This is a genomic window from Bacillus sp. FSL R7-0672 (assembly GCF_038601465.1).
GTDB classification, from domain to species: domain Bacteria; phylum Bacillota; class Bacilli; order Bacillales; family Bacillaceae; genus Bacillus; species Bacillus pumilus.
Genome location: NZ_CP152010.1, coordinates 2131111 through 2244580, shown reverse-complemented (window position 1 = coordinate 2244580; position 113470 = coordinate 2131111). Strand labels below are relative to the sequence as shown.

126 protein-coding genes and 1 riboswitch (2 of these 127 running past the window's edge) are annotated in these 113470 nt (G+C 41.8%); of the genes, 100 read left to right on the top strand and 26 right to left on the bottom strand.

Going from position 1 to position 113470, the window contains the following annotated elements:
• Positions 1 to 138 carry the 5' end (the start) of a DUF3889 domain-containing protein gene (locus tag MKY18_RS11275; RefSeq protein ID WP_065098439.1) on the bottom strand. It extends 141 nt beyond the left edge of the window, so 138 of the gene's 279 nt are visible here — the first part of the coding sequence; the start codon lies at positions 136 to 138; its stop codon lies off the left edge, out of view.
• A gap of 299 nt (positions 139 to 437) precedes the next feature.
• Here MKY18_RS11275 and tapA point away from each other — a divergent pair, with 299 nt between their 5' ends.
• The 3 genes from tapA to MKY18_RS11260 are packed head-to-tail and all read left to right on the top strand — an operon-like array spanning position 438 to position 2448.
• Complete coding sequence (gene tapA, locus MKY18_RS11270; protein WP_044140975.1) at positions 438 to 965, top strand: amyloid fiber anchoring/assembly protein TapA; 528 nt, start codon at positions 438 to 440, stop codon at positions 963 to 965.
• 51 nt (positions 966 to 1016) lie between these two features.
• Positions 1017 to 1589: a signal peptidase I gene (locus MKY18_RS11265; RefSeq protein ID WP_044140976.1), complete on the top strand. Its 573-nt coding sequence runs from the start codon at positions 1017 to 1019 to the stop codon at positions 1587 to 1589.
• A gap of 58 nt (positions 1590 to 1647) precedes the next feature.
• A complete protein-coding gene (locus MKY18_RS11260; RefSeq protein WP_044140977.1) occupies positions 1648 to 2448 on the top strand; it encodes a TasA family protein in 801 nt (266 codons plus the stop codon).
• Between the two features lie 67 nt (positions 2449 to 2515).
• Here MKY18_RS11260 and sinR read toward each other — a convergent pair whose 3' ends face one another.
• The 4 genes from sinR to MKY18_RS11240 form a co-directional block, all read right to left on the bottom strand.
• Positions 2516 to 2851, bottom strand: coding sequence for a transcriptional regulator SinR (gene sinR, locus MKY18_RS11255; protein WP_012010555.1), 336 nt, complete (start codon positions 2849 to 2851; stop codon positions 2516 to 2518).
• A 33-nt stretch (positions 2852 to 2884) separates the two neighbouring features.
• Positions 2885 to 3049: an anti-repressor SinI family protein gene (locus tag MKY18_RS11250; RefSeq protein WP_003217357.1), complete on the bottom strand. Its 165-nt coding sequence runs from the start codon at positions 3047 to 3049 to the stop codon at positions 2885 to 2887.
• Positions 3050 to 3231: 182 nt separating this feature from the next.
• Positions 3232 to 4029: a YqhG family protein gene (locus MKY18_RS11245; RefSeq protein WP_065098397.1), complete on the bottom strand. Its 798-nt coding sequence runs from the start codon at positions 4027 to 4029 to the stop codon at positions 3232 to 3234.
• Between the two features lie 14 nt (positions 4030 to 4043).
• Positions 4044 to 5714 (bottom strand): SNF2-related protein, encoded by a 1671-nt coding sequence (locus MKY18_RS11240; RefSeq protein WP_065098396.1) that lies wholly within the window; start codon positions 5712 to 5714, stop codon positions 4044 to 4046.
• A 250-nt stretch (positions 5715 to 5964) separates the two neighbouring features.
• Positions 5965 to 6072, top strand: a riboswitch (glycine riboswitch).
• Positions 6073 to 6274: 202 nt separating this feature from the next.
• On the opposite strand from MKY18_RS11240, the gene gcvT reads away from it, so the two are divergent.
• Genes gcvT through gcvPB form a run of 3 tightly spaced genes read left to right on the top strand, consistent with a single transcriptional unit; the run spans position 6275 to position 10185 of the window.
• A complete protein-coding gene (gcvT, locus tag MKY18_RS11235) occupies positions 6275 to 7372 on the top strand; it encodes a glycine cleavage system aminomethyltransferase GcvT (RefSeq protein WP_065098395.1) in 1098 nt (365 codons plus the stop codon).
• Between the two features lie 16 nt (positions 7373 to 7388).
• Entirely contained in the window at positions 7389 to 8735 is a 1347-nt protein-coding gene (gene gcvPA, locus MKY18_RS11230; protein ID WP_044140982.1) for an aminomethyl-transferring glycine dehydrogenase subunit GcvPA, read from the top strand.
• Positions 8728 to 10185: an aminomethyl-transferring glycine dehydrogenase subunit GcvPB gene (gcvPB, locus tag MKY18_RS11225; RefSeq protein WP_065098393.1), complete on the top strand. Its 1458-nt coding sequence runs from the start codon at positions 8728 to 8730 to the stop codon at positions 10183 to 10185. Before gcvPA ends, gcvPB begins: the two co-directional genes overlap by 8 nt.
• A 43-nt stretch (positions 10186 to 10228) precedes the next feature.
• Here the strand turns inward: gcvPB and MKY18_RS11220 are convergent, their stop codons facing one another.
• Positions 10229 to 10609, bottom strand: coding sequence for a rhodanese-like domain-containing protein (locus MKY18_RS11220; protein ID WP_034620482.1), 381 nt, complete (start codon positions 10607 to 10609; stop codon positions 10229 to 10231).
• 220 nt (positions 10610 to 10829) lie between these two features.
• On the opposite strand from MKY18_RS11220, the gene MKY18_RS11215 reads away from it, so the two are divergent.
• From MKY18_RS11215 to MKY18_RS11205, 3 genes are all read left to right on the top strand, one after another.
• Positions 10830 to 11666 (top strand): biotin/lipoate A/B protein ligase family protein, encoded by an 837-nt coding sequence (locus tag MKY18_RS11215; protein WP_003216009.1) that lies wholly within the window; start codon positions 10830 to 10832, stop codon positions 11664 to 11666.
• Between the two features lie 85 nt (positions 11667 to 11751).
• Positions 11752 to 12186: a transcriptional regulator MntR gene (mntR, locus tag MKY18_RS11210; protein WP_003215946.1), complete on the top strand. Its 435-nt coding sequence runs from the start codon at positions 11752 to 11754 to the stop codon at positions 12184 to 12186.
• Positions 12187 to 12289: 103 nt separating this feature from the next.
• Entirely contained in the window at positions 12290 to 13165 is an 876-nt protein-coding gene (locus MKY18_RS11205) for a patatin-like phospholipase family protein (RefSeq protein WP_003215585.1), read from the top strand.
• Here the strand turns inward: MKY18_RS11205 and MKY18_RS11200 are convergent.
• Together MKY18_RS11200 and MKY18_RS11195 are read right to left on the bottom strand one after the other, a co-directional pair.
• Positions 13162 to 13557, bottom strand: coding sequence for an SA1362 family protein (locus MKY18_RS11200; RefSeq protein WP_003215754.1), 396 nt, complete (start codon positions 13555 to 13557; stop codon positions 13162 to 13164). The genes MKY18_RS11205 and MKY18_RS11200 overlap by 4 nt on opposite strands.
• 38 nt (positions 13558 to 13595) lie before the next feature.
• Positions 13596 to 14552 (bottom strand): DUF1385 domain-containing protein, encoded by a 957-nt coding sequence (locus MKY18_RS11195; RefSeq protein WP_065098392.1) that lies wholly within the window; start codon positions 14550 to 14552, stop codon positions 13596 to 13598.
• 222 nt (positions 14553 to 14774) lie between these two features.
• Here MKY18_RS11195 and MKY18_RS11190 point away from each other — a divergent pair, with 222 nt between their 5' ends.
• From MKY18_RS11190 to MKY18_RS11045, 30 genes are all read left to right on the top strand, one after another.
• The gene (locus MKY18_RS11190; protein ID WP_065098391.1) at positions 14775 to 15302 is read left to right on the top strand and encodes a YqhR family membrane protein; all 528 of its coding nucleotides are present in this window, start codon (positions 14775 to 14777) and stop codon (positions 15300 to 15302) included.
• 108 nt (positions 15303 to 15410) lie between these two features.
• Positions 15411 to 15854, top strand: a complete 444-nt coding sequence (gene aroQ, locus MKY18_RS11185) for a type II 3-dehydroquinate dehydratase (protein ID WP_003215787.1) — start codon at positions 15411 to 15413, stop codon at positions 15852 to 15854.
• Positions 15848 to 16912, top strand: a complete 1065-nt coding sequence (locus MKY18_RS11180; protein ID WP_185847312.1) for a Xaa-Pro peptidase family protein — start codon at positions 15848 to 15850, stop codon at positions 16910 to 16912. The genes aroQ and MKY18_RS11180 overlap by 7 nt, the downstream gene beginning before the upstream one ends.
• Before the next feature lie 25 nt (positions 16913 to 16937).
• Complete coding sequence (efp, locus tag MKY18_RS11175; RefSeq protein WP_003215497.1) at positions 16938 to 17495, top strand: elongation factor P; 558 nt, start codon at positions 16938 to 16940, stop codon at positions 17493 to 17495.
• A gap of 177 nt (positions 17496 to 17672) precedes the next feature.
• The gene (locus MKY18_RS11170; RefSeq protein WP_050943774.1) at positions 17673 to 17954 is read left to right on the top strand and encodes a YqhV family protein; all 282 of its coding nucleotides are present in this window, start codon (positions 17673 to 17675) and stop codon (positions 17952 to 17954) included.
• 66 nt (positions 17955 to 18020) lie between these two features.
• A complete protein-coding gene (spoIIIAA, locus tag MKY18_RS11165; protein ID WP_217012207.1) occupies positions 18021 to 18944 on the top strand; it encodes a stage III sporulation protein AA in 924 nt (307 codons plus the stop codon).
• Entirely contained in the window at positions 18938 to 19453 is a 516-nt protein-coding gene (gene spoIIIAB / locus MKY18_RS11160; RefSeq protein ID WP_341028537.1) for a stage III sporulation protein SpoIIIAB, read from the top strand. Before spoIIIAA ends, spoIIIAB begins: the two co-directional genes overlap by 7 nt.
• 19 nt (positions 19454 to 19472) lie before the next feature.
• Positions 19473 to 19679 carry a stage III sporulation protein AC gene (gene spoIIIAC / locus MKY18_RS11155; RefSeq protein WP_003153142.1) on the top strand — a complete coding sequence of 69 codons (207 nt, stop codon included), beginning with the start codon at positions 19473 to 19475 and terminating at the stop codon, positions 19677 to 19679.
• The gene (gene spoIIIAD / locus MKY18_RS11150) at positions 19676 to 20089 is read left to right on the top strand and encodes a stage III sporulation protein AD (protein WP_342497831.1); all 414 of its coding nucleotides are present in this window, start codon (positions 19676 to 19678) and stop codon (positions 20087 to 20089) included. The genes spoIIIAC and spoIIIAD overlap by 4 nt, the downstream gene beginning before the upstream one ends.
• A gap of 19 nt (positions 20090 to 20108) precedes the next feature.
• The gene (gene spoIIIAE, locus MKY18_RS11145) at positions 20109 to 21302 is read left to right on the top strand and encodes a stage III sporulation protein AE (RefSeq protein WP_341028536.1); all 1194 of its coding nucleotides are present in this window, start codon (positions 20109 to 20111) and stop codon (positions 21300 to 21302) included.
• Positions 21303 to 21315: 13 nt separating this feature from the next.
• The gene (gene spoIIIAF, locus MKY18_RS11140) at positions 21316 to 21948 is read left to right on the top strand and encodes a stage III sporulation protein AF (protein WP_185108554.1); all 633 of its coding nucleotides are present in this window, start codon (positions 21316 to 21318) and stop codon (positions 21946 to 21948) included.
• The gene (gene spoIIIAG / locus MKY18_RS11135) at positions 21941 to 22612 is read left to right on the top strand and encodes a stage III sporulation protein AG (RefSeq protein ID WP_012010535.1); all 672 of its coding nucleotides are present in this window, start codon (positions 21941 to 21943) and stop codon (positions 22610 to 22612) included. The genes spoIIIAF and spoIIIAG overlap by 8 nt, the downstream gene beginning before the upstream one ends.
• On the top strand, positions 22612 to 23256 hold the full coding sequence (locus MKY18_RS11130; RefSeq protein WP_185108582.1) for a SpoIIIAH-like family protein: 645 nt from the start codon (positions 22612 to 22614) through the stop codon (positions 23254 to 23256). Before spoIIIAG ends, MKY18_RS11130 begins: the two co-directional genes overlap by 1 nt.
• Before the next feature lie 195 nt (positions 23257 to 23451).
• Entirely contained in the window at positions 23452 to 23928 is a 477-nt protein-coding gene (gene accB, locus MKY18_RS11125) for an acetyl-CoA carboxylase biotin carboxyl carrier protein (protein ID WP_003215926.1), read from the top strand.
• A gap of 11 nt (positions 23929 to 23939) precedes the next feature.
• Positions 23940 to 25289 carry an acetyl-CoA carboxylase biotin carboxylase subunit gene (gene accC / locus MKY18_RS11120; protein WP_003215702.1) on the top strand — a complete coding sequence of 450 codons (1350 nt, stop codon included), beginning with the start codon at positions 23940 to 23942 and terminating at the stop codon, positions 25287 to 25289.
• A gap of 25 nt (positions 25290 to 25314) precedes the next feature.
• Entirely contained in the window at positions 25315 to 25722 is a 408-nt protein-coding gene (locus MKY18_RS11115) for an Asp23/Gls24 family envelope stress response protein (RefSeq protein ID WP_044140994.1), read from the top strand.
• 211 nt (positions 25723 to 25933) lie between these two features.
• Complete coding sequence (nusB, locus tag MKY18_RS11110) at positions 25934 to 26329, top strand: transcription antitermination factor NusB (RefSeq protein WP_003216031.1); 396 nt, start codon at positions 25934 to 25936, stop codon at positions 26327 to 26329.
• 11 nt (positions 26330 to 26340) lie between these two features.
• Positions 26341 to 27192, top strand: coding sequence for a bifunctional methylenetetrahydrofolate dehydrogenase/methenyltetrahydrofolate cyclohydrolase FolD (folD, locus tag MKY18_RS11105; protein WP_065098384.1), 852 nt, complete (start codon positions 26341 to 26343; stop codon positions 27190 to 27192).
• A 70-nt stretch (positions 27193 to 27262) separates the two neighbouring features.
• On the top strand, positions 27263 to 28609 hold the full coding sequence (gene xseA / locus MKY18_RS11100) for an exodeoxyribonuclease VII large subunit (RefSeq protein ID WP_185108549.1): 1347 nt from the start codon (positions 27263 to 27265) through the stop codon (positions 28607 to 28609).
• Entirely contained in the window at positions 28606 to 28866 is a 261-nt protein-coding gene (locus MKY18_RS11095) for an exodeoxyribonuclease VII small subunit (protein ID WP_003215880.1), read from the top strand. The genes xseA and MKY18_RS11095 overlap by 4 nt, the downstream gene beginning before the upstream one ends.
• Entirely contained in the window at positions 28856 to 29746 is an 891-nt protein-coding gene (locus MKY18_RS11090) for a polyprenyl synthetase family protein (RefSeq protein ID WP_113767412.1), read from the top strand. Before MKY18_RS11095 ends, MKY18_RS11090 begins: the two co-directional genes overlap by 11 nt.
• Before the next feature lie 150 nt (positions 29747 to 29896).
• Positions 29897 to 31798: a 1-deoxy-D-xylulose-5-phosphate synthase gene (dxs, locus tag MKY18_RS11085; RefSeq protein ID WP_044140998.1), complete on the top strand. Its 1902-nt coding sequence runs from the start codon at positions 29897 to 29899 to the stop codon at positions 31796 to 31798.
• Positions 31795 to 32649, top strand: coding sequence for a TlyA family RNA methyltransferase (locus tag MKY18_RS11080; protein WP_065098380.1), 855 nt, complete (start codon positions 31795 to 31797; stop codon positions 32647 to 32649). The genes dxs and MKY18_RS11080 overlap by 4 nt, the downstream gene beginning before the upstream one ends.
• A 159-nt stretch (positions 32650 to 32808) precedes the next feature.
• Positions 32809 to 33258 (top strand): transcriptional regulator ArgR, encoded by a 450-nt coding sequence (gene argR, locus MKY18_RS11075; protein WP_065098379.1) that lies wholly within the window; start codon positions 32809 to 32811, stop codon positions 33256 to 33258.
• A 33-nt stretch (positions 33259 to 33291) separates the two neighbouring features.
• Positions 33292 to 35028, top strand: a complete 1737-nt coding sequence (gene recN, locus MKY18_RS11070; protein WP_065098378.1) for a DNA repair protein RecN — start codon at positions 33292 to 33294, stop codon at positions 35026 to 35028.
• Positions 35029 to 35226: 198 nt separating this feature from the next.
• Positions 35227 to 36504 carry a SpoIVB peptidase gene (spoIVB, locus tag MKY18_RS11065; protein ID WP_003215755.1) on the top strand — a complete coding sequence of 426 codons (1278 nt, stop codon included), beginning with the start codon at positions 35227 to 35229 and terminating at the stop codon, positions 36502 to 36504.
• A gap of 285 nt (positions 36505 to 36789) precedes the next feature.
• Positions 36790 to 37593, top strand: a complete 804-nt coding sequence (gene spo0A / locus MKY18_RS11060) for a sporulation transcription factor Spo0A (protein WP_003215740.1) — start codon at positions 36790 to 36792, stop codon at positions 37591 to 37593.
• A gap of 271 nt (positions 37594 to 37864) precedes the next feature.
• Entirely contained in the window at positions 37865 to 37990 is a 126-nt protein-coding gene (locus MKY18_RS11055; RefSeq protein ID WP_260406885.1) for a hypothetical protein, read from the top strand.
• 59 nt (positions 37991 to 38049) lie between these two features.
• Positions 38050 to 39150, top strand: a complete 1101-nt coding sequence (locus MKY18_RS11050) for a Rap family tetratricopeptide repeat protein (RefSeq protein WP_065098377.1) — start codon at positions 38050 to 38052, stop codon at positions 39148 to 39150.
• Positions 39151 to 39375: 225 nt separating this feature from the next.
• Positions 39376 to 40113 carry a glycerophosphodiester phosphodiesterase gene (locus MKY18_RS11045; protein WP_065098376.1) on the top strand — a complete coding sequence of 246 codons (738 nt, stop codon included), beginning with the start codon at positions 39376 to 39378 and terminating at the stop codon, positions 40111 to 40113.
• A 34-nt stretch (positions 40114 to 40147) separates the two neighbouring features.
• On the opposite strand, the gene MKY18_RS11040 is transcribed toward MKY18_RS11045, so the two are convergent.
• Positions 40148 to 40384: a DUF2627 domain-containing protein gene (locus MKY18_RS11040; RefSeq protein ID WP_050943781.1), complete on the bottom strand. Its 237-nt coding sequence runs from the start codon at positions 40382 to 40384 to the stop codon at positions 40148 to 40150.
• A 149-nt stretch (positions 40385 to 40533) separates the two neighbouring features.
• Here MKY18_RS11040 and MKY18_RS11035 point away from each other — a divergent pair, with 149 nt between their 5' ends.
• The 9 genes from MKY18_RS11035 to MKY18_RS10995 all read left to right on the top strand — a co-directional run bounded on the left by MKY18_RS11035 (position 40534) and on the right by MKY18_RS10995 (position 50955).
• Entirely contained in the window at positions 40534 to 42606 is a 2073-nt protein-coding gene (locus tag MKY18_RS11035) for a sigma-54-dependent Fis family transcriptional regulator (protein WP_216927364.1), read from the top strand.
• Positions 42607 to 42648: 42 nt separating this feature from the next.
• Positions 42649 to 43626, top strand: a complete 978-nt coding sequence (gene yqiS / locus MKY18_RS11030) for a phosphate butyryltransferase (RefSeq protein ID WP_223252839.1) — start codon at positions 42649 to 42651, stop codon at positions 43624 to 43626.
• 25 nt (positions 43627 to 43651) lie between these two features.
• Positions 43652 to 44746, top strand: a complete 1095-nt coding sequence (gene bcd, locus MKY18_RS11025) for a branched-chain amino acid dehydrogenase (protein WP_044141009.1) — start codon at positions 43652 to 43654, stop codon at positions 44744 to 44746.
• A 27-nt stretch (positions 44747 to 44773) separates the two neighbouring features.
• Positions 44774 to 45901, top strand: a complete 1128-nt coding sequence (gene buk / locus MKY18_RS11020; RefSeq protein ID WP_106067129.1) for a butyrate kinase — start codon at positions 44774 to 44776, stop codon at positions 45899 to 45901.
• Complete coding sequence (gene lpdA / locus MKY18_RS11015; protein WP_065098374.1) at positions 45891 to 47315, top strand: dihydrolipoyl dehydrogenase; 1425 nt, start codon at positions 45891 to 45893, stop codon at positions 47313 to 47315. The genes buk and lpdA overlap by 11 nt, the downstream gene beginning before the upstream one ends.
• A 17-nt stretch (positions 47316 to 47332) precedes the next feature.
• A complete protein-coding gene (locus MKY18_RS11010; RefSeq protein WP_185108545.1) occupies positions 47333 to 48325 on the top strand; it encodes a thiamine pyrophosphate-dependent dehydrogenase E1 component subunit alpha in 993 nt (330 codons plus the stop codon).
• Between the two features lie 12 nt (positions 48326 to 48337).
• Positions 48338 to 49321 (top strand): alpha-ketoacid dehydrogenase subunit beta, encoded by a 984-nt coding sequence (locus MKY18_RS11005; RefSeq protein WP_065098373.1) that lies wholly within the window; start codon positions 48338 to 48340, stop codon positions 49319 to 49321.
• 18 nt (positions 49322 to 49339) lie between these two features.
• Positions 49340 to 50596: a dihydrolipoamide acetyltransferase family protein gene (locus MKY18_RS11000; RefSeq protein WP_113767407.1), complete on the top strand. Its 1257-nt coding sequence runs from the start codon at positions 49340 to 49342 to the stop codon at positions 50594 to 50596.
• A 65-nt stretch (positions 50597 to 50661) separates the two neighbouring features.
• Complete coding sequence (locus tag MKY18_RS10995) at positions 50662 to 50955, top strand: YesK-like family protein (RefSeq protein ID WP_050943788.1); 294 nt, start codon at positions 50662 to 50664, stop codon at positions 50953 to 50955.
• A gap of 15 nt (positions 50956 to 50970) precedes the next feature.
• On the opposite strand, the gene MKY18_RS10990 is transcribed toward MKY18_RS10995, so the two are convergent.
• On the bottom strand, positions 50971 to 51864 hold the full coding sequence (locus MKY18_RS10990; RefSeq protein ID WP_065098370.1) for a YegS/Rv2252/BmrU family lipid kinase: 894 nt from the start codon (positions 51862 to 51864) through the stop codon (positions 50971 to 50973).
• A 169-nt stretch (positions 51865 to 52033) separates the two neighbouring features.
• Between MKY18_RS10990 and MKY18_RS10985 the strand changes: the two genes are divergently transcribed.
• The 6 genes from MKY18_RS10985 to MKY18_RS10960 all read left to right on the top strand — a co-directional run bounded on the left by MKY18_RS10985 (position 52034) and on the right by MKY18_RS10960 (position 56568).
• Positions 52034 to 52471: a BrxA/BrxB family bacilliredoxin gene (locus tag MKY18_RS10985; protein ID WP_003215907.1), complete on the top strand. Its 438-nt coding sequence runs from the start codon at positions 52034 to 52036 to the stop codon at positions 52469 to 52471.
• Between the two features lie 195 nt (positions 52472 to 52666).
• Entirely contained in the window at positions 52667 to 53434 is a 768-nt protein-coding gene (locus tag MKY18_RS10980; protein ID WP_065098369.1) for a transporter substrate-binding domain-containing protein, read from the top strand.
• 126 nt (positions 53435 to 53560) lie between these two features.
• A complete protein-coding gene (locus MKY18_RS10975; protein WP_003215691.1) occupies positions 53561 to 54217 on the top strand; it encodes an amino acid ABC transporter permease in 657 nt (218 codons plus the stop codon).
• Positions 54210 to 54932 carry an amino acid ABC transporter ATP-binding protein gene (locus MKY18_RS10970; RefSeq protein ID WP_003215712.1) on the top strand — a complete coding sequence of 241 codons (723 nt, stop codon included), beginning with the start codon at positions 54210 to 54212 and terminating at the stop codon, positions 54930 to 54932. Before MKY18_RS10975 ends, MKY18_RS10970 begins: the two co-directional genes overlap by 8 nt.
• Before the next feature lie 120 nt (positions 54933 to 55052).
• Entirely contained in the window at positions 55053 to 56006 is a 954-nt protein-coding gene (locus MKY18_RS10965; RefSeq protein ID WP_061408485.1) for an aromatic acid exporter family protein, read from the top strand.
• A 52-nt stretch (positions 56007 to 56058) separates the two neighbouring features.
• Positions 56059 to 56568 carry a L,D-transpeptidase gene (locus MKY18_RS10960; protein ID WP_106065558.1) on the top strand — a complete coding sequence of 170 codons (510 nt, stop codon included), beginning with the start codon at positions 56059 to 56061 and terminating at the stop codon, positions 56566 to 56568.
• A 38-nt stretch (positions 56569 to 56606) separates the two neighbouring features.
• Here the strand turns inward: MKY18_RS10960 and MKY18_RS10955 are convergent, their stop codons facing one another.
• Positions 56607 to 56687, bottom strand: a complete 81-nt coding sequence (locus MKY18_RS10955; RefSeq protein ID WP_257736823.1) for a hypothetical protein — start codon at positions 56685 to 56687, stop codon at positions 56607 to 56609.
• A 114-nt stretch (positions 56688 to 56801) separates the two neighbouring features.
• Between MKY18_RS10955 and mce the strand changes: the two genes are divergently transcribed.
• From mce to MKY18_RS10935, 4 genes are read left to right on the top strand one after another with little or no spacing between them, the layout of a single operon-like run.
• Positions 56802 to 57224 carry a methylmalonyl-CoA epimerase gene (gene mce, locus MKY18_RS10950; protein WP_044141020.1) on the top strand — a complete coding sequence of 141 codons (423 nt, stop codon included), beginning with the start codon at positions 56802 to 56804 and terminating at the stop codon, positions 57222 to 57224.
• The gene (locus MKY18_RS10945) at positions 57211 to 58680 is read left to right on the top strand and encodes an acyl-CoA carboxylase subunit beta (protein WP_065098366.1); all 1470 of its coding nucleotides are present in this window, start codon (positions 57211 to 57213) and stop codon (positions 58678 to 58680) included. Before mce ends, MKY18_RS10945 begins: the two co-directional genes overlap by 14 nt.
• A 16-nt stretch (positions 58681 to 58696) precedes the next feature.
• On the top strand, positions 58697 to 59818 hold the full coding sequence (locus MKY18_RS10940; RefSeq protein WP_065098365.1) for a M20/M25/M40 family metallo-hydrolase: 1122 nt from the start codon (positions 58697 to 58699) through the stop codon (positions 59816 to 59818).
• Positions 59819 to 59832: 14 nt separating this feature from the next.
• The gene (locus tag MKY18_RS10935) at positions 59833 to 60297 is read left to right on the top strand and encodes a chemotaxis protein CheW (protein ID WP_044141023.1); all 465 of its coding nucleotides are present in this window, start codon (positions 59833 to 59835) and stop codon (positions 60295 to 60297) included.
• A gap of 36 nt (positions 60298 to 60333) precedes the next feature.
• On the opposite strand, the gene MKY18_RS10930 is transcribed toward MKY18_RS10935, so the two are convergent.
• Positions 60334 to 61113, bottom strand: a complete 780-nt coding sequence (locus tag MKY18_RS10930) for a membrane protein insertase YidC (RefSeq protein ID WP_044141209.1) — start codon at positions 61111 to 61113, stop codon at positions 60334 to 60336.
• Between the two features lie 66 nt (positions 61114 to 61179).
• Positions 61180 to 61461: a hypothetical protein gene (locus MKY18_RS10925; RefSeq protein WP_106067126.1), complete on the bottom strand. Its 282-nt coding sequence runs from the start codon at positions 61459 to 61461 to the stop codon at positions 61180 to 61182.
• A gap of 180 nt (positions 61462 to 61641) precedes the next feature.
• On the opposite strand from MKY18_RS10925, the gene MKY18_RS10920 reads away from it, so the two are divergent.
• From MKY18_RS10920 to MKY18_RS10875, 10 genes are all read left to right on the top strand, one after another.
• Positions 61642 to 62634, top strand: a complete 993-nt coding sequence (locus tag MKY18_RS10920; protein ID WP_113767565.1) for a carbon-nitrogen hydrolase family protein — start codon at positions 61642 to 61644, stop codon at positions 62632 to 62634.
• Between the two features lie 348 nt (positions 62635 to 62982).
• Positions 62983 to 64227 carry a DNA polymerase IV gene (locus tag MKY18_RS10915; RefSeq protein WP_065098364.1) on the top strand — a complete coding sequence of 415 codons (1245 nt, stop codon included), beginning with the start codon at positions 62983 to 62985 and terminating at the stop codon, positions 64225 to 64227.
• Positions 64228 to 64325: 98 nt separating this feature from the next.
• Entirely contained in the window at positions 64326 to 65735 is a 1410-nt protein-coding gene (gene gndA / locus MKY18_RS10910) for an NADP-dependent phosphogluconate dehydrogenase (RefSeq protein WP_044141026.1), read from the top strand.
• A gap of 119 nt (positions 65736 to 65854) precedes the next feature.
• Positions 65855 to 66700: a GRP family sugar transporter gene (locus MKY18_RS10905; protein ID WP_185108580.1), complete on the top strand. Its 846-nt coding sequence runs from the start codon at positions 65855 to 65857 to the stop codon at positions 66698 to 66700.
• Between the two features lie 12 nt (positions 66701 to 66712).
• On the top strand, positions 66713 to 67498 hold the full coding sequence (locus MKY18_RS10900) for an SDR family oxidoreductase (protein ID WP_106067124.1): 786 nt from the start codon (positions 66713 to 66715) through the stop codon (positions 67496 to 67498).
• Between the two features lie 345 nt (positions 67499 to 67843).
• Entirely contained in the window at positions 67844 to 68155 is a 312-nt protein-coding gene (locus MKY18_RS10895) for a PTS sugar transporter subunit IIB (RefSeq protein WP_003215713.1), read from the top strand.
• Between the two features lie 3 nt (positions 68156 to 68158).
• The gene (locus MKY18_RS10890) at positions 68159 to 68491 is read left to right on the top strand and encodes a PTS lactose/cellobiose transporter subunit IIA (RefSeq protein WP_003216020.1); all 333 of its coding nucleotides are present in this window, start codon (positions 68159 to 68161) and stop codon (positions 68489 to 68491) included.
• Positions 68492 to 68516: 25 nt separating this feature from the next.
• Positions 68517 to 69863, top strand: a complete 1347-nt coding sequence (gene celB / locus MKY18_RS10885) for a PTS cellobiose transporter subunit IIC (protein WP_003216035.1) — start codon at positions 68517 to 68519, stop codon at positions 69861 to 69863.
• The gene (locus MKY18_RS10880) at positions 69847 to 71253 is read left to right on the top strand and encodes a glycoside hydrolase family 1 protein (protein ID WP_311771822.1); all 1407 of its coding nucleotides are present in this window, start codon (positions 69847 to 69849) and stop codon (positions 71251 to 71253) included. Before celB ends, MKY18_RS10880 begins: the two co-directional genes overlap by 17 nt.
• A gap of 153 nt (positions 71254 to 71406) precedes the next feature.
• Positions 71407 to 72129: a GntR family transcriptional regulator gene (locus tag MKY18_RS10875; RefSeq protein WP_106067144.1), complete on the top strand. Its 723-nt coding sequence runs from the start codon at positions 71407 to 71409 to the stop codon at positions 72127 to 72129.
• 46 nt (positions 72130 to 72175) lie between these two features.
• Here MKY18_RS10875 and zwf read toward each other — a convergent pair whose 3' ends face one another.
• Positions 72176 to 73651, bottom strand: a complete 1476-nt coding sequence (zwf, locus tag MKY18_RS10870; RefSeq protein ID WP_106067122.1) for a glucose-6-phosphate dehydrogenase — start codon at positions 73649 to 73651, stop codon at positions 72176 to 72178.
• Positions 73652 to 73871: 220 nt separating this feature from the next.
• Here zwf and rnz point away from each other — a divergent pair, with 220 nt between their 5' ends.
• Complete coding sequence (gene rnz / locus MKY18_RS10865) at positions 73872 to 74801, top strand: ribonuclease Z (protein ID WP_185108541.1); 930 nt, start codon at positions 73872 to 73874, stop codon at positions 74799 to 74801.
• 139 nt (positions 74802 to 74940) lie between these two features.
• A complete protein-coding gene (locus tag MKY18_RS10860; protein WP_003215770.1) occupies positions 74941 to 76248 on the top strand; it encodes an aminotransferase class I/II-fold pyridoxal phosphate-dependent enzyme in 1308 nt (435 codons plus the stop codon).
• A gap of 66 nt (positions 76249 to 76314) precedes the next feature.
• Here the strand turns inward: MKY18_RS10860 and MKY18_RS10855 are convergent.
• The 3 genes from MKY18_RS10855 to namA all read right to left on the bottom strand — a co-directional run bounded on the left by MKY18_RS10855 (position 76315) and on the right by namA (position 79482).
• Positions 76315 to 77465, bottom strand: a protein-coding gene (locus MKY18_RS10855) for an IS3 family transposase (protein WP_185108217.1) whose coding sequence is annotated in 2 segments (ribosomal slippage) — positions 76315 to 77192 and positions 77192 to 77465 — 1152 coding nt in all. Because the reading frame shifts where the segments join, the coding sequence is not laid out codon by codon here.
• A gap of 116 nt (positions 77466 to 77581) precedes the next feature.
• Positions 77582 to 78346, bottom strand: coding sequence for an alpha/beta hydrolase (locus tag MKY18_RS10850; RefSeq protein WP_342497513.1), 765 nt, complete (start codon positions 78344 to 78346; stop codon positions 77582 to 77584).
• Between the two features lie 119 nt (positions 78347 to 78465).
• On the bottom strand, positions 78466 to 79482 hold the full coding sequence (gene namA / locus MKY18_RS10845) for an NADPH dehydrogenase NamA (RefSeq protein ID WP_080772998.1): 1017 nt from the start codon (positions 79480 to 79482) through the stop codon (positions 78466 to 78468).
• Positions 79483 to 79623: 141 nt separating this feature from the next.
• Here namA and MKY18_RS10840 point away from each other — a divergent pair, with 141 nt between their 5' ends.
• The 5 genes from MKY18_RS10840 (at position 79624) to MKY18_RS10820 (ending at position 84870) form a co-directional block, all read left to right on the top strand.
• Positions 79624 to 81237, top strand: coding sequence for a M20/M25/M40 family metallo-hydrolase (locus tag MKY18_RS10840; protein WP_113767399.1), 1614 nt, complete (start codon positions 79624 to 79626; stop codon positions 81235 to 81237).
• A 370-nt stretch (positions 81238 to 81607) separates the two neighbouring features.
• The gene (locus tag MKY18_RS10835; RefSeq protein WP_185108461.1) at positions 81608 to 82957 is read left to right on the top strand and encodes a radical SAM protein; all 1350 of its coding nucleotides are present in this window, start codon (positions 81608 to 81610) and stop codon (positions 82955 to 82957) included.
• Complete coding sequence (locus MKY18_RS10830; protein WP_185108463.1) at positions 82957 to 84213, top strand: MFS transporter; 1257 nt, start codon at positions 82957 to 82959, stop codon at positions 84211 to 84213. The genes MKY18_RS10835 and MKY18_RS10830 overlap by 1 nt, the downstream gene beginning before the upstream one ends.
• A 19-nt stretch (positions 84214 to 84232) precedes the next feature.
• Positions 84233 to 84721 carry a DinB family protein gene (locus MKY18_RS10825; RefSeq protein WP_065098353.1) on the top strand — a complete coding sequence of 163 codons (489 nt, stop codon included), beginning with the start codon at positions 84233 to 84235 and terminating at the stop codon, positions 84719 to 84721.
• Positions 84722 to 84735: 14 nt separating this feature from the next.
• Positions 84736 to 84870, top strand: a complete 135-nt coding sequence (locus MKY18_RS10820) for a hypothetical protein (protein WP_258395125.1) — start codon at positions 84736 to 84738, stop codon at positions 84868 to 84870.
• A 50-nt stretch (positions 84871 to 84920) separates the two neighbouring features.
• On the opposite strand, the gene proC is transcribed toward MKY18_RS10820, so the two are convergent.
• Complete coding sequence (gene proC, locus MKY18_RS10815) at positions 84921 to 85748, bottom strand: pyrroline-5-carboxylate reductase (protein WP_003215459.1); 828 nt, start codon at positions 85746 to 85748, stop codon at positions 84921 to 84923.
• 423 nt (positions 85749 to 86171) lie between these two features.
• On the opposite strand from proC, the gene MKY18_RS10810 reads away from it, so the two are divergent.
• Both MKY18_RS10810 and MKY18_RS10805 read left to right on the top strand, forming a co-directional pair.
• Positions 86172 to 87122 carry an MBL fold metallo-hydrolase gene (locus MKY18_RS10810; RefSeq protein WP_106067118.1) on the top strand — a complete coding sequence of 317 codons (951 nt, stop codon included), beginning with the start codon at positions 86172 to 86174 and terminating at the stop codon, positions 87120 to 87122.
• A 12-nt stretch (positions 87123 to 87134) separates the two neighbouring features.
• The gene (locus MKY18_RS10805) at positions 87135 to 87911 is read left to right on the top strand and encodes an SDR family oxidoreductase (protein WP_126741062.1); all 777 of its coding nucleotides are present in this window, start codon (positions 87135 to 87137) and stop codon (positions 87909 to 87911) included.
• 65 nt (positions 87912 to 87976) lie between these two features.
• Here MKY18_RS10805 and MKY18_RS10800 read toward each other — a convergent pair whose 3' ends face one another.
• Positions 87977 to 89305, bottom strand: a complete 1329-nt coding sequence (locus MKY18_RS10800) for a CoA-disulfide reductase (protein ID WP_065098349.1) — start codon at positions 89303 to 89305, stop codon at positions 87977 to 87979.
• A gap of 188 nt (positions 89306 to 89493) precedes the next feature.
• On the opposite strand from MKY18_RS10800, the gene coaA reads away from it, so the two are divergent.
• Positions 89494 to 90453: a type I pantothenate kinase gene (gene coaA / locus MKY18_RS10795; RefSeq protein ID WP_044141046.1), complete on the top strand. Its 960-nt coding sequence runs from the start codon at positions 89494 to 89496 to the stop codon at positions 90451 to 90453.
• A gap of 31 nt (positions 90454 to 90484) precedes the next feature.
• On the opposite strand, the gene MKY18_RS10790 is transcribed toward coaA, so the two are convergent.
• From MKY18_RS10790 to MKY18_RS10775, 4 genes are all read right to left on the bottom strand, one after another.
• The gene (locus tag MKY18_RS10790) at positions 90485 to 91720 is read right to left on the bottom strand and encodes an MFS transporter (protein WP_113767393.1); all 1236 of its coding nucleotides are present in this window, start codon (positions 91718 to 91720) and stop codon (positions 90485 to 90487) included.
• 188 nt (positions 91721 to 91908) lie between these two features.
• The gene (locus MKY18_RS10785) at positions 91909 to 92253 is read right to left on the bottom strand and encodes a YolD-like family protein (RefSeq protein ID WP_044141048.1); all 345 of its coding nucleotides are present in this window, start codon (positions 92251 to 92253) and stop codon (positions 91909 to 91911) included.
• Between the two features lie 15 nt (positions 92254 to 92268).
• Positions 92269 to 93501 (bottom strand): DNA polymerase IV, encoded by a 1233-nt coding sequence (locus MKY18_RS10780; RefSeq protein ID WP_126741066.1) that lies wholly within the window; start codon positions 93499 to 93501, stop codon positions 92269 to 92271.
• A 149-nt stretch (positions 93502 to 93650) separates the two neighbouring features.
• The gene (locus MKY18_RS10775; protein WP_065098346.1) at positions 93651 to 94100 is read right to left on the bottom strand and encodes a YfmQ family protein; all 450 of its coding nucleotides are present in this window, start codon (positions 94098 to 94100) and stop codon (positions 93651 to 93653) included.
• Between the two features lie 276 nt (positions 94101 to 94376).
• On the opposite strand from MKY18_RS10775, the gene MKY18_RS10770 reads away from it, so the two are divergent.
• On the top strand, positions 94377 to 94856 hold the full coding sequence (locus tag MKY18_RS10770; protein WP_342497512.1) for a GNAT family N-acetyltransferase: 480 nt from the start codon (positions 94377 to 94379) through the stop codon (positions 94854 to 94856).
• Positions 94853 to 95827 (top strand): bifunctional GNAT family N-acetyltransferase/GrpB family protein, encoded by a 975-nt coding sequence (locus MKY18_RS10765; RefSeq protein WP_065098345.1) that lies wholly within the window; start codon positions 94853 to 94855, stop codon positions 95825 to 95827. The genes MKY18_RS10770 and MKY18_RS10765 overlap by 4 nt, the downstream gene beginning before the upstream one ends.
• 17 nt (positions 95828 to 95844) lie before the next feature.
• On the opposite strand, the gene MKY18_RS10760 is transcribed toward MKY18_RS10765, so the two are convergent.
• The gene (locus MKY18_RS10760) at positions 95845 to 96552 is read right to left on the bottom strand and encodes an expansin EXLX1 family cellulose-binding protein (RefSeq protein ID WP_283923807.1); all 708 of its coding nucleotides are present in this window, start codon (positions 96550 to 96552) and stop codon (positions 95845 to 95847) included.
• A 214-nt stretch (positions 96553 to 96766) separates the two neighbouring features.
• On the opposite strand from MKY18_RS10760, the gene MKY18_RS10755 reads away from it, so the two are divergent.
• From MKY18_RS10755 to MKY18_RS10745, 3 genes are all read left to right on the top strand, one after another.
• Positions 96767 to 97093: an iron-sulfur cluster biosynthesis family protein gene (locus MKY18_RS10755; protein ID WP_044141053.1), complete on the top strand. Its 327-nt coding sequence runs from the start codon at positions 96767 to 96769 to the stop codon at positions 97091 to 97093.
• Between the two features lie 12 nt (positions 97094 to 97105).
• Positions 97106 to 97345 (top strand): YqkC family protein, encoded by a 240-nt coding sequence (locus tag MKY18_RS10750; RefSeq protein WP_003215790.1) that lies wholly within the window; start codon positions 97106 to 97108, stop codon positions 97343 to 97345.
• A gap of 304 nt (positions 97346 to 97649) precedes the next feature.
• Positions 97650 to 98912, top strand: a complete 1263-nt coding sequence (locus MKY18_RS10745; RefSeq protein WP_065098343.1) for a tetratricopeptide repeat protein — start codon at positions 97650 to 97652, stop codon at positions 98910 to 98912.
• Positions 98913 to 98938: 26 nt separating this feature from the next.
• Here MKY18_RS10745 and MKY18_RS10740 read toward each other — a convergent pair whose 3' ends face one another.
• On the bottom strand, positions 98939 to 99871 hold the full coding sequence (locus MKY18_RS10740) for an alpha/beta fold hydrolase (protein ID WP_065098342.1): 933 nt from the start codon (positions 99869 to 99871) through the stop codon (positions 98939 to 98941).
• A gap of 125 nt (positions 99872 to 99996) precedes the next feature.
• On the opposite strand from MKY18_RS10740, the gene MKY18_RS10735 reads away from it, so the two are divergent.
• Complete coding sequence (locus MKY18_RS10735) at positions 99997 to 100218, top strand: YqkE family protein (protein ID WP_065098341.1); 222 nt, start codon at positions 99997 to 99999, stop codon at positions 100216 to 100218.
• A gap of 154 nt (positions 100219 to 100372) precedes the next feature.
• On the opposite strand, the gene MKY18_RS10730 is transcribed toward MKY18_RS10735, so the two are convergent.
• A complete protein-coding gene (locus tag MKY18_RS10730) occupies positions 100373 to 101296 on the bottom strand; it encodes an aldo/keto reductase (RefSeq protein ID WP_065098340.1) in 924 nt (307 codons plus the stop codon).
• Positions 101297 to 101463: 167 nt separating this feature from the next.
• On the opposite strand from MKY18_RS10730, the gene MKY18_RS10725 reads away from it, so the two are divergent.
• The 16 genes from MKY18_RS10725 to MKY18_RS10650 form a co-directional block, all read left to right on the top strand.
• Positions 101464 to 102021: an NUDIX hydrolase gene (locus MKY18_RS10725; RefSeq protein ID WP_342497511.1), complete on the top strand. Its 558-nt coding sequence runs from the start codon at positions 101464 to 101466 to the stop codon at positions 102019 to 102021.
• Positions 102018 to 103199: a TIGR00375 family protein gene (locus MKY18_RS10720; RefSeq protein ID WP_065098339.1), complete on the top strand. Its 1182-nt coding sequence runs from the start codon at positions 102018 to 102020 to the stop codon at positions 103197 to 103199. Before MKY18_RS10725 ends, MKY18_RS10720 begins: the two co-directional genes overlap by 4 nt.
• A complete protein-coding gene (locus MKY18_RS10715) occupies positions 103186 to 103638 on the top strand; it encodes a GNAT family N-acetyltransferase (RefSeq protein WP_065098338.1) in 453 nt (150 codons plus the stop codon). Before MKY18_RS10720 ends, MKY18_RS10715 begins: the two co-directional genes overlap by 14 nt.
• Before the next feature lie 68 nt (positions 103639 to 103706).
• Positions 103707 to 103928 carry a hypothetical protein gene (locus MKY18_RS10710; protein ID WP_044141061.1) on the top strand — a complete coding sequence of 74 codons (222 nt, stop codon included), beginning with the start codon at positions 103707 to 103709 and terminating at the stop codon, positions 103926 to 103928.
• Positions 103929 to 104036: 108 nt separating this feature from the next.
• Complete coding sequence (locus MKY18_RS10705; protein ID WP_081277169.1) at positions 104037 to 105167, top strand: S8 family peptidase; 1131 nt, start codon at positions 104037 to 104039, stop codon at positions 105165 to 105167.
• A gap of 116 nt (positions 105168 to 105283) precedes the next feature.
• Entirely contained in the window at positions 105284 to 105931 is a 648-nt protein-coding gene (gene spoIIM, locus MKY18_RS10700; protein WP_034661156.1) for a stage II sporulation protein M, read from the top strand.
• Positions 105932 to 106049: 118 nt separating this feature from the next.
• Positions 106050 to 106502 (top strand): ferric iron uptake transcriptional regulator, encoded by a 453-nt coding sequence (fur, locus tag MKY18_RS10695; protein WP_003215577.1) that lies wholly within the window; start codon positions 106050 to 106052, stop codon positions 106500 to 106502.
• A 117-nt stretch (positions 106503 to 106619) separates the two neighbouring features.
• Entirely contained in the window at positions 106620 to 106847 is a 228-nt protein-coding gene (locus MKY18_RS10690) for a YqzK family protein (RefSeq protein ID WP_003215798.1), read from the top strand.
• Between the two features lie 6 nt (positions 106848 to 106853).
• Positions 106854 to 107744 (top strand): site-specific tyrosine recombinase XerD, encoded by an 891-nt coding sequence (gene xerD, locus MKY18_RS10685; protein ID WP_044141062.1) that lies wholly within the window; start codon positions 106854 to 106856, stop codon positions 107742 to 107744.
• Positions 107745 to 107895: 151 nt separating this feature from the next.
• On the top strand, positions 107896 to 109080 hold the full coding sequence (deoB, locus tag MKY18_RS10680; RefSeq protein WP_113767382.1) for a phosphopentomutase: 1185 nt from the start codon (positions 107896 to 107898) through the stop codon (positions 109078 to 109080).
• 11 nt (positions 109081 to 109091) lie between these two features.
• Entirely contained in the window at positions 109092 to 109904 is an 813-nt protein-coding gene (locus MKY18_RS10675; protein WP_065098335.1) for a purine-nucleoside phosphorylase, read from the top strand.
• Between the two features lie 124 nt (positions 109905 to 110028).
• The gene (locus tag MKY18_RS10670; RefSeq protein WP_065098334.1) at positions 110029 to 111216 is read left to right on the top strand and encodes a D-alanyl-D-alanine carboxypeptidase family protein; all 1188 of its coding nucleotides are present in this window, start codon (positions 110029 to 110031) and stop codon (positions 111214 to 111216) included.
• 162 nt (positions 111217 to 111378) lie between these two features.
• The gene (gene spoIIAA, locus MKY18_RS10665) at positions 111379 to 111732 is read left to right on the top strand and encodes an anti-sigma F factor antagonist (RefSeq protein WP_065098333.1); all 354 of its coding nucleotides are present in this window, start codon (positions 111379 to 111381) and stop codon (positions 111730 to 111732) included.
• Positions 111729 to 112169, top strand: coding sequence for an anti-sigma F factor (gene spoIIAB, locus MKY18_RS10660; protein ID WP_012010447.1), 441 nt, complete (start codon positions 111729 to 111731; stop codon positions 112167 to 112169). The genes spoIIAA and spoIIAB overlap by 4 nt, the downstream gene beginning before the upstream one ends.
• A gap of 13 nt (positions 112170 to 112182) precedes the next feature.
• Positions 112183 to 112950, top strand: a complete 768-nt coding sequence (gene sigF, locus MKY18_RS10655) for an RNA polymerase sporulation sigma factor SigF (protein WP_044141067.1) — start codon at positions 112183 to 112185, stop codon at positions 112948 to 112950.
• A gap of 114 nt (positions 112951 to 113064) precedes the next feature.
• Positions 113065 to 113470, top strand: the 5' portion of a protein-coding gene (locus MKY18_RS10650) for a stage V sporulation protein AA (RefSeq protein WP_034661143.1). It continues 215 nt past the right edge of the window; only the first 406 of its 621 coding nucleotides appear in the window; it begins with the start codon at positions 113065 to 113067; its stop codon lies off the right edge, out of view.

Below are 113470 nucleotides of genomic sequence, written 5' to 3'. Positions count from 1 at the left end.
ACGGTCCCATACTTTTTGTTTGAATAAGACTTGCGTTAGTGGATATCGTTTCTTTGCTTCTTTGACTGCCCGTATTTCCCATTGATCTGCGGCGGAAGTGAAACCTCTCGCATCCGCAGGATTGGCGTCTTGTAACATAGGACCCAACAGTAAACTGAGCATGATTATCATCTTTCCATATTTCACTTCACCTCACCTCACCTGCTATTATTCTGACCAAATGCTGTACTTTTATGTAAATTTTTAAGAAGTACAAATGTCACACAAAAAAATATTGAATACGGCGAAAGAATGAGAAAATGGAAGAATTTTCTCGCAATAGTTCTTGTTTAAGAACAAAATGGACTAATTTGACGTTTTGGGTTTTATAGGTATTTCCTTATACTGTATGTAATCGTTCTTATTAGAGAACGATCGTTCAAGGAGTTGGAGAATGAATGAAACAGTCGCTCTTTGTACTCTTTTGTGCCATTTGTTTGATTTTCACGTCTCTCTTGATCTCAACAACGAATGCTTCTTTTAACGATGTTGAGCACTCAAACTTTGTCATGAAAACATGCGAAAATTTTGAACAGACGGACCAGAATTGTCAGCCTTCCAAATGGGATAGAAGTCATTTGGAACTCATTGATCAAACGATGATCAAAGGAACAGTCTGCGCGCCTCAAAAGCTGAGCATGACACTAAAAAATAGTGGACAACCTATTGCACACTCTGAATGGAAATGGGAATTACATAAAGTGGAAAGTGAGCAGAAGCCGTTACAAGATGGTCATATTCTCGAAAAAGGCTCTATACAGTCCCTTCTTTCTCAAGAAACAACGACTGTCACGACAGATAAAGCAAAAACGAATGGAATTTATGCGTTTAAAATCTATTATCCTAAAGGTTTTGAAGGATCTGAAGATGCATTTATATGGTCTAAACATATGCAGCTCGCAAAGTGTCAAGAAAATGCATCCTAAATGGAGCTGTTTTCTAAATGAAACAATGATAGGCGAAGGGGAGAAGAGGTCATGAAAAAATGGATGAAGATGTCTGGAAGTATTCTTTATGTAGTGGTGTTCACGGTGATGATTGCATGTATTATTGTCGTATTGTCATCAAGAACTACTGGGGGAGATCCTCAAATTTTCGGTTATCAATTCAAGCAAGTATTATCTGGCTCAATGGAACCAGAATTTTCGACTGGCTCACTCATTGTCGTAAAAGAAGTGACTTCACCAGAGGCACTTAAAAAAGGGGATATTATCACGTTTCAAACGAAACAGGACCAGTCTTATGTGACCCACCGAATTGTTGGGATGAAAGGAAAGGGACCAAATAAAGCCTTTGAGACGAAAGGTGACCACAATATGTATCAGGACGGCACGCTAGTAAAAGCGGATCAGGTGGCTGCGCAGTATACGGGTGTGACCATTCCATATGCAGGAAAGCTTCTTTCGTATGCAGGGACTTCGGCTGGAACTGCGTTGTTGCTCATTATACCAGGTGTGATGCTGCTCGTTTATTCGACTCTTCATTTTGTGGGCGCTGCAAAACACCGAAGACACACGGCTGATTTACATATGTCAGAGGAACAAGCTTAAATTTTCGTTTGTAACCTAATTAGGTTTCAATAAAACAAATTTATTAGGGGGTTCATTCATGACAAAGAAAAGATCAATTCGTTTAGGTGTATTATCAGGGGCTTTAGGCCTGGCGTTAATCGGCGGGGGGACATGGGCGGCGTTTAACGATGTAGAAACGGCAAACGCGGTCTACTCGACAGGAGAGTTGGATTTATCTGCAAAAGAGAACTCCGGCGCCATCAACCTTTCGAACTTAAAACCTGGTGATCGGATCAAGAAAGAATTTAATTTTGAAAATAAAGGATCACTTGCGATCAATCAAGTGCTGATGAGTCTTGATTACAGCCAGTTTCAAGACGGATCTTCCGGGAAGAATGGCGATAAGAATACAGCTGAAGAATTTCTCAGTCAGTTTCAGGTGAGTGTTCTGACGGTTGGAGCCGAAGGTGGAAATGGTTATCCGAAAAATATTATCTTAGACGCTGCAAACCTGCTTGACTTGCATCAACTAACGTCAAAACAGGATCAGACTGCATTTGAAAAGCTTCGTCATGCCGTCGATGAGAAGTTTTTACATGAAAGTGGGAAGATTAATGTAGCAACTGTTGATGGAACAGTGGCTCCAGAGTATGACGGCATACCAAAGAACCCGTTTGATTACGATAAAATGGAAATGATCATTGAATTTGTCAATGACCAGACGAAGGATAAAGCTGGTCACTATATCCAAAATAAATACCAAGGCGATGCGATTCAAATTGATCTTTCCTTCGAAGCGACTCAGTGGAATGGTTTAACGATCAATCCCAAAAAGCATACGGATGAAAAAGGCTACGTGAAAGAAAACGAAAAAGCACACAGCGAAGATAAAAAATAAAGCCAGTCTTTAGACTGATATCAAGTTCTGCATAGCAATTGGAGGAGTATGCGCTAAAATGTGCGCTTTACTCCTCTTCTTGCTTTTTTCTCCAGATTTGATAATCTAAAAATTCACGAAATTGCTTCTTCGAAACCCCTGATGTCATTGCATCTCGAACTAGTTTTTCCCATTCACTATCTAATTGACCATCGTATTCGGTTTCATCTTTTTCGTGTAACAGTGTATGAACCGAGACGTCCAGAACAGCGGAGACTTTTTCAAGAAATTGAATGGAGGGGTTTGTTTGCAAGTTTCTTTCTATTGAGCTTAAATAAGACTTCGCTACCCCAGCCTTTTCGGCCAGTTCTGATAGTGAGTAGCCTTTTTCATTGCGGTATTGTTTAATACGCTGGCCAATCAATGTCATCACCTTCCTTTCGATATTATAGCACATTCAGAAAGGTTTGATAGAATGACTTCTTACCAGAGGGTGAGACTCAGAGGACTTTTCACTTGATTTGAGGAATTGACGGACTTCTTCCACTGTTAGCCCTGCTTTACGAGCTTCAAGTAATAATTGAACCCATTCACTGTCTAATATGTTCGTTTTCTTTTCCATACAAATACCCTCCTAAAATACTGAATCATGTATTTCAGGCACTTAACGCATGAAATGGAAAGACATAGGTGGTAAGACCTCATAGTTTGCTTGCGTCATTTTTCCGCCCAATACAAACAGACAAACGTTGCTTTTGGCTGATCGAAAATTGTACGTCACATGAAAGGAAGGGGACCTATGGGTCAACCTCCTCTTTTGTGCTGTAAGTAAAAAAGTCCGCCATTTTCAATCGTTAGACTGATTTTTGGTTCATATAAAGTTTTGAGTGCTTGTCTTTCTATTTCATATTCTACAGACGTGTCTGAAGTCCCTTCATAAAATTGGTTTAAAAGTTCAGTGTCTTCTTTCCATTTTTGAACAGCTCTCACCGCCCAATCGTCTGGTTCCTCATGGGCGTAACGCTCCATTAGACTGTAGAGCCGTTTGACTCCGCTTTCTGGCTTGATCATTGTACTCATCGTAAAGCAATAATCGGGAATTTGAGATGACAGCTCACGGGTTTCCAGCTTTTCTTGAAATTGTTCAACGACTTCTCCGCGTATTAGATGAAGTCCTAGTGATAAAAGCTTATCCTTCTTTCGATCTGCGAGATAAGAAATTTTCACATTGAGACCAAGCCAAGGCTCGAGTGCGATCTGGTTGTTGGTGAGCGGAGAGACTCGTTCATAGAGACGGATAAAACGGCCCTGCTGTTTGACAGCTTCAAATATTTGAAATAAACGAGGGGAGCCGAAGTGGATAAATTCACCCTCAATGGTATCCTCCACTCTTTTTTGATCGGTGATGAGGGTCAATTGCCGCGGCTCCGGAACACCACCAGTTTTTTCAAGCCAGTGCCAATAAAAAGGGCGGTTCATAATCAATTTATCCATATCGATGGTCAGTTGTACGGTCATATGTCCTGCACTTTCTTCTAGTATGTCGCATTGATTTGCCTGAAAGAAACGGAGAAGAAAGGTATGTATGTCACGCTGCTTCATTGATCAACTCTCCTTTATGAGCCTTGCTGTCTTTTTTCTAAAAGCGGTGTTTTTGCTTGTGTTAAATAAGAAGCAAACTGAGTTAATTTCTTTTTCATGTCACCGTCTGATTCGTGCTGAAAGAGAATCTGATGCAGTTGTGTTTCGGCATCTTTGATATCGATTCGCGTTAAAATATCATCTAGATCGCCAATGACGTTTTCAAACAGCTGAATTTTTTCATATAAAAGCTTTAAGATGTGTTCCTCAACGGTACCGTTTGTGGACATATTGTAAATGTGGACATCTCGCTGTTGTCCAAGGCGGTGGATACGTCCAATCCGCTGTTCTAAACGCATCGGGTTCCACGGAAGATCGTAGTTGATGATTTGGTTACAAAACTGAAGGTTGATTCCTTCGCCGCCGGCTTCTGTCGCAATTAACACTTGTGCCCGTTCTCTAAATAAATCTTTCATCCAATCCTTTTTGCCCCGCTTAAAGCCGCCCCGAAAAGGAACGGAGCTGATGCCATTTTGCTGAAGAAACCATTGTAAATAAATTTGTGTCGCGCGGTATTCGGTGAAAATAATGACCTTTTCATTTAACTGCTGAATAAGCTTGACGACTTCAAGCGCCTTTGTGTTTTGCTGCACTTGATTGATTTTCTCCATAATTTGCGCTATAGCAAAGGAACCAAGGATATGTTTTTCATCTTCCTGCATCTTTTTAATTGTCATATAGACCGCCTCGCGGCTTGAACAGCATTCTCGTTCCAAGGTCATGATGGAAAACATGTGTTTAGTATAAGACGGGTTCTCTTTCAGCTTGCAGATTTCATCATATAATGCTTGTTCCGTCGAAGAGAAATCAATGGAAATCGTATTGACATGCCGTTTTGTCCACTCGATGCCCGTGTCTTGCCTTCGGTTACGAATCATCACTTTATTCACAAGCTGTTTTAAACGGTCATGGTCTTCTAACTGTAAATCCTTTTTGGCAAAGACATCTTTAAACTGATGTTCATTCCCTAGGTGACCTGGCTTCAGTAGGGAGACAAGATTAAATATTTCTCCGATACGGTTTTGGATAGGCGTCGCTGTCAGCAGCAAGCAGAATTTCTTATTTAGATTTCTCACAAATTCATAGTTTTTCGTTTTATTGTTTTTCAGTTTATGTGCTTCATCAATAATGACCATATCATAGGCAATTGATAAAATGGTGTCTCGATGCGGCTGTCTTTTGGCTGTATCAATGGAGGAAACCACGACGTCACACTGCTCCCATACATAGCTCTTTTTTTGTTCGACAGCATCAATGTAAAATTTCGTCCGCAGCTCCTGTACCCATTGAGATACAAGGGAGGCGGGGACGAGTATGAGAATTTTTTTGGCAAGTCCACGAATCATGTATTCTTTGATAATAAGTCCTGCTTCTACGGTTTTTCCAAGTCCCACTTCATCTGCTAAAATGGCTTTTCCGTTCATCTCTTCTACGACTCTTTTGGCTACTTCAAGCTGATGTTTTAAAGGCGTGAATGCAGTCAGATGGGCAGGAGCTTGCAGTCCTTCAAATGAATCAATGGCTGTGACTTTTTGGACCTGCGTCGCTAAACGGTACATTTCCCAATTCGCCCAGGGGCCGTCTGCTGCAAGCCGCTGCTGAAATTCACTTGCCCAATCCTGATCAAAAATCGTTTGAATATTCAATGTGGTCGCCTGCCTTTCTAGTAGGTTGAGGATAAAATTGTTCTGTATTTAAACGCTTCATTTTTTAAGAGGTCTTGAAAAGACTGGATATTTGAATAAAAGCGAACGATAATGAATGGTTTTTTAAAAAATGTTAATGATTTTTCTGTTGCTCTTCATCCGTTTCTAATGGTAGGATGTTGGTAAGTGATCTAGCAAATAAGTCACCCATTTTGATAGTATGTCCAATAAATGTGAAGAATATGAGCGGATGATGGTATGGGGAGAGACTTGGCGGTTATTTAGCACTGGCAGGCGCCGAAGGAGCAAGCTGAATTGTTTCAGTGAATCTCTCAGGCAAAAGTACTCTTACCGGACGCAACTCTGGAGAGTGTTTGCTCATCGTTTTTAGCAAACCACCAAAGGGGAAAACACACAATGATGTTGTGCTGTAAACTTTCAGGTGCAAGGACAGAGACTTCTTTTTGATAAAAGGGAGCGCTCTGTCCTTTTTTGCTGTGATTTTTTTCTGAAAATTCAGCTTGTGATCTGCACTGAAAGAAAAAAGGGGGAAACGATTGATGTTGAAACGAACACCGCTTTTTCATGCGTATGAAACGTTTGGCGCAAAAACCATTGACTTCGGGGGCTGGGAATTACCTGTCCAATTTTCTTCCATTAAAGAAGAGCACGAAGCTGTTCGAACAAAGGCAGGGCTTTTTGATGTGTCTCACATGGGTGAGGTGGAAATCAAAGGTCAAGATGCCCTTCCTTTTTTACAAAGGTTATTAACCAATGATGTGTCTAAGCTGACAGACGGTAAGGCACTATATACAGCCATGTGCTATGAAGATGGCGGGACAGTGGATGATCTGCTCGTCTACCAAAAAGAAAAGAACGATTATTTGCTTGTCATAAATGCATCAAATATCGAAAAAGATGTGGAGTGGCTGCTTCAGCATCAAGGTGAGAACGACGTATTGATCCAAAATGTCTCTGATCAAATCGCCTTGCTAGCCCTTCAAGGACCTCTTGCCGCTGACATAATGAAAGATGTGGCGGATGAAGAAGTGACATCGCTCAAGCCATTTACATTTTTATCAAGAGCTGAAGTTGCTCAAAAAGAGGTGCTTGTTTCAAGAACTGGCTACACAGGAGAAGACGGCTTTGAAATCTATTGCCAGTCAGAAGATGCGGTCCACATTTGGTCGGCTTTATTAAAAGCAGGCGCACCAAAAGGATTAATACCGTGCGGGCTCGGTGCACGTGACACCTTGAGATTTGAAGCAAGACTTCCGCTTTATGGGCAGGAGCTGACAAAGGATATCTCTCCATTAGAAGGCGGGATTGGCTTTGCTGTCAAAACGGATAAAGAAGCCAATTTTATTGGCAAAGAAGCGCTCAAGAAGCAAAAAGAAGAAGGGCCGAAGCGAAAGCTTGTCGGCATTGAAATGATAGATAAAGGGATTCCGCGCACAGACTATCCGGTCTTTTCAGGAGAAAAGCAGATTGGGGTAGTCACAACGGGCACACAGTCCCCAACATTAAAGAAAAATGTCGGGCTTGCTTTAATCGAATCTTCTCAGGCGCAGTTTGGAACAGAGATAGAAGTACAAGTTCGCAAAAAACGTCTAAAAGCGAAAATCGTCGCAACACCATTTTATAAAAGAGCCAAATAACGAGGGGGAATAGAGGATGAAGCATAGGTATTTGCCGCAAACCGAGCAAGATCAAAAAGAAATGCTGGATGTCATCGGCGTTGAGTCGATTGATGAGCTTTTTTCAGATATCCCAGAAAAAGTGAGATTTAAAGGAGCATACAACATTAAAGCAGCCGCATCTGAAACAGAGCTTGTAAGGGAATTATCCCGATTAGCTGCAAAGAATAAAGATACGGTTTCCTATGCATCGTTTCTTGGTGCCGGTGTATATGATCATTACCAGCCTGTCATTGTGGATCATGTTATCTCACGTTCTGAATTTTATACAGCATACACACCTTATCAGCCGGAGATTTCGCAAGGTGAACTACAAGCCATTTTTGAATTTCAAACAATGATTGCTGAGCTGACAGGTATGGATCTTGCTAACTCCTCGATGTATGATGGCGGGACAGCATTAGCTGAAGCGGCAATGCTAGCTGCTGGACATACAAAAAAGAAAAAAGTGGTTGTTTCTGAAACGGTTCACCCTGAAGCAAGAGCCGTGCTAAAAACATACGCCAAAGGACAGCACATCGAAGTTGTTGAAGTGCCTGCGAAAAAAGGGCAGACGGACCTAGCAGCATTAGAAAAGGCTGTCTGCGAAGATACAGCAGCAGTTCTTGTGCAATATCCAAACTTTTTTGGTGTCGTCGAACCGTTAAAAGACATTGAACCTATTGCGCATAAAGGAAAAAGTCTGTTCGTTGTCTCTAGTAATCCACTTGCACTCGGGTTACTGACGCCGCCAGGAAAACTTGGAGCAGACATTGTCGTTGGTGATGCACAGCCGTTTGGTATTCCAGCAGCGTTTGGCGGGCCGCATTGCGGATATTTTGCTGTGACGAAAAAGTTGATGCGAAAAGTGCCAGGTCGTTTAGTCGGGCAGACAGAAGACGAAAATGGTGTTCGTGGGTTTGTACTAACCCTTCAAGCGCGTGAGCAGCATATTCGGAGAGATAAAGCGACGTCCAATATTTGTTCGAATCAGGCATTAAATGCATTAGCCGCTTCCGTTGCCATGACAGCACTCGGAAAAACAGGCATCAAAGACATCGCGTATCAAAACGTACAAAAAGCCCACTATGCGAAGACGCAGGCAAAAGCATATGGACTGCTTGCTGATGTAGAAGGAGCCCATTTCAATGAATTTGTAATCAAATTACAAGAACCTGTGAAAGAAGCCAATAAACGATTGCTTGAAAAAGGAATCATCGGCGGCTATGACTTAGGGAGAGACTACCCAGAGCTTCAACATCACATGCTTGTCGCCGTGACAGAGCTAAGAACGAAAGAAGAAATTGATACGTTCATGAAGGAATTGGGGGATCGCCATGAATAAACAAGATCAGCCGCTTATTTTTGAATTATCCAAAGAAGGAAGAATTGGTTATAGCCTGCCTGATTTAGATGTACCTGAACAGGAGATCCCGGCCCTATTTGATGAGGCGTACATCCGTCATGAGGATGCTGAGCTTCCTGAAGTATCTGAGCTTGATATCATGCGTCATTATACAGCATTATCAAGACGTAATCATGGGGTCGATTCCGGATTTTACCCTCTTGGCTCTTGTACGATGAAATATAATCCAAAGATTAATGAAAAGGTTGCACGCCTTGCAGGCTTCGCGCAAGTCCATCCACTACAAGAGGCAGACACTGTGCAGGGAGCATTAGAATTGCTGTATGACCTAGGGGATCATCTTGAAGAAATTACGGGGATGGACGCTGTGACATTACAGCCTGCGGCAGGAGCACACGGAGAATGGACAGGACTCATGATGATCCGTGCGTACCATGAAGCAAGAGGAGATCATAAGCGAACAAAAGTCATTGTGCCGGATTCTGCTCATGGAACGAACCCAGCATCTGCGACAGTGGCTGGGTTTGAAACCATTACCGTCGCATCTGATGAGAATGGGCTTGTTGATTTAGAGGACCTGCGCCGTGTTGTCAATGAAGAAACTGCGGCTTTAATGCTGACGAATCCGAATACACTCGGCCTATTCGAAGAAAATATTTTAGAAATGGCTGAAGTCGTTCACGGAGCTGGTGGCAAACTTTATTATGACGGAGCCAACTTGAATGCCGTTTTGAGCAGAGCAAGACCGGGGGATATGGGCTTTGACGTTGTTCACTTAAATCTTCATAAAACCTTTACAGGTCCACATGGAGGCGGAGGCCCTGGTTCAGGTCCTGTAGGCGTAAAAAAAGATTTGATCCCGTACTTGCCAAAGCCGGTGCTTGTGAAGAAAGAAGGCCGCTTTTACTTCGATGATGATCGACCAGAATCAATTGGCCGCGTGAAGCCGTTTTATGGTAACTTCGGCATTAACGTCAGAGCATATGCGTATATTCGCTCTATGGGTCCAGACGGCTTAAAGGCTGTAACTGATAATGCCGTGTTAAATGCGAACTATATGATGCGCCGCTTAAGTACTCATTTCGATTTGCCATTTGACCGTCACTGTAAGCATGAATTTGTCCTTTCAGGTAAACGTCAGAAAAAATTAGGTGTGCGCACACTGGATATTGCCAAACGATTACTTGATTTTGGCTATCATCCGCCAACGATCTACTTCCCGCTCAATGTAGAGGAATGTATCATGATTGAACCAACTGAAACAGAATCAAAAGAAACTCTTGATGCCTTCATTGAAGCGATGATTCAGATTGCTAAAGAAGCAGAAGAGAATCCAGAAGTGGTACAGGAAGCGCCGCATACGACGGTTGTCAAACGAATGGACGAAACAAAGGCCGCGCGAAATCCAGTTCTCGTTTTTGAAAGATAAAGAAAAAAGACTCAGGGGGATCATGCTCCCAGAGTCTTTTTTGTTAGTTCTTCGTTTTGATGCGGCCTCCCCATTTTTTAAAGCCGCCTTTTAAATTATAAATCTCACGACAGCCGTTTTTACGTAAAGTTTGCGCTGCTTTTCCGCTTCTCAAATTGTTTTGGCAATAGAGATAAACAGGCTTGTCAGGACGAATTTCATTTTTGCGCTGTTTTAGCTGGGAAAGGGGGATGTTTCTTGCCCCTAAAATATGTCCGCCATCAAACTCGTTTGGCTCTCTCACATCAATGAGTTGAGCTTTGCGGTAACCTTTAATAAATTCTTCTTCCGTCAGCGTTTTCATAATGCGCTGCTGATAAATGTAGCTGCCGACAGAATAAAGAACGAAAAGTCCACAAAGTGAGAGGACGATATAGTTGAACATTGACAATACAACTCGACTCCTTCTTGAGCATCAGCACAGTGGCCTGTCTGATGGTACGTTTTAGACAAATACTATTATAGTAAAGCAAAAGAAACTTGTCATCATAAATGGTAAGAATTATTTTCAATTCGTTCCCTATTTGATAGACTGATGAAGAGAGAATATCGGTGGCCATGACCATCATCTAACATTGACTACGTAAAAGAGAAGGGATTTTTATATGCAAAAAGAGAAATGGTGTTTCATTGATACAGGAAATCAAGACCCTGCCTTTAACATGGCAATGGATGAAGCCTTGCTTTATTGGCATAGTGAGAAGCTTATCCCGCCTGTCATCCGCTTTTATGGATGGAATCCTGCGACATTGTCTGTTGGGTATTTTCAGCATGTTGAAAAAGAAATCAACATGGAAGCAGTCGAGCGCTATGGCCTTGGGTTTGTCCGCAGACCGACTGGAGGGCGGGGAGTTCTTCATGATCAGGAGCTGACCTACAGCGTAATTGTGTCAGAGGAACATCCAGAAATGCCGGCGACGGTGACAGAGGCGTACCGCGTCATTTCAGAAGGCATTTTAGAGGGCTTTAAAGAACTGGGACTCGATGCGTATTTTGCCATTCCTCGAACAGATAAAGAAAAAGAAAGCTTAAAAAATCCAAGATCATCTGTATGCTTTGATGCCCCTTCCTGGTACGAGCTTGTCGTAGAAGGCAGAAAGGTAGCAGGCAGTGCTCAAACGAGACAAAAAGGAGTGATCCTCCAGCACGGCTCCATCTTAATTGACCTTGATGAGGACAAACTGTTCGATTTATTTCTATATCCAAACGACCGTGTGAGAGAGCGGATGCAGAGAAGCTTTAAAAACAAAGCGGTCGCCATCAATGAAATCTCAGACCGAACTTGTACAATAGACGATGCGCGTGTGGCGTTTAAACGAGGATTTGAAAAAGGATTAAATATTGAGCTTGTGCCTTATGAGCTGACAGATGAAGAGTTAGCATTTGTCCACCATCTTGCCAAAACGAAATATGCCTCAGACGAGTGGAATTACAAGCGTTAGGACAAAGGACACTCCTTGTTTTTTAATGGGCGATGGTGTAGAATTGTTATGATTATTAAGTAAAGGTGCATTATGGAGGGGTTTTATGACTACACCTAGTATGGAAGATTACATTGAACAAATATATATGCTGATAGAAGAAAAAGGATATGCTAGAGTCTCTGATATTGCAGAAGCACTCGCTGTCCATCCCTCCTCTGTAACAAAAATGGTTCAGAAGCTAGATAAAGATGAATACCTCATTTATGAGAAGTATCGTGGTCTAATTTTAACCCCGAAAGGCAAAAAAATTGGAAAACGTCTCGTATACAGACATGAACTGCTAGAGCAATTTTTAAGAATCATTGGTGTAGATGAAGAGAAAATTTATGATGATGTAGAAGGCATTGAACATCATCTCAGCTGGAACAGCATTGACCGCATCGGCGATCTCGTTCAATTCTTTGAAGAAAACGACGAGCGATCTGTTCAGCTGAAAGCGATTCAAAAGAAAAACGAACAAACAAATCAAGAATCTTAAGAAAAAGGACACCCATGCTGAGGGTGTCCTTTTTGATTAAAGTTCTAATTGAAAGCATATGCTCTTACACTATTAATAGCGTGATATCAAAGGGGGCTCCTTGATGAAGATAGATGGTGTGTTCTCAGGTGGAGGCATTAAAGGGGCAGCACTTGCGGGTGCCTATGAAGCGCTTGAAGCAAGAGGATATCAATTTGTCCGCCTTGCTGGTACAAGTGCTGGAGCGATCATTGCTTCACTCATCGCAGCAGGCTTTACAAGTCAGGAGATTCGGGAGCTGTTAGATGAAATGGATGAACATCACTTGCTTGATAGGAGATGTCAATTCATTCCGTTTAAAATGCTTAGGTGGGTCTCCATTTACTGGCGCCTCGGTCTGTACAAAGGCGACCGGCTGGAAAAATGGCTGACAGATGTGTTGAAACGAAAGGGGGTCACCGTATTTGGGGATCTCAAAAAAGATTCGCTGAAAATTGTTGCCTCTGATTTAACAAATGGGAAAATCCTCGTTCTACCAGACGACCTTCCTTCATACGGCTTAAATCCAGAGCGCTTTTCTGTTGCAAGGGCAATCCGGATGAGTTGCAGTCTGCCGTATTTTTTCGAGCCTGTCAAACTAAAGTCATCAAAAGGCATTTGTACCATTGTGGATGGAGGCGTGCTTAGCAATTTTCCAATTTGGTTGTTTGCCGAAGAGAAAAAAAGACCATTCGTCGGTGTCACATTAACCCCAAACGAAAAAGAACGCCCTCAACACTCCATCCGCAATGCGTTTGAACTGTTTGGCGCTCTTTTTGAAACGATGCGTGGTGCTCATGACGAAAGACACATTGCCACAAAACACGAACGTCATGTTATTTTTATTCCTGTAGAACATGTCATTGCCACAGATTTTCAGCTAATGACAGAAAAGAAAAAGGCGCTCGTCGATCTAGGCAGACAGAAGGCCGAGCAATTTTTAAAAAGCTGGACATTTTAAAACAAAGCGCGATTCTTCTTTTTGTTTTTCTTGCCTTCAATCACAGTTAACTGTGTTTGGCTTTTCTTTTTGAGAAGGACGGGCTTAGACTTGTGGTCAGTCGGCACGCTTCGCAAATGAGTGACCCGATTTTTCATCTGGCTTTTCGTTTTTGGTTTAGGCTGCTGGTAGCGACGTTTCGATTGTTTGACTGCTTTACGATAAAGATTGCCTTCTGTTCCAGTTCTTCGATTCATCAGCCATCTAAATAGGAAGAACATAACCGCTCCAATGATCACAACTGATAGCAGCATTGTAAAAAGTCTGCCTGGATTCGTTGTGAGTAAATACACAAATCCCAGAACACCTAAAGCGAAAATAATGGTAAAAGCAGGATGTACTCGGCGATTCATAACTGTCCACCTCCGAAGGAATTTACCGGATTTATAAGTTAGATCACTTGATGAGCAGAATCTGACGCTTGTTTCTCAGACGCTTCCTCTAAACGAAGAAGTTCATTAAAACTTGCAATGGCTACCTCGACTTGATCGTCAGAGGGTTCTTTTGTTGTGAGCAATTGCAGCCAAAGACCAGGATAGCCAAGCACTTTCAGCACAGGCACTTCTCGGAGTTTGTTCGTAAGCTGAAGCACTTCAAATGAAATGCCGAGAACAACCGGAATGAGCGCCAAGCGATTCAGAATTCTCACCCATAAAGGATCTGTCGGTACGAGTAAATAGACGAACATTCCGACAATGACAGTGAATAAAATAAAGCTGCTACCGCATCGATAATGAAGCCGTGATTGTTTTTGGACATTTTCCACTGTGATGTCAAGATTCTGTTCATAGCAGTTTATGACTTTATGTTCTGCGCCATGATATTGAAATACCCTTTTAATTAAAGGGGTCATGGAAATAAAGTAAATATAGCCTAATAACAGGACCAGTTTAAAGAATGTTTCCACTGCGATTTGTGCGAAATTCCCTGAAAAGACGGGCCGCACAAGTTCAGCTAAAAAGACAGGTACTAGGGTAAAGACAAATTTACTAAAGAGAAGAGAGAGAACTCCGATCACAGCAATGCCGAAAATCATAGATAATTTCGAGCTTTTTTGTTCTTTTTCAAGAGTATGATCTTCTGAAGGATCTAAGTCATAGCGCTCGCTGGAGAAGTTTAAGTGCTTACTGCCATTTGCGCTTGCTTCAACAAGTGCAGCAACACCCCTGACAAAGGGGATTTTCTTGAGAAAGGCGGTTCGTTTATTGGAGGTCCGGGGAAGCTTCAAAAACTCAATGGACTGATCCTTTCGCCGAATCGCTGTCACATAGTTCTTTTTACCTCCGAACATGACACCTTCGACAACTGCCTGCCCTCCATATGCTGGAGGTTTTGTTTGATTGGACATATTTCATCAACCTGCCTGTTTCCTGTAATTTACATGCTTTTCCTTATACCTTTATTGTACAGGAAATGAGGGGAAATCACTAGCTCACAGGTCGATTATCTACTAGAATTCTATCTACCTCTTTTTAGCCAGTATACCCTGTTATAAAAATTTTACACTCACGGATGGAATCCTTTTTATTCATGACATTTTGGACATACTAAATGCTGGAGGTGTTCACAAATGAAACGTGATGAAAAGAAAAACCAAGAAGAAAAAAATCAGGCTGTACAAACGTCATCGCTGTTGGCAAGAGCAGCTGCGACAGGCTTTGTTGGCGGTGTTTTTTGGGGCTTTATCGGGTTTCTGACCCATATGTTTCATTTCTCAGAGGTGAGTCCCAATATGCTCCTTCAGCCTTTTGTGCTCGGAGAGTGGAAAAAGGGCGGACTTGGTACTTTTATCAGTATTGTACTTTTAGGGGTTTTATCGATCGGAGCAGCCTTTATTTATTATGGGCTTTTGAAACGGATCAAAGGCTATTGGATGGGGCTGATATATGGCGTAATTTTATGGCTGCTCGTTTTTTACGTATTTAATCCCATTTTCCCAGATGTAAAGCAAGTCCAGGATTTGCAGCAAAGCACCATCGTCACGACATTTTGTCTATATATTTTATACGGCATGTTTGTCGGGTACAGTATTTCGTTTGAATATAATGAATTAACGAGTCAAAAGCTTGCGAGGGCACTCGGGAAAAAGACAGAATAAAGTGTAAATCACCTATTCATATGATAAAATATTTTTGGAAACGAAAGGTTTCTAAGAAAAAAGAAACAGATCTCGATATAGATTGAATTAGGGTGAAGGAGTGGTTGTATGCCTCATTTTCTTGTGCTGAATGGGCCCAATTTAAATAGGCTTGGCAAAAGAGAGCCGGCTGTTTACGGAAGTAAGACGCTGACAGATTTAGAAACGGATTTGTTCCAGTTTGCAGAAAGAGCCAATATCCAGTTAACGTTCTTTCAATCGAATCACGAAGGAGATTTGATTGATGCGCTCCACGAGGCAGAAGATCAGTACGATGGAGTCGTGTTTAACCCGGGGGCTTTTACACACTACAGCTATGCCCTAAGAGATGCCATTGCAAGTATTTCTTTATCCGTTGTTGAAGTACATATCTCAAACGTTCATAAGAGAGAGGAATTCCGCCATCATTCTGTACTTGCTCCAGTATGCCAAGGGCAAATCGTTGGTCTTGGTTTAGAAGGGTATAAATTGGCGATTCGTTATTTAGTGAGTGAAGGGGGAGCAGTATCATGAAACTTGAAAAGTTAAGAACACTTTTATCTGAATTAGAGATCGATGGTCTAGTCATTACGAGCAACTTTAATTTACAGTACATGACCAGCTTTACTGGCTCAGCCGGTCTCGCCGTTGTTTCAAAGGACCGGGCAGCTTTTATCACGGATTTCCGTTATACAGAGCAAGCGAAGGAGCAAGTAAAAGGCTTCGACATTATTGAACATAAAGGAAACATCGTAGAAACAGCAGCTCAAACGGCAAAGGAATTTGGGATCAAACGCCTTGGGTTTGAACAAAACCATATGACATTTGCCACTTACCAGCAGTATGCAGGTAAAGCAGGTGATATTGAGCTTGTTCCGGTCTCAGAATCAGTTGAAAAGTTGCGCTTGATTAAGTCTAGTGAAGAGATTAAGATATTAGAGGAAGCTGCGAAGATTGCAGATCACGCCTTTGATCATATTCTCACTTACATCAAGCCGGGCTTGACGGAAATTGCTGTCATGAACGAGCTTGAATTTTTCATGAGAAAAGAAGGCGCTGAAGGATCTTCATTCGATATGATTGTCGCCTCAGGTGTTCGTTCAAGCCTGCCGCACGGAAGAGCGAGTGAAAAGGTGATTGAATCTGGTGATTTAGTCACACTCGATTTCGGTGCTTACTATAAAGGGTATTGTTCTGATATGACAAGAACGATTGCTGTTGGCACACCGAGCGATAAGCTAAAGGAAATTTATCATATCGTATTAGAAGCAGAAAACGCTGGTGTGGATAGAATCAAGCCAGGCTTAACAGGAAAAGAAGCTGATCGCATCACACGTGACATCATTGAAAAGTATGGCTATGGTCAATACTTCGGGCATTCAACTGGCCACGGGCTAGGGATGGAAGTACATGAAGCGCCAGGCCTTTCCTCACGATCAGAGGTCGTCTTAGAAAAAGGAATGGTCGTGACAGTTGAGCCGGGAATTTACTTGCCGGATGTCGGCGGCGTGAGAATTGAGGATGATATTGTCCTGACAGCTGACGGCAATAAACGATTGACCCACTCACCGAAAGAACTTATCATATTATGATGGTGAAATGTAGGAGGATGACAAAATGATTTCAGTAAACGATTTTCGTACAGGCCTGACAATTGAAGTGGACGGCGGTATTTGGCGTGTAGTGGATTTCCAACACGTAAAGCCAGGGAAAGGCGCAGCGTTTGTTCGTTCGAAACTGCGTAACCTACGTACTGGTGCTATTCAAGAAAAAACATTCCGTGCAGGCGAAAAAGTAGCGAAAGCTCAAATCGAAACAAAAACAATGCAATACTTGTATGCAAATGGCGACCAGCATGTCTTCATGGATACAAGTTCTTATGAGCAGCTTGAACTAAGTGAAACACAAATTAAAGATGAGCTGAAATATTTGCTAGAAAATATGTCGGTTCATATTGTGATGTACGGTGCTGAAACACTTGGAGTAGAACTTCCAAACACGGTAGAACTAGAAGTAGTAGAAACAGAGCCTGGTATTAAAGGCGACACAACATCAGGCGGATCAAAACCTGCAAAAACAGAAACTGGTTTAATCGTCAACGTTCCTTTCTTTGTGAACCAAGGAGATAAACTAGTCATTAATACATCAGACGGTTCATACGTGTCAAGAGCGTAATGAATGAAGAAAGACTGTAAACCTTGTGTTTACAGTCTTTTTTTATTGTAAAACATGTAAGACTCCCCAAAAGGCAAGCCTTCTCTCAATTCTCTCATTCATCTCTTTTCCTTCCTGAAAAACAAGACTACTTCCAGCTAGACAAGCATATAGTGTAAAAAAAGCTGGAGGTTCTATATGAAACAATTTCTCCCAGGTCTACATCCATCAGTCGCTGCGATGGCAGGCATGAGGTTTTTATCGGCAGCAATTGAACTGACGGCCGCCATCCTCATTTTAGTCACAAATGACGTTCGAAAAGCGGTTGTCATCAATAGTATATTGGCGATCATTGGGCCGCTCATTTTTATTATCACGATGACGATTGGAATCTATCAAATCGCAGGGCAGTTATCCTATGCCAAGCTCGTCTTTATTTTCATTGGTGTCGTATTTATTCTTGTTGGGATCTATAAGTGAAACGGCTTGGCATAATTAACGGCTCCCATCATACATTTTAGAGAAGAAAAAAAGGAGGGGAATTCGTTGCGGAGTTTGTTGGATATTCTCCCGCACTCGATTGGACAAGAACTTAGACTGCTAAAAGAAGCAGAATGGGATCAAATAGAAGAAATCCGCATTCGCACGGATCGTCCTATTGAATTAATGCAAAGAGGAAAACCGCGCTTTCTTTCTTATCACACAACAGGAGAAGATGCGTCTCAGCTATTAGGCAGGCTGAGCAATTACAGCATGTACACACTTGAAGAGGAGCTAAAGCAAGGCTACATCACCATTTCAGGCGGACACCGGGTGGGACTTGCAGGAAAGGTGATCGTTGAAAACGGCATTGTCAAAGGATTAAGAGATATCTCTTCATTTAATATCCGCATCGCAAAAGAAAAAGTCGGGATTGCGCTTCCCTTTCTTCCCTATTTATATGACGAGCACTGGTGCAATACACTGATCATCGGTCCACCGCAAACAGGGAAAACAACATTATTGCGGGATATAGCAAGACTGGCTAGTACAGGCACAAAAGCAATTCCTCCTAAAAAAACAGGCATTATAGATGAGCGTTCAGAAATCGCTGGGTGTATAAGAGGGGTGCCGCAGCACCAGTTTGGAAACCGGGTGGATGTGCTCGATGCGTGTCCAAAGGCTGAGGGCTTGATGATGATGATTCGGTCTATGAGTCCAGAGGTCATGATTGTCGATGAAATCGGAAAAAGCGAGGATGTGCAGGCACTATTAGAAGCGATTCATGCTGGGGTCACCATTATCGTTTCCGTTCATGGCTATTCACTTGAAGATGTGTATAAACGCCCATCATTGAAGCCGTTATGGGAGCTTCGAGTGTTTGAACGATATGTTGAATTAAATCGCAAGGACGGTCCCGGCACGATCGGGCGGATATATGAGCAAGACGGACAAGAGATGAAATGGAGGCGGGGAGTGGACGTATGTTAAAGCTCATTGGCGCTATCTTGATTGTCGCGGCTACGACTTGGGGAGGGTTCGAGTTTGCCAAACGATATAGCGACCGGCCGAAACAAATTCGGCAGCTCCGGTTTGCGCTCCAGTCTCTTGAAGCTGAAATTATGTATGGTCAAACACCGCTAGCGCGTGCAGCAGAGCAAATTGCGTCGCAAGTAGGTCCTCCTGTGAATTGGTTATTTGAACAATTTGCAGAAAAGCTGAAAGTTGGAACCTTTTCTGCACGGCATGCATGGAATGAGAGTCTTGAGGATGTTTGGAAAAAAACCGTCTTAAAAAAAGGCGAATATGAGGCACTGAGGCACTTTGGAGAAACACTTGGCCAGCATGATGTCACGTCTCAGCAAAAATATATCAAGCTTGCTTTAGGTCATTTGGAATCGGAGGAGAAGGAAGCTGAAATCGCCCAAGCCAAAAATGAAAAAATGGTCAGAAGCCTCGGATTTTTAAGCGGATTACTACTGATTCTTTTATTGATGTGAGAGGAAGGGAGTCGAGAGCATGGGCGTTGATGTAAACGTCATTTTTCAAATTGCGGGAGTAGGCATCGTTGTGGCATTCCTCCATACGATTTTAGATCAAATGGGGAAAAAGGAGTACGCTCAGTGGGTCACACTGCTTGGGTTTATCTACATTTTGTTTATGGTGGCAACCATTGTAGATGATTTGTTTAAAAAGATTAAAGCCGTATTTCTATTCCAAGGATAGGGGAGGGCTTACAAATCGACATCATACAAATTGTTGGACTTGGTTTAATCGCTACTTTTTTAGCATTAATTGTCAAAGAACAAAAGCCAACCTTCGCCTTTATGCTTGTTGTATTTACAGGGTGTGTGATCTTTCTTTATTTAATAGATCAAATCTATGCCATTATCTCGATGATAGAAAAAATTGCGGCAAGTGCCGGCGTCAATAAGAAGTATGTTGAAACCATTTTAAAAATTATTGGCATTGCCTATATTGCGGAATTCGGCGCCCAGCTGACAAAAGATGCTGGACAAGGCGCCATTGCATCAAAAATAGAGCTTGGCGGCAAAATTCTCATCTTGGTCATGGCAGTCCCCATTTTAACAGTCATCATTGAGACCATCTTAGGTATGATCCCGTCCATGACTTAATTGAAAAGAGGTGATGACAATGAAACGGGTGACAGCTGTTATGGGACTGATGCTTTTCTTCTGGCTGATCGCTCCGCACGCAGGCGCAGAAGAAAAAGAGCCTTTATCAAATGAAGCACCAGCAGCAGAAGAAGTGGCGACTGGACAGGCTGATGCACTTGAGCTTCATTCCATCAGTGACTTTTGGGAAACCATATTGGACGAGTATGGCGGCTTTCTGCCAGAAAGCCAAAAAGGAACAGTGAAGGAAATGATTGATGGCGATAAAGAGCTGTCTCCCCAGACATGGCTGAAAGCCTTTGTTCATTATCTTTTTCACGAGGTCATCGCAAACGGAAAGCTCCTTGGCACACTGATTTTACTCACCATCTTTTGTTCGCTTTTACAGCTTTTGCAGAATGCATTTGAACAAAGCACTGTCAGTAAAGTCGCATACGCACTTGTTTATATGGTGCTGATCATTATTGCACTCAACAGCTTTCATGTGGCGATTTCTTATGCAACAGAAGCCATTCAAACGATGACCAGTTTTATTCTTGCTCTTATTCCTCTGTTATTAGCACTGATTGCTTCATCAGGCGGGCTTGTCTCAGCCGGATTCTTTCATCCCGTTATTTTATTTTTAATGAATACGAGCGGCGTTTTTATTCAATATGTCGTTCTTCCGCTTATTTTTTTATCAGCGATATTGAGCATTGTCAGTACGCTGACTGAACAATACAAGGTTACCCAGCTTGCCCAGCTGTTAAGAAATGCGGCGATAGGCGGGTTAGCCGTTTTTTTAACTGTCTTTCTTGGCGTCATTTCTGTGCAAGGTGCATCTGCTGCGGTTACGGATGGTATCGCACTTCGTACAGCCAAATTTATTACCGGAAATTTCATCCCCGTCCTTGGCAGAATGTTTACAGATGCGACGGATACCGTCATCAGTGCCTCTGTATTACTTAAAAATACGGTCGGACTTGTTGGCGTCGCTATTCTCATTTCAATTGCCGCTTTCCCTGCGATTAAAGTGCTCTCGCTAGCCCTTATATATAAGCTTGCCGCAGCCGTTCTTCAACCATTAGGAGGCGGACCGATTATCAGCTGCCTTGATGTCATTTCTAAAAGTGTGCTTTATATCTTTGCTGCACTTGCTGTCGTGTCGCTCATGTTCTTTTTAAGCATTACCGTCATTATTACTGCTGGCAACCTGACCATGATGATGAAGTAAGGAGGGACACCTTTTGAGTTTTCTCACGGAATGGATCACAAGTATTATTCTCTTTATCTTATTTGCGATTGTCATTGATCTTCTACTTCCCAATTCAAGCATGCAAAAATATGCCAAAATGGTCGTCAGCCTCCTGTTGATTGTGGTGATGCTCAATCCGATTTTTGCTTTATTTCGGGCAGACCCTGACCAAATTTTCTCAGAATTGATGAAGGGAAAAGAAGAAGCACAGTCAGAAGAAATAAAAAATCAGATGAATTTAGAAAAAAAAGAAATACAAGCCTCTCAGCGTGCATATATTTTAAAGCAAATGGCTGTCCAACTAGAAAAAAGCGCAAAGGAGCCACTGGAGAAGGAGAGCTATGAAATGAAACACGTAGAAGTGCTGGCAGATGAAGAGCACCTGGATCAGAATATGGAGGCGGATCAATTTCGCATCAAAGCAGTTCTTTCCCCGCTCACAGGTGATGCTGTAGAAACGGTGGCAAAGGTGGACATTGATCTCTCCAGGCAAAAGGAGGAAAGCACTGGATCTTCTAGCAAAGAGATCAAGAGGGTGAAAGAGACGCTTGCTGATGTTTGGAATACGAGTCCTGAGCACATTGCGCTGAACATTGAGGGAGGTGACGCAGCAGATCATGAATAACAAGGACTGGAAACAAAAGCTAAAATCATTCTTGCAGCCGCCTGAAAAAGGTGAAGGGAAACCAAAATTAACGAAGCACCATTACTTGCTGCTTGTATTCATCATCGGCGTATCTTTCATGTTAGTCAGTCAGATCTTGTCACCGCCATCAAGCAAAGAACAAGCTGCTGTTCCTGCTTCTAAAAAAACAACCTCACAAGAGCAGGAGGTATTCAAGCCGGCATCGTCAAGTAAATCAAAGAATTCGATTGAAGATGTGGAGCAAGAATACGAAAATCAGCTGAAAGAAATTTTAGAGACCATTATTGGCGTTGAGGATGTATCGATTGTGGTCAATGTAGACGCAACTTCTTTAAAAGTGTTTGAAAAAAACAAATCCAATAAAAGCACAACGACCGAAGAAACAGATAAAGAAGGCGGCGTGCGAAGTGTCACCGATCAAACAAAAGAAGAAGAAATCGTCATCATCAAAAATGGCAATGAAGAAACGCCAGTCGTGGTGCAAACGAAAAAACCAGATATTCGAGGTGTTCTCGTTGTTGCTCAAGGAGTAGACAACGTTCAAATAAAGAAAACCATTATTGAAGCGGTTACACGAGTGCTTGATGTACCGAGCCATAGAGTGGCTGTTGCCCCTAAAAAAATCAAGGAGGATTCGGAATGATGTTAAAAAAACAAACGGTTTGGCTATTAACGATGCTAAGTTTAGTTGTCGTCTTAAGTGTGTACTATATCATGTCTCCACAAGGTGAAAATGCAGTGACAGTAGAAGAGATGAAATCAAAAGGAACGGAAGAGAAAAAGACTGAACCAGAAAAAGGAATGGACAAAGGAACGGAAAAAGGAACGGAAAAAGGCGCTGATGAGAAGTCCACTGACAAAGAAACAAATGGTAAACAAGAGGATATCGAAACAAGCGGTGAAGAAGGAAAGGCTGTGTCAGAGCAAACAGACGACGAGCTTTTTACAACATACAGATTAGAGCTTGAAGATAAACGAAGCAAACAGCGTGAAGAGTTCAACGAAATCGTATCCAGTGATGATGCAACAGCACAAGAAAAAAGCGAAGCTTATGACCAAATGACAGCGCTTAGTGAAGCAGAAGGAACGGAGCGTCAGCTCGAAACCTTAATTAAAACAAAAGGTTATAAAGATGCGCTAGTGAGTGCAGAGGGAGATAAAGTGAGCATCACAGTTCGTTCTGACAAAAAATCAAAGTCCCAAGCGGCCGATATTATTGATATGGTCACAAAAGAAATGAGAGGTCTTGATAACGTAGCGGTCACTTTTGAGCCCTCCAATGAATAAAAAATGAACAGGCGCCCTTTGCCGTAAAGGGCGTTTTTTGATGCGGTTTGGCGCCCTCTTCAAGGTGCTCTCGCAAAGCGCTTCGCCACAATATTAGTTGAATTCATTGAAATCCTCCTGTAAGATGGTTATAGTATGTACTTTTAGTACTAGCCTATAAGAAAAAGATAAATCCATACATAGGGGTGCAAATCCATGTTAAAAATTGAAGAAATTCATGAACTGATTAAATTAATTGACGAATCAACAATTGATGAATTTACGTACGAAAACGAAGGTGCAAAAATCAAACTAAAGAAAAATAAAGAAGTCGTTCAGCAAGTAGCGGCACCAGTGGCTCCTGTCCAAGCAGCTCCAGCTCAACAAGCTCCTAAAGCACAAGCTCCAGCTCAGACCGAAGCCCCTGCACAAGAGGCAGCTGCGTCTGAAAATCTGCATAAAATCACATCCCCAATGGTTGGCACATTTTATGCTTCATCTTCACCAGAAGCAGATCCATATGTGACATCAGGTTCTAAGGTGAAGGAAAACACAGTTGTGTGCATCGTAGAAGCGATGAAACTGTTTAATGAAATCGAAGCAGAAGTAAAAGGTGAAATCGTCGAAGTATTAGCTGAGAACGGTCAGCTTGTAGAATTCGGACAACCCCTCTTTCTAGTGAAAGCAGAGTAAGGAGTACGATCATGATTAAAAAGCTATTAATTGCAAACAGAGGAGAAATCGCAGTTAGAATTATCCGCGCTTGTAAAGAGCTTGGAATTGAAACAGTTGCGGTATTTTCTGAAGCGGATCGCGATGCGCTTCATGTTCAAATGGCTGATGAAGCATATTGCATCGGACCGACTGCTTCAAAAGATAGTTATTTAAATGTCACGAATATTGTCAGTGTAGCCAAATTAACAGGGACAGATGCCATCCATCCAGGATACGGCTTCCTTGCTGAAAATGCAGACTTCGCAGAGCTTTGCGAGGAATGCAATGTCATCTTTGTTGGGCCAACTGCATCAGCGATTTCCAAAATGGGAACGAAAGATGTCGCAAGGGAAACAATGAAAGATGCTGGCGTTCCGATTGTTCCTGGTTCTCAAGGAATTGTAAAAGATCTTGATGATGCTGTTTCAACAGCAGCAAGTATTGGGTACCCTGTCATTATAAAAGCAACTGCCGGCGGCGGAGGTAAAGGAATCCGTGTGGCTCGTACCGAAGAAGAGCTCATTAACGGTGTCACCATCACGCAGCAGGAAGCAGCGCAAAACTTTGGTAACCCTGGCGTCTATTTAGAAAAGTTCATTGAAGACTTTAGACACGTGGAAATCCAAGTGCTTGCAGATCAGCATGGCAATACCATTCATTTAGGAGAGCGTGATTGCTCGATTCAAAGAAGAATGCAAAAGCTTCTTGAAGAAACGCCATCACCAGCGCTGAATGCAGACATCCGTGAGCAAATGGGTGAAGCAGCTGTAAAAGCTGCAGAAGCTGTTGAATACACTGGTGCTGGAACAGTCGAATTCATTTATGATTATAATGAAGAGAAGTTCTACTTCATGGAAATGAATACCCGTATTCAAGTAGAGCATCCTGTAACAGAAATGGTCACAGGTGTTGACTTGATCAAAGAACAAATTAAAGTCGCATCAGGTGAGAAGCTTTCTCTTACACAAGAGGATGTCGTATATGAAGGATGGGCAATCGAATGCCGTATTAATGCAGAGAACCCAGAGAAAAACTTCATGCCTTCAGCTGGTGAAATTAAAATGTATCTTCCGCCAGGCGGTCTAGGAGTACGTGTTGATTCTGCCGCTTATCCGGGCTATGTGATTCCGCCATATTACGATAGTATGATTGCAAAGGTGATCACATATGGTAAGACGAGAGAAGAAGCGATTGCGAGAATGAAACGCTCGCTTCAAGAGTTCGTCATTGAAGGAGTCTACACAACGATCCCATTCCATCTAAGATTGCTTGAGCATGAAACATTTGTGAGTGGTAATTTTAATACGAAGTTTTTAGAAACATACCAAATCATGAAATAATCACAGCTTTCGGAGGTGAATGATCGTGTCAGATAACAATTTGCTTGAAATGAACCTTGATGAAGATCAATTGGGAAAAGTGCAAATTGCACCAGAGGTGATTGAGGTCATTGCTGGGATCGCCGCTTCAGAAGTCGAAGGCATTGCCGAAATGCGCGGCAATTTCGCTGCTGATGTAGCAGAACGCTTTGGTAAGAAAAATCACCGTAAAGGTGTGAAAGTAGATGTCTCTGATGAAGGCATCACAATCGATGTATATTGTGTGGTTGAATTTGGCCTATCCATTCCAAAGGTATCCACTGCTGTACAAGAAAATATCCGTCAAACTCTTTTGAACATGACTGCTTTAACGATTAATGAAATCAATATTCATGTCGTTGGTATTCAATTTGATACTAAAGCATCTGAGGCTGAAGTAGATCAAGAAATGTAAAAAAAGAGTTCAAGTGAAACCAAGGAGGCATTGCCTCTTTGGTTTTTTAAAGCCCATTTTTGGGTCATTTCCGAATAATAATGATCTCACACGTGAATTGATTCGTTTTTCGTGACAGCTCGCATGGATCTTGGTGCGACCACGGTCAAAATATGTTATGATCTCTGTATGGCTTAACGACAAGCGGATAAAGTGGTTAAAGGAGTAAATAATGAAAAGAAGAACTGCAAGAGAAAAGGCGCTACAAACATTATTTCAAATTGATGTGAGCAATATTGATCCGAAAGAGGCCATTACACATGCGCTGGATGAACAAGAATCAGATCCTTTTTTCGAGGAGCTGGTTTTCGGTGTGCTTGAACAAAAGGACAAGCTCGATGACATGATTTCACAGCATTTAGTGAATTGGAAACTCGATCGTATTGCAAACGTAGACAGAGCCATTTTAAGGCTGTCTGTGTACGAGATGGTGTATCAAGAAGATATCCCGGTTAGTGTCTCAATGAATGAAGCGATTGAACTGGCCAAATTATTCGGTGACGATAAAGCATCGAAATTTGTAAATGGAGTACTTTCAAACATTAAAAACGACCTAAAGCAGCAATAGGAGGATTCGACATGACAGCAACAATCATCGATGGGAAAGAAACAGCAAAAGAAAAGCGTGAGCAATTAGCAAAAGAAGTAGAAGAGCTAAAACAAAAAGGTGTCACACCTGGTCTTGCCGTTATTCTAATCGGTGATGATCCGGCTTCACTTTCTTACGTACGCGGGAAGAAAAAAGCAGCAGAAGCAATGGGGATGCATTTCCAGCTAGATCATTTAGATGCTTCTTTAACAGAAGAAGCATTGCTTCAGCTGATTGATCAGTACAATGCGAACGATCAATTCCACGGGATTCTTGTTCAGCTTCCACTGCCAAAACATATTTCTGAAAAAGCCGTGATTGAACGTATTTCACCTGAAAAAGATGTTGATGGTTTCCATCCATTGAATATCGGGAAAATGCTCCTTGGGGAAGACACATTCCTTCCATGCACACCAGCAGGCATTGTTGAATTACTAAATAAAACGGGCGTCAGTCTTTCTGGAAAAGAAGTCGTTGTTGTCGGACGCAGCAATATTGTCGGTAAACCAGTAGGACAATTGCTGTTAAACGAAAACGCAACGGTTACTTATTGCCATTCAAGAACAACGAATATTTCAGAACATACGTTGAAAGCGGATATTTTAGTTGTTGCCGTCGGTCGAGCAAACTTTATTAAAGCTGACCAAATTAAAGAAGGCGCTATTGTGATCGATGTAGGAGTCAATCGTTTGGATACTGGAAAGCTTGTTGGAGATGTTGATTTTGAAGAGGCAAAAGAAAAAGCTTCTTATATCACACCAGTCCCTGGCGGAGTCGGTCCAATGACGATTACGATGCTTGCACATAATACGGTTAAATCAGCAAAACGTACATTAGCATAAGCTTTATCCATTCATCCACCTGCATGCTGCTGGTGGATGAATGTGCGTTTTTGAAGAGGAGGAATACGTCATGAGTGAAAAAGCCTTTGTGACGGTCACAGCCCTTACAAAATACATAAAAAGAAAATTTGATGTTGATCCGCATTTAGAAGATATTTGGATCAAAGGTGAGCTATCCAATGTCAAGATTCATTCAAGAGGACATGTGTACTTCACCTTAAAAGACGAAAATGCACGCATGCAAGCTGTCATGTTCCAGCGCTCTGCGGCGAAGCTGCCTTTTTCACCTAAGAGTGGAATGAAGGTGTTTGTACGAGGCGGAATTCAAGTCTATGAACCAAACGGTAACTATCAATTATATGCAAAAGAAATGCAGCCTGATGGTGTTGGTGCTCTTCATCTTGCTTATGAAGAGCTGAAGAAAAAGCTAGCAAGTGAAGGCTTATTTGATGCGCGCTATAAAAAAACAATCCCCGAATATCCAGAGGTTGTTGGTGTCATTACGTCTCCAACAGGAGCGGCTGTTCGAGATGTCATTACGACCATCAATCGGCGCTATCAGCAGGCGAAAATCATTGTGCTTCCGGCGCTCGTTCAAGGTGAGCATGCGACCCGTTCCATCGTAGAGCGAATTAAGGAAGCGAATGAAAAACAGCTCTGTGATGTCTTGATTGTCGGAAGAGGAGGCGGTTCGATTGAAGAGCTTTGGGCTTTTAATGAAGAAGCTGTCGCAAGAGCCATCTTCGCATCAGACATTCCAATCATATCTGCAGTTGGACACGAAACAGACTTTACGATCAGTGATTTCACTGCAGATATGAGAGCACCCACACCAACAGGAGCAGCCGAACTTGCTGTTCCAAGCACGACCGATTTAATTGAACGAATCAAATCAATCGATATACGGCTAACAAGAGCGGTAAAGAATCGAACCTCACAAGCGAAGGATCGTCTTGTGGCGCTGCAATCCTCTTATGCCTTCCGTTTTCCAAAACGATTACAGGAGCAAAAAGAGCAGCAATTCGATTTGGTATTTGACCGTTTTCAAAAACAGCTGACGAGACAAATTGAGCAAAAACGCAGTCAGCTAGACCGCCAGACATACAGGCTGAAGCCGCTTCACCCTAAAGAGCAGCTGCTTCAAGCGAAAAAACGCCACGCCAATGAAACAGAACAGCTCATTCGCAGTATGAATGTGCAAATGAAAACAATTCATTCGCAGTTCCAATCGGTTCTTGGTAAACTAAATGCATTAAATCCACTTCAAGTGATGGAAAGAGGCTACAGCTTAGCCTATAAAGAAGATGAACTAATAAAAAGTGTGAACCAAGTAGAGCCGAAGGATCAGCTGACCATCACGATGAGGGATGGACGTCTGATTTGTGAGGTTATTGAGAAGGAGGGGCAATCAACATGACAGAATCCAATAAACAAAAAGAAGAACAAATGACATTTGAAGAGGCGATGAAAGGTCTTGAGGAGATTGTGGGAAAGCTCGAAGAAGGAGATGTACCACTTGAGCAGGCCATTCATTATTTTCAAGAAGGCATGACCCTTTCGAAGCTTTGTCATGAAAAATTACAGCATGTTGAAAAGCAAATGGATTTCATTTTAAAAGAGGACGGTGAGCTGGCTCCCTTCTCAGTGAAGGAGGCAGATGCTGGTGACAAGTAATTTAAATGAATTTTTAACAACACGAAAGCAGGCCATTGAAGATTATTTATTTACATATGTTCAGGAATTGACGATTCCTGAAGACCTGAAATCTTCTATGCTCTATTCTCTTAAAGCGGGCGGGAAAAGGCTTCGACCTGTTCTCGTTCTTGCTCTTCTAAATGCCTACGGTAAAAACGAAGAAGACGGTATACCTGTCGGCTGTGCGGTTGAGATGATTCATACGTATTCATTGATACATGACGACCTTCCTTGCATGGACGACGATGACCTTCGCAGAGGAAAACCGACGAATCATAAAGTGTACGGAGAAGCAACAGCGGTTCTCGCAGGTGATGCCCTTTTAACAGAAAGCTTTCGCCTGATTACATCTCAGCTGTCTAGCGGCGTCTCTGCTGACAAAAAGCTCAGAATTGTGGATGAGCTTGTAAAGTCAGCAGGTGCACTAGGAATGGTTGGCGGTCAATTTGACGACATGGAAGCAGAGCAAAAACAAGTATCGCTTGCTGAACTAGAATCCATTCACGCCCGTAAAACAGGAAAGCTTCTCACATTCAGTGTCGCAGCAGGTGCAATGCTGGCAGGAGCATCAGATGACGATATCGAAAAGCTAAGGGAATTCAGCTATCATATTGGCATTGCGTTTCAAATCCGTGATGATATTTTAGATCTCGAAGGAAGCGAAGAAAAAATCGGAAAACGGGTCGGCTCTGATACAGCAAATGAAAAGTCGACATATCCTTCTTTATTAACGCTTTCAGGAGCAAAAGAAAAGCTGCATGAGCACATCACACGTGCAAAAGAAATTGTCTCAAATCTTCAATTAGAGCAGCAATTGCTGCATGATTTATGTGATCTAATTGCCTCAAGAGATCATTAAAAACAGCCTAGATTTGAGGGTCCTCGAGCAATTGTGGTAAACTGTAAACAGTTTATTATGATGAGACAACTCTTATTCCCTATTGGTTTTCAAAGGAATAAGGCATTATAGATGTATATAGAAATTTTGTTGAAAGCGAGTTGATCCTAATTGGATCTTTTATCAATAAAAAATCCAACGTTTCTAAAAGGAATGTCAAATGCAGAATTAGAGGAGCTTAGTGCTGACATTCGCATGTTTTTAATTGAGTCCTTAGCTAACTCTGGTGGGCATATCGGTCCGAACCTGGGAGTCGTTGAACTGACTGTTGCGCTTCATAAAGTATTTGACAGCCCAAAAGACAAATTCCTCTGGGATGTTGGACATCAGTCTTACGTTCATAAGCTGTTAACGGGAAGAGGGTCGGAGTTTGATACACTTCGTCAATATAAAGGGCTTTGCGGTTTTCCTAAACGAAATGAAAGCGAGCATGATGTGTGGGAGACAGGTCACAGTTCAACCTCGTTATCTGGCGCGATGGGTATGGCGGCAGCGCGTGATATCAAAGGGACAGATGAATATATCCTGCCGATTATCGGAGATGGTGCACTAACCGGAGGTATGGCGCTAGAAGCTTTGAATCATATCGGTGATGAAAAGAAAGATATGATTGTCATATTAAACGACAATGAAATGAGTATTGCACCAAACGTCGGTGCGATTCACACAATGCTTGGTAGATTACGTACAGCTGGCAAATACCAATGGGTAAAAGACGAGCTTGAATATTTATTCAAGCGCATTCCAGCTGTTGGTGGTAAGCTTGCTGCCACAGCAGAGCGTATCAAAGACAGCCTCAAATATTTACTTGTATCTGGCATGTTTTTTGAGGAAATGGGATTTACCTACTTAGGTCCTGTCGACGGACATTCGTATGAAGATCTTTTTGAAAATCTTGAATATGCAAAGAAAACAAAAGGTCCTGTTCTTCTGCATGTCATCACGAAAAAAGGAAAAGGCTATCAGCCGGCAGAATCCGATAAAGTCGGGACTTGGCACGGTACGGGTCCATACAAAATTGATACAGGGGATTTTGTAAAACCGGCAGCAGCAGCTCCGTCTTGGAGTGGTCTCGTTAGTGAAACGGTCAGAAAGCTGGCACGGGAAGATGAGCGGATTGTTGCGATCACGCCTGCGATGCCTGTTGGTTCAAAGCTTGAAGGCTTTGCGAAGGAATTTCCAGAGCGGATGTTTGATGTAGGAATTGCCGAGCAGCATGCAGCCACAATGGCAGCTGGGCTTGCGACGCAGGACATGAAGCCATTTTTAGCGATTTATTCAACGTTCCTACAAAGAGCCTATGACCAAGTGCTACATGATATTTGTCGTCAGAACCTTAACGTATTTATTGGCATTGACCGTGCTGGACTTGTCGGTGCAGATGGAGAAACCCATCAAGGTGTGTTTGATATTGCCTTTATGCGTCATATGCCGAATATGGTACTCATGATGCCAAAAGATGAAAATGAAGGACAGCACATGGTCAATACAGCTATTCAGTACGATGACGGTCCTATTGCTATGCGCTTCCCGCGCGGTAATGGGCTAGGTGTCAAAATGGATGAACAGCTGAAAACCATTCCAATTGGGTCCTGGGAGGTTCTTCGTCCAGGGAAGGATGCCGTGATTTTAACATTTGGTACGACGATTAAAATGGCACTCCAAGCAGCAGAAGAACTTCAAAAAGAAGGGAAATCGGTTCGTGTTGTCAATGCTCGTTTTATTAAGCCTCTTGATGAAGCGATGTTAAATGACATTTTTTCTGAAGGTATTCCGATTTTAACGATTGAAGAAGCTGTGCTCCAAGGCGGATTTGGCAGCAGCGTTTTAGAATATATACACGATAAGAAAGCATCTCATATTAAAGTAGAACGTATGGGCATTCCAGATGAATTTATTGAGCATGGAAGTGTTGATGCCCTGCTTGAAGAAATTGGTTTGACGAAAGCACAGGTTGCTGATACTTTACGTGACCTGCTTCCCGCAGCACCAAGAAAAGGAATTGGATCATGACATCAAAGAAAGAACGACTTGACGTTTTATTAGTCGAACAAGGACTAATGGAAACGAGAGAGAAAGCAAAGCGTGCCATTATGGCAGGGATCGTTTACTCAAATGAAAACCGTTTGGATAAACCAGGAGAGAAAATCGCTCGTGATACACCGCTCACTGTGAAAGGGAACCCTCTGAAATATGTGAGCCGCGGCGGGTTAAAGCTCGAAAAAGCGCTAAAAGAATTCGACTTAACCGTTCAAGGGAAATTGCTAATTGATATCGGTTCATCAACAGGTGGATTTACAGATTGTGCGCTTCAAAATGGAGCGGTCAAATCATATGCTGTTGATGTTGGCTACAATCAGCTTGCGTGGAAATTAAGGCAGGATGACAGGGTCATCGTCATGGAGCGCACCAATTTCCGTCATTCCGTCCCAGCAAATTTTACTGAAGGATTGCCAGAAGTGGCGTCAATTGATGTCTCTTTTATTTCACTTAAACTCATTCTGCCGGCTTTAAAGCACATTCTTGTCCCAGGCGGAGACTGTATTGCACTTGTCAAGCCTCAATTTGAAGCAGGCAGAGAGCTTGTTGGGAAAAAAGGCATCGTGCGAGATCCATCGGTCCACCTTGGTGTACTGGAAGAGATGAATCAATTTGCTGCAAAAGAAGGCTATGATGTGAAGGATGTATCATTTTCGCCTATTACTGGCGGAGACGGGAATATTGAGTTCCTTCTCCATTTAGTGCTTCATCCCGATCAAGAAGAGAATGCGGCACTACCGGTTTCAGAGCTTGAAAAGATCGTCAAGGAAGCCCATTCTGTATTGAAAGAAAAGAAAAACAGTCCTGAGCCGGCTGATACATGAGGTTGAAACAAAAGGAATAATAGCTCGCTATTATTCCTTTTTACATGGTCAAAAGATGAGAATTGGCCGTTTCTCACGTAACGCTTGTTTTTTGAACTGTGGTTCATATAACATAGAACGTAAAGACAAACTGAGATCAAACGCCTAGGGGGGTCAAAAATGACTAAAGGTCAAAGGCATATCAAGATTAGAGAAATCATCGCGAGCCAAGAGATTGAAACACAAGATGAACTAGTCGATATTTTAAAAGCCGATGGATATAACATTACACAAGCGACCGTTTCAAGAGATATTAAAGAATTGCATTTAGTGAAAGTGCCAACGAACAATGGAACATATAAATACAGCCTTCCTGCGGATCAGCGGTTTAATCCGCTGTCTAAACTAAAGCGATCCTTAATGGATGCATTTATTAAAATGGATGCTGCCAGTCATTTAATTGTCCTCAAAACCATGCCGGGTAATGCACAGGCGATTGGGGCTTTAATGGATAATTTAGATTGGGAAGAAATCATGGGAACCATTTGCGGAGATGACACCATTTTGATCATTTGCCGCACAATAGATGATACGGAAACAGTTTCAAGCAAAATTTTAGAGCTTCTATAAAGAATCAGGTTTACAAAAAGAGGTGTCAAATGAGTGTTAGCAGAACTAACCATTAAAAACTTTGCAATCATTGAAGAGTTAACGGTTTCATTTGAAAAAGGACTCACAGTCCTAACAGGGGAAACAGGTGCAGGGAAATCTATCATGATTGACGCTGTCTCACTTCTTGTGGGAGGTAGAGGGTCGTCTGAATTTGTTCGTTATGGTGAGAAAAAGGCTGAGCTGGAGGGGCTTTTTCTTGTACCAGCAGCTGACCATCCTGTATTTGCTTTATGCGAAGAGCAGGGAATTGACGCAACGGATGAAATGATGATTCTTCGCCGTGATATTAACAATAACGGGAAAAGCATTTGCCGTATCAATGGCAAGCTCGTTACAATCTCACTTTTACGCGAAGTAGGACGCCTTTTGCTCGATATACATGGGCAGCACGATAACCAGTTATTGATGGAGGATGAAAATCATCTGCATTTACTCGATCAATTTGGAGCAGAAGAAATTGCACCTGCTTTGTCACAGTATCAAGAAGCATATGAGCAAAATACAAAGACAGCCCAAAAGCTAAAACAGCTCTCTGAGAATGAGCAGGAAATGGTGCACCGGTTAGATTTACTGCAATTTCAGCTAGAAGAGATTGAAGCGGCACAATTAGAGCCGGGAGAAGATGAGAAGCTTCAAGAAGAGCGCCATCAGATCAGCAACTACGAAAAAATCTTTTCCTCACTCCAAAACGCCTATAATGCCTTGCGCAATGAGCAGGGGGGACTTGATTGGGTTGGCATGTCATCAAGCGAGCTCGAGCAGGTTTCTGAGATCAATGACGATCTGAAAAAGCTATCCGAACAAGTGTCGAACTCTTACTATTTATTAGAGGATTCGACGTTCCAAATGCGAAGCATGCTGGATCAATTAGAGTTCGACCCAGCACGACTTGATTTTATTGAGTCTAGGCTGAATGAAATGAAGCAGTTAAAACGAAAGTACGGGACAACGGTTGAGGAAATTTTGGAGTATGCGGCGAAGATTGAAGAAGAAATCGATCAAATTCAAAATCGAGATAGTCACCTGCAGACGCTTAAAAACAAACTGGATGCAATGAGCCGTGACGCTCTGCTTGAAGCACTTAACGTTTCGGAGCTTCGTAAAAAATGGGCCAAAAAGCTAGCGAAGCAAATTCAAACAGAACTAAAGGATTTGTATATGGAGAAGTCAACGTTTGATACATCCTTTTCCATTCGGTATGCGCCTTTTAGCAGCACGGATAATCCGCTACTAGATGGAAAGCCCGTCCAGCTTGGAAAAAACGGAATCGACCAAGCTCAATTTGTGATTTCTACTAATCCTGGCGAACCGATGAAATCTTTATCAAAAGTTGCCTCGGGTGGAGAAATTTCACGTGTTATGCTCGCCGTGAAAAGTATCTTCTCAGCCAAACAAGAAGTCACTTCCATTATTTTCGATGAGGTCGATACGGGCGTAAGCGGCAGAGTTGCACAGGCGATTGCCGAAAAAATTTACAAAGTGGCGGCTGGCTCACAAGTGCTCTGCATTACGCACCTCCCGCAAGTAGCAGCAATGGCTGACACGCACCTCTTCATTTCTAAACGCTCTAAAGCAGGCAGAACACTGACAAGCGTCAAACCATTAAATCATGAAGAAAAAGTGAGTGAAATTGGCAGGATGATTGCGGGTGTGGAAGTCACTGAGCTGACAAAACAGCACGCAAAAGAATTGCTGCATCAAGCAAATGATGTCAAAACAACAGGGTAGCTGAAAAATCAGCTGCCTTTTTTATATTGTGTCAAAATCGCTGTATATACCCACGAAATCGTCTTTTTCTTTTATCAATTTATCCAATCATTTTCTATAGCTGCCGGTTATAAATCAAAGCGAAGAAGGCAAAAGTAAAGATGTAGCCAAAACATGAGTGTTCTGGTGTGGGTAAGGAGCGAGGAGAGTGAAAAATGAATGCCCGAAAAGATGAGAAAAGCCATTGGTGTGATTCTCCTTGTTTCTTTAATAAGTACAGGGTTTATGAGCATAGTGAAGGAATACATCAGCATTCCAACAAATGTTGCTGTATTTGAAAAACAGAAGCACTCAATTGACACATCAATAGAAGCGTCAGCCAATGCTTCTTCACAAGCCTTTAGTCTTTCAGAGAAAAAGAATCAGCTTGAAGTAACAGGACAAAAGGCGGGAAAAGCCGAAATTGTTTATGATTTTAAAGGATTCCCTATTAAGAAAACAAAAGTCGACGTTCTCCCTGAATTAAAAGTCGTTCCTGGAGGACAATCCATTGGCGTCAAGCTCCACTCTGTAGGAGTTCTCGTTGTAGGTTTTCATCAAATCACAACAGCAGACGGCAAAAAATCACCAGGCGAAGCCGCAGGCATTCAATCAGGGGATATGATCATTGAAATCAATGGTCAAAAGATGGAGAAAATGAATGACCTCACCCCATTTATCCAGAAAGCAGGGAAAACAGGTGAAACGCTTCGTTTACTCATAAAAAGAGACCATAAAACCTTTCAAACAACATTAACACCCGCAAAAGATGCAAGTGAAGGCACCTATCGAATTGGTCTTTACATTCGAGATTCCGCAGCAGGAATCGGCACGATGACCTTCTTTGAACCATCTTCTAAAAAATATGGTGCCCTAGGGCATGTCATTTCTGACATGGATACAAAAAAACCAATTGTTGTCGACAATGGTGAAATTGTCAGATCAACCGTAACATCGATTGAAAAAGGCACAGGTGGCAATCCTGGAGAAAAATTGGCGAGATTCTCTTCCGAACGAAAAACGATCGGGGATATCTCCCGCAACAGCCCATTTGGTATCTTTGGTACGTTAACCGAAAAGCTTGAAAATCATGTATCAGACAAACCACTTCCAGTTGCTTTATCAAATGAAGTAAAAGAAGGTCCAGCAGAAATTTTAACCGTTGTGGATCATGATAAAGTGGAAAAGTTTGATATTAAAATCGTCAGCACGACTCCGCAGAAATTCCCAGCAACAAAAGGGATGGTATTGAAGGTAACAGATGAGCGTCTTTTAAGTAAAACGGGCGGTATCGTCCAAGGTATGAGCGGAAGCCCTATCATCCAAAACGGAAAAGTCATCGGGGCGGTCACGCACGTTTTCGTCAATGACCCGACAAGCGGCTACGGCGTACACATTGAATGGATGCTGTCAGAAGCAGGCATCGATCTTTATCAAAAAAACAAAAAAGCAAGCTGATCATCAAACTGCCGCGAATCTTCCGGCAGTTTTTTTCTCCCCTTTCTTTCTCTGCCATCATGTTATAAAATAAGGAAAAAGAGATTTTTCGACAAAATGGAAAATGGTATGTTGTCAAATTGCAATAATCGTCGATTCGTTAAGAAAAACGTAGAAAAAGCTAGATAATGCTCTATTATTCGGAAAATTAAAGTTTTTTAAAGGGGATAGCATGGTTTTGTCGAATTGAACACTCAGAAGAGAAATACAAAAGACTAAAGGAATCGACATTGGGGAGGAAAGAACGTGGAGAAAATTAAAGTGTGTGTAGCTGATGACAATCGAGAGCTTGTTGGCCTTTTGACTGAGTATATTGAGGGACAGGAAGATATGGAAGTGCTTGGCGTGGCGTATAATGGACAGGAATGTCTGACATTATTTAAAGATAAAGAGCCCGACGTTCTCCTCTTAGATATTATCATGCCTCATTTAGATGGCCTTGCTGTACTGGAACGCCTCCGTGAAAACAATGACATGACCAAACAACCAAGTGTGATTATGCTAACGGCGTTTGGACAAGAAGATGTCACGAAAAAAGCAGTTGATTTGGGCGCATCTTATTTCATCTTAAAGCCATTTGATATGGAAAACCTAGTCGGTCATATTCGTCAAGTCAGTGGAAACGGCACACAAGTCACCCATCGATCTTCATCTATCCAAAACAGTGTCCTTCGAAACAAACCTGAACCGAAACGCAGAAACTTAGATGCGAGCATTACAACGATTATTCATGAGATTGGCGTCCCGGCTCATATTAAAGGTTACTTATACTTAAGAGAAGCCATTTCAATGGTGTACAATGACATCGAGCTTCTCGGAAGCATCACAAAAGTGTTGTATCCAGACATCGCGAAGAAATTTAACACGACCGCGAGCAGAGTAGAACGAGCGATTCGTCATGCGATTGAAGTGGCTTGGAGCAGAGGAAACATCGATTCCATTTCCTCACTCTTTGGTTATACAGTCAGCATGTCTAAAGCAAAACCAACCAATTCTGAATTTATCGCAATGGTGGCTGATCGTCTGCGCCTAGAGCATAGGGCAAGCTAGTTCATTTTCATAAAAAAACGTTTCTTCAAAGAGGCGTTTTTTTATTTTGAAAAATATTGTAAAAAATTGGTTGTATTGATACAATCATCTTATTGTCTCATTTGGACAACTCAGCTTGATTTATTTTCAGAATAAAATGAAAAATAAAGCATGAAAGAAATGGGTATGACATAAATTAGTGGTAATCAGCTACGCCAATCAATTGTTTGGTCTTCAAAATAGAAGAAGGAAACGCTCATTCGTAAGAAAAAGGATGAGAGGAAAAGGTCTGATGGATTTGGTAAATAAAGCAAATGAGATCGAAAGTTCTATTTCTATTGACCTGATTGGTTGGCGTTTTAAAGTCACTGGCTTCTTAGAGATTGTGCCATTTGAACTGAATATTCCCATTGTCTAATTTAATAATTTTCACATTCTTTTACTATGCTATAATAATGAAAAGAAGAGGGTGAGGTTATGGGAAAGCTGAAAATCCACTCTGCTGAGGTAGCGAACGAAATTAGCAAGTGGACGAGGGTCATTTCTCAAAATGACCTAGAAAAATCTGCTATCTATAAAGAGAAAATTCAGAATTTGCTAAAAAATACAGATGAAGACCGCGAAGTTCTCCTTTATTATCAGCTTGTTAATGGCCGACATGAAATGTTACTTGGAAATATTGAAAAAGCCAATCACATTATGAAGAGTGTCGGAACGCTTGATGAGAAAGCAGATGACATTATTAATTTTTATTTTTACTTTTACAAAGGCCAATATGCTGCATATGTGAAAAAGTATGATGAAGCCATCAGCTTTTACAAAATTGCAGAACAACGCCTAAAACGTGTGAATGAGGACCTTGAAGTAGGAACTTTTCATCATAAGGTTGCTTCAATCTATTACGAACTGAAACAAAACTTCATATCCATTAATCATATCAAAAAAGCCATCGATACGTTCAAAGCGCATGAAGAGTATACAGCGCAGGCGATTGACAGCTTGATTTTACATGCAAGTAATTGTATCGATTTGATCCAATTTGACGAAGCGGAGGAAAAATACCAAGAAGCACTTGAGAAAAGTAAACGCATTAACAATGAAGTGCTGATTGGGAAATGCTATCACAATTTAGCCGTTCTTTATTATGCGAAGCATGATTACGAAAAAAGCGCACAATATGCCAAAAAAGGGATGGGCATTCAAATGCACCGTGACAATAGCCATTATTACATCCAATCTTTATATGTTCTGGCAAATGCCTTGGTTCATCTAGGAAATCAAGAGGCGAAGGAATATATTAAAGAGGGCATTCAGTATAGCTGTGACATCCAAAATAATGAATATATAGTAAAATTTGAAATTTTAGATTTAATGTGCGAAAATAGTGGAGCAGCAGACGTATTCTCTGAAAAATTAGACTACATAGAAAAAAATAGATTATATGTGGAGCTTGAGGATTTGTCTGAACAAATATCGAAATACTTCAAGGAACGAAATGACTATCAAAATGCCATTCGTTTTCTTGAAAAGAAATTCGATGCACAAATACTTCAAAAGAAAGTGGAGGTTATCTTATGAAAAAGTTGTTGTTAGGTTTAACCGTCGTTACAGCAGTCGCAGTTGTTTCTTCCCTTTTTGCTCTTGACGCCGAGACGACAGAGCAAGCCATCAGAGCGATTACGTGATCGAATTTATACAGAACCTCTTCGTACTAATCAGAAGAGGTTTTTTTATGTGCTCAAACTGGAAAAATGAAAAGAGACACGTCATAATGAAAGGAAGCATCATACTTAGAGGTGACATATGACGAAAATTTTTGCACACAGAGGTTTTAAAGGAATCTACCCTGAAAATACCATGATAGCCTTTGAGCATGCACTCCATTCTGGAGCTGACGGAATTGAGCTGGATGTTCAGCTGACGAAAGATGGCAGGCTTGCTGTCATTCACGATGAGAAGCTGAACAGAACAACGAATATGAAAGGCTTAGTGAAAGACTATACATATGAAGAGTTAAAAGCAGGAGATGCGAGTCATTCTTTTTATGAAGAAACCGGTGCTGTATCCATTCCTCTTTTGGAGGAAGTATTGGAGCTCGTGACGCAGCAATCATCACTCATCATCAATATTGAACTGAAAAACTCCATTTATCGATATCCTGGTATTGAAGAGAAAGTAAAGAAGCAAATTGAACACTTTCAAATAGAAGATCGTGTACTTGTCTCATCGTTTCATCACGGCAGTTTAGCTCTTTTTCACAAGCTGATGCCCCATGTTGAGCTTGCTGTTCTCACAATGGATGTCATTCATCAGCCAGAGATGTACATAAAAACAGTACCTGCAAGAGGTTATCATCCGAATATAAAGGGCGCAGGGGTAACAAAAGAAGTTGTATCGGCTCTCCATGCCGCCCAGCAAGTCATCAGGCCATTTACAGTAAACAGTGAAAAACAAATGAAAAACATGTTTTCCTTAGGTGTCGATGGAATTTTCACTGATTTCCCTGATAGAGCCGTCAAAATAAGAGAAGAAATGAAATAAAGACCTGCGATCAATAGCGGGTCTTTTTTCATGTTTATCTCTGTTTAAAGCGGGTGGTTACTTTATTTCGTTTGCGGTCTCGATATAAAATAAAGCCAGCGACTACGTAAAGACCTCCCCCTAAAAAAAACAACCCTGCAATTCCTTGCAGCCATAAAAATGGAAATGGTGCAATGATGATACCGAAAACAGTGTCACGCAGCAGCTTAATCCCAAGTGCAGCAAGCGCGCCAGGTATTAAAATAATCACTAATGCAAGTATTCTCCCCATCAAATGTCCCCTTAAACGTCATTTACTTCCATTGTCTAATTCAAAAAATATTTTGTCAAGAAAGGAAAACGTGGTAATATAAGAGTTGTGCAATTTTTTGCAACGGAAAAATATGGTGTGCAAATTTTTTCATATAAAGGGGTAACGGGATGCAGAGAGTCTTGATTGTCGGTGCAGGACAGGGTGGATCAGCATTGCTTGAAACACTGCTGAAAACAAATATGATTCAAATCGTTGCAATCGCCGACCTTGATCTTGGGGCACCGGGGATGGTAGAAGCGAAAAAGAATGGAATTGATACGACAACGGATTGGAAAGAATACATAAAAGATGACATTGATATCATCATTGAAACAACGGGCAGTTCAGCTGTGCTTAAAGAACTGATAGAAGAAAAAACAGAGCAGTCTGTCATTGTTCCAAGTTCGATGGCATACGTCATATCAGAATTAATGTCAGAAAAGCATCAGCTCATTCAAATATTAAAAGAACAAACCTATAAACATGACCGCATTTTTAATGCAACGAACGATGGCATGATTTTTATTAATATGGATGAAGAAATCGTTCTGTTTAATCGATCGGCTGCCAAAATGGTTGGACGTTCGCAAAAAGATGCGATTGGTCAGCACATACGTGAAGTGATCCCGAATACAAAACTCCCCGATATTTTAAGGTCGAGGGAGCCGGAATTTCATCAAAAACAATTTCTGAATCAGCAAATACAAATTGTCACAACACGTTTGCCGATTATTGATGACGCAGGAAGAATGCTAGGCGCTCTATCCATTTTTAAAGATATTACAGATGCAGTGGAGCTTGCAGAAGAAGTCACAAACCTCAAAGAAGTGCGCACGATGCTCGAGGCTATCATTCAATCATCAGATGAAGCGATATCCGTCGTAGATGAGCAGGGGAAAGGAATTTTAATTAACAGAGCTTATACGAAAATGACGGGATTAACAGACAAAGAGGTTGTGGGCAAGCCTGCGGGTGCGGATATTTCTGAAGGGGAAAGCATGCATTTGAAGGTGCTTGAAACAAGAAGGCCGGTTCGAGGCGTCAGAATGAAAGTCGGACCTAATAAGAAGGATGTGATCGTCAACGTAGCGCCAGTGATCGTTGATGGTATTTTAAAAGGCAGTGTCGGCGTCATTCATGACGTATCAGAAATTCAATCACTCACGAATGAATTAAATAAAGCAAGACAGCTCATCCGGACACTTGAGGCAAAGTACACTTTTGAAGACATTATTGGAGAAAGTGAGCAAATGCTTGTGGCGCTTGAGCAGGCAAAGCTAGGGGCTAAAACACCAGCCACTATTTTACTCAGGGGGGAATCAGGTACTGGGAAAGAGCTATTTGCGCACGCTATACACAATGAAAGTGACCGGAAATATAATCGCTTCGTAAGAGTCAACTGTGCGGCCTTATCAGAATCCCTCTTAGAGTCAGAGCTTTTTGGCTACGAGGAAGGCGCATTTTCTGGTGCAAGGCGCGGCGGGAAGAAAGGGCTGTTTGAAGAGGCGAATCACGGCAGTATCTTTTTAGATGAAATTGGTGAAATGACGCCAAGTACACAAGCGAAATTATTACGCGTGATGCAGGAGAAAGAAATTGTTAGAGTAGGCGGAACAAAAGCGATACCTGTTGACGTGCGTGTGATTACCGCAACAAATGTCAATATTGAAAAAGCGATGGCGGAAGGAAAGTTCAGAGAGGACTTATATTATCGGATGAACAGATATCCGATTTCGATTCCGCCACTAAGGCAGCGACTTGAAGATATTGATTCCTTGAGCAAACGCCTTATTCAGAAAATTAATTTAGACTATGGTCGAAATGTGAGCGGCTTAACGGAAGGTGCGCTCGATAGACTTCGATCCTACAGCTGGCCTGGGAACGTAAGAGAACTGGAAAATGTCCTTGGACGAGCCATGATCTTTTTGAATCCGCAAGAAGAATGGATCGATGAAGATCATATTTCCTTCATGGAATCAGAAGAGCAGGAAGAAAAAGAGCAGCAGGAACTGGCTGTCAGTCAATTTGAGGGAGAAACACTTTCGGATGCTGTTGAAGCGTTTGAAGCGCAGCTGATTAAACAAACCCTTGAAAAGCATCAATTCAACCGCACGAAAACAGCGAAAACGTTAGGGATTAGCATTCGAAATCTTTACTATAAAATGGATAAATATCAACTTGCAAAAGATAGCATGCAATAAAATGCACGTTACCTGCAAAAAGTTGCATATATTTCATGTGAAATGCCTTATTTCGCTGCGTTTCAAGCTGGCATAGAACTTGCATATGAAAACCATGAACCCGAGCATAAGGAAAGGTGGGCATATATGAAGCTTGACGATCTGATTATGAAAGCCGCCCAGCTGCAGAATAAAACTGCTGCTGTGGCTCATGCAGAAGACGAAGAAGTGCTTCATGCCATCAAGATGGCAATTGAACGAAAGGTCGCTCGCTTCCTGCTGGTTGGAAACAAACGCAACCTGAAGGAGCTGGTGAAACACCATGAGATCAATGAAGACTGGATAGATATTATTCATTCGGATTCTCCTGAAGAATCAGCCAAAATTGCTGTGCAGGCAGTGAGTGAGAAGCATGCAGATATATTGATGAAGGGGCATGTCACGACAGCCGTTCTTTTAAAAGCGGTGCTAAATAAAGAGTACGGGTTGCGGACGGCAAGTGTACTATCACATGTCGCGGCATTCGAAGTGCCGGGATTTGATCGTTTTATTTATGTCACGGATTCTGCGATGAACATCGCGCCCGATTTAAACATGTTCAAAGAGATTACGATCAATGCTGTTCAAGTAGCGCAAGCTGTCGGCAACGACATGCCAAAGGTGGCCGTGTTATCTGCGGTAGAGGTCGTGAACCCGGCAATGGATTCCACTTTGACAGCGGCAAGCTTGGCGCAAATGAATAGGCGAGGTCAAATTTCTGGATGCCTCATTGACGGGCCACTTGCTTTAGACAATGCCATTTCTCAAACAGCAGCTTCTCATAAAAATATTACGAGTGATGTCGCCGGTCATGCAGATATTTTGCTTGTACCAACAATTGAAGCAGGGAACATTCTTTATAAATCTCTCATCTACTTTGCACATGCAAAGGTGGGAGCTGTGGTGGCAGGAGCGAAGGCACCGATTGCTTTAACAAGCCGGTCGGATACAGCTGAAAGTAAGCTTTATTCAATTGCACTTGCCATCTGTACATCAAATTAAGCGAAAGTCATAGGAGGAATAAACAATGGAACTTTTTAAATATATGGAACGATACGATTATGAGCAGCTTGTATTTTGTCAGGATGAACAATCTGGCTTAAAAGCGATTATTGCCATTCATGATACAACACTTGGCCCAGCACTAGGCGGGACAAGAATGTGGACGTATGAAAACGAAGAAGCAGCAATCGAAGATGCACTTCGTCTAGCAAGAGGGATGACTTATAAAAACGCAGCAGCAGGCCTGAATCTTGGCGGCGGGAAAACAGTCATCATCGGTGACCCGAGAAAAGATAAAAATGAAGAAATGTTCCGTGCGTTTGGCCGCTACATACAAGGATTAAATGGCCGCTATATCACAGCGGAGGATGTCGGTACAACGGTAGAAGATATGGATCTGATTCATGAAGAAACAGACTTTGTGACAGGTATTTCTCCTGCATTTGGTTCATCCGGAAACCCGTCTCCTGTTACGGCTTACGGTGTATATAAAGGGATGAAAGCCGCTGCCAAAGCTGCATTTGGTACCGATTCACTAGAAGGGAAAACGATTGCTGTCCAAGGTGTTGGGAATGTGGCCTACAATTTGTGTAAACATCTGAACGAAGAAGGCGCACAGCTGATTGTCACAGATATCAACAAAGACTCTGTAAAACGAGCTGTAGAAGACTTTGGCGCAAAAGCTGTAGACCCTGACGATATTTATGATCAAGCATGTGATATTTATGCCCCTTGTGCACTTGGTGCAACGATTAATGATGTAACGATTCCTAAGCTGAAAGCAAAGGTTATCGCAGGTGCAGCGAATAACCAGCTGAGAGAAACGCATCACGGCGATCTGATTCATGAAATGGGCATTGTGTATGCACCTGATTATGTAATCAATGCAGGCGGCGTGATTAACGTTGCTGATGAGCTTTATGGCTATAATGCAGATCGTGCGATGAAAAAGGTAGAAGGTATTTACCAAAACATTGAACGCGTGATTGAAATTTCAAACCGTGATGCCATTCCAACTTATAAAGCGGCAGACCGATTGGCGGAGGAGCGAATTGAAAGAATGCGCAAATCAAGAAGTCAATTCCTGCAAAATGGCCAACATATTTTAAGTCGTCGCTAATTTGAAGAATGAGTTGAAACGGAGGTTTTGTTTTTGCTGACAAAAGAATGGCGTATTCTCACAATTAATCCTGGCTCTACTTCAACAAAAATCGGTGTGTTTCACAATGAACGATCTATTTTTGAAACGACACTCAGACATACAGATGAGGAATTAAAGCAATTCCCTCATATCATTGATCAGTTTTCATTTCGTCAAGAAACAATCCTGAAGACGCTGCATGAACAAGGAATGAACATCTCAAAGTTTGATGCAGTTTGTGCGCGCGGCGGTCTTCTTCGTCCGATTGAAGGTGGCACATATGAAGTCAATGAGCAAATGGTGCAAGACCTGAAAGAAGGATATGCTGGCCAGCATGCATCAAATCTCGGCGGTATCATTGCACGAGAAATTGCACTTGGTTTGAACATCCCAGCTTTTATTGTCGATCCAGTTGTAGTGGATGAGCTAAAACCAATTGCTCGTATTTCAGGGCTGCCAACGATTGAAAGAAAAAGCATCTTCCATGCATTAAACCAAAAAGCAGTCGCAAGAAAAACAGCTGCATCTTTTGGGAAGCGCTACGAAGATTTGAACATGATTATTACACATATGGGCGGCGGCATCACCATTGGTGTCCATGAAAAAGGTAAAGTCATTGATGTCAATAACGGACTGCATGGCGAAGGACCTTTCAGCCCAGAGCGAGCGGGGACCTTGCCAACAGGTGACCTCGTCAATCTTTGCTTTTCTGGTGAGTACAGCCAAGAGGAAATGCTGAAACGCATTATTGGTGAGGGTGGTCTTGCGGGCTACCTTGGTACGACAGATGCTGTGAAAGTTGAGCGCATGATTGAAGCAGGCGATGAACGGGCGGCGCTGATTTATGAAGCGATGTGCTATCAAATTGCCAAGGAAATCGGTGCGGCTAGTGCTGTCTTAAAAGGCGCAGTTGACGTCATTGTGTTAACAGGCGGACTAGCGTACAGCAAACAAATTACATCAAGTATTAGAGGTCACATTGACTGGATTTCAGATGTTGTCGTGTATCCAGGTGAAAATGAACTGCAATCCTTAGCAGAAGGTGCACTTCGTATTTTAAAAGAAGAAGAATCTCCGAAAGAATACCCAAATGATCAACGGATGAAGAAAGGAGTGACAAGTCATGGCAACTGAATATGACCTCGTCATTCTTGGTGGAGGCACAGGCGGCTACGTAGCGGCCATCCGTGCCTCACAGCTTGGATTGAAAACAGCAGTTGTAGAAAAAGAAAAGCTTGGCGGTACTTGTCTCCATAAAGGATGCATTCCGTCTAAAGCGCTGCTTAGAAGTGCTGAAGTCTATCAAACCGTCAAACGTGCTGCTGATTTTGGCGTTGAGGCAAACGGCATCGCCTTGCAGTTTGCCAATGTGCAGAAAAGAAAAGCAGAGATTGTAGAGAAACTAGCAGGCGGCGTCAAACATTTAATGAAACAAGGGAAAATTGATGTTTATGAAGGGATCGGCCGTATTCTTGGTCCATCTATCTTTTCGCCAATGCCAGGAACCATCTCCGTAGAAATGGCAAATGGAGATGAAAATGAGATGCTCATTCCAAAGCAGGTCATCGTTGCGACAGGTTCAAGACCGCGTGTGCTGCCTGGACTTGAAGCAGATGGGACGCATATTCTAACATCAGATGATGCACTAGAACTGCCAGAGCTTCCGCAGTCGATGCTCATTGTCGGCGGCGGGGTAATCGGAATCGAGTGGGCTTCCATGCTCAATGATTTTGGTGTGAAGGTGACAGTGATTGAATTTGCAGACCGAATATTGCCAACAGAGGATCATGACATTTCCAAAGAAATGGAAAAGTTTTTATCTAAAAAAGGCATCACCTTTGTGACAAATGCGAAAGTACTGCCAGATACCGTCAAAAAGCAGGAGAATCTCGTGACGATTCAAGCAGAAAAGGATGGAGACATTCAGACGTTTGAAGCGGAAAAACTTCTTCTATCAGTCGGCAGAGTACCAAATATTGAAGGCATTGGTCTTGAAAACACGGACATCCAAACAGAAAAACAAGGCATTGTTGTGAATGAACATTATCAAACGAAAGAATCGCATATTTATGCAATAGGAGATGTCATTGGCGGGCTTCAGCTGGCACATGTGGCTTCACACGAAGGCATGATTGCTGTGGAGCATATGGCTGGGAAAGATCCGAAGCCGCTCGATGAAACGCTCGTATCTAAATGTGTTTATTCTCACCCAGAAACCGCTAGTGTTGGACTCACTGAACAGGCGGCAAAAGAGCAAGGCTTCGAAGTCAAAATGGGGAAATTTCCATTTATGGCGATCGGAAAAGCACTTGTGTACGGGGAGTCAGATGGATTCGTCAAAATCATTGCTGATCAAAAGACAGATGATATTTTAGGGATTCATATGATTGGTCCTCATGTCACAGATATGATATCTGAAGCTGGATTAGCCAAAGTACTTGATGCAACGCCGTGGGAAGTCGGGCAAACAATTCACCCGCACCCAACCTTATCAGAGGCGATTGGCGAGGCTGCCCTTGCTGTTGACGGGAAAGCGATCCATTTTTAATCAAGGAGGGAAATAAGATGAGTAACATGCGTCATCATGAATTAGGATTATCAGATGAACAAGCAATTGATATATACAGAACAATGCTTCTAGCAAGAAAAATTGATGAACGGATGTGGCTTTTAAACCGTTCTGGTAAAATTCCATTCGTCATTTCTTGTCAAGGGCAGGAAGCGCAGCAAGTCGGTGCTTCTTTCGCTCTCAATAGAGAAGAGGATTACGTCTTGCCTTACTACCGTGATATGGGGGTTGTCCTCGCATTTGGGATGACAGCAAAAGATTTAATGATGTCAGGTTTCGCAAAACAAGACGATCCAAGCTCAGGCGGAAGACAGATGCCAGGGCATTTTGGACAGAAATCAAATCGAATTGTGACAGGATCTTCACCTGTTACAACGCAGGTTCCTCATGCAGTTGGCATCGCACTTGCTGGACGTCTAGATCAGAAAAACTTTGTCAGCTTTGTCACGTTCGGTGAGGGCTCTTCAAACCAAGGTGATTTCCACGAAGGCGCTAACTTTGCTGCTGTGCATAAGCTGCCTGTTATTTTCATGTGTGAAAACAATAAGTACGCGATTTCCGTACCGTATGACAAACAAGTAGCATGTGAACGCATTTCAGATCGTGCGATTGGATACGGAATGCCTGGCGTAACCGTTGATGGCAATGATCCGCTTGAAGTATATGCTGCTGTCAAAGAAGCGAGAGACCGTGCAGCAAAAGGCGAAGGACCAACGTTGATTGAAACGATCTCTTACCGTTTAACTGCGCATTCAAGTGATGACGATGATTCAAGCTATCGAGAAAAAGAAGAAGTGCTCGAAGCGAGAAAGAAAGATCCGCTCATCCAATATGAAACGTATTTAACCGAAGGAAACATCATGACTTCAGAAATGAAAGAAGAGATGACAAAAGAAATCATGCAAATCGTAAACGAAGCCACTGATGAAGCGGAAAACGCTGCTTATGCTGATGCTGAAAGCGCACTTCGTTACGTGTATGCGGAGTAAGGGGGAAGAAAAATGCCTGTTATGTCATATATAGACGCCATTACACTGGCGATGAAAGAAGAAATGGAGCGAGATCCGAAAGTGTTTGTGCTCGGAGAGGATGTCGGGAAAAAGGGCGGCGTATTTAAAGCGACAGCGGGTCTTTATGAGCAATTCGGAGAAGCGCGCGTCATGGATACACCTCTTGCAGAATCAGCCATTGCTGGTGTAGGGATTGGAGCAGCGATGTATGGAATGCGCCCAATTGCTGAGATGCAATTTGCGGATTTTATCATGCCTGCTATTAACCAAATCATTTCAGAGGCTGCGAAAATTAGATACCGCTCAAATAACGATTGGAGCTGTCCAATGGTCATCCGCGCACCTTATGGGGGCGGAGTTCACGGGGCGCTTTATCATTCACAATCAGTTGAAGCGATTTTTGCCAACCAGCCTGGTTTGAAGATTGTCATGCCTTCTACGCCTTATGATGTAAAAGGTCTTTTAAAAGCTGCGGTGCGTGATCCAGATCCTGTATTGTTCTTTGAACACAAACGTGCCTACCGTCTGATTAAAGGAGAAGTACCTGAAGAGGATTACACACTTCCTATTGGAAAAGCAGATGTGAAACGTGAAGGCGATGATATCACGGTCATTACATATGGCCTCTGCGTCCATTTTGCATTGCAAGCAGCAGACCGCCTTGCGAAAGACGGCATTTCTGCGCATATTCTCGATTTGAGAACAGTGTACCCGCTTGATCAGGAATCCATTATTGAAGCGGCATCAAAAACAGGCAAAGTGCTTCTTCTAACGGAAGATACAAAAGAAGGCAGCATCATGAGTGAGGTAGCGGCGATCATATCAGAGCATTGCTTATTTGATTTAGACGCACCAATCAAACGTCTAGCCGGACCAGAAATTCCGGCAATGCCTTATGCACCGACGATGGAAAAATTCTTCATGGTCAACCCAGATAAGGTAGAAGCTGAAATGAGAGAGCTAGCGGCGTTTTAAGAAAGAGGAGGGTTTCAAGTGGCAATTGAACAAATGAAAATGCCTCAGTTAGGTGAAAGTGTAACAGAAGGAACCATCAGCAAATGGCTCGTTTCACCTGGCGATCATGTGAATAAATACGATCCAATTGCGGAAGTCATGACGGATAAAGTGAACGCAGAAGTCCCGTCATCTTTTACAGGAACGATAACAAAGCTATCAGCTGAAGAAGGCGATACACTGCAAGTAGGAGAAGTGTTCTGTGAAATTGAAGTAGAAGGCAGCTCGCAGCAAAGTGCGAAAGAAGAAGCCGCACCTGAGCAAAGTGAAGCACCTGAAGCAGATCAAACAAAAGAGAATCAAAGTCAAAAGAAACGCTACTCTCCAGCAGTCCTTCGTTTAGCAGATGAGCACAGCATTGATTTAGCGGCAGTGCAAGGAACGGGAGCAGGCGGACGAATCACAAGAAAAGATTTACTTCAGCTCATTGAAAAGGGCGGCATGCAAGGGAAGACAGCACCTGTCACTGAACAGGCGGTCAAGCCAGAGCCTGTGCAGCCATCAAAATCAAAAGCGGCGCCTTCCATCTCTACAATGCCTGGTGATGTTGAACTGCCAGTCACGCCAATCAGGCAGGCGATTGCGGCAAATATGCTGAGAAGCAAACATGAAATTCCGCATGCATGGACGATGATGGAAGTTGATGTGACAAACCTTGTGACTAGAAGAAATCAGCTCAAGGACCAATTTAAAGCAAAAGAAGGCTTTAATTTGACATTCTTTGCGTTCTTTGTCAAAGCAGTGGCTCAGGGCTTAAAGGAATTCCCAGAAATGAACAGCATGTGGGCTGGAGATAAAATTGTGCAAAAGAAAGCGATCAATGTCTCGATTGCTGTTGCGACTGATGACGCTCTTTTTGTTCCAGTCATTAAGGATGCAGATGAAAAAACGATTAAAGGCATCGCCAAGGAAATTCATGAGCTTGCTTCCAAGGTGAGACAAGGTACGCTGAAGCAAAGTGACATGGAAGGTGGCACCTTTACTGTAAACAACACGGGATCATTTGGTTCTGTACAATCTATGGGAATCATTAATTATCCGCAAGCGGCGATTTTACAAGTAGAATCGATCGTGAAGCGTCCAATGATTGTAAATGGTATGATTGCAGCAAGAGACATGGTCAACCTTTGTCTCTCATTAGATCACAGAGTTCTTGATGGTCTTGTATGCGGCAGATTCCTTCAACGGATTAAACAAATCCTTGAAGGCATTGACGAGCAGACATCAGTTTACTAAAACAAGAATGTCCCCCTCCCGCTAAGGAGAGGGGGATTTCCACATGATGAGAAAGGAGCGATGGTATGTCTGGACTAGACTTTTTTGCGTTTTTAACGATTGGACTCATGTTTATCACAGCAATTGCGTTCGCTTTTCTTCGATATATTTCTAAATCACGCAACCATCCTGAAAGATTACTACTGATCATATCAATCGTTTCAATTATTCAAGTTTTGTATTGCTTGCTGATTGTCGGTGGATTTAAAGGAGCAGCGAATAGCCTCTTAGGAATTTCTCTTCTTGCCGGGACGCTGCTTGGCTATGCGCTTGAATATTTATACAGACGCTATATCAAAAAAACGCCCGAAAAAGAATAATCTCGGGCGTTTTCTTTATTTTGCTGGAACAATAAAGGTCAAATGTTGTTTTAACACTTCTAAAGAAGCTGGGGCTGTCATGTACACTTCGCCATCTGTATCAGCATCCATTTCCTCTTTTGTGTGGATCTGAATATTGGATGCTTGAATGAGGGAGAGGTCTCCGGTGAAATCCTCCAGCTCTTCCCGGTTCATAGAAAAGATTTCTTTTAGAGCAGAGAAACTCGTATTTCTGCAAATTAAGATTTCTGCTTTCCCATCATCAATCGTTGCACTCGGCAAATCAATTTTATTTGTCCCGATGAAATGTCCATTCATGACAAGAACGATGACGGCTTCTTCTTCCCAGGTCTCCTCCTCTGTTTCAATTCGTACATGAAAAGGATCTGTTTGCTGTAAGGTGCGGAGGGCACTTGTGAAGTAGCTGATTTTGCCGAGTACAGCTTTTTCCTTGTCATTAATATTGTTGGATGTGTCTGCAATCAGCCCGATTCCCCAAAAGTTTAACAAGTATCGATCTCCTGCTTTGATTAAGTCGACCTTTTTTTCTACGCCGTCTACAATCATTTGAGCGGCTTTCTGCATTTGTTGCGGAATACCAAGCGTTCTAGAAAAGTCATTGCATGTCCCGCCTGGTAATATCGCTACAGCTGGCCTTTTTTCTAAACCACCGATGCCATTCATGCATTCATGCACGGTTCCATCTCCGCCTAATATGATCAGCAATTCTATCGTCTCATCAATTGTGCGACAGAATTCATAAGCATCATTTGGCTGCTTTGTTGGTTTAAGAATGAGTTCATCAATATGTAGAGAAAGAAGAGGTACTGTTTGTCCGAGAACTTTTTCCATGTTTTTTTGTCCAGCATTTCCATTATAAATGAGCATCGCTTTTTTGAATTGTGCCATCACGCAGTTCTCCCTTTCATCTCTTTATCATCACTTTTCCCCAATTTCGCGGCGTATAAACGATGTTCAGAAAAGTGTGGAATGAAAAGACAACACATTTGCCCGCAGGCGTTTTCCTTGATATGATGTTGTTAAAATGGTTTTGGCATGCTAAAGGAGTGGACGGACAATGAATATTGATTTTAATTTATTTATGAATGATATTGTGAAACAAGCGAGAGAAGAGATCAAACAGGCTGGCTATAATGAGCTTACATCAGCTGAAGAAGTGGATGAAGCCCTGTCTAAAGAAGGCACGGCACTTGTGATGGTGAATTCAGTATGCGGATGTGCTGGCGGTATTGCAAGACCAGCTGCAGGCTATTCTGTTCATTATGATAAGCGTCCAGATCAATTGCTGACAGTGTTTGCTGGACAAGACAAAGAGGCAACGGCAAGAGCCCGTGAATATTTTGAAGGCTTCCCGCCATCTTCACCATCCTTTGCATTATTAAAAGATGGAAAGATCATTAAAATGGTCGAACGTCATGAAATTGAAGGGCACGAACCAATGGAAGTCGTGTCAAAGCTTCAAGCTGCATTCGATGAGCATTGCAAAGAAATTTAACATGTGACGTTTGAATGATGACATATAAAGCAGTCCGGTCTTTAGATCGGTCTGCTTTTTGTTTTATAAGACCATTGAATCAAAATAATTTTAGCAAAATACTATTGCATCTTAAAAAGAAAGTGTTTAAAATACATTATAGTGAATAAATATTCAAAACAATACATGATTTTAAATACTGGGAGGCATTATCTTATGAAAAAGTGGTTATTATTACTTATGACAGCTGGTCTTGCAGCTGCACTCGCAGCTTGTGGAACTTCTTCTAATAATTCAAACGCATCAGGAGATGACAAAACACTCGTTATGGCGACATCAGCAGATTATCCGCCATTTGAATCAAAAGACGGAGATAAAATTGTCGGTTTTGATGTCGATCTTGCAACAGCACTAGCGAAAAAGAACGGCTACAAGCTAGAAATTCAAGATATGGATTTCGCAAGCCTTGTATCCGCCCTTAAAACAAACAAAGCTGATATTGTCCTAGCAGGAATGACACCAGATGAAAAGCGTAAAAAACAAGTAGACTTCTCTGATGTTTATTACAATGCTAAAAACTTAGTTGTCTCAAAGAAATCTAGCGGAATGAAAACAGAGAAAGACTTAAAAGATAAAACAGTCGGCGTTCAATTAGGTTCAATCCAGCAAGATGAAGCAAACGGTTTGCAAAAGAAATATAACTTAAAAGTGGAAGACCGTAATAAAATCTCTGATATCATTCAAGAGATCAAAGCAGGCCGTTTTGATGCAGCTATTATTGAAGATAAAGTAGCAGCGGGCTATTTAAAGAAAGAGAAAGACTTTCAGGCTTTTGACCTTAGTGGGTCAACAAATAATGGTTCAGCCATTGCATTCAAGAAAAATAGCGACTTAACAGCTAAATTTAATAAATCATTAAAAGAAATGCAAGACAATGGCGAACTTGATAAATTAATTAAAAAATGGTTTGCTGATGAAAAATAAGTCAGGAAAAGGATCAGCGTCATTCATGAAAATTCAGTAGAAAGCGCTGAAAAGTTCAACTCATGTTGAACTTTTTTCCTGTTTTATTATTTGATTTCGTATGAAGGCATAAAAAAGGAGACTGTCATGTTAGATTTTAAAGATGTAATACCTCAGATGCCCTTTATTTTAGAAGGGCTTAAGGTCACACTTTCTATTGTAGTGGTATCACTTTTTCTTGGATTTATTTTAGGGATTTTATTAACGCTTTGCAAAATTAGTGTATTTAAGCCGCTCATTTGGCTTGCAGATTTTTATACATCCATCTTCAGAGGCACACCGCTTGTGCTTCAATTGCTCATTATTTATTTCGGTCTGCCTCAGCTTCTCGGGTTTCAAATCGATCAATACTGGGCTGCTGTAGCGGCATTTTCACTAAACTCTGCGGCTTACGTATCTGAAATTATTCGTGCTGGTATTAATGCCATTGATAAAGGTCAAAAAGAAGCAGCCGTTGCTTTAGGCATCCCTTATGCTAAAATGATGAAGGACTTATTGCTTCCGCAGGCATTTAAAAATATTTCACCTGCACTTGTGAACGAAACGATTACACTGACAAAAGAATCAGCTATTGTGACAGTCATTGGACTGGGAGATGTCATGAGACGAGCCTATCAAGCAGGTGCCGTCACGTATAATTATCTTGAACCGCTTATTTTTGCGGGTCTCATCTATTATGTCATCGTGCTTGTTCTCACCTTTGTCGGCAAATCGGTGGAAAGGAAGTTAAAATCAAATGATTAACATAGAGAAACTCACAAAATCTTTTGGCAAAAATGAAGTATTAAAAGGGATCGACACCACTATTAAAGAAGGAGAAGTTGTCGCAGTCATTGGACCATCTGGTTCAGGAAAATCGACGTTTCTTCGCTGCATCAACTTGCTTGAAAAGCCGACTTCTGGTGTTATTACGATTCAGGATACCGAAATCACAAACCCAAAAACCAATGCACTCAAAGTGCGTGAGAACATCGGAATGGTGTTTCAGCATTTTCACCTGTTCCCGCATAAAACGGTGCTGGAAAATATCACATATGCGCCAATGAATGTGAAGAATCAATCGAAGGAAGACAGCATCAAACAAGCTGAAGATCTGCTGAAAAAGGTAGGGCTTTTAGAGAAAAAAGATGATTTTCCGAACCGCTTGTCAGGTGGTCAAAAACAGCGTGTCGCAATTGCACGTGCGCTTGCGATGACACCAGACATCATGCTGTTTGACGAACCAACGTCTGCACTAGATCCAGAAATGGTCAAGGAAGTGCTAGAGGTCATGAAAGAGCTGGCTCAATCTGGAATGACACTTGTGATCGTCACACATGAAATGGGCTTTGCAAAAGAAGTGGCTGACCGCGTGATCTTTATGGACGATGGGAAAATTGTAGAGGATGCAAACCCTGTGCAATTCTTTGAATCGCCTTCGTCACAGCGCGCGAAAGACTTCTTACAAAAAATATTATAAAGAAAAAAGAGAGGGAGACTTAACATCTCCTTCTTTTTTTGATTATAATGGGGAAAGTAAAAAAGTTCATCATTTCACAATAAGTGAATAGAAACAAGACAGAAAAGAGTGACTCACATCATGTTTAAAATCGGCTACCGAACGCTGAAAACAGCATTAGGAACAGCGATCGCCATTTATATTGCGCAACTGCTTGGCCTTCAAAATTATTCCGCTGCCGGGATTATTACGATTCTGTGTATTCAGGTGACAAAGAAACGGTCGCTTCTTGCATCAGGTGCCCGCTTTGCCGCATGCAGTCTTGCCATTTTATTTTCTTATCTATTTTTCGATCTGATTGGGTATCATCCTTTTGTGATTGGTCTGATGCTGCTTGTCTTTATTCCGACAACCGTATTGCTCCGCATTAAAGAAGGGATTGTCACAAGTTCAGTCATCATCCTCCATTTATACATGTCGGGCGGGATTACCCTTCACCTCATTTGGAATGAGCTGCTGCTGATTACGATTGGTGTTGGCGTGGCACTTATCATGAACCTGTATATGCCAAGTGTCGATAAAAAGCTTAAACGCTACAGCGAACAGATTGAAGCCAACTTTGCAAAAATTTTTGAGGAAATCGAACAATACTTAATGACAGGGAAACAAGACTGGACAGGCAAAGAAATACCAGAGACACATCAATTGATTAAAGAAGCAAAAGCTCTTGCATATCGTGATGTTGAAAACCATGTCTTAAGACATGAAAACCTGTATTATCATTATTTCAATATGAGGCAAAAGCAATTCGAAATCATCGAGCGTGTGCTTCCGAAGATCACATCCATTTCCATTACAACAGAGCATGGACAAATCATTGCAGAATACATTAGAGACTTACGCGAACATATTCACCCAGGGAACACGGCGCATAAGTTTTTAAGGCGCCTCATTGATATGAAAGAAGAGTTCGATAAGCTCCCGCTGCCGCAAACAAGAGAAGAGTTTGAAGCAAGAGCTGCACTGTTTCATTTCCTCGGAGAAATGGAACAATATTTAGTACTGAAAAGCTATTTTAAAGGGATGAAAGAATAGAGACGCATGAGTTCCTCCTTCATTGGTCAATCTAATGAAAAAGGAGGAGCCTATGCGTCTTTTATTTTATACCGTATTGACCATGTCCCTTTCACCTATCTGGCCGCTCGGACAAAACCCGCTTCCAGGAGACCCTTATGTCATTATTAATAAACAAACCAATGAACTTGCCTATATTGATCAAGGACAAATCCAAAAAATATATCCTGCTTCTACAGGGAAAACTTCAGATTTAACGCCAGAAGGGGAATTTACCATTATGATCAAAGCGAAAGATCCCTATTACAGAAAAAAGAATATTGAAGGCGGTGCGAAGAATAACCCTCTTGGCAGAAGATGGATTGGATTTGATGCACGAGGAACAGATGGCAGAATATACGGAATTCATGGGACGAGTGACGAAACATCGATAGGGAAATTTATCACGGCAGGCTGTGTGAGACTGCATAATCAAGATGTAGAGCTTCTATTTGACCAGCTTCCGGTTGGGACAAAAGTTTGGATTACAACATCAACCGATTCATTTGAAAAGCTTGCCAAAGACAAACAGGCCATTCGTTGATTGAACGAATCACCTGCTTGTCTGCTTTTATTGAAACCTTATAAAAAGGTTGCGGCTCCTGCTAAAAGCGAAGATATTAGCAACAGGCTAATCATGAGCAATACCATGAATTTCATCATTTTCTGAGACATATCGCACCCCTATAATCGAAGATTTTTTGCGACGAACGCACCTTTCTTTATTCTAGCTCGTTTTTTCAAATGCGACAAGTGATCAACAAAGGAAGTGAACGGATGAATCAAATCGACCATATTGCCATTGCGGTCTTTTCTATAAAAAACACATCTCGAATTCTTCAACAGCTGTTTAACTGGCATTTTTCAGACATACAAGAGATTCCTGAGCAGGAGATTAAAGCGTCCTTCGTTTCACTTGATCATGTGCACATTGAATTAATTGAACCGATGTCCGGCAGCAGCAAACTACATACCTTTTTAACAAAAAGAGGAGAGGGACTCCATCATATTGCGCTAAAGTCAGGTGACATACAGGCGGACCTTAACCGTCTTGATCATCTTGGCGTGGAGCTTCTCCAACAATCAGCACAGATAGGCGCGAGCGGGAAGCGGATTGCTTTTATTTCACCGAAAGAAACGTCCGGTGTGTTATTCGAATTGTGCGAGCCCTTGAAAGGAGAGGAACATGGCAATGAATGAATCGTTCAATGACTTGGCTAAATGGCGCGAAAAAGCATTCATGGGCGGCGGCGTGAAACGTGCAGCTGCGCACCGGAACAAAGGGAAACTAACCGTTCGTCAGCGGTTGCATGAACTTCTTGACGGGGGCAGTTTCATGGAAATTCAAGGATTTGCAACAGGCCGCATGTCAGAGCATGTCGGTGATGGCGTCGTTACTGGAACTGGACTCATTCATGGAAAGCCGGTATGTGTTTATGCACAAGATGCAACAGTGCATGGAGGCTCTTTAGGCGAAATACATGCCAAAAAAATTGCTTCTCTAATGGATCTCGCAGCTAAAAATCAGATGCCGGTCATCGGTCTAAAAGACTCAGGTGGTGCGAGAATTCAAGAGGGTGTGGTATCATTAGAAGGATACGGACAGATTTTTAAACGGAATGTGCTGTACTCTGGTCAAATCCCGCAAATATCCGTTATTTTAGGCTCTTGTGCTGGAGGAGCAGTCTATTCTCCTGCCTTGACTGATTTTGTGTTCATGACAGAACAGACAGCTCATATGTTTTTAACAGGTCCGAAAGTCATAGAAAAGGCAACAGGAGAAACGGTCTGTCCTGACCGTCTTGGCGGTGCAAGTGTTCAGCATCAGACAAGCGGGAATGTGCACTATACTGGCAAAGATGAGAAAGACGTGTTAAAAGCGGTTCGAACACTTTTAACGTACATACCAACGAAACAACAGACTGTCATGGACGCTGAAACGAGTAAGCAAGACGCAGCTGATCCAGGCGACATCTTGCCGAAGGATCCATCACGCACCTATGACGTCAAACAAGTGGTGACAGCGATCATCGATTCAGACTCATTCTTTGAGACGCAGCCTTGTTTCTCAAAAAATATCGTTACAGGGTTTGCCAAATTACAAAGGGCTTCAATTGGTATAGTTGCCAATCAGCCAAAGGTGCTGGCAGGAAGTCTTGACCTTGACGCTGCTGATAAAGCGGCCAGGTTTATTCGATTTTGCGATGCGTTTCATATTCCGCTCTTAACACTTGTAGACGTCCCTGGTTTTTTACCAGGGGAAAAAGCCGAGCATGCGGGAATTATCCGTCACGGCGCAAAGCTTTTATATGCGTACGCTGAAGCGACCGTTCCAAAAATCACGGTGATTTTAAGAAAGGCGTATGGCGGTGCGTATGTCGCAATGAATAGCAAGGGCTTAGGCGCTGACTTTGTTTATGCATGGCCAGCGGCAGAAATTGATGTCATGGGGAAAATGTTCGCAGACGAAATCGTTCATCCTGCTTCCCGCGAGATTGAGATGGAGCCAAGTGTATTAAAAGCAGCTCAGGCAGGGCTAATAGACGATATTTTCATGCCGGCTGAAACGAGAGAGCGATTGATTCGCTCATTTGATTTGCTTCGCAGGAAGGAAGAAGATAGACCGTTAAAAAAGCATGGCAACATGCCGCTATAAGAGGAGGAGCATCATCATGATCAATGAAAAACGTTTGCTAGACGAATTTTTAGAACTTGTTCAGATTGATTCGGAAACGAAACACGAAGAGAAAATTGTGGAAGTCTTAAAAGAAAAATTCTCACAGCTTGGACTAAAAGTGGTGGAAGACGACTCAAAAGCGAAAACAGGCCACGGTGCAGGCAACCTTATCTGTACACTGGAAGGCAATCAAGAGGCTGATACCATCTATTTCACGTCTCATATGGATACAGTTGTTCCGGGCAATGGCGTAAAACCAGTCATTGAAGACGGCTATGTGAAAACAGATGGAACAACCATTCTTGGTGCTGACGATAAGACAGGACTTGCGGCAATGTTTGAAGCAATCCGTGTGCTGAAAGAGAAGAATTTACCGCATGGAACGATTGAATTTGTCATCACAGCAGGTGAGGAATCAGGACTTGTCGGAGCAAAAGCGTTAGATCCGAAGTTGATGACAGCTTCATACGGCTATGCCCTTGATTCAGATGGCAAGGTCGGAACCATTATCGTAGCTGCGCCAACACAGGCAAAAGTACGCGCAACCATTTACGGGAAAACAGCTCACGCAGGTGTCGCGCCTGAAAAAGGTGTGTCTGCGATAACCATTGCATCAAAAGCCATTGCCAGTATGCCGCTTGGCCGAATTGATGAAGAAACAACGGCGAATATTGGTCGTTTTGAAGGCGGAACGCAAACGAATATTGTGTGCGATCAAGTCGATATCCTTGCGGAAGCACGCTCTTTAGAACCTGCAAAAATGGAAGCACAAGTAGCGAAGATGAAAGAAGCCTTTGAAAAAACCGCTAAAGAAATGGGCGGAAGTGCCGATGTACACATTGACATCATGTATCCAGGCTTCAAATTCTCTCACGGCGATCAAGTCGTAGAAGTGGCGAAAAAAGCGGCTGCGAAAATTGGCCGTCCATCAGAACTACAGACGAGCGGCGGTGGCAGTGATGCAAACGTCATTGCAGGAAACGGCGTCCCAACTGTCAACCTAGCTGTTGGATATGAAGATATTCATACGAAAAATGAGAAAATGCCGATTGAAGAATTAGTCAAAACAGCTGAAATGGTTCTCGCCATTATCGAAGAAACGACAAATCCATCGTAAAGGCAGGAGACTCTGTGAGCACGCAAAAGATCATTATTTTCCAAGTGGGGCAAGAGGATTTTGGCATTAGTGTAGAGCATATTCGTTCGATTGAGAAGGTCCCTTATTTACAAGAAGTATCGAACCTACCTAAAGAAATAAAAGGACTCATGTCTTTAAGGGGAGAGGTCATTCCTGTCAGTGACACAGGCGTGATGCTTCACGGAAAGCCTCTTGATGTGAACGAACAGTCCAAGGTGTTGCTATTTGAATTAAACGGACAAATGGTAGGCTGTCTTGTCTCGGATGCAAAAGATATTATCGATATCGAGCTAAGCGAGATCAAGCCATTTCATATGAACACGAAAGCCTCTGAATATTTCTTCGGCGTTGTGGAGAGAGAGAACAAGATGATTTTACAAGTGGACCCGAATAAGTTCCTTGGGAGAATTGAGGATCTCGATCAATTGCCAGCGCGGTTAAAAGAAGAATTGGCATAAAGAAGATCCCCTTATCTGATGATAAGGGGATTATTTTTATTCAGCAGCTGGGCTAGCTTGGTCGTTTGCCTCAGCTTTTGATTTTGATTTTTGGTACATGACATTTAAAATAATGGTTTGGATTGTGAGTAATAATCCGCTTGTCATCCAGTATAAAGGAAGGGCAGCGGGTGCATTGATTGAAATAAACAGCATCATGATTGGGAAAATCATGCCCATCACTTTGGCTTGTTTCAGCGCAGCCTCTGTCTGGGTGCCTGATTGCTTCGCAAACCTTTGCGTAACATAAAATTGCAAGAAATACATAGCGCCTGCAAAGATCGCGACCAATAGATCGGTTTGTCCTAAGTTAAACCATAGGAACGAATGTGTTGCGATCTCAGGTGTTGAGCGGATCGCTGAGTAAAAGCCAAGAACAATTGGAATTTGAATCAGCATAGGCAGACAGCCCATTGCCAGCGGGTTCACATTGTTCTCTTTGTATACTTTCATCATTTCCATTTGTAGTTCTTTTTGTTTTTCAGGTTCTTTCGTTTTCTTCAATTTGCTTTGAATTTCATCAATTTGAGGCTTTACTAGTGCCATTTTCTCCTGCATGACTCTTTGCTTCTTAAATTGGTTCGCAAAAAGAGGGAAAATCAGCAGACGGACGATCAAGGTCACGAACATAATCGATAAACCATAATCATCATGGAAGAAGTTCGCAAGCCAAATGATCAGCTCAGAAAAAGGCTGAACAAAATAATGATGGAAAAACCCATCAGAGCTCGCATTCGTTTGCCCACTCGCTGCAAAAGCAGGTGAGGCAATCATCATTAAACATAAAGTCGTACAAATCGTTAATAAACGTTTCAATTCGTTTCCTCCTCATTTTTTAAAAAATTAATTAGAGAGAGAAAGCGAATGGTCTTCATCATCGTTCGATGATCGTTTCATTCGAATGACTTTACTAATCCAAGTTGTAATGCGATCATATATGATAAACAGAAAGTCTGTTCGATTCAATAAAGATGCGTCCAACTCTTCCAAACGATGTCCACCGAGGTGTTCGTTCATACGGCAGTCTTTTAATAAAAACGCAATGCCGATGGCCGTCAGCGCTGGAAGAATAATCGTAAAGAATTCAACAAGGAAAAAGACTTCATTGAATGTATCAATAATCATGATTATCACATCCATTTCATTACTCACAGTGTACTATACACATTGTGAAATGTCTAACAGGACCACGTGTTTTCTCTACCGAGTATAAATCCTTATTTTGTATAAAATGGTATTTGTCATCCAAACTTCATAATTCCTATCTTATAATGAGGGGGAATTGAAGAAATGGAGGTTTTTAATATGACAAGTATTTATCCGAAGTTTCGAGCAGCTGCGGTACAAGCAGCACCTATCTACTTAAATTTGGAGGCAACCGTTCAGAAATCATGTGAACTGATCGACGAGGCAGCTTCAAATGGTGCAAAACTTGTAGCATTCCCAGAAGCATTTTTACCTGGTTATCCTTGGTTTGCTTTTATTGGTCATCCAGAATATACAAGAAAGTTCTATCACGAATTATATAAAAATGCAGTCGAAATTCCTAGCTTAGCTATTCAAAAAATAAGCGAGGCAGCAAAAAGAAATGAAACGTACGTTTGTATATCATGCAGTGAAAAAGATGGCGGCTCTCTCTATTTAGCTCAACTTTGGTTTAACCCAAATGGGGATTTAATAGGGAAACATCGGAAAATGAGAGCTTCTGTAGCAGAAAGACTGATTTGGGGAGATGGAAGTGGAAGCATGATGCCAGTTTTTCAAACTGAAATTGGCAACCTTGGCGGATTGATGTGCTGGGAGCATCAAGTGCCACTAGATCTGATGGCGATGAATGCTCAAAATGAACAGGTTCATGTAGCGTCCTGGCCAGGTTATTTTGATGATGAAATTTCAAGTAGATATTATGCCATCGCGACACAAACTTTTGTGCTGATGACTTCTTCTATCTATACGGAAGAAATGAAAGAGATGATTTGTTTAACGCAGGAGCAAAGAGATTACTTTGAAACATTTAAGAGTGGGCATACGTGCATTTACGGTCCAGATGGAGAACCGATCAGTGATATGGTTCCAGCTGAAACAGAAGGAATTGCTTACGCAGACATTGATGTGGAAAGAGTTATTGATTACAAGTATTATATTGATCCAGCTGGCCACTATTCCAATCAAAGCTTGAGTATGAATTTTAATCAGCAGCCTACTCCGGTTGTGAAACATTTGAATGACACTAAAAATGAAGTGTTAACATACGAGGCTATTCAATATCAAAATGGTATGCTTGAAGAAAAAGTGTAATTCTTGAAACCTTCTCTTTTTTAGAGAAGGTTTTAGCGTGTAGACAAACCCTCGTATTCGTTGTCAGATCTGCGCGCTGGTGCTCACGAATGTTGAATTCGCTCCGCTCCAGTGCTCAATCTTCCTAGACTTCAAGGGTTTTCAATTCACGCTGAAAAGAAGACAAAGGGCTAAAATAAAAATCATTTTAGCCCTTTGTCAACAATCTGAAACCTTCTCTTTTTTAGAGAAGGTTTTTTTGAGGAAAGATGAAATAAATCAATGTATAATTGAGCATAAAAGAGATTAATCATATTTGATCGATTCGGAACTTCTGATCAAAATATAGGGATTTAAGAAAATGGGGTTATGCCAATGTCAAATATTATTTTTCATATAGACATGAATGCGTTTTATGCGAATGTAGAAATGGCGTATGATCCTTCTTTGAGAGGGAAACCTTTAGCCATTAGCGGAAATGCGAAAGAGCGTAAAGGGATTGTGGTGACGTGTAGCTACGAGGCAAGAGCGCTAGGTGTAAAGCCCCCGATGCCGTTATGGGAAGCGAAGCGGCTTTGTCCGGGGCTGATTGTCCGTACACCAAACTTTGACCGGTACCGAAGCTCCTCACAAGAGATGTTTACAATACTAAGAGAATACAGCGATTTAGTCGAGCCTGTATCCATTGACGAGGGCTATATTGATTTAACGCATACGCCATATGCCGAGCATGCGGTGAAAACGGCTCATGATATTCAAACGAGGCTTGTAGAGGAGCTCATGCTTCCTTCAAGTATTGGCATTGCACCGAATAAATTTTTAGCGAAAATGGCGTCTAATTGGAAAAAACCAATGGGCATCACCATTTTGCGTAAACGAGATGTACCCCAAATGCTATGGCCGCTACCAGCGGGTGACATGCACGGAGTTGGACAAAAAACGGCAGATAAATTGAAAACGATTGGCATTCATACCATTGAAGATTTAGCGAAAGCAAATGAGTATACACTAAAGGAATTACTAGGCATCAATGGACCGAGATTAAAGCAAAAGGCGAATGGTGAACATGACGGCATCGTGGACCCAGAAAGGATATACGAATTTAAATCCGTCGGTAATTCGTCAACCCTTCCTCATGATTCTGACGATCCAGATGAACTTGTCGCGTTAATTGATAAGCTGTCACAATCTGTGAGTGCAAGGTTAAGGAGAAAAGAAGTGATGGCAAATCGGCTGCTCATCATGATTCGGTACGCAAGCTGGAAAAATATCACGCGAAGTGTCACCCTCACGAATCCGACGGATCGGAAGGAAGACTTATTTGAGGCAGCAAGGCAGTTATTCCTTAAACATTGGAATGACCAGCCTGTGAGGCTCTTAGGTGTGACGGGGACAGACCTTGTAGAACGAAAAGCAGCCGTTAAACAGCTTGATTTATTTTCCTATACAGAAGATGCAAAAGAAGAGCCTCTTCAAACCATTTTAGAAGGGCTAAAAGAAAAGTATGGAAAATCACTCGTTCAAAGAGGGATGACCATCAAGGAAAAAGAGAGCAAAACAAGTGGAACAAGTTTTAATAAAGACTTTTTTCAGGACGAAAAAGGAAATGACTAGCCTGAAAACTTGATAAAAGAGGTGGTGTTGTGGTAATTTCAAAGGGTACATCATTTCAGCAGTAATCAATATAGTGTGTTAGAAGGGACGTCAGAATTATGTCAAAACAACAAATCGGTGTGGTTGGACTAGCCGTTATGGGGAAAAACCTTGCCCTTAATATTGAAAGCCGCGGGTTCTCCGTGTCCGTTTATAACAGATCTAGCAGCAAAACGGAAGAATTTCTTCAAGAATCAAAAGGGAAAAACGTTGTAGGCACATACAGCATCGAAGAATTTGTTCAGTCGCTTGAAACACCGCGTAAAATTCTTTTAATGGTAAAAGCTGGTGCAGCAACGGATGCAACCATTCAATCATTACTTCCTCACCTAGAGAAAGGTGACATCTTAATTGATGGTGGAAATACATATTACAAGGATACGCAAAGACGTAATCAAGAGCTTGCGGAAAGTGGTATCCACTTCATTGGTACAGGTGTTTCCGGCGGTGAAGAAGGTGCACTAAAAGGTCCATCGATCATGCCTGGCGGTCAAAAAGAAGCGCATGAGCTAGTGAAACCAATTTTAGAAGCGATCTCTGCGAAAGTAGATGGCGAGCCATGTACAACGTATATCGGCCCAGATGGAGCAGGACATTATGTCAAAATGGTCCATAACGGCATCGAGTACGGAGACATGCAGTTGATTTCTGAATCATACTTTATCTTGAAGCATGTGGCTGGATTGTCAGCAGAGGAGCTTCATGAAGTATTCTCAGAATGGAATAAAGGCGAGCTTGACAGCTATTTAATCGAAATTACAGCTGATATTTTCACAAAAGTGGATGAAGAAACAAACCAGCCGCTTGTGGATGTCATCTTAGATAAAGCTGGACAAAAAGGAACTGGAAAGTGGACGAGCCAAAGTTCTCTTGATCTAGGTGTTCCGCTTCCAATCATTACTGAGTCTGTTTTCGCCCGCTACATTTCAGCAATGAAAGATGAGCGTGTTGAAGCAAGTCAATTAATCGAAGGTCCTAAGCCAGCGCAATTAGCAGAGAATAAACAAGAGCTGATCGAAGCGGTTAGAAAAGCCCTATTCATGAGTAAAATCTGCTCGTATGCACAAGGTTTTGCGCAAATGAAAGCAGCATCTGATGAGTATAACTGGGATTTAAAATACGGTGAAATTGCAATGATCTTCCGTGGTGGATGTATCATTCGTGCAGCCTTCTTACAACAAATTAAAGAAGCATATGACCGTAACCCTGAACTGAAAAACCTATTGCTTGATCCTTACTTTAAGGATATTGCTCAAAGCTATCAATCATCTCTTCGTAAAGTCATTTCGCTTGCAGTGGAGCAAGGAGTTCCTGTTCCTTCATTGTCAAGTGCACTTGCTTACTTTGATAGCTATCGCACAGCTGTCCTGCCAGCGAACTTAATTCAAGCGCAGCGTGACTATTTCGGAGCACATACGTATGAGCGCACAGATAAAGAAGGCATCTTCCATACGGAATGGATGAAATAAACATAGAACGACTGAAAAACCTTACCCTTTGGTAAGGTTTTTTTGTGTTTGCATCTTTTCGGCTAAAAATGCGAAAAAGAGGGATGCTATGTAAAAAAGAAAAGAAAGTAGGGATCGAAGTGGGCATCTTATATGCACTTCTCCCAGCGATATTTTGGGGAAGTATTGTTCTCATCAGTGTCAAACTTGGCGGGAATGCTTACCAGCAAACCCTTGGTATTACGCTTGGTGCATTTATATTTTCAATTGCAGCCTTCTTCATCAAAATGCCAGAGCTGACACCGCTTATTTTTGCGGTTTCTGTGATTTCAGGCATCTTTTGGAGCATTGGACAAATGAATCAGCTTTCAAGTGTTGCGTTTCTCGGAGTCTCGAAGGCGGTTCCTTTGTCAACGGGCATGCAGCTTGTGAGCACTACTTTATTTGGCGTCATGGTCTTCAAAGAATGGCAAACGATGACGGTCATACTCATTGGTTCTTGTGCTATTTTACTGATTATTGCAGGTGTTGTGCTGACATCGCTCGGCCAAAAAAAGAATGGTGGCGGGAACGGTGGCAATTTCAAAAAAGGGATCATGATTCTGCTCATCTCAACGGTTGGTTATGTCGGATATGTTGTCATTTTGAGGTGGTTTCATATTGATGGCTGGTCTGCGCTCGTTCCGCAATCGGTCGGCATGCTGCTTTCATCCTTGGCGATTAGTCTTAAGCAGAACCCGTTTAGTAAATATACGTTTAAAAATATCATTGCCGGTTTGGTTTGGTCGACAGGAAATCTCGGACTTCTTTTGGCTATTCCGCTTATTGGTGTTGCCGTAAGTTTTTCGATGTCACAGACAGGGATAGTCATCTCAACATTAGGCGGCATTTACTTATTAAAAGAGAAAGCATCCAGAACAAGCTTTGTCATTGCAGGCTGCTTGATGATCATTGCAGGCGGCGTGCTGCTAGGCTTTACAAAATAGGAGGGTAAACGAATGTATCCAGATTTAAAAGGGAAAACAGTCCTGATTACAGGAGCTGGTACAGGAATAGGTCAAGCGATGGCGCGCCGGTTTGGACAAGAAAAAGCCAATGTGGTGATCAATTATTTCTCAGATCAAGAAAATCCAGATGACACCATTGCGGATATTCAAAAAAATGGCGGACAAGCTGTGAAAATCAAGGGAGATGTCTCAAAGGAAGAGGATATGCAGGCAATGATTGATAAAGCCGTTCATACGTACGGAAGCCTTGATGTCATGATCAATAACGCAGGCATTGAAAACGAAGTGCCTTCCACAGAAATGACGCTGGATAATTGGAACAAAGTCATGTCGACCAATTTAACAGGTATGTTTCTAGGCTGCCGTGATGCATTGAAGTATATGACAGATCACGGAATAGAAGGATCGATCATCAATATGTCATCGGTTCACCAGCAAATCCCTTGGCCTCATTTCGTGCATTATGCAGCAAGTAAAGGGGGCGCCAAGCTGCTGACAGAAACGCTGGCACTAGAATATGCCCCTAAAAAAATACGTGTAAACAGTATTGCACCAGGCGCCATCGATACCCCGATCAATAAGGAAAAGTTCGATGATCCCGCATTGAAAAAAGGCGTGATTGAACTGATCCCCATTGGCTATATTGGAAAGCCTGAAGAAGTGGCAGCATGTGCTGTCTGGCTGGCGTCAAAAGAGGCAAGCTATGTCACAGGCTTGACACTCTATGTGGACGGCGGCATGACAAAATATCCTGGCTTCCAAGCAGGAAAAGGATAAGAAGAAAGGCAAAGAGCGTACACACATACGCTCTTTCAGCGTGTAGACAAACCCTCGCATTCGTTGTCAGGTCTGCGCGCTGGTGCTCACGAATGTTCAATTCGCTCCGCGCCAGTGCTCGCCCTTCCTAGACTTCAAAGGTTTTCTATCACGCTGAAAAGAAGACAAAGTGCTAAAATAAACATCATTTTAGCCCTTTGTCAACAATCTAAAAGAGCGTACACACACATACGCTCTTTTTTTATATAAAATACAGACAAATAAAATTAAATGTCTAGACATTTAAAAATAAAAATATATAATATTAAATGGAAGCGCTTTTATTACAACAATGGGGTGAGAGAAATGAAACGTATTTTATTAGCATGCAGTTCAGGAATGTCTACGAGTTTACTAGTTACAAAGATGAAGGCTCATGCCGACTCAATAGGGGACGAGGCAGAAATTTGGGCAGTTGGGCAAGATCAAGCGAGAAAAGAAATGGCGAATGCGGATGTTGTGTTAATTGGACCGCAAATGAGCTTTTTAAAAGGGGATCTTCAAAAAGAAGCAACAAAATACGGGATTGCAGTAGAGGTCATCGATATGCAGGCATACGGGCTTGCCGATGGACAAAAAGCGTATGAACAAGCCGTTACATTGATGGAGGAATCGTAAAGAATGGAAAAGAAAACACTCGAAGGGCTCACAGAGGAACAAGTCAGTTTTCAATTGATCTTACACAGCGGTAATGCACGCAGCAAATTGCTTCAATCTCTTAAACAATTTCGAGAAGGTCAAGAAGATGAGGCATTTGGTCTCATGAAAGAAGCAGAAGAAGATTTACGTCATGCACATGGCATCCATTTTCAACTCGTGCAGCAAGAGGCAGGCGGGGAGAAAACGCCTTTCTCCTTATTGCTCATGCACGCCGAAGACCACTTAATGTCGACTATTACGATCAAGGAGCTTGTGGGAGAGCTCCTGCCAATTTTCCAAACGCTTAAACAATAAAAGGTGTAAACAAGGGGGGAAACCAATGTTTGATAAAATAAGTGCTATTTTGGTTCCAATTGCTGGGAGACTGAACAACAACCGCTATTTGGGCGTATTACGGGATGCCTTTATGCTTGCGTTCCCGCTCACCATTTTTGGTTCCATTATGGTTGTGCTAATGAATTTGCCATTTTTAGATAAAATCATGAGTCAAACCGCACTGGAAGGCGTCCAGTCTGCACTGAATATCGCGCCAAGTGCGACCATCAGCATTATGAGTGTGTTTGTTGTATTTGGGATTGGCTACTATTTATCGAAAAGCTATGATGTGGAAGCTGTATTTGGCGGCGTGATTGCATTAGCGTCTTTCTTACTTCTGACGCCATTTCTACTAGAACAAGAAGGCGGTGCATCTATTGCAGGCGTAATACCAGTCGATCGTTTAGGAGCAAAGGGGATGTTCCTTGGAATGATCACAGGCTTTTTGTCTGCTGAAATTTATCGTTATTTTGTCCAAAAGAAATTTGTCATCAATATGCCGCAGGGGGTTCCGCCAGCTGTTGCTAAGTCTTTTGCTGCACTGATCCCGGCTACTTTGACACTCACAGCCTTTTTACTGATCAATATCATCATTACACAAGGCTTCAAAACAAATATGCATGACTTGATTTATCATGCGATTCAGGCACCGCTTGTCGGACTTGGAAGCGGTATCATTCCGACCTTGATCGCTGTTTTCTTTATACAAATTCTTTGGTTCTTTGGGCTTCACGGCCAAATTATTATCAACTCTGTCATGGACCCCATTTGGAATACGTTGTCCATTCAAAACCTAGAGAGCTATACAAAAACTGGTGAGGTTCCGAATATCATCAGCAAGCAGTTTATCGAAATTTATACGGTTGGTATGGGCGGAACCGGTATGACGCTGGCTGTTGTGTTTACGATTTTAATTTTCCTGAAAAGTAAGCAATTAAAACAAGTAGCAAAGCTCGGCTTAGGACCAGGATTATTTAACGTCAATGAACCGATTATCTTCGGTTTACCGATTGTCATGAACCCGCTTATTCTCATTCCATGGATTTTGGCGCCAATGGTTATTACATGTATTTCTTATTTTGCGATGGCATCAGGCATTGTACCACCGCCGACTGGCGTGAATATTCCCTGGACGGTGCCGATCTTTATTAGCGGAATAATGGCAACCAATTCACTGGCGGGCGGCCTGCTTCAGCTGTTTAACCTGATGATCGTGTTTGTCATTTGGTTCCCGTTCCTGAAATTTATTGACCGTATGAATGTGAAAAATGAAAAAATAACCACAACGGAAAAAACAAAAACAACCAACATCAAAGGTGAAGGAGACTCAATACATGTCGATGGAAAATAACAAGCAATCATATACATTTCCAGAAGGTTTCTGGTGGGGATCTTCTGCCTCTGCCACGCAAACAGAAGGCAGCGTCCCTGGTGATGGAAAAGGACCGAATATTTGGGATCATTGGTTTGGGCAAGAGCCGACTCGTTTTTTTGATGGCGTAGGACCGAACGTGACATCCCAATTTTACCGAAAATATAAAGAAGATATTCGTCTGATGAAAGAAATTGGGCACAATTCATTCCGGTTATCCATTTCCTGGTCACGTCTTTTGCCTGAAGGGAAAGGTTCGGTCAATGAAGAAGCAGTATCTTTTTACAATGATGTGATCAACGAACTGATTGCACATGATATTGAGCCGTTTGTGAACCTGTACCATTTCGATATGCCAATGGCGCTACAGGAAAAAGGCGGCTGGGTCAACAGACAGGTAGTAGATGATTATGTGAGCTATGCAGAATTATGCTTTCAATTATTTGGCGATCGGGTGAAAAAATGGTTTACCCATAATGAACCGATCGTTCCTGTAGAAGGCGGATATATGTATAGCTTTCATTATCCAAATGAAGTCGATTTCCAAAAGGCTGTACAGGTCGGTTATCATGAACTTTTATCAAATGCGAAGGCGATTGCGGCTTATAAAAAGTTGAAGCAAGGCGGGAAGATTGGCATCATCCTCAATCTTACCCCATCTTATCCGAGAAGCCAGAATCCGCGCGATTTAGAAGCAGCTGAGATGGCGGATGCTTTCTTTAACCGTTCCTTCCTAGATCCTGCGGTGAAGGGACATTTCCCAGAGAAACTAGTAGAGGTGTTAAAGAAAGAAGGCTTTATGCCTAGTATGCAAGAAGGAGACCTTGAGCTCATTCAAGAGAATACCGTCGACCTCCTTGGAATCAACTATTATCAGCCAAGAAGAGTGAAAGCGAAAGAGCATATGCCGCATCCAAATGCACCATTTATGCCAAATCATTATTTTGATGCGTTTGACATGCCGGGAAGAAAAATGAATGTGTATCGTGGCTGGGAAATCTATGAAAAAGGCATTTATGATATATTGAAAAAAGTCCAAACAGACTATGATAATATTGAATGCTTTATTTCTGAAAATGGAATGGGTGTCGAAGGAGAAGAGCGGTTTAAGGATGAAGAAGGAATGATTCATGACGATTACCGCATTGACTTTATTTCTGAGCATCTTAAATGGGTGCATCAAGCCATTCAAGAAGGAAGTAATGTAAAAGGCTATCATCTGTGGACGTTTATGGATAATTGGTCATGGTCGAATGCCTATAAGAATCGCTATGGATTTGTCTCAGTTGATCTTCAAGAAGACGGAAAACGTACGATTAAGAAAAGCGGATACTGGTTTCAATCGGTATCAGAAAATGACGGTTTTTAATCAAAATACTTGCTCTTTCCTTGAAAAGGGCAAGTATTTTTCTTATGTGGCCATAAGTGGATGAAACAAAAATGGCTCGTACCTTTTAAGCTCACTAGGCTTAGTGTAGAATGAGAGGAAGCTATGAAAAAACAAGTCAGTTGGTGGTGTGAGATGAAAAAGTACGAACTCATTTCAGAAGAAATCAGAAAACGAATAGGAACAGCATATTATCCAGAAGATCAACCCATTCCAGATGAAAACTCGCTTGCCGCTGAATTTCAATGCAGCCGAATGACGATGAAGCGTGCGCTCGATCTTCTCGTAGCAGAAGGTCTGCTCTTTAGAAAAAGAGGACACGGTACATTTATTGTGAAGGCAGCGCTCAATCAAGGGGCAATCAATGTGTCAGGACATGAAAATAAAGGGTTCACAAAAGTCATGGCGGATAAAAACGTCACGACTCAAATCATTCACTTTGATGTCCATTTTCCAAGCAAAGAGGTGGCAGCCCACCTATCCATAGACTCCACCACACCCATTTATGACATCATCCGTCTCCGTCTTGTGGACGAGGAGCCATATGTATTAGAAAAAACGTTTATGCCCGTCAATCTCATTAAGGGAATAGATGAAGAGGTTCTATTGGGATCAATCTATGGCTACATATCAAATGATTTGAAATTAAAAGTGGCAGGAGCGCATAAGAAAATTAGAGCAGCTAAATCAGACGAGCTGGACCAGCAATATTTAGGCTGTGACCCAACGGATCCTGTGCTAGAAGTCGAGCAGGTTGCTTATTTAAACACAGGCCGGCCGTTTGAGTACTCCTTTAGTCATCACCGCTATGATAAGTTCGACTTTTCAACGGTTGAAATTACAAAAACAGGACGTTAAAAAAAGAGCAGAACCCCCAAGGGAGACTGCTCTTTTTTATATCATTTTATATATTCCACCAATGATACCCGTCTTTTTCTAGAAGCTCATCGGCTTCTTTCGGTCCCATAGAACCAGCAGGATAATTTGGTTTTAATGTTTTGTTTTCTGCCCATTTCTCAGAAATCGGATCCACAAAGTTCCAAGAAAGCGCCACTTCATCCCAGTGAGCAAAGTTCGTAGCATCGCCTAGCAAGCAGTCATGAATCAGCTTTTCATAGGCTTCTGGTGTATTCATGATGTCGTTATAGTTTGTTTGGTAGTCGAGCTTAATCGGTTTTGCAAATGTACCGCCATCAAGCTTACGAGCGTTCAGGTGAAGGGTAATACCTTCATCTGGCTGAATGTGGATGACGAGTAAGTTTGGATGCATGGAATTTCCGTTACCATAGTACAGGTTCATTGGAATGTCTTTAAATTGAACAACGATCTGAGTAGATTTCTTTTCTAAACGTTTTCCAGTACGAATGTAAAATGGCACGCCGGCCCATCTAAAGTTATCAATGAGCAGCTTCCCTGCAACGAATGTTTCCGTGTTTGAGTTCGGGTCTACATTTTGCTCTTCAAGATACGAAGGAACCATGCCGCCATCAACCGTACCAGCATCATACTGTCCGCGGACAAAGAATTGATCGACCTCATCTTTAGAGAAAGGACGAAGAGCGCGTAATGCTTTCCGTTTTTCGCTGCGGATTTCCTCGGTATTCAGTTTAATTGGCGGCTCCATTGCTAAAAGTGCAACCATTTGAAGCATATGGTTTTGGACCATGTCTCTTAGTGCACCTGAACTTTCGTAATAACGGGCCCGGTCTTCAACCCCTAATGATTCACTAGATGTAATTTGAATGTTTGAGATATATCGGTTTGTCCAAAGTGGTTCAAAGATGGCATTTGCAAAACGGATGACCTCAATGTTTTGAACCATTTGTTTACCGAGATAGTGGTCAATACGATAAATTTGATCTTCAGAGAATGCATCTCGAATTTCTTCATTTAACTTTTTCGCACTTGGCAAGTCATGGCCAAATGGTTTTTCGATGACAAGTCTTGACCAGCCAGTTGTTTTTGATACACCTTCACTTTTTAGGAACTTTGCAATCGTTCCGAAGAATTCCGGTGCCATCGCTAAATAGAACATCCGGTTGTTTGGGATGCTGTACGTATCTTCAAGGCCTGCTAGAAGTGTGTTAAGCGATTGATAGGAAGCAGGGCTTGATACGTCAAAGTCGTGATAATAAAAATGTGAACTGAATTCCTCTATTTTCGCTTCTGCATCATTAGAAGAAACAGATTCTTTCACCACAGCTCTTAGATCCTCATGAGACCACGGACGGCGTCCAACACCCACGACGGCGAATTGATCACCAAGTTTTCCGCTATGATAAAGTCTATGTATAGAAGGGTAGAGCTTGCGTTTGGCAAGATCTCCTGTTGCGCCAAAAATGACAATGACTGCTTTTGGATTGTTAGTTTCTGTATTCACGAAAAGTACCTCACTTTATTCGTAGCATTGTTGTAAAAACCAGAATGTATGTACATTTTCTTTATTTTAAAGGTTCATTGTTCGTAAAGCAAACATTTGATTCGACTTTTTCTGCTCTCGTTTGACTTTTTTCGAAAATTCCGGTGAATTCACATTTACCTTCTCTTCATGTATTCTATATGAATGAAGATATTGTATACCGGCTTTAGGAGGAAAAGTAATGGAACTGCTCTTTTTAGGAACTGGTGCAGGCATTCCTGCAAAAACTAGAAACGTCACTTGCACTGCGCTAAAGCTTTTAGAAGAAAGAAAAGCAGTGTGGCTTTTTGATTGTGGAGAAGCGACGCAGCATCAAATATTACATACAACGATTAAACCGAGAAAAATTGAGAAAATATTTATCACTCATATGCATGGTGATCATGTATACGGTCTCCCAGGACTGCTTGGCAGCAGATCCTTCCAAGGCGGAGAGGATGAACTAACGATCTATGGACCTAAGGGCATCAAAGCGTTTGTGAACGCAGCACTTTCAGCTACACAAACGCATTTGACATATCCGCTGCATATCATAGAGATAGATGAAGGGATCGTATTTGAAGATGATACCTTTCAAGTAGAAGCAAGACGAGTATCTCACGGTATTCCAGCTTACGGCTATCGGGTAGTGGAAAAAGATGTACCAGGTGCATTAAAAGCCGAAGACCTAAAAGAAATCGGTGTAAAACCTGGACCTTTGTATCAGAGGTTGAAAAATGGGGAAACCGTGACACTCGAAGATGGAAGAATCATTGATGGAACCGATTATTTGGAACCCCCTAAAAAAGGGAGGATCGTTGCATTTTCAGGAGATACCCGTTTATGCGAGAATATAACAAGGCTTGCCAAGGATGCGGATGTGTTAGTCCATGAAGCAACATTCGGTAAAGAAGATGCTGATCTAGCCTACAATTATTATCACAGCACGACAGAGCAAGCAGCGAAAACAGCGCAGGAAGCAGGCGCAAAAAGATTAATTTTGACCCATATTAGTGCACGTTACCAAGGAGAAGAGGCACTGAAACAACTATTGAAAGAAGCCCGCGATATATTCCCGCTGACAGAAGCTGCACAGGATTTCTCTTCTTTTTCCATTGACCGCACCCTGTAAAAATTGGATGAATCGTCAAAAAAAGTTGTGTGATTTTTTTGATATTTATAATGACTCTCTTTTTCAGGTAGTGGTAAAATGGTGAAGAAAAAACAAATGACGAATGAAACTATGAAGAATACGGGAGGCACAATCAAAGATGAGCGGTTTTACAGCGTTAAGTGAAGCAGAATTAAATGACCTATATGCAGCACTACAAAATGAGTACGAAGCTTATAAAAGTAAAAACTTACACTTAGACATGTCTAGAGGAAAACCTTCACCAAAACAGCTCGATTTGTCTATGGGTATGCTCGATGTTGTGACATCAAAGGATGCGATGACGGCTGAAGATGGCACAGATGTGCGTAACTATGGCGGTTTGACAGGGCTTCCTGAAACGAAGACATTTTTTGCAGATGTGCTCAATCTGAAACCAGAACAAATCATCATCGGCGGTAATTCCAGTCTTAATATGATGCACGATACCATTGCCCGTGCCATGACCCACGGCGTATATGACAGCAAAACACCTTGGGGAAAGCTGCCAAAGGTAAAATTCCTTGCACCAAGCCCAGGATATGACCGTCACTTTTCCATTTGTGAGCTATTTAACATAGAGATGATCACGGTAGATATGAAAGCTGATGGACCTGATATGGATCAGGTCGAAAAATTGGTCGCAGAGGATGAAGCGATTAAAGGCATTTGGTGTGTACCAAAATATAGCAACCCAGATGGCATTACGTATTCAGATGAGGTGGTTGACCGCCTTGCTTCGATGAAAACAAAAGCAGACGACTTCCGCATTTTTTGGGATGATGCATACGCAGTCCATCACCTAACTGATACGCCTGATACGTTAAAAGATATTTTTCAAGCAGTAGAGGAAGCAGGGCACCCAAATCGTGTGTTTATGTTTGCGTCTACTTCTAAAATTACATTCCCAGGCTCAGGTATTGCACTCATGGCATCTAGCCCGGATAATGTGAGCTTTACTCAAAAACAATTATCGATTCAAACGATTGGACCAGACAAAATCAATCAATTAAGACACCTTCGTTTCTTCAAGAATCCAGAAGGCTTGAAGGAACATATGAGAAAACATGCTGCGATCATTAAGCCAAAGTTTGACCTCGTTCTTTCCATTCTTGATGAAACACTTGGCGGGAAAGACATTGCAGAATGGCACAAGCCAAATGGCGGATATTTTATTAGTTTAAATACGCTTGATCATTGTGCAAAAGCTGTTGTGCAAAAGGCAAAAGAAGCTGGTGTGACCATGACAGGTGCAGGCGCGACTTATCCTTATGGAAAAGACCCGCTTGATCGTAACATTCGCATTGCGCCAACGTTCCCATCACTTGAAGAACTAGAGCAAGCGATTGACATCTTTACATTATGTGTTCAGCTTGTCAGCATTGAAAAGCTGCTGTCTAAAAAAAGTCAGTCCGCTCCAACGGCATAAAGAAAAAACTCCTTGACGAGTCACTAGGGACTGACCCCCGTTTTTGAGACAGGGATCAAAACACCTTTATACAGCCAATTGCCGATAGTTTATCGGTGATTGGTTGTTTAGTTTCGTTTGAATACGAATGTTGTTATAATAATAAATGTATTCTTTGACAGTGCGTTCTACGATGCTGGTCGTAGTGCGGTCAATCCTGTTAAGATAGAACGTTTCAGACTTTAGTGAGGAATGAAACGATTCGATGGAGGCATTATCAGCGGGCGTCCCTTTACGGGACATGCTCATGGTAATGCCTTTTATATGAACAGCTTTCTGATACTCGTAAGATGTATACACAGAACCTTGATCGCTATGTAACACGCAATTCTCAGGCAGTGCTGGGAGCTGATTAAGTGTGTTTAAGATAAAGTCTGTGTCCTGCTTATCACCAATCGTAAAAGCAATCACTTCTCCATTATATAAATCCAATATACTGGAAAGGTACAATTGTTTCTGTCCATAAGGCAAATACGTGATGTCCGTTACTAGTTTTTCAAGAGGGCGATCAGACTGAAAGTTCCGATCCAGTATATTACTGGCCACGGCATAGGGCTGCCCATTCTTCTTACGCTTTTTCATTTTAACCCGGCATTGCCACTGGTTTTTCTGCATGATGCGTTGAACAGTTTTATGGTTAATACGCATTCTCCTTTTTAGTATGGCTGTGATTTTTCGATAACCATATCGATATTTGTGCTTTCGGCACAACGTGCCGACCTGTTTCTCTAGTTGTCTTTTAGAATGATTCTGAGTCAGATCCTTTTTCCATCTATAATACGAAGTACGTAAGATGCCTAAATGGACACAGATGTCCTGTACCGTCATCGTTTTGCACAATTCTTCTACCAGTTTGATTGACGTTTCCTTATCAACTTCCTTTCCAATTCGTTGTACTTTTTTAAAACTTCATTCTGTTGACTCAAATAGCGATTTTCTGCCTGCAGTCTCTCTAATTCGGAAGAGTACTCGGGACCCTTTCCATAGGTATATTGTTTTCCAACAGGCTGTTCGAACCGGTGTGTATCCCCAGCTTTATGCCACCTCACCCATGTCTGAACCTGCGTCTTATTCTTGATATTCAATTTCTGCATGATCTCTTTCATAGGTACGCCTGCCAATCTCATTTCTACAGCCTTCTGTTTGACTTCAACCGGATAACTCACTCTTGTCCCCATAGAAAAAACACCTCCATGTTTTATTTCGGATCACAACGATCCATTTTCAAACTTGAAGGTGTTTTTTATTTGTCTCATCTTATGGGGTCAGTTCCCTAGTCAAGGAGTTTTTGTTTTTAATTGGCTGTTTGATAATAGGAAACAGGTTGTTTCGCTGCGCACCATACATCATAGATCGCAAGCTGTACAATATGCGGTTCATCATGATGAATATAGTGCGAGCTGTGCTGCGCTTGAATCCATCCACTTTGAGATGACAAAGACAGCATCCGTTTATGAAGTCTGAGCCATGCCTCGTGTGCTGGATGAAACAATCGGCTCTTACCTGATGAAATGACAAGGAGCGGCATCATCCCATAATGGGTTTGTTCCTCTTTTATTGTGCTTAGCATTTGCTGAAAGTCCTCATGCGTACATTCTGCTGTAAATTGCGCCATATATGAGGTGCGTTCTTCTTTTGATAAAAGCGGGAGGATGACCTGTTCTTGCTCCTCACTTGCCGGGTCTAACAGCACCATGCCAATGACGTCATCTCCTCTGCGGCTTGCCCATAACCGGCTGACAAGAGAGCCAAATGAGTGAGCCACAATGAGAAAGGGCGGCTGAATATTGGCTTCTTCTAGCAGCGCATCTAAATCATCTGCAAGATCATGCAATGTTCTTCCTTCACTGCTGTCACTGCTTTTTCCGTTTCCTAATCGATCATATAAGAAAACCCCAAGCTCAGGATCAATATCACGGGCCATATTCGACCACGTATCACCCGAAATGCCGTAGCCTGCTTCAAAGATAATGGTGGCTTGCCTTTTGCCTTGACGATGTTTTGTATAAAAATGATGTCCATCTATATGATACATTCTTTCAATCATTGCCGAGTTCATTCTTCCATCTCCTCTAAGTGGTTCTTTAGCTAAAAGACGGCACAAAAGGCAGATATGTTTCTCTTAAAAACAAAAAAGATGCCTATTTCAAAAAATAGACACCTTTTTCCTATGCATTTTTACCAAGCGCGGTCATATTGACGCGGGCCTTCGATGGATGTACGAAGCTCTTGGGCAGCTGTTTTTGGAAAGTATGGATCCCGTAAAAATTCTCTGCCTATAAAAATTAAGTCTGCACGCTGATTTCGTAAAATCTCCTCTGCCTGTACACCAGATGTGATCAGACCGACAGCACCTGTTTGAATACCGGCACCTTCTTTGATTTTTTCTGCGAAGGTCACTTGGTAGCCAGGGAATGTGCTGATTTTCGCCTGTATGACAGCGCCTGAGCTGACATCGATTAAGTCGACACCTTGTTCCTTCAGCCATGTAGCAATGCCAATGTAATCGGCAATATCAAGTCCTTTTGTCGTGTAGTCAGAGGCAGACACACGGACAAATAATGGTCCTTCCCATACTTCATTGACTGCATCGACGACTTCTCTTAAGAAACGATAACGGTTCTCTGGTGAACCGCCATAGTCGTCTGTTCGGTGGTTCGCCAGCGGTGAAAGAAATTCATTGATCAAATAGCCATGCGCCCCATGAATTTCAATAATGTCAAAGCCGGCCTTTTTTGCCCGGACAGCTGCATCCTGAAACGCCTGAACGGTATCTTTGATTTGATCGACGGACATCTGGGCAGGGATTTTAGACTGTTCGTCAAATGGAATGCTAGATGGTGCCAGGATGTCACCATCTAGTTCAGCTTTACGTCCTGCATGAGCCAGCTGGATGGCTGTCTTGGTTCCGTATGCTTTGATTTGTTCGTTTAATGAAGCGAAGCCTTCAATGTGCTCATCACTCCAAATTCCGAGATCTTGATCACTAATTCTTCCCTCAGGGGAAACGGCACTTGCCTCCACCATGATCAGGCCAGCTTGACCTTGTGCACGGGAAATATAATGTGTAAAGTGGAAAGGCTGTAATTTCCCATCACGATCATAGGATGAATACATACACATCGGGGACATCACGATGCGGTTTTTCAGCGTAACACCTTTTAATGTCCATGGTGAAAAGAGTTTTGTTTCCAAATACCTTCGCCTCCTCATAGAATTGTATAGCCGATTATAACAGCCATTCAAACTTTCGTCATAAAAGGTGCTCAAAGAATATAGCTTTTATACACGTTTTTGTATAATGGAGAAAATAGAGAAAGCAAAGGGGGAGAACGAATGAAATGGCAAACAGAGAGTGAACGAAAGGAACTGCTCACTGCTCTTATGCAGTATGAAAGCATATCGGGTACAACTGGAGAAGTGGCGTTAGCTGAATATTTATATTATTTACTGAGGGAGCGGCCTTATTACAAGCAGAACCCTGATGATTTGGCTTTGCATCCGATGAAAGATGGCCGGTATTATTTAACGGCGCTTGTAAAGCGCAGTTCGCTTTCTCGTACCGTTTTGCTGCTTAGTCATTTCGATGTCGTCGATACAGAAGATTACGGTGAATTTCAAAACATGGCATGCAAGCCTGAAGAGTTAATGGCATCATTTTCTCAAAAAAGTGTGCTTCTCCCAAAAAGAGCAAGAGAAGATCTAGCTTCAGGTGACTGGTTATTCGGAAGAGGTGCCATGGATATGAAGGCAGGTCTTACTGTACAGCTGTCTATGCTTGAAAGAGCGATGGCAGAGACATTTGATGGAAATGTCCTACTCATCACAGTCCCGGATGAAGAAGTGAATTCTCAAGGAATGCTTGAAGCTGTTCCAAAACTAAAGGAGCTTAAGGAAAAGCATGACCTTGACTATACCGCGTGCTTAAACAGTGAGCCTATGTTTGAAAAGTATCCAGGTGATGAACATTATTATATGTATACAGGCAGTATAGGAAAGGTGCTGGCTGGATTTTTCTGCAAAGGAATTGAAACACATGTAGGAGAGCCGTTCTCAGGCTTAAATGCGAATTTCATGGTATCTGAATTAAATCGGCTGTTAGAGCTGAATAGTGATTATTGTGAGGAAGTAGATGGTGAAGTCACGCCGCCCCCAACCAACTTAATGCAAAAGGATTTAAAAGAAGCCTATTCCGTTCAAACACCTCACACAGCTGTTTCTTTATTTAATGTGCTGATGATGAATCGTTCAAGTGAAGAACTGCACGGGCTTCTTTATGACACGGCGAAACAAGCAGCAGACCAAATCGAAGCTGATCTTAAACAAAAAACAGCAGAATTTCAGCGCTTTAAACCTTTTACACCAATTGATACGAGGATTACCGTTCTCACGTATCATGAGCTGTATCAAAAAGCTGCTGAACGCTCAGGTAAACAGGAGGTTGAACGTATTGTGAACTATGCGTTCGCCAATCGAGGTGAACTTGGAGATCGTGATTTTTCAACCAAAATCGTCTCTGAGCTGACGACGCTTTGTAAGGAAGAAGGGCCGCTCATTGTTCTATTTTATAGTCCGCCATTTTATCCAGCCGTTTCCTCAACGGAAGATCCGCATATCCAAGCAACTTTAAAGAGGATTCAAATAGAAGCAAAGAAGAGTTATGGACTTGAAATAGAAGAAGTGAAATATTTTCCGGGATTGTCTGATTTAAGTTACTTACAGCTCGAAAAACAGGACGTAGGTCATTACACGACCAATATGCCGCTTTACCAGAAAGGCTATTCTTTACCAGAAGGAGAAAAGGAAGCACTTTACGTTCCAGTCATCAACGTGGGTCCATTAGGAAAGGACCCACACAAATGGACAGAGCGCCTGCACATCCCGTTCTCATTCGGCATTTTGCCAGAATTACTAGAATCAGCGATTCATGCTTTGTTAGAGAAAAAGTAAGTATATGATGAAGAGCCCTATCGTGATGATAGGGCTTTTGATTGTGAATGTGCGTGTTATATTTGCTTCGTTCTGCCAAAAGTTATATATGTAAATTGCTATCTAAAACAATAGTCCTTACAAAAAATAGTTAAAATGATTGAAATATTCAGAAAAGTCTATTATAATCAATTGTGTAATTTGATTACAATTATCCTAATTATAAGGAGGTGATTAAGATGAAGCGTAACGAGTGGATTGCAATCTAATGAATTGAATCAATATTTATCGAAAGAGTGTATCGCAGAGAAGCAATTTAATCAGCTTCTCTGTGAATTTATTTGTATGTGGGTTAAAAATAGACGAAAGTTGGGTGAGAGGAATGTCAAATATGAAAAGTTATTATGAAGAGCATCCGCCTTTATGGAATTTTCTTTATCCGTTTTTTGGCCAAGCTAGCCAAGAAGGAGCACAATCTCGTGTGACAGAATTCATTCAAAAAGAACGAACATTTCAAAAAGGGAAAAATGCTTTATATTTACATATCCCTTTCTGCGATACGATTTGTTCGTTTTGTCCTTTTATCAAATCCACCAAATATGAGCCCATTATCGGAAAGTATATAGATGCTTTAATCAGTGAGATTCGTATTTTATCCCAGTCCCCTCGTATTCAAAAAATGACATTTGATGTGGTGTTCGTTGGAGGAGGAACGCCTTCCATTATGCCCCCAGAACTAATCTATCGACTTTCGACCGCCATAAAAGAAAATTTCACACTATCTTCTGATTATGAATGGACCTTTGAATGTGAAGCAAAAACAGCTACACCAGAAAGAGTGGCTGCCATGGCTGAAGGTGGAGCCAATCGAGGAAGCTTTGGTGTCCAAACATTAAATGAACATTATCGAAAAATGTTCAATTTAACGGCTAGTTTTGATCAAATCTCTCAGACTGTTGACTTAATGAAGCGTCATTTCCAATCTTATAATATTGATTTACTTTATCAGTTGCCCGGTCAAACGAAAGAAGAGATGATAGCAGACATCAATGGAGTGATGGCATTAAGAAGCACAAGTATTGATACGTATCCACTAGAATATATTGCTTGTTCAAAGGGATGGTTATCAAAAATTAATAAAGGCAAGGTGCCTATGCCGCCAAATCCTAAAGAAAAGTTTGAGTTTAGTGATACATTATACCGTCATTTAAAAACGAATGGTTGGCATCAGAATTATGTGTATACGTTTATGGCTCCAGAGCATCAGAATAAACGTTTTCAATATGGCGAAGTGATTTACGGAGGTTACGAAGATCAATATATTGGCCTAGGAACAGGAGCGATTTCCTATATACAAGGCATGATATGGTCAAATGAAGGAAATACGCAAAAATATATTGAAAGCCTGACGAATCAAGAATTGCCTATCGTTAAATCTAGAGAATATCATGCTTTTGATAGAAGGCTCGTCTTCTTCCCTAAAACTATGAAAATAGAGAAAGCGCACATCAATCAAATGCCAAAACGTGAGGAAATCTATCGTAAACTACAATTACTTATGATGAAGGGAGTCGTAGAAGAAGCGGAGCAATATTTTGTGATAAAGGAAGAAGCAAAGCCTTGGTATCCTGCGATTTTAGTAGATCTTATACCAGAAAAAGAAAGAGAAAATTATGATCAAGCCGTAGGATTTATGCAAAAAGAGTTAGGCTGGTATGAGTCAACTGAGGTGCTCATCTAATGGTTTTAAAGAAAGAAACGCCATCTCTTTTTAAAGATCAAAACTTTGTCTGTTTCTTTATTGGGCAAAACTTATCTGCTTTTGGAGATTGGTTTAGAACGATAGCGACAATTGGTTTAATTTATGAACTCACTGGAAAAGCCACCCATCTAAGCATTCTATTTATCTGTTCTATGCTTCCCCTTATCTTAACATCTATGCTTTTGAGCCCAATTATAGATAAGTTTTCTTATAAGAAAGTAGTGATCTTCGCTGATGTGGCACGTTTTATCATTGGACTAGGGTTTGTTTTTGTTGTCACAATGGATGTTACACCGTTTATCCTTTATTTATTATTAGCGTTAAATGGTGCTTTCTCTGGTATATATCTGCCTGCTCGTTCATCTATGATACCTGAAATCATAGACAAAGAGCAGCTTTCTAAGGGAAATAGTTTACTCGCCACATCTTTTAGCGCATCGATGCTCATTGCGACAGGGTTAGGCGGGTTGGTGACAGAAATATGGTCCATTTCTACAATTTATTTAGTAGATGCGATGACATTTTTATTATCAGCCATGCTGTTAATTCCTATTAAAGCGAAAGAGGCATCTGAAAAAAAAGAGTATGTGTCATATGTTCAAAGCTTTAAAGAGGGGATCAAAGAAATTAAAGGATCACCCAAAATTCAAAGTGCGATATGGATATTGATGTCAAGAGAATTTGCTTTAAGTATCGTGTATGTTCTATTTAGCTTGTACATTTTAGAAGTAGCAAGAGAAGGGAATTTTGGCTTAGGGCTTGGTCATACAATTAGTGGGCTCGGGCAAATTATTGGTGGGATTACACTTGCAGCATACTTTAAAAAAGTGAAATTCTCCTTTCAGTTTTATAAAAAGTGGTCCACGTTAGCGATTATTTTGCTGGGAGTATTACATGCACTTTCTTATCAACAAACGTCTTTTATTGGATTTTTGGTTGTTGTTTTATTAGCTAATCTGTTATATAGCCCAGTCGAAGTTTTGTACTCAACAAATATCATGACCTATGCAAGCAGCCATTTAAGAGCCCGAGTTTTTTCGGTAGGTCTTGCATTATCACGTATATTTTATATTAGTGGGTTTATCATCATGGCATTTATCGGAGATTTGATTCCTATACATGTCATTGCTATAGGGATGGCAGGACTTGTGATAGTAGCAGGCTTAGTGAATAGCTTACTATTACTTAAAGGGAAGCATCAAGATAAATCCAAAGTAGAAATACATTCACTGTAAAGGAGACATTGATTACTTAATGGAAACTGGAAAATTAACAAAAACAGAAATTACTACATCGCTTCAGGAAAGTATCCGTGAACTAGAAAAGCTAGTGGAGACATGTGATGAGCACACACTAGATCAATCTTTGGGAGAGGGCAAGTGGTCTATCAAGCAAATTGCAGGCCATTTGTATGATACAGAAGAAGTCTGGTCAGAGCGGATAGAGCAGGCAATATCAAATGACCATACGCCTTTTCAATCGTATGATCCTGAAATGTATGTGAAGGAAAGAGCTTACGAAAGATTTAACGTACAGGAGATCAAAGCACTGATTAAACGATTGAAAGAGAGAAGAAGCAAGACACTTCATCTATTAGAAAAGGATACATGGGAGCAATCAGGTCTGCATCCTGAAGAAGGGGTGATGACAGTGCAAATATTAGCTGAAACGATCGCCTTACATGAACAACATCATCTTGATCAAATCAAAGCCATCATGTCAATGAGTGAATCATCTGCATGAGGAGGTGCTAAATAGTGAAGCATCAAGAATTGTTAATCGATGTGAATTTTTATCAGGCACGTAATTCTTTATTAGAACAAGCCATTTCTAAAAAAGAACCGAAGTGTGAAACAGGCAGTTTACATCAAGTTGCTAGTGAGAAAAAATAGATGTGTATATGTAAAAAAGCACCTGTCATCAAAACAGGTGCTTTTCTCTATCATTTATACGTGCTTGCTGAAAACATTTCGTTTAATTCTGCTGCGCGTTTTGTTGCGGTTTTGACACAATCGACAACGGCTTCTTCAAATTGATAGGCAGCAAGTGTGTTCAGGCCGGCTTCTGTCGTTCCGCCTTCACTTGTGATTTCTTTGCGCAGTTCAGCAGGTTCTTTACCGCTGCTTTGAAGCATGTTTGCGGCGCCCGCAATCATTTGGCAGATGAGCAGCTTCGCTGTTGCTTGGTCCATCCCAAGTTCCGAAGCGCCTCGCTCCATTCCTTCAATCAAATGATAAATAAAGGCTGGGCCGCTTCCTGCAATAGCCGTAACAGCATTTAGCTGTGATTCATCTAATACCGTCACATGACCGATCGTTTCAAAAAGCTCGATTGCTTTTTTCTTTTGATCCTCTGTCACTTCTTGACTGACGGCAATGCCTGTTGCTGATTGCTGAATGGCCGCTGATGTATTTGGCATCGCACGAACCACCGCAGTCTTCTCGCCAGCATAGTGTTGAATCGTTTCAATGGAGATGCCCGCTAAAATCGAAATGATCAGCTGCCCTTGTAAATGAGGCCGCACTTCAGATATCCCGCTTTCCGCATCTTTCGGTTTTAAAGCAAATACGAGAATATCCGCTTCTTCATAAATAAAAGAACGAGAGAAATCCGTTTTGACCCCATAACGCACCTTTAATTCTTCTAACCGTTTTTCATTCGTTTTGTTTGTGACAATAATATCTTCATTTGACATGATGCCGCTTTTTAGTAAACCTTTCATCATCGACTCTGCCATTGAGCCTGCACCAATAAATCCAATTTTACTCATAAGCTGCTCCTCCTTGTAGAAAATAAAAAAACCTCTCGCCTGAAAAGGACGAAAGGTTTTTCGCGGTACCACCCTCAATTAGCATGCAAATATGCATACTCAGCTCTAGTCCCTTAACGCGGGAAACGTTTAGGTTTGCCTAACAGCTCAAAGGGCAGGTTCAGCAAATAAGAGGATGGTGAGGTCTTACAGCCGGCGGACCTCACTCTCTTGCATCATTATTTTGCTTACTAATCCTTGTCACCCGCGCATCTTATATTTGTTGTTCATTATGCAACGATGGACAAGTTTGTGTCAATAGGGACAGATAAAAAAATTGACCGCCTAAACCGCATGACAGTCTGCCCTTTGCAGGATACAATGAATAAAGAAGACGGAGTGACAATGAACCATGAGTCAAAAAGCAGGAGATGACATAAAAAAGTGAAAGAAGACATCATTCAATTATCCATCCCGACACCATTTGCTGTGGGGGATGTACATGCATATATTTTAAAAGGAGAAGCTGTGACCTTAGTGGACTGCGGGCCGATGACAGAAGAGGCGGAGCACGCCTTTGTAACGCAATTACAAGAGCATCGTTTATCAATTGACGATATTGATCAAGTGGTGTTGACCCATCATCATGCAGATCATGTCGGTCTTTTAAATCTGATGAAACCTCATGTCCGTGTGATCGGACATAAGTTAAATGAGCCGTATATTAGCCAGGACCCTGTGTTTAAAGAGCGTCAAATTGCTTTTACGGAACGATTTTTTGAGCAGTTAGGTGTGCCGCTTCGCCCTGATGAGTGTGAAAGAATCGTGAAGCAATCTTATACATATTCTTGTACTGCACATGTAGATGACGTCATCAAAGAAGGCGATCGATTGAAAGGGCATGAACAGTTCTTTGTGATGGAAACACCGGGACATGCACAGTCTCATCTTTCCTTTCTAGATGAAACAACGGGCCATTTCATTGGTGGAGATCTGCTTTTGACAACCATTTCCTCAAACCCGTTAATGGAAGCGCCGTATGAAGGGGAGGAACGTCAAAAATCGCTGCTTCAATATAAAGCATCACTCAATCGATTACTTCATCTGCCGATCAAGACGATTTATCCAGGACACGGGCAGCTCATCACGTCTCATCATGAATTGATCGAAGAAAGATTTAAGAAACAAGAAAAACGGGCAAATACGATGTATCAGCTGCTCAAACGAAAAGAAATGACTGCCTTTCATCTTTGCCGCAAGCTATTTCCAGTGTTGTACGAAGAGGCCTTATTTTTAACGATGTCAGAGACAGTTGGGCAGCTGGATGTCCTCTTAGAGGCTGGACAAATTGAAGAAGTGCAAAAAGATGGAATTCTCTATTACAGGGCAAACTAAGGAGTGAAACGTATGGGGCGATTAACAGGAAAGAGAATATGGATTACAGGCGCATCTGGTGGCATTGGTGAAAAAATGGCGTATTTGGCAGCAGAAGAAGGCGCAGAGATCATGATTTCAGCAAGACGAATTGAAAAGCTGACGGGTGTAAAAGAAAAGATTATGAGTGCTGGCGGAGTGTGTCACATCGTGGAGCTAGATGTCAGTCACCTTGAGGACATTGATCGCGCATATGAAGAAGTGGGGGCTGTTGATATTTTGGTTAACAATGCCGGTTTTGGTGCGTTCGATCTCGTTGAAGATGCGTCCATTGAAGAAATGGTGTCGATGTTTGAAGTAAACGTGTTTGGTTTAATCGCTTGCACGAAAAAGGTCATTCCAGAGATGAAACAAAGAGGACATGGACATATTATCAATATTGCCTCTCAGGCAGGAAAGATAGCCACCCCGAAATCAGCCATTTATTCCGCATCCAAGCATGCCGTCCTTGGCTTTTCAAACAGCCTCAGAATGGAGCTGTCAGACATCGGCATTCACGTCACCACAGTGAATCCAGGCCCGATTGCCACTGACTTCTTTTCCATCGCCGATCGCAGCGGTGAATATGTGAAGAATGTGGAATTCATGATGCTTAGTGCGGACAAGGTGGCTGGGAAGGTCGTATCCGCTATGATGACGAAAAAAAGAGAGATTAATCTGCCTGGATGGATGAACGCTGGCAGTAAATTGTATCAATTATTCCCATTTTTATTTGAAAAAGTAGCACGCAAAGCGATGATGAAAAAATAACAAAAAAGAAACCGGTTGTGAACTGGTTTCTTTTTTTGAAGTAAGCTGCTATTGTGACCGTCTTTTTATCTCCGCCTTGCTGCTTGCTGAAGCGGGTCCCACACACTGTTAAAAGGCGGTGCATAGCTAATATCTAAATCTTCAAGATCTGTTATGGTTAGCTGTTGGTAAAGAGCAGTTGCCATCACATCGATCCGTTTATCTACACCGTTTCTTCCGATGATTTGGGCACCGAGCAAGGTGTAGTCATCACTTCTGTAAATCAGTTTGACTTTCATTTTCTGCGCATCTGGATAATATCCAGCGTGATCCGTACTGTCAATGGTGATGGTGGAAAAAGGAATGTCAGCTGCTTGTGCCTCCTTTTCTGATAAGCCCGTTCGTCCCGCTGTCACGCTCATAAATTTCATCACTGCTGTTCCAGTCACACCTTGAAACGCCCGGTTTGTTCCCGTCATATGAAAACCAGCGATTCTTCCTTGTTTATTCGCCGTTGTGCCGAGCGGAATATAATCGAGAGATTGTTTGATGCGGTGATAAGTGGCTGCGCAATCCCCGGCAGCATAGATGTCTTTTACATTGGTTTGCATGTATTCGTTTACAACAATGGCGCCATTTGGAAGTCGCTTGATTCCTGTTTTGTCTAAAAAAGAGGTTTGCGGGGTGACGCCGATGGCCATGATGACCATATCTGTTTTTATGGTTTGTTTGTCTGTTTGAACAGCTGTGACATGTGATTCGCCCTCTAATGTCTGCACGGTTTCCCCGAGTGTCACGTGAATGCCTTGGGCATCCGCCTCTTCTTTCAGGTGCTTTGCCATATCGGGGTCAAAGCCCGGACCAAGTGTTGAACCCCGCTGAATGATATGTACCTTTTTTCCCAGCGCTTTTAAATTTCCAGCCATCTCTAAGCCGATATATCCACCGCCAATGATCGTGACATGTGTGATATCTTGTTTTAAGTGGTCTAAAATGGACAGCGCATGCGGAATAGTTTTTAATATGTGTACGCCTTCTAGCGGCTGATTGTTTAAATTCAGTGTGACGGGACTTGCTCCTGTCGCAATTAAGAGGCGGTCATAGCTTTCGGTAAAGGGTTCTTTTGTTTTTGTATGAGACCCTGACACCGTTTTTTGCTTTGGGTCAATGGAGGTCACTTCGTGTAAGCATCTAGCATCAATTCCGTATTTGTCGCGAAACGTTTCAGCGCTGCGTGCAATCAGCTTGCTGTGGTGATCAATGAGACCGCCGATCAAGTAGGGGAGGCCGCACTGTCCATATGAGAAAATCTCTCCTTTTTCAAAAGCGACAATATGTGCATCCGGGTCCTCTCGATATATTTGCATAGCACAGCTCATTCCTGCTGCATCTCCGCCAATTATCACATATTTCATTTGGTGTGCTCCCTTCTATCTATCGAACTGAATACTCTTATTTACCCTCATTTTCCTTTTTTTAATGCTTTTTTCCGCAAAAGAAGCAAACTTTAGTGGAAAAATAAAGACAGCGCCTTCATTTTAAGCTACAATCGGATTATCGTCCTTTTTGGTTACGAGTTTAGTGAAGATTGGTGGGAAAGACTTTGAGTGACACTCGACTAGATTTTAATACTTTATATACACGTCATACAAGAGAGGCTTGGTCTGCTCTTGGAGAATATATGCCGGTATCTGTTTCAGAAGAGGAAGCAAGAGCACTTCAAGGATTAAATGACTATTTATCTCTTGAAGAAGTTCAAGATATTTACATACCACTTATTCGTTTTCTGACATTGCATGTCTTTGCAGAAAAACAAAAAAATCAGCATGTGAATGCCTTTTTAAACTACCCGCATCATGCGAAAATTCCTTTTCTAATTGGGATTGCTGGAAGTGTGGCTGTCGGGAAAAGCACAACGGCCCGTATCATCGAAACGCTTTTATCGAGGCTTGGAGATGGGCTGAAAGTGAGTCTTGTGACAACGGATGGTTTTTTGTATCCTCAAAAAGAATTAAAGGATCGAGGACTCATGGAAAAGAAAGGATTCCCAGAAAGCTATGATGTCAAAGCCTTGTTGTCTTTTTTAAATGAATTAAAATCAGGTAAACAAACTGTGCATGCCCCGGTATATTCGCATCTGACCTATGACCGGCTTGAAGGGGTGTATGAAACGGTGGAGGATGCCGATATTGTTATTATTGAAGGAATCAATGTGCTGCAATCCCCAGCGCTGGATGATCTGAAGGATGAACCGCGTGTGTTTGTATCAGATTTCTTTGATTTTTCAATTTATGTAGATGCTGCTGAAACGCAAATTCAATCATGGTATAAAGAACGGTTCCGTTTGCTGAGGGAAACAGCTTTTCAAGATCCTGAATCCTTCTTTCATCAATACAAAGATTTGACGGATGAAGAGGCAGATTACATGGCAAGCACAATTTGGAATACCGTCAATCGCCCAAATTTATATCAAAATATTTTACCGACAAAATATCGAGCTGATCTCATTTTGAAAAAAGGTGATCAGCATAAGGTGGAAGAGATTGCTATCCGCCGAGTATAAAGAGAAACCGCTCAAATCAAGAGCGGTTTTTTTAATGATCTCCACTTACTTTAACAGCCACGGCAGCCGCCGATCGCTTTTTCAGGCGGTAGTATCCAATGAGTAAGAACGGTACACCTGCAATCGTGACGATAGACAGCACTGAAAAAATAGAAAGGGGGTGGGCTGCGCCAAAATAGTCAATGCACAGTCCGCCGACAAAGGGTCCGACGACACTGCCGAGCTGAGAAAATCCGATCGCGCCAAAGTACGATCCCTTTACTTCGGGCTTTGCCACATTGTCTACAAAAAGATCCATCATCGCAAACAGCAGAACCTCTCCAATTGTAAACACGACAATGATGAAAGCAAGCATGCCTAGACTCTGTGAAAAAGCAATGGCAAACAAACTGCCGGCAAGAAGAATATTCCCAGTGGTGAGCGACAAAATGGTGGAGTAGCGCTTGGCGATCATGATGAGCGGATATTGTACGACAATGACAACAACTGCATTTAAAGATAAAAGATATCCAAACAGTTTCGGACCATCTTCAATCATAGGCGAAGCGGATAAATATTGAGGCAGCGTTGAGCTCAAGTGCGAATACCCGAACGAACATAAGGTAACGCCGATGAGGATAATGCTAAAGACCGTATCTTTTTGGATAATGGAAAGGGCTTTTTTGACCCCAATTTGTTTCGTGCTTTCTGGAGCAGCAACTGGATGTTTCTGAAATTGCCAAGCCAGCGTTAATCCGTATAACAAATAAATGAAGGCAGCGACAAGAAATGGGAAGGTTGTTTTCGATGACCCGAGATATAAGCCAAGCAGAGGACCGAAGATGACCCCTATGTTAATGGCTGTATAGCGTAAATTAAACACAAACAACCTAATACTTGATGGGGTGACATCAGATAAGAGCGCCTTAGATGTTGGTTCAAACAGTGCCCGGCACAGTCCGTTTAAAGCGTTCATGATAAAGAAGACCCAAATGGCATCTGCAAATGCAAAGCCAACAAAGACAAGTGTCCAACCGAAGATGGATAGAAGCATGACCTTTTTTCTTCCGATACGATCAGAAATATATCCACCGTAAAAACTCGCAACGATCCCAATCAGAGAGCTAACGGCAATGATTAATCCAGCAGAAGAAGCTGAGGCGCCTTTGACTTGTGTTAAATAAACGGCCAAAAAAGGAATGCTCATGGACGTCGCCATTCGGCCAAATATGGTGCCGATGATGATCGTCCAACTAAGCGGATGTAATGTACGTAAGTTATTTTTCATGCTGTTTCTCCCCTGAGTTTGTAAGATGTTCCAATCATACATGAAAAATTGTGCAAATTAAATACACAATTTGATGGAGGGGACATCCGCCGTATGGCAGAGAAGCATGATTGGCTCGTATTTGGAGGCGCATGCTTTTTTCTGCCGGTGCTTTTATGCCACTGATTCGTGTGGTCATTTGACCCCATTTAATCAAGGTCGATCGCGACGATTTGCTGCAAGGACAGGTTGAGAACATCTTCATCATTGACGATTTTTATGCGCTGCGTTTCATAATGAATGGCTTTGACCCAGCCCCAAAACTGCTCTTTTCTACCTGCTTCGGCATATGTCACGCAAATCGCTTGATCCTCGGTAATCGACTGTGTGATCAAAAAATTCATTTCCTCCAGCTGATCGGTGCTCAGCGGGGGAGGGGTGTATTTTTTTTTCTGCCGTTTTTGAGCAAGCAGCTGCTCCCGGTGCTCTGGAAGCATCATTCGGCTTGATTCCCACATGAGGTTGTATCCAGGTGTTAATTTATTGGGATTCATGGCTGTTCGCCTCCGTTATTTGTAATGTCCGCCAATTTTTTCGGCGCGGTGATACGCCTGCCCCGCGCTTGTCAGTGACGAAGCGTGCAGCAGGGCAGCAGGTCCATACTTCATGTGAATCGCATCAAATACTTTGCTGAGTTTGTCTTTTTGAACATGATGATCAAATAAAGTCAGCTGATACTGGCTGTCAGACTGCAGCTGAGAGAGGGTAATACCGACACTGCGAATGGGCTGACCATCCCAGTGCTGCTGACATAGCTGAATGGCTGCCTCTGCAATATCTGTCCCGTACTGTGTAGGTGAATGAAGCTTGATTTGTCTATGAAATCCGGTCGGGTGAGAAAAATCAGCGCCTCTCACGCCAACAGACACTGTTTGACCAAGATAATGCTTAAAGCGTGCACGTCTTGCCACTTCTTCGCTCAATTCAAGAAGAGCGACTTTGATATCCTCAAAAGACGCATAATCATGGGGGAGAGTCATATGATGTCCCACCGCTTTTTGTTCATTATGTGTGTGAACGGTGACCGGAGAGGGATCAAGTCCTAATGCTGTTCGCTGCAAAAGCTCTCCGTTGATTCCCCAGCGTTTTTTAAGCCGATCTAACGGATAAGTAGCAAGCGTCCCAATGGTACTGATACCCATTCGTTTTAAATGGTGCTCCATTCGTTTACCAACGCCAAATAATTTTCCAATCGGAAGCGGCCATAAATCAGCCGCAACACTGTCTGCGCGAAGTTCATAGATGCCAGATGTGTTTTTTTTAGCAAAATGGTCACAGGCCATTTTGGCGAGCACTTTATTAGGACCGATGCCAACACGTGCGTAAATACCCGTCTGGTTCATAATGGTTGTTTGTATATTTTGAGCGATCTCACGGGGAGAACCGAGTAGTGTCAGGCTGCCTGTAATATCGAGAAATTGTTCATCAATTGAATATGGTTCGACAAGATCTGTGTATTGTTCAAGCAGCTCTGTGATCATGACAGAGATATCAAGATAACGCTGCATACGGGGGCGTACGACGACAGCTTCGGGGCATTTCTCCTGTGCTTCCCATAATCTTGATGCATTTTGTACGCCCCGTTTTTTAGCAAGCGGGCAAGCGGCAAGTACGACCCCGCTCCGCCGCTCAGGATCTCCAGAGACGATGAGCGGCACATCCTTCAAGTGGGGAGCCTCCACTTTTTCGACTGACGCATAAAACGATTGCATATCCACAAGCAGAATGGCTCGTTCATTCATTATTCTCACCTCTTAGAACGTATGTTCCGTTCTTATTGTAACCGTCAGGAGACGAAATTGATACTGGTAAATCATTCAAAGAAAAGAGTGTAAAACGATACAAAAAAGACGAAGTGTCTTCCACTTCGTCTTTTTTGATACAACATATTTTAAGCATGTGCTAAATTGTAAGATGTTTGGAGCGGCTCAGAACGCAAACGATAGGCCGTCAGTTTTTTCTTCGGCTTATGAGTAAATTGCCGCACCACATCCACGTGGTCATCGTAATGATACAGATAAAGGGTCACATCATGCTTGCCAAGCTTTGTTTGCATAGTAAGCGGCGCAGGCCCTTCCTGCGGACGAAGAAAGCGCTCTTCATCACCAGGATAAATATAATAGCGTTCAATAAAGATCGCATCATTAAAATGTTGAATAATTTCAGATGCTTGCTGATCATCGAGCGGACGATCTTCAAACATGATCGTTGTATGATCACTTGTTACTTTTGCATGCACTGCATAACGACTAAAAAGGCGTTCCACAACACCAGAAGGCAGCGAAGTGACAAGAAGCTTTAAAAGACTAAACACAACAAGTGAAGTAACAATCCAAACCAATATCATCATCTCCAATAAACATTTGTTACATTTCCTATATGAACCATCTTAACATACCAAAAGAATGAAACTTTCGCACAAAAAGTGAACTTTTTGAAATAAGTGTGAAGATTTAAAAGGAGATGACGGCGAAAGAACGAAATCAACAAAGCTGAAAGGAAAAAGGCTGACACGTGATCTTTACAAACAATAAATCGGACAGGTAGACTATTGAAACAACAGTTTTTTGTGAAAAAAGAGAGCGGTAAGTTAAAAATGAAAAGGGGCGAGGTCATCATGATACGTCAAGTGAAGCCGTCAGATTTTTACGCCGTCACATCCGTCATCCAAAGCTGGTGGGGAGGTAGAGATTTGCGCGCAAAATTGCCGAAGCTATTTTTTGAACATTTTCAGCAAACAAGTTTTGTCGTCGTTGAAAAAGGTGAACTGATTGGCTTTTTAGTCGGTTTTCTATCACAATCTCATTCAGATGAAGCCTACATTCATTTTGTAGGTGTACATCCAGACCATCGGAAATTAAAGATAGGAAAAATCCTATATCAAGCCTTTTATGATGTGGCAAAACAGGAAGGAAGAACAACCATTAAAGCGGTAACAGCACCTGTAAATAAAGTATCAATTGCCTATCATGCAAAATTGGGCTTTCAAATTGAAAAAGGGGATAAAACTGTAGAAGGAATCTCCGTGTTTTCAGACTATGATGGAATAAATGAAGATCGTGTTTTATTTGTGAAAAAATTAGAGGCAATTCAATGATTGTCAATTTAGATCAAACAATAGGAGATGTAGCAAAGCAGATCTTACATATTCAACTAGCTGCATACCAACAAGAAGCTGAACAAATTGGCTATGCCGATCTTCCGCCATTAAAAGAGACCATTCAAGATGTAATGAAAGCAAAAGAGCAATTTATTGGTTTTGAGCAAAAGGGAATCTTACTAGGTGTTGCCTCTTATGAAGAGCAGAAAGATTATTTGATCATTAGTCGATTGGCTGTGCATCCCAAAGCGCTAAAGCAGGGTATTGGAACAAGACTTATGTCTACAATTATGGAGAAAAATGTCCCTATAGAACTGACCACAGGGCAAAAAAACACCCCTGCAAAAAGGCTATACGAAAAATTAGGATTTCTTGAAACAAATGTAATTCATGTTGCAAAAGAGCTCACCTTATCAAAAATGAAATGGACACCGAGGCGAAAGGTTGAGGTTGTCGAATTCAAAAAAGAATGGCATGAAGAATTCCATCAAGAAAAGCAGCGACTCAAGCAAATCATTCAAAAGAGCTGGATAGAAGGACATCATATTGGTAGTACGTCAGTTGAAGGACTTGTTGCCAAACCCATTATTGATATCTTAATAGAAGTAAGTCATCTAAAAGAGATCGATAGAAAAAGAGAGAGCTTTGAACATCTTGGATATCAAGCGCTCGGTGAAAATGGCATAAAAGGGAGACGTTTTTTTCAAAAGGGTGGCTTGAATCGTACGCATCATGTCCATATTTATGAGAGAAATCATCCTGATGTGAAAAGGCATTTATTGTTTCGAGATTACTTAAGGGCCCATCCAGAACGAGCTGTAGCGTATGCGTCTGTCAAGGAACAATTAGCAAATCAGTATCGGGAAGATATACAAAGCTATATGGCAGGAAAGAATGAAATCATAAAAGTAATAGAAAATGAGGCATATCGCTGGGATAGAGAAGGAGGAGAGGAAGCTCTTAAATAAGCTACCTCTTTTCCTCGTTAATTAGGAAGCTGAACATTGCCCTTTACAGTATAGGCCTGTGAAGCAGCAGTAGATGGAAGAGCGGGTAATTTATCCTTTACGATGACCCCGCGGATATCTGTGATTCGAACAGGAAGAGATTTAGACCCCATATTAAATCCAAGGAAATGGTTGTAGTCTGTCTTTTCCATGTTCACCCATTGTCCATCTTTGTAATATTCCATTTTCATAATCGGATATTTATGATTGCGCACTTGAATCGCAGCCCACCACTTACTGCTACCTTCTTTTATTCTGTAAACTACATTTCCGCTAATCGGTGCTTTTACAATTTTCCAACTAATTGGGATTTTTCCATCTTCCATATTACCGATTTTGGCAAAGGCATTATGAGAAAGATCAAGAGCTCCTTTCGCTCCTTCTGGATATTTATCGGTTACATACACAACGGTTTTTCCTTTTGGACCCTTTACTTCAAGGTAAGCCCCTGCAAGTGCCGCATTTATCCCTTTATAGTTATAGTCATGGGGATTTAAAGCCGTAATTTTCATGTCAGATGGAATAGGATCTAATAATGCGGCGCCCCCTGAGTAACCAGATCCCGTATAAGTCGCATAGCTTTCTCGTACTTCATCAAGGACAGATGCCGCTTTCATGTTTGGCACAGCGAAACTCAACATAAATATCAGTGCCCCGATGAAGCAGAGAGATAATCTTTTTTTCACGATCTAAAACCTCCTGTTTATTCTTTTTTAAAATTGGTAGCGTCATAAGTATAATTCTAAAAAACAAGAAGCAAAAAGAGCCAATAGATAGATATAATCATAGTGAGAAGAGCGTGTATTTCAAAGAATATGACTTTCGGATTTAGTCGTGTGGCATGTTTTATGGTGTTTTATGTGTTACAATGTAAGCATCAATTTAAAAAGGATGTTCGCCATGTATATTCACATCACAGAACAGGCTAAAACATATATAGAAAAACAGCAAACAGGAAACGAAACTAAGGAATTACTGCTTCGCTACGATTCAGAAGGTTGTGGCTGTGCAGTGAGTGGCGTACCAATGCTTTGGTTAACAAGTGAAAGAACAGGTGAATGGGAACAACTTAATAATAGCCAACATTTAAAACTATATATACACATTGCACAGAAGGTATTCTTTGATGAGGAAATGACCATCGATTTTAATGAAAAAGCCAATACATTGATGCTGAAAAGTCCTCAGCAAATACTCAGTCCAAGAATGGGCATACTTGTAAAGTAAGGTGGAAACGTAGTGGATCAGAAGCTTAGAGTGATACAAAACACGGCACAAAATAAAACATGGGTGTCGTTTTTAAATAACAATCATCCCTATACCCTTTTGCACTGGTCAATAGGTGGAATGGATTCGGTGAAAAAGGATGTTTGGCTTCTTCAGGATGAAGTCACATTTGAAACGGAAGAATTCCCAACGCTCGAATTAGCTGTCAATTGGATCAAAGAGAATATGGAACAGGTAACAGATGTATTATAAAAGCCCTTTTTGACAAAAGGGTTTTTTTCGTGACTTCATCATCTCATTAAACAACAGGGAACGTCTAATCTGAAAAATGATCTTTTGCAACGCAAAAAACTGTTTTATAACAACCAATTCGACAAAATGAAAAAAATAGAAATGAAAAAATCATGGATATAAATGCCGAAAAATAGGCAATGGAAGCGGTTATTGCGGGATACCGAAAACTTTGCGAAAAATGACATTTCATATTTCTTCCATTCGAGGAAATATGATAGAATACAACATGTATCGTATATGAGAAGGGAGGTGCTAAAGTGAATTGAAGCTCAAGCTGTCATCGCCTCAGGTTGGAATTAAAATAAACGAATGGTATAGGCAGATTTGCGGATTTCATGTCATGAAAGCAGAGAAGCTGAAGGCCGAGATCGAGCAGGAAATTCTGGAGATGGAGCAGGATCAAAACTTGTTGCTGTTTTACCAGCTGATGGATTTTCGCCATAAGGTGATGCTTGAATATTTTGAACCGGCAAAGAAAGCCTCAAATGATGAAGAAATTAAAAACCTGTTAGAAACGATCGAACATTCGCAAACGAAATTAACGGACATGCTTGAATACTATGTTCATTTTTTCACAGGAATGTTTGAGTTTGAACAGCAAAACTATTTAAGTGCCATTGCCTATTACCGTTCAGCAGAAAAAAAGCTCAATCTCATATCAGATGATATAGAAAGAGCAGAATTTTACTTTAAATTAGCTGAAATATACTACCACATGAAACAAACCCACTTTTCGATGCACTATGCCTTGCAAGCGTTAAATACGTACTCTGCCTACAGAACGTACACGCTGAGAATCATCCACTGTGAATTTGTCATCGGTGCAAACTATGATGATTTGAAATGCTATGAACATGCATTGCCCTACTTTAAAAATGCTCTAAATCGAGCACGCACGATTGGAAACCCTCGAGTCATAGGTTCGGCCCTTTTCAACTTAGGTAACTGTTATTACCAAATGAACGATCTTGCGGAAGCAAGCCGTTATCTGAAAGACTCTCTTGAAGTGTTTGAAAAGGAGAATTTAACCCATCTTAATCGCTCTCTAGACCCACTATTTATGCTCACCCAAATCCTGTTTAAACAAAAACAAATAGAAGAGTCGTTAACCCTCTATCAAAAAGGTATTATGAAAGCCTGTGAATTAGAAGATGAAATTTACATCTGCAAATTTCAGTTCTTAAAAGCATTATACGTTGATGCAGAAATAACGATCATAGACGATACATTAGACCTGCTCGAGGACAAGCGCTTATACCCAGACATTGAGGAATTGGCACTTGATGCGGCTCATTATTACAATGAGCTTGGACTGTATGAAGCATCGACACGGTTTTACGAACGGAAGATTCAAGCCATATCAAAAATTCAAAATGGGGGTCATTTATATGAAAACGAGTTTGATAGTTCTTTTATTGGCAGCAACTGCAGGATTATCGGTCATGAGTCAGCAGCAATCGGAAGAGAGTCATATGGAACTGGCGGGCAGACATCATACAACAGTGGTGACTATCGCATAAGTTAGCTCAAAAAGAGGAGACGAACTGCTGTTCATTCTCCTCTTTTATCATCATTCGATTCAAATGGTTGAAGGAATGCTTGAACTTCTTGTTCGTAAGCTTCTTTATTTTCACTAAAAGACATCGCGTGTGCCCCGTGCGGCGCTATAAATAGCTGTTTATCACCTTTTTTTCGAGCATATAGCTGCTGACTCTGCTCGCATGGAATATAGTCATCATAAAGACTATGGATAAAAAGCACAGGTTCTCTCACCTGATCGATCACATCAAGCGGTGACACTTGCCGAATGCTGTATCCATCCCGCCATTTTAACACTCGATCACTTAGTGGAAGAATCCATTGCCCTGAAAGACGAAAATCTGTTTTTAATCGATAGAGAAGCTGATCCTCAAAAGAAGCAAAAGGACAGTCAGCTATGTAAAAATTGGCACTTGCTTCCGGCTTTGCGGCATATAACAAAGTCGTGACTGCCCCCATTGATTCTCCATGTATACCGATAATAGCATTTTCCCCGAGTCTTTGTCTAAGCCACTTCACGACCTGCGCTAAATCTTCTTTTTCGTAGTACCCATAACTCGTGGTTTTTCCGCCACTCATTCCATGTCGTCTATGATCATAAAGCATCACATTCCACCCAAGCTTTTGGAATAATTTCATATACTTAACGGAATTTATTAAACTGACTGTGACGCCATGACAAAGTACGATGGTGCGTGTTGTATGCGGATGTGAGTGCGGCACAAAATAGCCATGAAGCTCATAACCAAATGCTGAAGGAATACACACTTTCTCTTTGTTAAGCTGTTGAAACTCTTCATGATGATAATGCCCTTCATCTGCTTCTCGTTTGATGAGCTCTTCATCTGTTAATTTTCGAATATACATCATTTTATTGGTGAAAAAAATTCCGATTGCAACGAGCGGACATAATATGAAGGCAAGTATAGCGATCCATTTTCTCATCTAGCTGATTCTTCCTTTCCGAGGTTTTTCCTATGATGATCATACCACATGTTGGGAGATTGGCGTGACTCTTGCTCAGGAAATAAAACGGATGATACACTTAGAGGCAAAAGGAGAGAGGCACAATGAAAAAGAACAATGATCAAGCGAAATTAAAGGACGGCATAAACGAGGATCTCAAACAGCAGCTCCTTCAAATGAAGCAGAATCTGGCCGCCGAGACAGAAAAAAGAGAAGAACAAAAACGACAAGGCCTCCTTCGGCAGCAGAAAGAAAAAGAAAAAAACAAAAGCTTCTCGGAGTTACTAGATGAAAGTCATTTGGACTGGAGAAAATATAAAAGCTAAAAAAGGGAGCACTGATGCTTCTTTTTTTATGTCATCATTTGTTAAATATGAAAAAGAGTTCACTCATCATACATACGATAAAATAGAAAAATTGTAGAAAAACATGAGTTTCTCTACAATCATCAGAGGTCACATCAGGTGATCTCTTTTTATCTTATTTAAACCGGTGCGCCTCGTACACAGATGGTTTTGTATAGTAAGTCAATGCTTTTACTTCTTGGTCACTTAAAGAACGTGCATTGGCCGCTGCCGCATTTTCTTTTAACTGTTCCACCGAGCTTGCGCCAAAAACAACGGAACTAACCGCAGAATTCTTAAGCAAATATTGAATGGACAGCTCTGTGAGTGATAGGTCATAAGCGACTTTCTTTAAAGAAGGAATGACTTGCTGAAGCTCGTCAAATGAATATTGAAGATAGCCGTTTTTTTGAATCGAGGCACTTGCTTGCGAAAGTGGTTTTTCGGTTAAAAGCCCTTTTGCTAAAGGTCCTCTTGCCACGACACTAATGCCTTGTTCTTCAAGAAGAGAGAACCATTCCTCTGGACGGCGGTCGAGTAAACTATATTGCATCATGACACTGACGATGTTTGATTTTTTGGCGTATTCTTTAATGACGTTTGGACGGATAGAAGAGATGCCATAATAGCGAATAACGCCTTCTTCCACTAATTCTTCAAAAGCCTCAATCGTCTCATCGATAGGATCATTGATCGTGCCTCCGTGCAATTGGTATAAATCAATATAATCTGTTTGCAGCCGCTTGAGGCTTTGTTTTACGGCTTCTTTTATGTATGCCTTTGAAGGGTCCCAGTCCCAGCCAGATTTGCCTTTTTCAAAGCGGTTGCCGCCTTTTGTGGCCAAAATTAAATCTTGCCGCCTGTTTTTAATCGCTTCCCCGACAATTTCCTCATTTGTCCCAAAATCATATAAATCGGCTGTATCCAAATAGTTAATTCCAAGATCAATGGCTTCATCTAATAAAGAGAGCGCTTTTCCTTTTTCTGTTCCTAGGGACATACATCCTAGAGCCGCTTCGCTCACCAAAAGATCCGATGTACCAATTCGTCTTTTTTTCAATTCCATCACACTCCTATTCCTTCACATTAAGTGAAAAAAATCTGGAATTCAAGCTAGGTGACTTCAAATGGCGCATTGAAGCAAGCGTCCGCATTTCGCTTCTCTTAAATCATCTATGTTAAAATGAATGAAGTAAAAAGTGAAAGTAGAACGAGGAGCTGACAAAATTGAAGGATTTTGAAGAAAAAACATTATCGACTAAAGAATTATACAACGGAAAAATCATTGATTTGGTTCTTGAAGATGTACAATTGCCAAATGGAAAACAAGGCAAACGCGAAATCATCAAACATCCTGGTGCAGTAGCCGTCATTGCTCTGACAGACGAAAATAAAATCATCTTGGTCAAGCAATACCGTAAAGCACTAGAGAGAGCCATCGTTGAAATTCCGGCTGGTAAATTAGAGCCAGGGGAAGAGCCGGCACATACAGCACTGCGAGAATTAGAAGAAGAAACAGGATACACCGCTCAGAAGCTTCAAAAGCTGACAGCCTTTTATACATCACCAGGTTTTGCAGATGAAATCGTCCACATGTATCTTGCAGATCAGCTAGTTCCGCTTGAAGAAAAAAGAGAGCTGGATGAAGATGAATTTGTTGAAGTGATGGAAGTTTCATTAGAAGAAGCCTTGCATCTCATTGAAAAGCAGCATATTTATGATGCAAAAACAGCCTATGCCATTCAGTACTTACAACTGCAAGAGGTACTTAAGTCAACAAAATGAGGGAGTTTTTTGCAGACATCCATATTCATATTGGCAGAACAAGAACAGGCAGAGCTGTTAAAATTACAGGTGCAAGGTCACTGACAATTGACCAAATTCTCATTGAAGCAACGCAAAGTAAAGGGATGGGGATGATTGGTGTGATTGATGCACAATCTCCAGAAGTCCTAGAAGAATTAATAGAAGGTGTAGAGGAAGGCAAGTACACTGAACTAAGTGATGGCGGTCTATCATTTGAACAGACCGTGCTGCTTTTAGGCAGTGAATTAGAAATTAACGATAACCATTCAAAAGGTCCGATTCACGTGCTTGCATTTATGCCTACACTGCGCAAAATGGCTGAGTTCTCCGCATGGCTCGCGCTACATATGAAAAATGTGCATTTGAGTTCACAGCGCCTCTATGTGGATGGGAAAACACTTCAGCATAAGGTCAAGGAGCTAGGAGGCTTATTTATTCCTGCTCATATTTTCACCCCGCATAAAAGCTTATTTGGCAAAGGAGTCAGCACGTCTTTAACGGAAGTGTTCGATCCGGACCTCATTGATGCTGTTGAACTAGGACTTAGCTGCGATACGTCAATGGCGTCCCAGTTAAGCGAACTGAACCGTTATCCCTTTTTAACGAATTCAGACGCTCATTCTTTAGGAAAAATCGCGCGAGAATATACAAAAATCCGCATGGACCATGCCTCTTTTGCTGAATTTAAACTAGCCCTTGAAGGGAAAGAGGGGAGAGCCATCACAGGAAATTATGGGCTCGCCCCGCGGCTTGGGAAGTACTATCATACAACCTGCGAGAAGTGCGGATTAAGACCTCGCGCGCTAGATCAAGAAAAGTGCCACGCATGCGGACATACCCGGATGACAAAAGGAGTGAGTGAGCGTTTAAAGGAGCTTGCTGACCAGGAAAGTGACAAAGGAACAAGACCTCCTTATGTTCATCAGCTTCCGCTTCAATTTATTCCGGGTGTTGGAGCCAAAACGCTGGAGAAGCTAAAAGCCGTGTTTCACACAGAGATGAATATCCTTCATCAAGCAACAGAACAAGAACTAAAAGCTGTCCTGCCAGAAAAAACAGCCAATTACATCATTAAAGCAAGAAAAGGTGAAGTCGAACTGATCGCTGGCGGGGGCGGAGTGTACGGTAAGGTGGATATCAATCATGAATCAAGTTAACTGGACATGTGAAACGTTTGAACAATTGACAAAAGAGGATCTTTACCTGATCTTAATGGAAAGAGTCAATGTGTTTGTTGTTGAACAAACATGCCCTTACCCTGAAATTGATCACCGGGATCAAGAAGCCTTTCATCTGATGGCAAAAGAGGACGGCACGATTGTGGCTTATTGCCGAATTTTTCAAAGCGGAATCATGTACGAAGAGGCGTCCATTGGCCGCGTTCTTGTGACGCAGGCAGGCCGAAAAAAAGGCTATGGAAAAATCCTGCTCAGCAAGGCTTTGGAAAAGCTGAATGACTTAGGTGAAACAAGTGTCAAAATTCAGGCGCAGGCCTACCTGAAATCGTTTTACGAATCCTTTGGTTTTAAGGCCGTTTCAGATTGTTATGATGAAGATGGGATTCCTCATCTTGATATGGTGAAAACAGAAAGATAGGCGTGTAGACGTCTATCTTTTTTATGTCGCATCGTGTATCATAACGTCAACGAAAGGGGTTTTGCCAAATGGGAAAAAGCAATGCAAAGAAAAAACGAGAACATATTGAAAGGCAGCACAGCCGAAACCCGGAACTGTCGAGAGGAAACATGGCGCACTTTAGTACACATGAAAGAAAGACTAAAACAAAACAAGAAGCGTTGCAGCACATGATGAAAAAACATAAAAGAAGGAATGCTTATGATCACTATCAAGAGGATCATAAGCATTTTTATTTTGCTTTTTTGTGACAACTAGTTCAAATAAATGGAAAGTTTTAAAAAATAGGACAAACGGTCGTTTCTTTTTGTCTAAAAATGTAGTTAAATGGCAAAAAGATGAAAGGGAGAGTGAGTATTGTGAACGTCAAGTCAATTGGAGCAGGGCTTTGTATGGCAAGTATGATGCTGGCATCGGTCACGTTCGGCGCCTCACATATTTCTGCAAAGGAACAAGCAAAAAAAGAGTACATGATCGGCTTTTCTTCTTCCGTTCAAGATCATACACAAAAACAGCTTGTTGAAGAAGCTGGTGGACATGTAAAAGAATCCATAGAGCAGATAGATGTGATGAAAGTTTCCTTGAATGAGGCATCGAAAAAGAAACTAAATCAGGCAAAAGAAGTGACCTTCATTGAGGAGGACCAAAAGGCAAAAACAAGCGGTCAAACGATCCCATATGGCATCAAAAGCATCAAAGCACAAAAGGTACATAAACGGGGATACGCTGGACAAAATGTCAAAGTAGCCGTTCTTGACAGCGGCATTGATGGCAAACATGAAGATCTACATGTCACCGGCGGAGTCAGCTTTGTTCCAACAGAGTCAGATCCGCTTGTTGACCCGCATGAACACGGGACGCATGTGGCGGGCACAATTGCAGCGTTAGATAATAAGGTAGGTGTCGTTGGTGTTGCGCCAAAAGCTTCTATCTATGCGGTCAAGGTGGCAGATGAAAATGGTGATGGCTACTATAGCTGGATTATTAAAGGAATTGAATGGGCCATTGAGAATGACATGGATGTCATCAATATTAGTATGGGAGGAGCAAGTGAATCTGAAGCGCTGAAAGAAGCGGTAGATCGAGCATATGACAAAGGTATTCTCATTGTGGCTTCTGCTGGGAATGCAGGAAGTTATGGCTCTCTCAACACGGTTGACTATCCAGCCAAATACAGCTCAGTGATAGCGGTTGCTTCTGTTGACCAAAGAAAACAAAGAGCTTTTGATTCATCTGTAGGCGAAGAAGTGGAAGTTTCAGCACCAGGCGTTTCAACTCTCAGCACTATTCCCCATAATGAATATGGCTACAAGAGCGGAACATCCATGGCATCACCGCATGTAGCAGGAGCTGCGGCTGTCATTCTATCAAAACATCCGAATCTGACAAACGATGAAGTACGCGAGAGACTTTCAAAAACGGCTACACAGCTTGGAGATCCTTTTTACTATGGTGCTGGGCTTGTGAACGTACAAAAAGCGGCACGATAAATGAGAAGAGAGAGCAGTGTTTAGGCTGCTTTCTCTTTTTTCTTTCAATAAAACTGTCATGTTTCGTAATCTCTCTCATAGAATCTAGTAATCTTTACTATTTGGGAGGAAGACGCATGCGGAAAAAGTCTTGGAAGGAACATCTTCTTCAGCACGTAAAAGACCATCTATCGATTTATTTGTTTGTCTCTGTACTCTTTTTAATGGGTGTAATCTTTGGGGCCATCATCGTCAATAGTATGACAATTAGTCAGAAAGAGGATTTATTCTATTATTTAAATCAATTTTTTGGTCAGCTGACAAATGAGAAAGCAGCAGAATCAAAAGAAATGTTTTTGCAAAGCTTTTTGCATCATATGAAATATTTAGGTCTTATGTGGATACTAGGAATATCTATCATTGGCCTGCCGCTCATCTTTCTCATGATCTTTTTAAAAGGAATTGTCGTTGGGTTTACAGTTGGTTTTCTAGTAAATCAAATGGGGCTGAGTGGTTTCTTCCTTTCGTTCGTATCGGTTCTTCCGCAAAACATATTGCTTATTCCGGCCTATTTAGTGATTGGGACATGTGCGATTGCGTTTTCCATTCGTCTCATTGGGCAGCTGTTCATGAAAAAAACCATCAGTCAAGCACCTGTTCAGTGGTTCGCCCGCTATGCATCTGTCCTGCTGATGATTTTAGCGCTTGCTGCACTTTCGTCCTTTTTTGAATCGTATGTCTCCTTCATGCTCATGAAAAAGCTGGCAGGTGTTCTTTTTTCATAAATTTATAATTGTTATTAAATAATAATCAATTTATTTATTAATTTAAAATGATTATAGTTGGCTCCCAGCACATCATTTGATATAATGATCAAGTAATGTGGCGTAGGAGGGAAAGTCAATGGAAAATCGGATTGATCGAATTAAGAAACAGCTTCATTCTTCCAGCTATAAGCTCACGCCACAGCGTGAAGCAACAGTCAGAGTACTGCTTGAGAATGAAGAAGACCATTTAAGTGCAGAAGATGTATACCTCCTCGTAAAAGAGAAGTCTCCTGAAATTGGTCTTGCTACTGTTTATCGGACGTTAGAATTGCTAACTGAACTGAAAGTTGTTGATAAAATTAACTTTGGAGACGGCGTTTCGCGATATGATCTTCGCAAAGAAGGAGCCGCCCACTTCCATCACCATCTTGTCTGCATGGAATGCGGGACAGTCGATGAGATAGAAGATGATTTATTAGAAGACGTTGAAGAGATTATTGAACGTGACTGGAAATTTAAAATTAAGGATCATAGATTGACATTCCATGGCATTTGCCACCGGTGTCATGATGATGAATCCGGCAAATAATCCGAATTGGAACCTTTTCATTTAAGATGAAGAGGTTTTTTGCATTTTCGCTGTATATTCCTTGTCCCACCTGGCATATGCTGAAGTAATGAGAAGCTGAGAAAGGACATGAGAATCATGCGAAAATGGCTCAAAACAACAGGTGAAGTGATGAAGGTATTTATCTTGTTCACTGGTTTTACCGTGCTGTTCTATTATGCTATGATATGGATAAATTCAGAATATGAAAGCTACCATCGTTATGATAAACCAGAGGGTGCAGCAATTAAAGTGATGGAAATGGATCAGCCGAATCAAGACAACTGGCAAGACCGATTGATTTATTTTTATCAAAACGGGGAGTAGAAATCATTGAACGATCAATTATCCGACTTTATTCATTTTATGACAGTAGAGAGAGGACTCTCTGAAAATACCATTGTTTCTTATAAACGAGATTTACAGAACTACTTGTCTTTTTTAATGACACATGAGCAGCTGACAGATATAAAAGATGTCACTCGCCTGCATATCATTCATTATTTAAAACAGCTAAAAGAGGAAGGGAAATCGAGCAAAACGTCAGTACGGCATCTCTCCTCGATCCGTTCCTTCCACCAATTTCTGCTCCGGGAAAAAGTGACAACAGATGATCCGTCATGGAACATTGAAACGCAAAAAACAGAGCGGAAATTACCGAAAGTTCTCTCACTAGAGGAAGTCGAAAAGCTGCTTGATACACCAAATCAGCACACTCCATTTGACTACCGTGACAAAGCGATGCTCGAGCTCTTATATGCAACAGGCATTCGCGTCAGTGAAATGCTGGACCTGACCCTTGCCGATGTTCACCTCACAATGGGCTTTATCCGTTGTTTCGGTAAAGGAAGAAAAGAGCGGATTGTGCCAATTGGTGAAGCTTGCGCAAGTGCGATTGAAGAATATCTCGAAAAGGGCAGAAGCAAGCTGCTAAAAAAACAGCCGGCAGATGCCTTATTTCTCAATCATCACGGGAAAAAAATGTCGCGGCAAGGCTTCTGGAAGAATTTGAAAAAAAGAGCTCTTGAAGCAGGGATTCAAAAAGAACTCACCCCCCATACACTCAGGCATTCATTTGCAACACATCTGCTTGAAAACGGTGCAGACCTAAGAGCTGTGCAGGAGATGCTCGGACATGCCGATATCTCGACAACACAAATTTATACACATGTGACGAAAACAAGACTGAAAGATGTGTATCACAAATTCCATCCAAGGGCATAAGTAAAGCATGACACGGTGAACGTGTGTCATGCTTTTTCATGTTTGCACCGTTTATGGTTGTCAACCGGCTTGTAAACGGTTTATACTTGAGATGTCAGACCTCTCTTTTTGAAAGGTTAAAAGACAAGAATATTGAAGGAGGCGCTTTTTAATGCCTGATTATCAGTATAAACGCATTTTCCTCGTCGTAATGGATTCAGTAGGAATTGGGGAAGCACCTGATGCTGCTGAATTTAATGATGTAGGTGCAGATACACTAGGACATATTGCTGAAAAAATGAACGGGCTTCATATGCCGAATATGGCGAAGCTTGGGCTGAGTCATATTAAAGAAATCAAAGGAATTCCAGCGAATGAAAAACCGCTTGCGTATTATGGAAAAATGCAAGAGGCATCAAATGGTAAAGACACAATGACAGGACACTGGGAAATCATGGGTCTTTACATAGACACACCGTTCAGAGTTTTTCCAGACGGATTCCCAGATGAACTACTAAATGAACTAAAAGAAAAAACAGGCAGAGGCATTATTGGAAATAAACCTGCGTCTGGTACTGAAATTTTAGACGAGCTTGGCGAAGAGCACATGAAAACAGGCGATCTAATCGTTTATACATCTGCGGATTCTGTGTTGCAAATTGCTGCGCACGAAGAAGTGGTGCCATTAGATGAACTTTATCGTATTTGTGAAATTGCACGTGAGCTCACATTAGATGAAAAATATATGGTTGGCCGCGTTATCGCTCGTCCATTTGTCGGGGAGCCTCGGGCATTTGTCAGAACACCAAACCGTCATGACTATGCTCTAAAACCATTTGACCGTACAGTCATGAATGAGCTGAAAGATGATGGGCTCGATGTGATTGCGATCGGCAAAATCTCTGATATTTATGATGGAGAAGGAATCACCTCTTCTCTCAGAACAAAATCGAACATGGACGGAATGGACAAGCTGGTCGATACACTTAAAACAGACTTTACGGGACTCAGCTTTTTAAACCTTGTTGACTTTGACGCCCTTTACGGACATAGAAGAGATCCAGAGGGTTACGGAAAAGCACTAGAGGAATTTGACGCCCGTCTTCCTGAAGTATTTGACCTGTTAAAAGAGGATGATCTTCTTGTCATTACAGCAGATCATGGAAATGACCCGGTTCATCACGGAACAGATCATACAAGAGAATATGTTCCGCTCATTGCTTACAGCAAAAAGCATCAAGGAGCAAATGAACTGCCAACTTCAAAAACCTTTGCTGATCTTGGAGCAACGGTCGCAGACAATTTCAAGACAACGATGCCAAAATACGGCACAAGCTTTTTATCTAAACTCAAATAGGGGGAAATCTCGTGGGAGCACAGTTTTCAGAAGCGGCGGCATACATTAAACAAGCATCGACATACGTACCAACAGTTGGATTGATCTTAGGTTCAGGACTTGGCATTTTAGCAGATGAGATTGAAAATCCAATCAAATTGAAATATGAAGATATTCCTGGATTTCCTGTTTCAACAGTAGAAGGTCATGCAGGACAGCTCGTCATCGGGACGCTGAAAGGCACTGTCGTATGTGCGATGCAAGGACGTTTTCACTTCTATGAAGGATATGATATGAAGCAAGTGACGTTTCCAGTCCGTGTGATGAAAGAAATTGGCATTGGGACATGCATTGTGACAAATGCAGCCGGCGGTGTGAATACTTCATTCCATCCAGGCGATCTCATGCTGATTACAGATCATATCAATATGATGGGGACCAATCCATTAATTGGACCAAATGACAGTCAAGGCGTTCGTTTTCCTGATATGTCTGCCCCATACGATAAAGATTTGCTGGCACTTGCAGAAGAAACAGCTCAGCGCTTAGGCATATCTGTACAGCAGGGTGTTTATGCAGGGATGACAGGTCCTTCATATGAAACACCGGCTGAAGTTCGTTTCCTCAGAACACTTGGCGCAGATGCTGTAGGCATGTCGACGGTCCCAGAGGTGATTGTTGCGCGTCATGCAGGAATCAAAGTGCTAGGTATTTCTTGTATTTCTAATGCGGCATCAGGTATTTTAGATCAGCCGCTGTCTCATGATGAAGTCATTGAAGTAACCGAAAAAGTGAAAGCGAGTTTCCTTGATTTAGTAAAAGACATTGTCAAACAACTCTCATAGCATGTTTTAAGAAGCCTTCTGTTTATCGACAGAAGGCTTTTTTTATGTCAATCATATGATCTCTGAATAAAACAGCCTCGATGAGGAAAAAATAGAAAGGATTACGATAATGGAGGTCTGCCACTTGAAACGTCATATATGTGCATTGTTTATTTTAATGATCATTATCTCAATGGTTTCACCATCAGCGATAGCAAAAGAAAAGATTGAAAAACCAGAAGAAAAACAAACATCAGAATTGGTGCACGAAGCCAAATCAGCCATCTTAATAGAACGTGACACGGGAAAAGTGCTTTACAACAAAAACAGCGATGAAAAGCTGGCACCCGCAAGTATGACCAAAATCATGACGATGCTTCTCATCATGGAAGCCATTGATCAAGGAAAACTGAAAATGACTGACAAGGTAAGAACAAGTGACTATGCAGCTTCAATGGGAGGGTCACAAATCTTTCTTGAACCTGGAGAAGAAATGACCGTGAAAGAAATGCTGAAAGGCATTGCGATTGCGTCTGGAAATGATGCTTCAGTTGCCATGGCAGAGCATATTGCCGGATCTGAAGAACAGTTTGTCGAGCAAATGAACAAAAAGGCAAAAGAACTCGGTCTCACCTCTACGGTCTTTCAAAACCCAACAGGACTTCCTGAAAAAGACCATTACAGTACAGCTCATGATATGGCAAAAATGGCAAAAGAGCTGTTGAAATATGAACAAATCACCAAATTCACAGGTGTCTACGAAGACTATCTCCGTCAAAACACAGATAAAAAATTCTGGCTTGTGAATACGAACCGATTGATTAAATTTTATCCAGGTGTCGATGGGTTGAAAACAGGTTTTACAGGGGAAGCCAAATACTGTTTGACTGCATCCGCTAAAAAAGGAAACATGCGCGTCATTGCAGTTGTTTTCGGCGCAAGTACACCAAAAGACAGAAACGCCCAAGTGGTCAAAATGTTAGACTATGCATTTAGTCAATACACCACACACCCGCTTTACAAACGAGGACAAGATGTAGCTGAAATCAAGGTAAGCAAAGGGACAAAGAAAAAAATTAAGCTTGTCACCTCTGAACCAATCTCCCTTTTAACGAAAAAAGGCGAAAATGTGGATCAGATTAAAAAAGAAATCAAACTGTCTCAGGATGTTACGGCCCCATTCTCAAAAGGAACGGAACTTGGAACCATTGTCTTGAAAAAAGACGGAAAAGTGCTGCATGAAAGCCCTGTTCAAGCCAAAGAAGGAATGGAAAAAGCGGGCGTTTGGACATTCTTCAAACGAGCGATGGCTGAATTTGTGAAATGGAAATAAAAAGGAGAAGGCTGCTGAAACAGGCAGTCTTTTTGCTATGAGGAAGAAGAAAAGAACATCTAAATGTGACGAATGGTCACTAGTTTTGTCATGGTGAAGGATTTACTTGATAAAAAAGAGAAACAATCTTTATCCGAAATTAGAGCAAGGAGGAATAAAAAGATGAGCCTTGATATTAATTTTCAAGTAAAAGAGAGCGTACTTTGCATTCGATTAACAGGAGAGCTCGATCATCACTCCGCAGAAACATTGAGACAAAAGGTGACGAATTATTTGGAAACAGAGGACATTCGCCACATTGTGCTCAATTTGGCTGATTTAACGTTTATGGACAGCTCAGGTCTCGGAGTGATTTTAGGAAGATATAAAGAAATTAAGCAGCTTGGCGGAGAAATGGTCGTCTGTGCTATTTCGCCAGCAGTGAACCGGTTATTTGATATGTCTGGCTTATTTAAAATCATCCGTATGGAGCCTTCAGAGCAAACAGCATTGCAAACATTGGGGGTGGCATCATGAGGAATGAAATGAACCTGACCTTCTCTGCATTAAGTCAAAATGAATCCTTTGCGAGGGTGACAGTCGCGGCGTTTATCGCCCAGCTTGATCCGACATTAGATGAATTAACAGAAATCAAAACCGTTGTGTCAGAGGCGGTGACAAACTCTATTATCCATGGCTATGATGGGAATCCAGATGGTAAGGTGCATATCGAAGTCACACTTGATGATCATGTTGTGTACCTCACCATCCGTGACGAAGGTATGGGCATTACAGATCTTGAGGAAGCAAGACAGCCGCTTTTCACGACAAAACCAGACTTAGAACGCTCTGGAATGGGCTTTACCATTATGGAGAATTTTATGGATGATGTCATGATAGACTCATCTCCAGAAATGGGCACAACCATCCGTTTAACAAAGCATCTATCAAAAAGCAAAGCGCTTTGTAATTAAAGGAGCTGCTCATATGGATGTGGAGGTAAAAAAGCAAGCAAAAAAAGCCCAGCTGTCAAATGATGAAGTCAAAGAGCTCATCAAAAAAAGCCAAGACGGTGATCAGCAAGCAAGAGACCTCCTCGTAGAAAAAAACATGCGTCTTGTTTGGTCCGTTGTTCAGCGCTTTTTAAATAGAGGATATGAACCAGATGATTTGTTTCAAATTGGCTGTATTGGACTGCTAAAATCTGTTGATAAATTTGATTTGTCATATGATGTGAAGTTTTCGACCTATGCTGTCCCAATGATCATTGGTGAAATCCAGCGATTCATTCGAGATGATGGAACAGTCAAAGTCAGCCGGTCACTAAAGGAACTTGGTAATAAAATCCGGCGGGCAAGAGATGAATTGTCTAAGTCTCACGGAAGAATGCCGACCGTCCTGGAAATAGCCGAATATCTAGATATCACACCAGAGGATGTCGTCCTCGCCCAAGAAGCGGTCCGAACGCCGTCGTCGATTCATGAAACGGTGTATGAAAATGACGGGGACCCGATTACATTACTTGATCAAATTGCCGATCATTCAGAAGAAAGATGGTTTGATAAAATCGCGCTGAAAGAAGCGATCAAGGAATTAGAAGAACGAGAAAAACTCATTGTGTACTTAAGATATTATAAAGACCAAACACAATCTGAGGTAGCGGAGAGACTCGGCATTTCACAAGTACAAGTCTCGCGGCTCGAAAAGAAAATTTTAAAACAAATCCAAATGCAAATGGATCAAAAAGAGAGCTAGCCAATTCGGCTGGCTTTTTTCGTGTGGTAATTACCGGTAAATCAAGTTCTCTCGGTATGAGAACCATTTTTCACCACATACTATTTTTAACCCATCGTATAGGAAGTGACTTGGATGGACGGACAAATCTTTCTTCGGCTGCGCCATCGCATTAAGACCGGTAATGATCAGCTCATTTATTTAGAAGATATCGCCCAAATCACTGGTGATGAGTTTGCTGTGCAAAAGCTTAGCAAGATGCCGATATATCATGTCAGTAAAAAGGATCGTCACATCGCCGTTCTTGATATCATGCATGTGGTCAAAACGATCAAAAAAACATGGCCAGACATCGACATTCAAACCGTCGGAGGCGCTGAAGCCATTGTTGAAATTGATACAGGCAAACGCCAGCTTTCTCCCGTTTTATTTGTGTTCGTGTGGCTCCTATTATTTGTCGGAGCGGCGCTTGCCATTATGAATTTCCACGAGGATGTCAGTATGCGGCTCGTTCATATCCGCCTATATGAAATGATCACGG

Excerpts from the sequence above, each read along its gene's own strand:
- gcvT (WP_065098395.1), top strand. The coding sequence starts at position 6,275 with ATGTTGAAACGAACACCGCTTTTTCATGCGTATGAAACGTTTGGCGCA.
- MKY18_RS10770 (WP_342497512.1), top strand. The coding sequence starts at position 94,377 with ATGATACGTCAAGTGAAGCCGTCAGATTTTTACGCCGTCACATCCGTC.
- MKY18_RS10715 (WP_065098338.1), top strand. The coding sequence starts at position 103,186 with ATGAATCAAGTTAACTGGACATGTGAAACGTTTGAACAATTGACAAAA.
- gndA (WP_044141026.1), top strand. The coding sequence starts at position 64,326 with ATGTCAAAACAACAAATCGGTGTGGTTGGACTAGCCGTTATGGGGAAA.
- aroQ (WP_003215787.1), top strand. The coding sequence starts at position 15,411 with ATGCCTCATTTTCTTGTGCTGAATGGGCCCAATTTAAATAGGCTTGGC.
- mntR (WP_003215946.1), top strand. The coding sequence starts at position 11,752 with ATGACTACACCTAGTATGGAAGATTACATTGAACAAATATATATGCTG.
- MKY18_RS10755 (WP_044141053.1), top strand. The coding sequence starts at position 96,767 with ATGTATATTCACATCACAGAACAGGCTAAAACATATATAGAAAAACAG.
- proC (WP_003215459.1), bottom strand. The coding sequence starts at position 85,748 with ATGAGTAAAATTGGATTTATTGGTGCAGGCTCAATGGCAGAGTCGATG.
- spoIVB (WP_003215755.1), top strand. The coding sequence starts at position 35,227 with ATGCCCGAAAAGATGAGAAAAGCCATTGGTGTGATTCTCCTTGTTTCT.
- MKY18_RS11050 (WP_065098377.1), top strand. The coding sequence starts at position 38,050 with ATGGGAAAGCTGAAAATCCACTCTGCTGAGGTAGCGAACGAAATTAGC.
- rnz (WP_185108541.1), top strand. The coding sequence starts at position 73,872 with ATGGAACTGCTCTTTTTAGGAACTGGTGCAGGCATTCCTGCAAAAACT.
- nusB (WP_003216031.1), top strand. The coding sequence starts at position 25,934 with ATGAAAAGAAGAACTGCAAGAGAAAAGGCGCTACAAACATTATTTCAA.
- MKY18_RS10710 (WP_044141061.1), top strand. The coding sequence starts at position 103,707 with ATGGGAAAAAGCAATGCAAAGAAAAAACGAGAACATATTGAAAGGCAG.
- MKY18_RS10825 (WP_065098353.1), top strand. The coding sequence starts at position 84,233 with ATGGAAACTGGAAAATTAACAAAAACAGAAATTACTACATCGCTTCAG.
- MKY18_RS10780 (WP_126741066.1), bottom strand. The coding sequence starts at position 93,501 with ATGAATGAACGAGCCATTCTGCTTGTGGATATGCAATCGTTTTATGCG.
- MKY18_RS10900 (WP_106067124.1), top strand. The coding sequence starts at position 66,713 with ATGTATCCAGATTTAAAAGGGAAAACAGTCCTGATTACAGGAGCTGGT.
- fur (WP_003215577.1), top strand. The coding sequence starts at position 106,050 with ATGGAAAATCGGATTGATCGAATTAAGAAACAGCTTCATTCTTCCAGC.
- MKY18_RS10805 (WP_126741062.1), top strand. The coding sequence starts at position 87,135 with ATGGGGCGATTAACAGGAAAGAGAATATGGATTACAGGCGCATCTGGT.
- MKY18_RS10975 (WP_003215691.1), top strand. The coding sequence starts at position 53,561 with ATGTTAGATTTTAAAGATGTAATACCTCAGATGCCCTTTATTTTAGAA.
- MKY18_RS10720 (WP_065098339.1), top strand. The coding sequence starts at position 102,018 with ATGAGGGAGTTTTTTGCAGACATCCATATTCATATTGGCAGAACAAGA.
- MKY18_RS10850 (WP_342497513.1), bottom strand. The coding sequence starts at position 78,346 with ATGAACTCGGCAATGATTGAAAGAATGTATCATATAGATGGACATCAT.
- celB (WP_003216035.1), top strand. The coding sequence starts at position 68,517 with ATGTTTGATAAAATAAGTGCTATTTTGGTTCCAATTGCTGGGAGACTG.
- MKY18_RS10690 (WP_003215798.1), top strand. The coding sequence starts at position 106,620 with ATGCGAAAATGGCTCAAAACAACAGGTGAAGTGATGAAGGTATTTATC.
- MKY18_RS11005 (WP_065098373.1), top strand. The coding sequence starts at position 48,338 with ATGCCTGTTATGTCATATATAGACGCCATTACACTGGCGATGAAAGAA.
- MKY18_RS11250 (WP_003217357.1), bottom strand. The coding sequence starts at position 3,049 with ATGGAAAAGAAAACGAACATATTAGACAGTGAATGGGTTCAATTATTA.
- spoIIIAG (WP_012010535.1), top strand. The coding sequence starts at position 21,941 with ATGAATAACAAGGACTGGAAACAAAAGCTAAAATCATTCTTGCAGCCG.
- lpdA (WP_065098374.1), top strand. The coding sequence starts at position 45,891 with ATGGCAACTGAATATGACCTCGTCATTCTTGGTGGAGGCACAGGCGGC.
- MKY18_RS11130 (WP_185108582.1), top strand. The coding sequence starts at position 22,612 with ATGTTAAAAAAACAAACGGTTTGGCTATTAACGATGCTAAGTTTAGTT.
- MKY18_RS10785 (WP_044141048.1), bottom strand. The coding sequence starts at position 92,253 with ATGAATCCCAATAAATTAACACCTGGATACAACCTCATGTGGGAATCA.
- spoIIM (WP_034661156.1), top strand. The coding sequence starts at position 105,284 with ATGCGGAAAAAGTCTTGGAAGGAACATCTTCTTCAGCACGTAAAAGAC.
- MKY18_RS10740 (WP_065098342.1), bottom strand. The coding sequence starts at position 99,871 with ATGAGAAAATGGATCGCTATACTTGCCTTCATATTATGTCCGCTCGTT.
- MKY18_RS11010 (WP_185108545.1), top strand. The coding sequence starts at position 47,333 with ATGAGTAACATGCGTCATCATGAATTAGGATTATCAGATGAACAAGCA.
- MKY18_RS10970 (WP_003215712.1), top strand. The coding sequence starts at position 54,210 with ATGATTAACATAGAGAAACTCACAAAATCTTTTGGCAAAAATGAAGTA.
- MKY18_RS11080 (WP_065098380.1), top strand. The coding sequence starts at position 31,795 with ATGACATCAAAGAAAGAACGACTTGACGTTTTATTAGTCGAACAAGGA.
- MKY18_RS10765 (WP_065098345.1), top strand. The coding sequence starts at position 94,853 with ATGATTGTCAATTTAGATCAAACAATAGGAGATGTAGCAAAGCAGATC.
- MKY18_RS10920 (WP_113767565.1), top strand. The coding sequence starts at position 61,642 with ATGACAAGTATTTATCCGAAGTTTCGAGCAGCTGCGGTACAAGCAGCA.
- MKY18_RS10925 (WP_106067126.1), bottom strand. The coding sequence starts at position 61,461 with ATGATTATTGATACATTCAATGAAGTCTTTTTCCTTGTTGAATTCTTT.
- xseA (WP_185108549.1), top strand. The coding sequence starts at position 27,263 with ATGAGTGAAAAAGCCTTTGTGACGGTCACAGCCCTTACAAAATACATA.
- MKY18_RS10915 (WP_065098364.1), top strand. The coding sequence starts at position 62,983 with ATGCCAATGTCAAATATTATTTTTCATATAGACATGAATGCGTTTTAT.
- MKY18_RS10960 (WP_106065558.1), top strand. The coding sequence starts at position 56,059 with ATGCGTCTTTTATTTTATACCGTATTGACCATGTCCCTTTCACCTATC.
- spoIIIAC (WP_003153142.1), top strand. The coding sequence starts at position 19,473 with ATGGGCGTTGATGTAAACGTCATTTTTCAAATTGCGGGAGTAGGCATC.
- MKY18_RS11035 (WP_216927364.1), top strand. The coding sequence starts at position 40,534 with ATGCAGAGAGTCTTGATTGTCGGTGCAGGACAGGGTGGATCAGCATTG.
- MKY18_RS10955 (WP_257736823.1), bottom strand. The coding sequence starts at position 56,687 with ATGATGAAATTCATGGTATTGCTCATGATTAGCCTGTTGCTAATATCT.
- yqiS (WP_223252839.1), top strand. The coding sequence starts at position 42,649 with ATGCCTTATTTCGCTGCGTTTCAAGCTGGCATAGAACTTGCATATGAA.
- MKY18_RS11265 (WP_044140976.1), top strand. The coding sequence starts at position 1,017 with ATGAAAAAATGGATGAAGATGTCTGGAAGTATTCTTTATGTAGTGGTG.
- MKY18_RS10790 (WP_113767393.1), bottom strand. The coding sequence starts at position 91,720 with ATGAAAAATAACTTACGTACATTACATCCGCTTAGTTGGACGATCATC.
- mce (WP_044141020.1), top strand. The coding sequence starts at position 56,802 with ATGAATCAAATCGACCATATTGCCATTGCGGTCTTTTCTATAAAAAAC.
- spoIIAA (WP_065098333.1), top strand. The coding sequence starts at position 111,379 with ATGAGCCTTGATATTAATTTTCAAGTAAAAGAGAGCGTACTTTGCATT.
- bcd (WP_044141009.1), top strand. The coding sequence starts at position 43,652 with ATGGAACTTTTTAAATATATGGAACGATACGATTATGAGCAGCTTGTA.
- MKY18_RS11040 (WP_050943781.1), bottom strand. The coding sequence starts at position 40,384 with ATGGGGAGAATACTTGCATTAGTGATTATTTTAATACCTGGCGCGCTT.
- MKY18_RS10930 (WP_044141209.1), bottom strand. The coding sequence starts at position 61,113 with ATGATGATTGCCTCACCTGCTTTTGCAGCGAGTGGGCAAACGAATGCG.
- efp (WP_003215497.1), top strand. The coding sequence starts at position 16,938 with ATGATTTCAGTAAACGATTTTCGTACAGGCCTGACAATTGAAGTGGAC.
- MKY18_RS10800 (WP_065098349.1), bottom strand. The coding sequence starts at position 89,305 with ATGAAATATGTGATAATTGGCGGAGATGCAGCAGGAATGAGCTGTGCT.
- accB (WP_003215926.1), top strand. The coding sequence starts at position 23,452 with ATGTTAAAAATTGAAGAAATTCATGAACTGATTAAATTAATTGACGAA.
- MKY18_RS10875 (WP_106067144.1), top strand. The coding sequence starts at position 71,407 with ATGAAAAAGTACGAACTCATTTCAGAAGAAATCAGAAAACGAATAGGA.
- MKY18_RS11205 (WP_003215585.1), top strand. The coding sequence starts at position 12,290 with ATGAAGATAGATGGTGTGTTCTCAGGTGGAGGCATTAAAGGGGCAGCA.
- MKY18_RS10985 (WP_003215907.1), top strand. The coding sequence starts at position 52,034 with ATGAATATTGATTTTAATTTATTTATGAATGATATTGTGAAACAAGCG.
- MKY18_RS11245 (WP_065098397.1), bottom strand. The coding sequence starts at position 4,029 with ATGAAGCAGCGTGACATACATACCTTTCTTCTCCGTTTCTTTCAGGCA.
- MKY18_RS10890 (WP_003216020.1), top strand. The coding sequence starts at position 68,159 with ATGGAAAAGAAAACACTCGAAGGGCTCACAGAGGAACAAGTCAGTTTT.
- MKY18_RS11190 (WP_065098391.1), top strand. The coding sequence starts at position 14,775 with ATGAAACGTGATGAAAAGAAAAACCAAGAAGAAAAAAATCAGGCTGTA.
- MKY18_RS10990 (WP_065098370.1), bottom strand. The coding sequence starts at position 51,864 with ATGGCACAATTCAAAAAAGCGATGCTCATTTATAATGGAAATGCTGGA.
- spoIIIAE (WP_341028536.1), top strand. The coding sequence starts at position 20,109 with ATGAAACGGGTGACAGCTGTTATGGGACTGATGCTTTTCTTCTGGCTG.
- MKY18_RS11220 (WP_034620482.1), bottom strand. The coding sequence starts at position 10,609 with ATGTTCAACTATATCGTCCTCTCACTTTGTGGACTTTTCGTTCTTTAT.
- gcvPB (WP_065098393.1), top strand. The coding sequence starts at position 8,728 with ATGAATAAACAAGATCAGCCGCTTATTTTTGAATTATCCAAAGAAGGA.
- MKY18_RS11045 (WP_065098376.1), top strand. The coding sequence starts at position 39,376 with ATGACGAAAATTTTTGCACACAGAGGTTTTAAAGGAATCTACCCTGAA.
- MKY18_RS10880 (WP_311771822.1), top strand. The coding sequence starts at position 69,847 with ATGTCGATGGAAAATAACAAGCAATCATATACATTTCCAGAAGGTTTC.
- MKY18_RS10830 (WP_185108463.1), top strand. The coding sequence starts at position 82,957 with ATGGTTTTAAAGAAAGAAACGCCATCTCTTTTTAAAGATCAAAACTTT.
- MKY18_RS10895 (WP_003215713.1), top strand. The coding sequence starts at position 67,844 with ATGAAACGTATTTTATTAGCATGCAGTTCAGGAATGTCTACGAGTTTA.
- MKY18_RS10835 (WP_185108461.1), top strand. The coding sequence starts at position 81,608 with ATGAAAAGTTATTATGAAGAGCATCCGCCTTTATGGAATTTTCTTTAT.
- spoIIAB (WP_012010447.1), top strand. The coding sequence starts at position 111,729 with ATGAGGAATGAAATGAACCTGACCTTCTCTGCATTAAGTCAAAATGAA.
- MKY18_RS10840 (WP_113767399.1), top strand. The coding sequence starts at position 79,624 with ATGAAATGGCAAACAGAGAGTGAACGAAAGGAACTGCTCACTGCTCTT.
- argR (WP_065098379.1), top strand. The coding sequence starts at position 32,809 with ATGACTAAAGGTCAAAGGCATATCAAGATTAGAGAAATCATCGCGAGC.
- MKY18_RS10945 (WP_065098366.1), top strand. The coding sequence starts at position 57,211 with ATGGCAATGAATGAATCGTTCAATGACTTGGCTAAATGGCGCGAAAAA.
- MKY18_RS11215 (WP_003216009.1), top strand. The coding sequence starts at position 10,830 with ATGCAAAAAGAGAAATGGTGTTTCATTGATACAGGAAATCAAGACCCT.
- MKY18_RS11260 (WP_044140977.1), top strand. The coding sequence starts at position 1,648 with ATGACAAAGAAAAGATCAATTCGTTTAGGTGTATTATCAGGGGCTTTA.
- gcvPA (WP_044140982.1), top strand. The coding sequence starts at position 7,389 with ATGAAGCATAGGTATTTGCCGCAAACCGAGCAAGATCAAAAAGAAATG.
- MKY18_RS11055 (WP_260406885.1), top strand. The coding sequence starts at position 37,865 with ATGGATTTGGTAAATAAAGCAAATGAGATCGAAAGTTCTATTTCTATT.
- tapA (WP_044140975.1), top strand. The coding sequence starts at position 438 with ATGAAACAGTCGCTCTTTGTACTCTTTTGTGCCATTTGTTTGATTTTC.
- MKY18_RS10860 (WP_003215770.1), top strand. The coding sequence starts at position 74,941 with ATGAGCGGTTTTACAGCGTTAAGTGAAGCAGAATTAAATGACCTATAT.
- sigF (WP_044141067.1), top strand. The coding sequence starts at position 112,183 with ATGGATGTGGAGGTAAAAAAGCAAGCAAAAAAAGCCCAGCTGTCAAAT.
- folD (WP_065098384.1), top strand. The coding sequence starts at position 26,341 with ATGACAGCAACAATCATCGATGGGAAAGAAACAGCAAAAGAAAAGCGT.
- MKY18_RS11170 (WP_050943774.1), top strand. The coding sequence starts at position 17,673 with ATGAAACAATTTCTCCCAGGTCTACATCCATCAGTCGCTGCGATGGCA.
- spoIIIAB (WP_341028537.1), top strand. The coding sequence starts at position 18,938 with ATGTTAAAGCTCATTGGCGCTATCTTGATTGTCGCGGCTACGACTTGG.
- MKY18_RS10940 (WP_065098365.1), top strand. The coding sequence starts at position 58,697 with ATGATCAATGAAAAACGTTTGCTAGACGAATTTTTAGAACTTGTTCAG.
- MKY18_RS11195 (WP_065098392.1), bottom strand. The coding sequence starts at position 14,552 with ATGTCCAATCAAACAAAACCTCCAGCATATGGAGGGCAGGCAGTTGTC.
- MKY18_RS11200 (WP_003215754.1), bottom strand. The coding sequence starts at position 13,557 with ATGAATCGCCGAGTACATCCTGCTTTTACCATTATTTTCGCTTTAGGT.
- MKY18_RS11095 (WP_003215880.1), top strand. The coding sequence starts at position 28,606 with ATGACAGAATCCAATAAACAAAAAGAAGAACAAATGACATTTGAAGAG.
- accC (WP_003215702.1), top strand. The coding sequence starts at position 23,940 with ATGATTAAAAAGCTATTAATTGCAAACAGAGGAGAAATCGCAGTTAGA.
- MKY18_RS10995 (WP_050943788.1), top strand. The coding sequence starts at position 50,662 with ATGTCTGGACTAGACTTTTTTGCGTTTTTAACGATTGGACTCATGTTT.
- MKY18_RS10735 (WP_065098341.1), top strand. The coding sequence starts at position 99,997 with ATGAAAAAGAACAATGATCAAGCGAAATTAAAGGACGGCATAAACGAG.
- MKY18_RS10965 (WP_061408485.1), top strand. The coding sequence starts at position 55,053 with ATGTTTAAAATCGGCTACCGAACGCTGAAAACAGCATTAGGAACAGCG.
- MKY18_RS10980 (WP_065098369.1), top strand. The coding sequence starts at position 52,667 with ATGAAAAAGTGGTTATTATTACTTATGACAGCTGGTCTTGCAGCTGCA.
- deoB (WP_113767382.1), top strand. The coding sequence starts at position 107,896 with ATGCCTGATTATCAGTATAAACGCATTTTCCTCGTCGTAATGGATTCA.